This is a genomic window from Mycobacterium sp. NGS62, from assembly GCF_059812285.1.
This window is the reverse complement of the sequence record NZ_JCALCK010000001.1, coordinates 854,190-969,532: the sequence shown is the minus strand read 5'-3', so window position 1 is coordinate 969,532 and position 115,343 is coordinate 854,190. Positions and strand designations below refer to the sequence as shown.

The window sequence follows — 115,343 nt, the reverse complement described above, 5'->3', positions numbered from 1 at the left end:
TCTTCTTCGACTGTGTCACCCAGCACCAGAACTGCGTTAGCGGCCTGTCGGGCAAGACGCGATCACTCAGCGTGACGTTTCGCCGGCCGACACCGATCCTCACCGAACTGCGCTTCGATATCACCAGGTCCCAGATTGATCGGGGCATCACGTCGACGGCCCGGCTGCTGCTGGACGACGAGGTGCTGTGCATCGGCGAAGCGAGCACACTGGCAATGCCCCCGGACAAGTTGACCGGGCACCGATTCGGCAAGCGGCGAGCTGAGCAGGCCTGACGTGGTGGTGCAGCGGATTCGCCAACCACGCGTCGCCGAAATCGTGGCATCACGGCTGCGCGAGGACATCCTGTCCGGGCGGTTGAAGGAAGGCGACGTCTTGCCGTCGCAGGAGAGTCTGTTCGGTGAGTTCGGCGTGAGCCCACCGGCGTTACGGGAGGCGATCCACCTTCTCGAGACCGACGGCCTGATCTCTGTGCGTCGCGGCAATGTCGGCGGAGCAGTCGTTCATGCGCCGACGGCCGAACGGACCGCGCACATGATCAGCATGGTTCTGCAGGCGCGGGCCGCCACACCGTCCGACGTCAGCGAAGCGCTGCTGCATCTCGAGCCGATCTGCGCCGGGATGTGCGCCGCCCGCGAAGATCGAATGACGGAAGTAGTGCCTTACCTGCAAGCCGAAGTCGACAGCCAGACAACGCGGTTCGATGACGCGAGCCAGTACGTGCCGAATGCCCGGCGCTTCCACGAAACGTTGGTCTCTCGATGCGGCAACCAATCGATGATCCTGCTGATCGGCTCGCTGGAGCTGGTCTGGTCTGCGCACGAGTCATCGGTATGGAGCGACGACGGCGACCCCGCGCCGATGGCGGGCAAGACCCGGCGCGCCGCACTGCGCGACCATCAGCGCCTGCTCGACGCCATCCGCGACGGCAATGTCGCACGTGCGGTCCGGCTCGCACAAGATCACCTGGCGGCAGCGCGGCGCAACACGCTTGCCTTCGGCACCGACAAAACCATTGAGGCGAAGAGAATGTCGAGGTCCGGCAACAACGGGTGGCCATCACGCAGGAAGGAGTCCGACAGATGACAGACTCGGACGATCGGGTCCTTTTCGACGTCGATCCGGAAAAGCGAATCGCGACCATCACGTTGAACAACCCCGCGCAACGCAATTCCTACGACGCCGCCATGCGTGCAGCCGTGGCCCGATTTCTGGACCGGGTCGCCGACAACGACGATCTCACTGTGGTGCTGCTGCGCGGCGCAGACGGAGTCTTCAGCACCGGCGCGGATATGAACAATGCCTACGGCTGGTACGGCGAGCAAGGATCCAAGGCTCGACCCAGTCAGCGTCGTCGACTCACGGTGGACCGCAGGTCATTCGGCTTCTACCACAACCTGATGGGCTTTCCGAAGGTTACGGTCGGGGAGATCAGCGGGTACGCGCTCGGCGGCGGGTTCGAGATGGCTCTGATGACCGACATTTCGGTAATCGCGCGCAACACTAAGATCGGCATGCCGGCCACCCGCTTTTTAGGTCCGGCGCTGGGCAGCCTGCACATGTTCTTTCATCGGCTGGGCCCGGTGCTGGCCCGGCGGCTGTTGCTGACCGGCGACATCATCGAGGCCGGGGCCGTTGAGCACCTCGGAATCTTCACCGACACTTGCGATCCCGGCATGGTCACCGCCCGGGCCCGGTACTGGGCGGAGAAGGCGGCGAAAATGCCGGCCGACGGTGTTGTCATCGCCAAGGAAGCGTTCCGGCTCGTCGAACAGAGCCAGGCCTACCAAGGTGAGGAAGTCGCGAGCTACCTATTCCACGCATTCGGGACGAACCTCCAGTTCGCGCCGGGCGAATTCAACTTCGTCAAAACCCGCGCCCAGCACGGGACGAAGGAGGCTTTCCGGCTCCGCGACGAACATTTCGACGTACCGGAACCCGAAGCGCCGTAAGGCGTTCCGCGCGCTAGCGAGCGGCCTTCGCCCGTCCTCGGGGTTTTGCCGACTTGGTTGCCTTCTGCTGGCGAGGCGTCGACTTGGCGCCCTGCTCCATCAACCGGCTGGCATGATCCAGGATGCAGTCCAGGCCGTACTCGAAATTGCTGTCGTCGGGTGTCCCGATGTGGTGGCCCCTGGCCGTCATTTGGGCAAGCAACGGCGTCGTTTCGGCATCGATGATCATCGAGTCCTCGATCGTGCGCGCTCCGTTCTCGGTCGCCGCGTTTTTCTCGTGCAGCCGATGCAGCACCACCGATCCCCGGACATGAACCGACACCGCCGAGTACGTGTCGAAGGCATCCTCCGGCGACAAGCCGGCCTCCACCAGACCCGCGATTGCCTTCTCGATCTGCTGAACACCCATTCGCGCCGCTTTGGGACTGAGCGCCGATCTGATCAGGATCAAGTCGCACAGTATCGGGTTGCCCATGAACGCTTCCCGCATCGAAAGCGCGTGATTACGCAACGACTCGCGCCAATCGCTGGCTTCGACGTACGGCGTGGCGAACACGTACTTGCGCAAGGCGCGGTCGGTCATCGCGTTGAGCAGATCGTCTTTCTTACGGAAGTACCAGTAGATGCTGGTGACCCCCACGCCGAGATGCTTGCCGAGCAACGGCATGCTCAGGTTGTCGATCGACACCTCCTCGGCGAGCTCGAACGCGCCGCTGATGATGTCATCGGGATTGATGGACCCGCGTTCACGTCGCTGACGCTTCACCGCGGCCGCTTGCTTTGCCACTACGGGCACCTCCATCAAGTTCGCTGCTGCGCATGCTGTCCCGGCCTGCGCGGCCGTCAGGCTCGAATTTACCGGCAGTTTGCTCACCGAACCGCATCGTTGTAGCCGCGCCGCCGTTACGATCTACTACTGTAATGCCTATCGTAGGGGTTTTGATACGCGATGGATCTGGGGCTGCGCAAGGAGTAAATCGTGGCAACGGCTGGCGAGGCACGCGTATGGGCGCGCGGTGCATTGCGCGGAATCGGCGACTCGCTCTACACACCGTTTTGCGGCACCGACGGCGACGATATCGACTGGGCTGCGTATCGGACACTGGTCCGCTATTGCGTGGACGATCTCGGGCATCCGCTGTTGTGGTGCACCAGCGGTATCGCCGAGTTCTGGTCGCTGACGGTCGACGAGCGTAAGCGGTTGCTGGAGGCGGCGATCGAAGAAGCCAGGGCCGTCAACCCGGACGTCGTCGTACAGGCCTGCACCGCAGCCATGTCGGCCAAGGACTGTCTGGACCTGACGCTGCACGCGCAGCTCGCCGGCGCCGACATCGCCTACATCCAGACCCCGATGATGGAGGCGCACGGCGGCGAGGGAGTGCTGCGGTTCTTCAGATACATCGGTGAGCGCACCGACATCGCGCTGGGTATGTTCAATTCGCCGTCCTCGGGCTATGTGTTGAGCCCGGCCGAGAGCGCGCGCATTTACCACGAAGTCCCCGCGGTATGCGCGACGAAGGAAGGCGCCTTCCGGCCCGCCGCGAGTCGACTGCTGCACGAGCTGGCGCCTGGTCTGGTGCTGTGGGAATGCGACAAAACGGTCTACCGGGCCGGCTGGCTGCGCGACGGGATCGTGTGCCCGGCGCAATTGGGCACTGCCGGCTACCTGTTCGAGACGCCGCAGCGGCGGTTGCTGTCGGAGTATTGGGAGCTGATCGTCAACGACAAGCTCATGGAGGCGATGGACTACGGGCGTGATTCGGGTCTGGACGAGTTCGACATCGACCTGGGTTCCTGGTTCACCTGCTATCCGGGCCGATCCGATTACTTCACCCATTGGGGCGGCGCATTCAAGTACGCCGCGTCGTTGCTCGGGCTTCCGGTGGGCAGCTACCCGCATTCGCGTCCGCCGCAAGCCCAGTTGCCGCCCGAGGGCAAGGACCAGATCGAAAACGCCTATCGCCGACTCGGATTCATTCAGATATAGGCCTACTCAGCCCTGGTCGGCGATGAGCCTTTCGAGAAGTTCGACGATGTGTTGCTGGCCGGCGGCCGCCGCGTCAAGCCTGCCGCGAATCCCGATGAATCCGTTGTCGACTTGGTTGAATCGCTGGTCGACTTGGTTGAAGCGCTCATCGACTTGGTTGAAGCGCTCATCGACTTGGTTGAATCGCTCGTCGACTTGGTTGAATCGCTGCTCGACTTGGCCGAACCGGGTGTCGACTTGGTTGAAGCGCTGGTCGATTTGGCCGAATCGCTCGTCGACTTGGTCGAACCGCGTGTCGACATACTCCCGCAGGTCGGTGAGGTCTTCCCGTACAGCGTTGAAGCTGGTAGTGGTGGCTCGCCGGAAGTCGCGCAGTTCGTCGCGGAACTCTGTGACATCGCGGTCGGCTGCGCCTGCGAGGACTCGTGCAGCGGCAGCATCTTGTTCGCTTGCCCCTACCCGCGCGGCGAGATGGTGTACCTGAGACTCCAACTTGGTCACACGGGCTTCCAGATTGTCGGGCGACATGTTGGTGAGCTTACCGAGTTTGACCAGCGCTGCTAGTCACTCGGATGCCGGTTCACGTGGCGCTTTCCGGTGCTGATCCAAACCTGACCTCTGACCAGCAACGGTCGGTTCATCGGGGTCTGCCGCAACTTGCGAGATCGCGATATCGAAAGGTATACAGTATGAGTAATAGCTTTGTCAGACGGCCGCGAGTGGCCACCTAGCACACGCCGTCGGTACTTTCGCGTGTCATAACTGGCCACTGGGCGACAGGAGCGTCATGTGAGTACGGCCGACGATGTGGCCACCGCCGACGCGGTGCTGTACGAGGCGACCCCGAGTGGTCTCGCGGTCGTGACGCTGAATCGCCCGAAACGGCTCAACGCCTGGGGGCCTGACATCTCGTCGCGCTTCTACGCATGCATGGACCGCGCCGACGCCGATCCCGCGGTGCGGGTGATCGTGCTGACCGGCAACGGCAAGGGATTTTGTGCCGGCGCGGATCTGGGCGGCGCCGGATCCATCGACGAAAAGCTGGGCGAGCGCGACGTCGACGTCACTGCGTTGGTCGGCGAACGCTACCCGCACTTCCTCACCGCGCTGCGCAAGCCCGTCATCGCTGCGGTCAACGGCGCGTGCGTTGGAATCGGCCTGACCCATGCCCTGATGTGCGACATCCGGTTCGCGGCTGCCGGCGCCAAGTTCGCTACGGCGTTCACGCGCCGCGGACTGATCGGCGAATACGGCATCACCTGGATCCTGCCGCGGCTCGCGGGCTGGGGCGTGACCATGGATCTGCTGCTGAGCGGACGGACGTTTTACGCTGAAGAGGCCCACGAACTCGGATTGGTCAAGGAAGTGGTCGCACCCGAACAGTTGATGGCACGCGTCATGGAGTACGCCGAAGACATCGCGCGCAACTGTTCACCGGCGTCGCTGGCGGTGATCAAGCAGCAGGCCTACGGAGACGCACTGCGCGACGTGGCCGACGTCAGTGCGCGTGCGGAAACGCTGATGCACGAGTCACTGTTACGGCCCGACGTCATCGAAGGCATCACCAGTTTTCTGGAGAAGCGGCCGCCGAAGTTCCCGCCGCTGGCGACCTGAGCCGAGAGGATCATCATGACCACGTTGGGCTACCAAGCCATTGACGTCGACAACCACTACTACGAGCCGCTCGACTCGTTCACCCGGCACTTGGACAAGGAGTTCAGGCGCCGGGGTGTGCAAATGGTCAGCGACGGTAAGCGCACCTGGGCGTTGATGGGTGAGCGCATCAACCACTTCATTCCCAACGTCACGTTCGACCCGATCATCGTGCCCGGCTGCCTGGATCTGTTGTTCCGCGGGGAGATTCCGGAAGGTGTAGATCCGGCGTCGCTGATGAAAGTCGAGCGGCTCGCCGAGCACCCGGAGTACCAGAACCGCAGTGCGCGTATCGCGGTGATGGACACCCAGGGCATCGAAACGGTCTTCATGCTGCCCACTTTCGCGTGCGGTGTCGAAGAAGCGCTCAAACACGACATCGAAGCGACGATGGCCTCGGTCCACGCGTTCAACCTGTGGCTCGACGAGGACTGGGGGTTCGACCGGCCCGATCACCGCATCGTCGCGGCTCCGATCATCTCGCTGGCCGATCCAGACAAGGCCGTCGAGGAAGTCGAGTTCGTGCTGGCGCGCGGCGCCAAGATGGTGCTTGTGCGGCCGGCGCCGGTACCCGGGGTGGTGAAGCCGCGCTCGCTGGGTGATCGCAGCCACGACCCGGTGTGGGCCCGGTTGGCGGAGGCCGGTGTGCCGGTGGGCTTTCACCTGAGCGACAGCGGCTATCTGGCGATCGCCGCGCTGTGGGGCGGCAAGGCGACCTTCGAGGGGTTCGGCGCCAAAGATCCGCTGGATACGGTGCTGCTCGACGACCGCGCAATCCACGACACCATGGCCTCGATGATCGTGCACGGGGTATTCACCCGGCACCCGAAGCTGAAGGCGGTCAGCATCGAGAACGGCTCGTACTTCGTGTACCGGCTGATCAAGCGGCTCAAGAAGGCCGCCAATAACCAACCGCGTTATTTCCCGGAGGACCCGGTGGAGCAGTTGCGCAACAACGTCTGGATTGCTCCGTACTACGAGGATGATGTGCCGCTGTTGGCCGACACCATCGGGGTGGACAAGATTCTGTTCGGCAGTGACTGGCCGCACGGGGAAGGCCTGGAATCGCCGCTATCGTTCACCGAAGAACTGGCCGGCTTCAGCGACGGTGATATCCGAAAGATCATGCGGGACAACGCCTTGGATTTGCTCGGAATAACGGTTGGGTCGGCAGCGTAGCCGATCACGCGCATGAGCGAATGGACCATAGGCGCGGTTCTGGACGCGATCGCCGACGTCATTGGCGACCGGACGATGACGGTCTGTGGGGGCCGCCGCAGCACCTTCGCCGAGTCCGCGGATCGCACCCGTCGGCTCGCGAACTTCCTTGCCGGTCGAGGTCTTGGCGCCCACCGGGAACGGGACAGCCTGCGCAATTGGGAATGCGGGCAAGACCGTGTTGCGCTGGTCATGCACAACGACCTCTACACCGACATGGTGATCGGGTGCCTCAAGGCCCGCACCGTTCCGGTCAACGTCAACTACAACTACACGCCGCGCGAGGTCCACGAGCTGCTGGAATACCTGCGGCCCAGTGCGGTCATCTACCACCGCGCACTCGGCGCCAAGTTCGCCGGAGTGCTGCCACCGGACGGTGCAGAGGTGCTGGTGTCGGTCGACGACGGCAGCGCGGCGCCACAACTGCCCGGTGCGGTCCCGCTGGATGATGCACTGGCACAAGGCGACACTGATCAGAATGTGACGGTGTCGCCGGATGATCTGCTGATGATCTGCACCGGCGGCACCACCGGTCGCCCCAAGGGGGTGCTCTGGCGACAGTCCGACATCTACGTGTCGTCGATGGTGGGCGCCGATCACGACTCCGTCCACGAGATCCACGACAAAGTGCGTGGTCCGGCCGGGGCGCCGTGGTTTGCCGTCTCACCGTTGATGCACGCGGCCGGGATGTGGACGGCCTTCTCGGCGATCATGGCCGGCACCACTGTGGTGCTCTACGACACCGGAAAGAAACTCGACCCGCGTTCGGTCTGGCAGACCGCCGAACGCGAGAAGGTCGGTCTGATGACCATGGTCGGCGACGCCTATGCCGCGCCGCTGGTCGACGAGCTACGGCAGGGCTGCTACGACTTGTCGTCGCTGTATGCGATCGGAACCGGCGGCGCGGCAACCAATCCGCAATACCAACGGGCGCTGCTGGAATTGCTGCCCCAGATCACGCTCATCAACGGATACGGCTCGTCGGAAACCGGGAACATGGGGTTCGGGCACAGCAGGCGCGACACTCGAACCGACACCTTCATACTGCGCGAGGGTGGGCTGGTGCTGTCCGAGGACTACAGCCACTTCGTTGCGGCCGGTGAGCCCGGGGTGGGATGGGTCGCCCGGGAAGGGCGAATTCCGTTGGGCTACTTCGACGATCCCGGCGCTACCCGGAAGACCTTTCCCGAGGTCGGCGGTAAGCGGGTGGTGATATCGGGTGATCGTGCTGCTTTGGAGGAGGACGGCACGTTGCGGTTATTCGGCCGCGACTCGTTGGTGGTCAACACTGGTGGTGAAAAGGTTTTCGTCGAGGAGGTCGAAGAAGTGCTGCGCGCGCACCCAGCGATCGCCGACGCGTTGGTGGTGGGTCGTCCCAGCAACCGCTGGGGCGAGGAACTCGTCGCCCTGGTGCAACTGCGGGCCAGAGCTGAGGCGGCCCATGAGACGCTGCACAGCCATTGCACGTCGCAGCTGGCGCGGTTCAAAGCGCCCAAGGAGTTCATCTTCGTCGAGTGCGTCCAGCGGTTGGGCAACGGAAAGGCCGATTACCGTTGGGCGAAAGGTCGGGCGACCGAGCCGGATGTAGAAAGGGCTGGGCTGCCGACATGAAAGCGATCGATTGCCTCGTCAATGTTCACTTCGGGGAGACCGAGAAGCAGCCGACGTGGATGCTCAAGGTCCGCGACGACTACTTCAAAGGCCCGGAGTCGATGTTCGCGCCGGTCGAGTTGTCGGAGTTGCTCGACGAAATGGACGAGCAGGGTGTCGCCAAAGCCATCCTGATGGACAACTTGGCCAAGCCGTCGACCACCGCGCGCAAGTTCGCCGAAGACAAGCCGGATCGGTTCGCGCTGGCGATCGGCGGCGTCAACCTGCTGCGGCCGATTCCGTCGCTGCGCGAACTGGGTGCCGTCGTTGCCGACCTACCGGTCGCGTATACCGCTGTTGGACCCAGCTTCTGGGGCGATGGGCAGTATCCGCCGAGTGATGCCGTCTACTACCCGCTGTACACGAAGTGCGCTGAGCTGGAGCTTCCGCTGTGCATCAACACCGGTATCCCCGGGCCGCCGATCCCCGGAGAGGTGCAGAACCCGATGCATCTCGACCGGGTGTGCGTACGTTTCCCCGAACTCAAGCTGTGCATGATTCACGGCGCTGACCCGTGGTGGGACATCGCGATCCGGCTGCTGATCAAATACGCCAATCTGCGGCTGATGACGTCGGCGTGGTCGCCGAAGCGGCTGCCCGAGAGCCTGTTGCACTACATGCGGACTCGCGGAGCCGGCAAGGTGATCTTCGGCTCGGACTGGCCGGTGCTCAAGATGCGCCGCGTCGTCCCCGAGGCTCTCGCGTTAGATCTGCCGGGCGAGGTGCTCGAGAACTACCTCTACAACAATGCACACGAGTTCTTCTTCGGTGGCCAGGAGGAGCGCTGACCATGGACCGCTACGAACTGCGCAGGTTCGACTACAGCCTGACCGAGGATCATCAGGCCTTGCAGACCGCGTACAAGGACTTCTTCAAAGCCCACTGCTCGATCGAAGCGGTGCGCGCCGCCGAGGAAACCGGATTCGACAAGAGCCTGTGGGAGCGGTTGTGCGCCATGGGTGCAACGACCATGGCGCTGCCGGAAGCCGTCGGCGGCGACGGAGCGACACTGGTCGATCTGACGTTGGTGGCCGAGGAGATCGGCCGCTCGCTGGCGCCGGTGCCGTGGATCGATCAAGTCTGCGCGGCCCGGCTGCTGGCCCGATTGGATGCAGCCGAACCCGATGTCGTCACCGGTCGGCAACTCGCGGCGTTGGACCCACAGCACGACAGCCGCTCCGGAGCGCGGCTCATCCCGACGGGGTCGATCGCCGACCAGATCATCATGCGGGAGGGTAGGGGAGATGGGGCCGTCGTGCTCCTCTCGTTTGCCACTCGCCCGCCAAAGGTGGACAACATCGGGCAGCTGCCGATGGCGTGGGTCGACCCGGCCGCCGCGGATAGCCGCACCGTCCTTGCCAGCGGGCCGCGCGCGTTGGCCGAATACCAGCGGGCCCTTGATGAGTGGCGGCTTTTGATGGCTGCGGCTCTGGTCGGTCTGGTCGAGGAGACGATGAACATCGCAGCAGAATTCGCCAAGTCCCGCTATACGCTCGGTGTCCCGATCTCGACCCTGCAGGGCATCTCACATCCGCTGGCGAACATCGCGATCACCGTGCAGGCGGGCCGCAATCTGGCACGGCGCGCGGCCTGGTTCTTGGACAACGAGCCCGACGAGCGCCCGGAGTTAGCGCCGTCGGCGTTTGTGTTCATGGCCGAGGAGGCGGCCAAAGCCGCGACGATGGCGGTGCACATCCAAGGCGGCCTCGGGGTTTCTGCGGAGGCGGCGGCGACCGCCTATCTGGTGCGTGCCCGCGGGTGGGCACTGGCGGGCGGGGACCCCGGCGCCAGCGCCACCTACATCGGTGAGCTGGTTGCCGCACGTGAAAGCCGTTCCGGGAAGGAGGCATAAATGGATTTCTCTCGAGTCACGTTGACCGACAACGACCAGGCCTTCCTCGACGAAGCCCGCGATTTCCTGCGTACACATGTGACTGAAGACGTCAAACGCCGCGACCGAGAAACCGGTGACAACTTCGACGGAGGCGTGCACCTGGCTCTCGGTGCCGCCGGCTACCTCGAACGCGAATGGAAGCCGCATACCGAGGGCGGTTTCAGCAGGGTGCAACGCCGGATCTGGGAGCTGGAGAAGCGACGTGCCCACGTGCCGTGGGTAACCTGGGGCACCACGTCCATGGTGGCTCGGTCGGTGGCGACGTACGGCTCTGCGGAACTGCGCGATGAGGTACTGCCCGGGGTGTTCAGCGGGCATGTCCGGCTATGCCTGGGCTACACCGAACCCGAGGGTGGTTCCGACGTGGCCACCTGCAAGACCCGCGCGGTGCGGGAGGCAGATGGGTCGAGCTGGGTCATTAACGGCTCCAAGATGTTCACCACCGGTGCACACAACTGCCAGTACGTCTTCCTCATCACCAACACCGATCCGGAAGCGCCGAAACACAAAAGCCTGACGATGTTTCTGGTTCCGCTCAATACGCCGGGTATCGAAATCCAGGGCATCCGAACCGTCGACGGGGACCGCACCAACATCGTCTACTACAGCGATGTGCGCGTCGACGACAAGTACCGGCTCGGCGATGTCAATGGCGGGTGGACGGTGCTGCGGGAACCGCTGAACGTCGAGCACGGCGCGGTGGCGGCGGCGCCCGATGGATTGCAGGACGTGTCGATCATGATGCACCAGGCCGGTTTCATGGCCGACGCCCTCGACAAAGCCGCCGGCAAGACCGCCGAGCAGGATCCCAACGGGCGCAGTCTGATCGACGATCGCTCGGTGGCATACCGGCTGGGCCGTAGCGCCGCACGCATGGAGGCGGCGCTGAGCGCACCGAGCATCTTCGGACGCGTGGCACTCGCCCAGACCATGCGCGACATCTCGCCAGACCTGATGGACATCCTGGGTACCGCAGCGTCACTGCCGATCGGTACGGACCGGGCCGCCGACGACGGCGCCGCCGAATACGTGTACCGGTTCGCACCGCTGGTCGGTATCTACGGCGGCACGCTGGAGGTGTTCCGCAACATGATCGCCCAGCACGTCCTCGGCCTGGGCCGGCCAAGCTACGGAGCGTCGTAACCCCGTCTGGCGCGAGCGTGCGTGTCCCCGGCCGACACGCCGAGCTAATCCCCGGGTTTACGCACGGTCGCCGCGAAAGGCGGTCACGCGATCGCGCCTGACTCCTTGAGTTCGGCGATGCGCTCCCAATCCATCCCGACCTCCATCAGCACGATCTCGGTGTGCTCCGACGCCTGCGGGGCCCGCGTCGTCACCAGCGGCTCATGGTTGAACTGCACCGGCCCGCGAACGACTTTGAACGGCTTTCCACCGCTGGCCAATTCGACGTCGGCCACCATGTCGTTGGCGATCGCCTGCTCATCGGCGGCAAGATCAATGAGGCTTTGGAATGGCGCCCACTGGCCTTTCATCGTTTTCAGGTGCTGTCGCCAGTAGTCAAAAGTCTTCCCGGCGAAGGCCTTCGTTATGAGTTGGGTGGCCGCATCGGCGTTTTGTATCAGTGGAAGCACATCCGCGAAGCGGGGATCATCAGCCGCCTCCGGGAGGCCAAGGTGCTCAAAAGTGTCGCGGATCAAACCGGTCGGACTGATGATGCACAGGTTGATCGTGCCGCCGTCAGAAGTCAGGTAGTTGCCCATGAAGGGATTCACCGACGGCGCGGCAGATCCCGGCATGGGGCTACGCATCACCTCTCCGGTTTCCATACCTTGTGTCACACTCGCGCCCGCGGCCCACCAGGCCGTGCTCAGCAACGACACGTCCAACTCCAAAGCTTCGCCGGTCCGCTCACGATGCAGCAACGCGGCCGAGATACCGCCGGCAATGAACATGCCGCCGATGGAATCGCCAAAGGCCGGAATACCCTGTCCCAGAGCGCCACCCAGTTCCTCTGGCGTCAGTGCGTATCCAACCCCGCTACGTGTCCAGAATGCCGTCCCGTCATAGCCGCCGACGTCACGCTCGGTCCCCTTGTCGCCGTATGCCGAACCGCGGGCATACACAATGTTGGGGTTCGCCGCGCGAATGTGCGCCACATCGAACTTGTTCTTCTCCCGCTGCGCGGGCATGTAGTTAGTCAGGAAAACGTCGGAAATCTTTGCCAGTTCATAGAGCACTTCCTGGCCGCCCGGCGTGGAGACGTCAATTCCGACGCTGCGCTTGCCCCGATTGGGATGTTCCATCAATGGATGCCGGTCCGGGTCGATTTGGATACCACCCATATTCAGGAAGCCGCGCTGGGTGTCACCGCGCACCGGGTGCTCGACCTTGATGACGTCGGCGCCCCAGTCGGCGAGGATGGCGCCGGCCGCCGGCACGAACGTGAACTGCGCAACTTCCAGGACCCGGAAGCCCTCCATGACCTTGACCATTTTCGGCACGTTACTTGGCATCGAAGGTCACCGGAAGAGCGGTGGGCGAACGGAACGGCTGGCCGTGGATGTGTGGATCGTCGTCGACGACGAGCGTGATGTCGGTCGCCCGGTTCAGCAGGCATTCCAATGCAACTCGCGTTTCCATCCGTGCCAGATGCAGACCCAGGCAGGTATGTTCACCTGCGGCGAAAGAGATGTGCGGCATGTGTGGGCGAAAAATGTCGAACTTTTCGGGGCGCTCCCAGCGGTGTTCGTCCCGGTTTGCCGAACCGATGCACACGTCGACGACCGATCGCGCGGGTATTTTGACCCCGTCCAGTTCAGTGTCTTCGCTGGTGAACCGCTGCACGGTGGTCAGCGGTGTTTCGAAGCGAAGACCCTCCTCGATCGCCTTCGGGATCAACTCGCGGTCCGCCTGCACCGCGGCGAACTGCTCTGGGTGGGTGAGCAACAGGAACAGCAGGTTTCCCGAGGAGCGATAGGTGGTTTCCAGCCCAGCGGGCAGCAGCAACCTCAGAAACGAGTAGATGGCTTCGTCACTGAGCTTTTCGCCGTCGATCTCTGCGGTGACCAGGTCGCCGATGATGTCGTCGGTCGGCTTGGCTTTGCGTTGTTCGATCTGCTCGATGAAGTAATCCTTCAACGCCGTCGACGCCTCGAAGGCGCGTTCGTAGTTGACGGTGTAGCTGATCAGTTCGACCGCGCGTCGGTGAAACATCGGCAGGTCTGCCTCCGGCAAGCCCAAAAGCTTAGCGATGACCCGGGTGGGAAATTCGAACGTGAACTGCCCGACGAGGTCGGCTTCGCCGGCGTCGATGAATTCTTCGATGAGCGCATTGCAGATCGGCCGCACGATCGTGGGCTCCCAGCGTGCGAGGTTCTTGGACTTGAATGCCGCTGAAACCAGATTCCGGTGGTCGCGGTGCTTCTTGCCCCCCATTGCCAGGATGGTCGGACCCATGAATAAACCAATGGTCGTGTCGTACATTGCCGAACTGAACACTTGCCCGTTGCGGAATGCCTTGTTCACCGCGTCGAAGGACATCGCGGCGAAGGACCGCTTTGGCCGTAGCGAATCGGGAGTCTTGGAGTAATCCATCACCGTTCCGGCGAAAACCCCGGCCTCTTGACGCTGCCGGAGAAAGTACGGGTATGGGTCACGGAGGTAGCCGGCAGGCTTGTCGACGGCGACCGCCTCGTGAAGTTGACTTTCCACAGCTGCTCTCCGCCTCGGCCAAACGCTCGTACTGTAAATATTACAGTAGACTACGTCAGAGCGGGCGACTGTCGTAAGCTCTGAAGCCATGAGCTCAGTCGACGAACGGATCGGCAACTCCGCAGCGCAGCATCAGGCCGGGCTACCGGCGATCCTGGAAAGCCAGCGGCGAGCATTCCTGGCCGAAGGGCCGCCCAGCGTCGCTGTGCGGCGTAACCGGATCGATCGGCTGATGGCGTTGCTGCTGGACAACAGCGACGCGTTCATCGACGCCATGGCCGCCGATTACGGCACCCGGTCCAAGGCGGCATCGTTGTTCACCGAAATCGTCGGCATCATCTCGGTTGTCGAGCACACCAGAAGCCATGTGGCGCAATGGATGTGCCCAGCCAAACTGATGCGGGCCGCACGGATATCCGGGTTGCGAGCGGAGGTGCAGCCCACCCCACTGGGTGTCGTCGGCATCATCGGACCATGGAACTTCCCGGTCAACCTGGTGGTGCTGCCGGCATCAGCGGCGTTCGCGGCCGGTAATCGGGTGATGATCAAGATGTCGGAGATCACCGCACACACCGCGGAATTGATGAAGGCCACCGCACCGAGATACCTCGACCCGGCCGAACTCGACGTTGTGACCGGCGGTCCAGAAGTTGCGGCCGCCTTCTCCGCATTGCCGTTCGATCATCTGTTCTTCACCGGTTCGCCGTCCGTGGGCGCGCTGGTGCAGCAAGCGGCCGCACGAAATCTGGTGCCGGTGACCCTGGAGCTCGGGGGCAAGAACCCGGTGGTCGTCGCACCGGGCGCCGATGTCCGGCGCTCGGCGGCCCGCATCGCGCAGGGCCGGATGGTCAACGGCGGCCAGGTGTGCGTCTGCCCCGATTACGTGTTGGTGCCCGACGACCGGATCGCGGCATTCGTCGATACCGCGCGCGAGACGCTGCGCGGCATGTTCCCGAGCATCGTCACCAACGACGACTATTGCTCGAGCGTCAACCAAGCCAATTTCGACAGGGTCGTAGGGCTCATCGAGGATGCACGAAACCGCGGGGCGCATGTGGAAACGATTGCCCCCGAGGATGAGTCATTACCCGACCGGGCGACTCGCAAGATCGGGCCCACCATCGTGCGCGGCATCGACGACCGCATGAAGATTGCGCACGAGGAAATTTTCGGCCCGGTGCTTGCCGTCAAGGGTTATTCCGAGCTGGGTGAGGCCATTGACTACATCAACCAACGGCCGGCGCCGCTGGTGGCCTACTGGTACGGTCCCGACGACGACGATTTCCGAACCTTCCTCCGCAACACTCGCAGCGGCGGCGTTGCGCGTAACGACTTTGCCGCGCAAATGATTCCGTCAGCGGCGCCATTCGGGGGAGTGGGCCGCAGCGGGATGGGTGCTTACCACGGCAAGGCTGGCTTCGACACGTTCAGTCACTACCGCACCGTGGTCGGCAACGATCTGCCGTTCAGCATCACCGGAACTGCGGCCCCGCCGTTCGGCATGCCGTTGCGGCTCGGCGCCAATGCGGCGATGCGGTTCGCCCGGATGCGCACCCGTCGGCGGCTCAAGCGCCGCGGTGGTCCCTCGGCCTGACCAGTCGTGCACCGAGCTCGTCCGGGGGTACGTGATGCTCTTCGGTGCAGCGGATTTCGACTGCGGCCTCGGCGCCGCAGCCCAGATGGGTGAGGCGGAGCCGGGCGCGGTTTGGCAGGTGGCGTTGCCCCCACTGGAACATCGCCCAGACCACCGGCATGAAATCCCTGCCGGCTTCAGTGAGGACGTACTCGTCGCGACTGCGCTGACCGGGCTCGCGGTAGGGCTGCCGGGCCAGCAACCCAAGGTCGACCAGTTCCGCCAAGCGAGCTGAGGTCGCAGCCTTGGTGATGCCCACCCGGCGGGCGAAGTCGTCAAAGCGAGTAGTGCCGTAGTAGGCCTCGCGCATGATCAGCATCGCCGATTTGGTTCCAACGGCGCCCATGGTCTTTTCAATCGGGCACTCGCCGACCGCGGACCAAGCCTCGCGGTCGACGAGCGACCCTTGCAGGAATGTCATCTAACTCACCTCCAACCTGGGTTGCCTCTACTGTACCTAGGAGTGTATACCTGAGTATAGCGTAGGATACTCAGGACGTTAAACGCGAGGAGAAGTGATGACCGCTTATCAGGGCCGCGACGCGGTAATCGTCGGCGCGGTACGCACCCCGATCGGCAAAGGCAAGCCCGGTGGGGCTCTGCACGGTGTCCTGCCCGCCGACCTGCTGGCGCACAGTCTGCGTGAGCTGGTGGAGCGCACCGGCATCGACCCGGCGCAGATCGACGACGTCATCGCCGGTGCCGTCACCCAGGTGGGCGACCAGGCTGTCAACATTGCCCGGAATGCCCTGCTGGGCGCCGGCTTTCCTGATTCGGTTCCCGGTACCACCGTCGACCGGCAATGCGGCAGCAGCCAGCAGGCGATCAGCTTTGCGGCCCAGGGCGTGGTTGCCGGCGCGTACGACATCGTCGTCGCGGCAGGCGTGGAATCGATGAGCCGCGTTCCCATGGGCAGCTCGGTGCTGCCGGGCAGTAATCCCTTCGGCGAAGCGATGACCCAGCGCTATGCCGAGGGGCTGGTGCCGCAGGGGATCAGCGCCGAACTGATCGCCGCCCGGTGGGGTTTCTCACGCAGTGAGCTCGATGAATTCTCCGCGGCCAGCCATGAGAAGGCCGCCCGCGCCACCAAGGACGGCCTCTTCGACGACGAGCTTGCCCCGATCGCCGGGCTGACCACCGACGAGATTATTCGTCCCGGCACCAGTGTTACGACGTTGGCCGCGCTCAAGCCGTCGTTCTACGACCCCGCCATCGAAGCCCGTTTCCCGCAGATCAATTGGGAGATCACGGCCGGCAACTCGTCACCGCTTTCCGACGGCAGCGTCGCGGTGCTGATCACCAGCGGCGAGGCCGCTGCCAAACTGGGCCTGCGGCCCCTGGCCCGGATCCACAGCACGACAGTGGTCGGTTCGGATCCGCTTTACATGCTCACCGGCGTCATCCCAGCCACTGAAAAGGTGTTGCGACGCGCCGGGCTGACCCTGCCCGATATCGACCTGTTCGAGGTCAACGAGGCATTCGCGCCCGTCGTGCTCGCCTGGGCGAAGGACACTGGAGCCGATCTCGCCAAGACGAACGTCAACGGCGGTGCGATCGCACTCGGCCACCCGCTAGGCGCCAGCGGTGCCCGCATCATGACGACACTGGTCAACGCGCTGCAACAGCACGGCAAACGCTATGGGTTGCAGACGATGTGCGAGGGCGGCGGCATGGCCAACGCCACCATCATTGAGCGGCTCGAAACGTGACGGCCATGAATACGATCCGAGCCGCAGCGGTGCAAATCAGCCCGGTGCTCTACAGCCGCGACGGGACCGTCGAACGCGTCGTCGCCAAGATCGAACAGCTGGCGCGCGACGACGTCCAGTTCGCCACGTTCCCGGAGGCAGTGATCCCGTACTATCCGTACTTCTCGTTCGTACAACGTCCGTTCGAGATGCGGCCCGAACACCTCACATTGATGGAGCAAGCCGTCACGATCTCGTCGCCGGTAACCGATGCGATCAGTGCCGCGGCCCGACAGGCCGAAATGGTGGTGTCGATCGGTGTCACCGAACGCGACGGCGGGTCGCTGTACAACACCCAGCTGTTGTTCGATGCCGACGGCGCCTTGGTCCAGCGCCGTCGCAAGATCATGCCGACCTACCACGAACGGATGATCTGGGGTCAGGGCGACGGCACCGGACTGCGGGCCGTCGACAGCGCGGTCGGGCGGATCGGACAGCTGGCCTGCTGGGAGCACTACATCCCGCTGGCCCGTTATGCCATGATCGCCGACGGCGAGCAGATCCACTCGGGCATGTGGCCGGGGTCGTTCGCCGGCGACCTGTTCGCGCAACAGGTCGAGATCAGCGTGCGTAATCACGCGCTCGAGTCGGCTGCTTTCGTCGTGAACGCTACCGCCTGGCTGGACGCCGACCAGCAGGCGCAGATCATGGCCGACACCGGATGCCCGATCGGTCCTATTTCCAGCGGGTGTTTCACCGCGATCATTACCCCGCAGGGCGAACTATTGGGTGAACCGGTACGCACGGGTGAGGGCGACGTGATCGCCGATCTCGACTTCGGGTTGATCGATGCCCGCAAGTCACAGATGGATGCTAGTGGCCACTACAGCCGGCCCGAATTACTCAGCCTGGTGGTGGACCACACCCCGAGAGCACACCTGTATGAGCGGTTCGAGGAACCCACCCTCGCCGAGGTCGAGGAGGCGGACTATGTCGCACTCTAATCCGCGCGAGACCCGCTTTGACGGCGTTCGGTTGCGCTACGAGACTGCGAAGAGCTACGACGAGCTGGTTGCCGCGTTGCTTGCCGACGTCGGCAGCGACCCTGTCCCGATCGACGACCTTGCCAAGGTGCTTGACAGCTGGGACTCGTATGCGAAAGAGGTCGAATCCCACGCAGGTCCAAGCGGATTCATGTTGTTCGGTCTTCTCGACCACGGCGGCTGGATCAAGAAAGCCGGCATCGACCGGAAAGCGTTGCGCGTCATTATCGGCAACCCGCTGATCGCACTCACGATGTTGCGCCACGACGTAACTGCGGGTCTCTTCGCCCCGGTCGAGTTGCTTGTCGCCGAGGAGGACAACGGCCACAGCAGCTTGATCTACGTCAAGCCGTCATCGCTGATGGTTTATCAGCACAATCCGGATCTCGAGGCGGCCGCGCAGGAACTCGACGCCAAGTTGGCCGCGTTGGCCGCCAAGGTAGCGGCATAACCGTCAGTCGCCGGCCGCCTGCTCGCGCGCCCACCGGTAGTCGGCCTTGCCCGACGGGCTGCGCTCGATCACCCTCCGGAAGACGATCGCTTTGGGAAGCTTGTAGCGGGCCAACGAGTTTGCGGCATGAGCGATCAACTCCTCGGCGTCGGCATCGGCACCCTCGGTGAGCGAAACCACCGCGACGACTTCCTGGCCCCACCGCTCGCTCGGCCGTCCGGCGACCACGACATCGGCCACTGCGGGGTGTGACGCGACGGCCGTCTCGACCTCCTCGACGAAGATCTTCTCGCCGCCCGAGTTGATGCACACCGAGTCGCGGCCCAGTAGCTCGACGATGCCGTCGGCGCGGTGGCGTGCGCGGTCGCCGGGCACCGCATAGCGGACGCCGTCGATGACCGGGAACGTCTTGGCGGTCTTAGCGGCGTCGCCCTTATAGCCGAGCGGGACATAACCACGCTGCGCGAGCCAGCCCATGTTGTCGTGACCCGGCTGCAGGAGCGCGCCGAAATCTTCGGCGACCACGTAGGTATCCGGGCCGGGGTTGAATGTGCCCGTCGACACTGCCCCGGTCATCGACAGGTGGCTCATCTGTGCACCGGTCTCCGAGGATCCGACGCCGTCGATGATCATGGCGTTGGGCAGGGCTTCGATCAAGCGTTGCTTGACGTGCGGGGTCAGCAGTGCACCGCCATTGGCCACCACCGCCAACGACGACACGTCGGCGATCCCCTTTTCGATTGCGGCCAGCAGCGGCCGCGCCATCGCGTCCCCGACCACCGTTACCACCGAGACCTCTTCCCGCTCGATGGTTCGGACGACATCGTCGGCGTCCAAATGGTCGACCACAGAAGGGAAGACCAACGTCTGCCCGGTCGTGATTGCCGTCATCACGCTCCACTGTGCGGCGCCGTGAATCAGCGGCGGCAAGATCAGCAGTTTGGTGCCTGGGCCCTCGGCGAGTCGTCCGACGATCTCGTCGATAGAACCGACGGTCTCGCCGGTCACCAGATTTCGACCGCCGAAGGATGTCATGAAGATGTCATGCTGGCGCCACAAAACGCCTTTGGGCATCCCGGTGGTGCCGCCGGTGTAGAGCACATACAAATCGTCGGGCGAAGGCTGCACCGGCGACGACGTCAATGAACCGGATCCGACGATGGTCTCGTAATCGACTGCGCCGTAGACCAGGTCATTGCCTGACTCGTCGGCGATCTGGATGAGCACACGCAGCTGAGGAAGATCCGGCAGCACCTCGGCGACTCGGGGCGCGAATGCAGCATGGTAAATCAGGGCGGTCGCGCCGGAGTCCGCGAGCAGGTATTGCAGTTCGCTCTTGACGTAGCGGAAGTTGACGTTGAACGGGGCGACCCGCGCCTGGAACGCGCCCAGCAACCCTTCGACGAATTCGTTTCCGTTGTAGGCATACAGCCCGACCAGGTCCTGTCCCACCTCGTGGCCGGCGAGTGCGGATCGCTCGGTGTGGCATCCCAGTCCGCGGGAGTGCATGAACGACGCCAGTCGGTGGGATCGCTCGAGAATTTGCGCGTACGTGAAACGACGATCGCCCTGGATGACCAGTTCGCGGTCGCCGATCGCCGCCGCGACGGCGGCTGCGACCGCCGGCACCGTGAACTGCGCTGCAGTGTCGGACATCGTGCCTCTTACGGTTGGTGTAGAAGTAGGCGGACCATCAGGTCGCTGGCTTCGGTGAGCAGGGTGCCATCGGCGCTTGTCATCGTAGCGGTTCGGGGAATCTGCCGCGGGTTTCGTCGACGGTGTCAGTCATCGGCTGTTCCATACGCTGAGCAGGTCGTCGGTCATGGTGATCGTCGCCAGCAATGAGAGCGTGTTGTCGATGACTGCGTCGCCGTACTCGGCGGGTACGCCCGCGACGGCATCGCGCGGCACAACAACGCGGTAGGCGGCGTTGACCGCGTCCATCACGATGTTGGGAATGGCGATGTTGAGCGAGACGCCCACCACGACGATGGTGGACACACCGAGGTTGCGCAGGATCGCATCGAGGTCGGTGCCGCCCATCGGCCCGACACCGTGCCAGCGGCTGAGCACCAAATCGGTTGGTTCGGGGCCTAACTCGGGCAGCAGGGCTGCCCCGGGCGTGCCCGGAGCGATTTCCACACCGCCACGGCCGATAGCGAAGATCTTGGCGTTGTGGTTGGCGCCGAGCCCATCGGGTCGGCGCTGCACCAGACAGTGCACCACGCGCACGCCCGCGGCCCGTGCCGCCGGCAGCAGCCGCACGATGTTGGGCAAGGCAACGCGGCGGGCTTCGTTGGCAAGTGCGGCCAGTCCGGCGTCGGGTCCGATGACTGCACCCTGGCACTCCTGAGTGACGATCGCGGTGTGCGCGGGGGGCGCAAGGTCGGCGAGGGCTGTCATGCCGGCACTTCGTAGAACTGCGTCGCCCACTTCCGCAGCGCCATATATCCTTTCGCGTCGGCCTTGGACAGCGGCGGATGTTCCACGTACTTCTGGTAGCGCCAGATTTGCAGATCGTCGAAGACGGTGGACAGGAACTGCTTTTCGATGACGTCGCGCAGCTTGCCGGACGGTACGTCGGCGGTGTCACCGGGGGTGCGCGGCCACCAGATGGAGTAGAACAGGTCGGAGCATTCATCGTCGACCGGCGTGCAGGTGAAGATCAGCCGATGGTTCTGCGCACCCTCGAAGACGCTGATCGCCCCGCCAAGACCGAACAAGTGACTGTGAAACCGCAACGCCAAGTCGTCGGCGTTGTCGCTACTGGCATCCGGCCAGCCCGCGATGAATTGCCATTCGTGGTCGACGATTTTCCAGTCCAGCACCCTGGGCGTCACCGTGGCATGGTGCACGTACTCGAAATGCGCGCTGTCGGGGGCGTTCTCCGCCACGATCTGCGGATGCACCGGTTCGTATTCGGCACGTCGGGAGAACTCGGGATACGCCCGGTAGTAGGCCGCCGGATCGATCTCGAATTGCGGGAATTTGCGGAAGATATCCGGCATCTCCCACTGCGGCTCCTTGCCCTCCGGCTGGTGCCACATGAACACACAGTCGTACTGTTCCATGACCGGATAGACCCGCAGCCGTAGTGCCCGGTTCGGCCGGTCGGGCTGATAGGGGATGTATTTGTTACAGCCGTCAGGTCCCCAGCGCCACCCGTGGAAGGGACACTCCACACAATCGCCGACTACCTTGCCGCCATGCCCGATGTGGGCGCCGAGGTGCTTGCAGTGCGCTTCAAGTACGTGCAGTTCCCCGGACTCATCCCGGTAGGCGACCAGATCCTCACCGAAGTAGCGCAGCGGTCGGGCTTCGCCGACCGGGAACTCCGGCGACCAGCCGATCATGAACCAGCCGGTGACTTTCCAGGTGAACGGGACTTTCACGCCGGGCGCCTTCCTGCCTTCGTCCGCTGATACTAAAGACGTTACAGTATAGCTTTCAGGCAAGGAGGTGGTTCCTGGTGGCGGACGAACTCGAGGCGATCCGGCAGTTGAAAGCACGCTATTGCCGATTCCTCGACACCAAGGACCTCGACTCGTGGCGCAGTGTGTTCACCACCGATGTGGTGGTTACGTTGGACATGGCGGTGTCCACCGGCGGTGCCGATCCGATGACGGCGCCGCCGATCGAGGGCGTCGACAACTTTGCTCCCACGGTGATGGGCGGCCTCGAGGGCGTGGCGACCATGCATCACTGCCACACCCCGGAAATCACGCTCACCTCGGCCACCACGGCCACCGGCATCTGGGCGATGGAAGACCTTCTCGTCTTCGGTGACGGCCGCGAATTGCACGGCGCCGGTCACTACCACGAGACGTACGAGAAAGCGGACGGCGCGTGGCGAATCAAGAGCCTGCACCTAACTCGAACGATTCTCCGCGTGGCGCCCGACCCGCGAGCGTGAAACTGCTGCGAAATTCTGGCCGGTTTCTCGCAATAGTTTCACGCTCGGCGCGGACATGTTCAGCCCGCGGGGTGCGGGCAGACCACCTGAACGTCGACCGACAGCGGATCACGGCCGGCGTCGGCGAGCCGGGTTCGCAGCGCGTCCAGCACTGCACCGAACCGGGCGGCGTCCTCGATGGCCGCGGTGCGGATCATCGACGCCATCGCGGCCGGGGGGATGAGAGGCGTCCAACCGCTGCCGTACTGGACGACGCGCCGCAATGCCGCCGTGCCGTTGCCGCCGATCCAGATCGGCGGGTGCGGCTGCTGCGGCCGGAGCCTGTACCCAGACCGGACCGACCGCATCGAAATCTTCTCCGCTGACCGGTGTTTCAGGGTCGGTCCAGATGGACCGCAAGGCCCGCAGTGCCTCGTCGAGCAGACCGGCGCGACGATCGAAGGCCACCCCGAGCGCGGAGAACTCGGAACGTAGGTAGCCGGCGATCAGCCGTCCTCCGGAGAAAGGTCCAGGCTGCCCAGCGCCTTTGATGCGGCTGGTCACTGCCGCCATGAAACTCAGCGCGGCGATCGGGTCAAGTGTGTTGTGCCCGCCGTTGCGTCGCCACTTGACTGACGGCGCTGGGTGCTCGCTCAAGGCCACCGCCGAAAAGCCGGCAGCCTCCGCCTGAACCGCGACGTTGCGAATCACCTCTGGCTGCAGAAAATCGTCGGGTCCGGTGGGCAGCTCGCTGGGGTACTCGAGCGGGTACCTCATCGCGCGGCTCCTACTGGTGGATTTCGGGGAGTTGGCACACAATTCGGACCAGATACTGTAATTGTTACAGTAACAGGCCGGAGATGTGTTCAGTCATGGGTGTGGGAGCAACGATGGAAAGCCATACCGAAATCAGGCGGCGTGCACTGGTCATGGGCGCGAGCGGCTTTGTGGGTTCGCATGTCACCCGCCAACTCGTCGAGCGGGGCGATGAGGTGCGGGTGCTGCTCCGGAAGACTAGCTCGACGCGAGGTATCGACGACCTCGATGTCGAATTGCACTACGGCGACCTCGTCGACGAGCAGGCCGTGCGCCGGGCGATGGCCGACCGCGACGTTGTCTACTACTGCGTCGTGGATGCCCGGGCATGGTTGCATGATCCCGCTCCGCTGTTCGCGACCAATGTCGAGGGTCTGCGTCACGTGCTCGACGTCGCGGCCGAGGCCAATCTGCACCGCTTCGTGTTCCTGAGCACGATCGGGACTGTTGCGGTTGGCTCCGGCGACAGCCCGGCCAGCGAGGAGACACCGTTCAATTGGCACGGCCAGGGCGGTCCGTATATCGAATCTCGGCTACAGGCCGAGCAGCTGGTCATGCGATACGCCGAAGAACGCGGACTCCCGGCTGTGGCGATGTGCGTCTCCAATACGTATGGCCCCCGTGATTGGCAGCCGACCCCGCATGGCTCGCTGGTCGCGGCGGCCGCGCTGGGAAAGATGCCGGTCTACGTGAAGGATGTGGCAGCGGAAGTGGTCGGCATCGAAGATGCCGCTGCGGCAATGCTGTTGGCGGGAGAGCACGGCCGCATCGGCGAACGGTACATCATCTCCGAAAGCTTCATGACCACACGCGGAGTCTTGGAAACCGCCGCCCATGCCGTCGGGGTCAGGCCGCCGCGCTTCGGCGTTCCGCTGCAACTGGTGACGATGTTCGGACATGCGGTCAGCCTGCTGCGTCTTGGCTTCCCGGTGAACGCCACCACCGTGCGACTGATGCGGCTGACGTCGCCGCTTGATCACAACAAGGCCATCCGGGAGTTGGGCTGGAATCCCAATCCGACATCGGACTCGATACGACGTGCGGCGCATTTCTATGTCGAACGGGCACAGCGCAGGCCGGAGGCGGTCAAGCCGTGACGGCTACGGGCTCCTTTGACGCGCTCGTCATCGGCGCCGGTTTTTCCGGCTTGTATGCACTGCATAGGCTCCGCGAACTCGGAATCCGGACCCGGGTCCTCGAAGCTGCTGAAAATGTCGGTGGCACCTGGCTTTTCAACCGATATCCGGGTGCGCGTTGCGACATCGAAAGCATTGAATACTCCTACAGCTTCTCCGATGAGATCCAGCAGGAATGGACCTGGACCGAGACGATGCCGGCCCAGCCCGAGGTAGAGGCCTACCTGAACTTCGTCGCCGACCGGCTCGACCTTCGCAGTGATATCCAGTTCGGCACGAAGGTCGTCGCGATGGCGTTCGACGAGGATGCTGCTGAATGGGTCGTGCGGACAGAGGCCGGCCAGACCTTCACCGCGCCATTCGCGGTCGCGGCTACCGGCATCCTGTCGATACCGCTCGAACCTGACATTGCCGGGATGGACAGTTTCACGGGCGCGTCGCTGTTCACCAGCCGCTGGCCCCGCGACGGGTGCGATCTCACCGGCAAACGGGTCGGCGTCATTGGCACCGGTTCGACCGGTGTGCAGCTCATCCCGGTGGTGGCCCGGGAAGCCGCGCAACTGTGTGTTTTCCAGCGTTCTCCGGCCTACACCCTGCCCTGGCAGGTACGACGCTTCGAATCCGGCGAGCTCGACGAATTGAAGGCCCGTTACAGCGAAATCCGTGCCGCGCAACGCGAACACCCGGTCGGCGCGGCCCGACTCAGCGCGTTCTCGGTGCTACTCGACATGCTCAGCAGTCCAGCGTTGAAGACCGCCTCGCGCGACGAGCAACTACGCGCCATCGACGAACATGGTGTGATGGGCGCGCTGAACTGGGGCGACGTTTTCTTCGACATCGAAGCCAACCGGATGGCTGCCCGGCTGTACGGAGAAGCGGTGGCCCGGATCGTCAAGGACCCGCGGACCGCCGCCGCGTTGGTGCCCAGTCACCCCTTTGCGTGTAAGCGCCCGATCATCGACCAGGGCTACTACGCGACGTTCAACCGGGACAACGTCACCCTCGTCGACCTGCGCGCAAACCCGATCCGTGAGGTGACACCCACCGGTATCCGCACCGATGACGGTTTGTATGAACTCGACGTGATCATCTACGCCACCGGATTCGACGCGATGACCGGCGCGCTCAGCCACATCGACGTTCGTGGTCGCGACGGGTCGTCGCTGCGCGACTTCTGGGCCGGCCAGGGGCCGCTGTCGTATCTGGGGTTGGCCGTCGCCGGCTTTCCCAACCTGTTCACGGTCCAGGGCCCCGGCAGTCCGAGCGCCGCAACCAACTTCGTCGCCGCCCTCGAACAGCACGTAGAGTGGATCGGCGACTGCATTGCCTATCTGCGCGCCAACGGGATCCGCACGATCGAAGCGCTTGCCGCCGCGCAACAGGAGTGGGTCGAACACGCCACCGCGCTCGTCGCGCCGACGGTACTTGTCCACCCCAGCTGCAACTCCTGGTACAACGGCGGCAATGTCCCCGGAAAGAAACGGATGTATATGGGCTACACCGGCGGAATCCCCGAATATCGGCGTCGCTGCGACGAGATCGCTGCCGGCGGATACACCGGATTCAAGCTGGCGTAGATGGCGAACCGCGCACTGGATGCTGGCCGAGAACTCGCCATGGTGCTGCCTCGGACGGTGTCCGGGCTCACCGAGTCGACCGGCTGGACTGCATCGCCGCGCGGTGTGCGCCAGTTCGGCGAGGTCATGATGGACGAGCTGGTTCTCACTGGCTTCTCGCTGTTCAGCGGAGACCTCACCGGGGGAGTTCGGCCATTGGACGAGTGCACCGCCGCGGCCCAGGAGCTGTCCACCCTGGGCGTCGACAGCGCGCACGCCGATCCGCAACCGTTGCACGTCAAGGCGATCCGTCGACATCGCCTTGGCATGCTCGCCTACGAGCGAGTGACCTTCGAGCACGACCCGTTGCTGCCGACCTCGCTGGCGGCCGCGGGGCTGGGTGGGCCCGCGACCGCGGTGGTGCACGTGTGCCGGTACCGCGACAAGCCCCGGCCGTGGCTGGTGTGGGTTCACGGCGCCGGTCAGGGCCGCCCGGAGGATCTGTTGGTATCGCGGGCCAGACGATTGCAACACGCGCTGGGCTTCAACGTTGCGATGCCGGTGCAGCCGGGACACGGCAGCCGCCGCCGCCAGTGGCCGCCGTATCCGAACATGGATCCGCTGACCAATGTCGCGGGCATGATGCGCGCCGTATCGGAGGTTCGCGCGGTCGTGCAATGGGTCCAGCCGAAGTCGACTGCCGTTGTGGTGTCCGGAATTTCGATGGGCAGCGCGGTGGCGGCGTTGGTGTCGCACTTCGAGAAGCAGGTCGACGCCGTCGCTTTGTACACACCGATCCTCGGACTCAACGCGATGATCGCCCGGCACCTGGCGCGCTGGGGTGCCTCGCGGGGCACGGTTCGAGAGTTGCTGGGGTCACCGGTAGTGACGGCGTTGACCTCGGTGATCGATCCGCTGTCGGTCGAGCCCGCGCCGCCGCCGCATCGCCGGCTGATCGTGGGCGCGTGGCATGACCGAATGGCGATGCGCGAGCCCGCCGTGGCACTGCAGGAAAGGTGGGGCGGCCAGTTCTACTGGTACGACGGCAGCCACGTCGGCCACATCTTTTCCCGGCGCGTGCAGGCGGTCTCGGAGCGCTTTCTGCGGGAGGTGGTTGGGTGAGCCGTACTGCCCGTGAGGTGGTGGAGTTGTACAACCTGGCGTTGTGGAACGAGCGCAACGTCGAGTTGGCCGACGAACTGATTGCCGAGACCATGGTTCGCCATGAGGTCGGGGAGGCGCGCACGCTGACCCGAGCAGAGGCGCGCAAACGGGTCGAGGACATCTGGGACATGTTCGACTCGCTGCGTTTCGATCTGAATGTCGTGGTCGCCGGCGACGACGGCGAGCACGTCGCAATCGTGTACGACTCGGCAATGGCCAATTCTGATGGCGCCGAAGTCAATATCGCCAGCATCGAGGTTTTCCGCGTCGTGGACGGCAAGATCACCGAGGTATGGAACTGCGGCTATAAGCAAGGGGTGTGGAATTGAGCGGTCGAGTGCTCGACGAACTTGGCTACTATCTGCTGGCCGGAGCCGGCGGTGAGGGGCCGGCCACCCTGATGGACGAAGCTCGCCGTGGTGAAGAGTTGGGCTTCGGGACTGCTTTCATCTCCGAACGGTGGAACGTCAAAGAGGCGTCGTCGCTCGTCGGCGCCGCCTGCGCCGTCACGGCACGTATGCAGATCGCCACCGCCGCAACCAATCACAACACCCGGCATCCGTTGATCACCGCGTCGTGGGCCACCACCATGCACCGGCTTTCCGGCGGGCGGTTCACCTTGGGGATCGGCCGCGGGGTGGCCGCGATGTACGCGGCTTTCGGCATACCGGCGGTAACCACAGCTGCGATGGAGGACTGGGCCCAGGTCATGCGCCGGCTGTGGCGTGGTGAAGTGATCTTCAACCACGACGGCCCGATGGGCAAGTACCAGGTGTTGTTCCTCGATCCCGATTTCAACGAGGACATCCGGCTGGCGTTGGTGGCTTTCGGGCCGCAGTCCCTCGCCCTGGGCGGTCGTGTCTTCGACGACGTCATCCTGCACACCTATTTCACGCCGGAGACTGTGCAGCGCTGCGTCAAAACCGTCAAAGACGCGGCGGAGAAAGCCGGCCGCGACCCCGACAGTGTGCGGGTGTGGTCGTGCTTCGCCACCGTCGGCGATCACCTTCCCGAACAGCTGCGCCTGAAGAAGACCGTCGCACGGCTGGCCACGTATCTTCAAGGCTACGGGGATCTACTGGTGCAGACTAATAACTGGGATCCCGCGGTGCTGCAGCACTTTCGGGAGGACCCGGTGGTGACGTCGATCGCCGGTGGCATCGACCACAAGGCCACCCCCGAGCAGATCGAGCACATCGCGGGCTTGATCCCCGACGAATGGCTGGAGCCGTCGGCGACCGGATCGGCCGGCCAATGCGTGAAGCGCATCCGCAAGGAGTTCGACTACGGCGCCGACGCGGTGATCATGCACGGCGCCACGCCGGACGAGTTAGAGCCGATCGTCGCCGATTATCGCGGCGTGCAACCATGAGCGGTATGTCGAAGTACCTGACGGACAAGGTCATTATCGTCACCGGCGCTGCGAGCGGCTTCGGCAGGCTGATCTCGGAGAAATGTGCTGCCGGCGGCGCAAAGGTCGTCGGCGTGGATGTCAACGCCGAGAGCCTGAACGAGGTATTCGACGGAATCCGGGCCGATGGCTTCGACGGCAGCGCGCATGTCGCCGATGTCACCGACATGGGCCAGGTCAAAGCGGCGGCCCAACACGCCGTCGACACCTACGGTGCCATCGACGTCATCGTGAACAACGCAGGCGTGATGCCGTTGGCATTCTTTGCCGATCACGAACGCGCGTGGGAGAAATGGCACAAAGCGATCGACATCAACATCAAGGGCGTCGTGAACGGGATCGCGGCTGTCTACGACACGATGATCCAACAGGGCCGTGGACAGGTCGTCAACATCTCGTCCATCTACGGCAACGCCGGGACTGAGGGCTCCGGCGTCTACAGCGCGACCAAGGCTGCGGTCGATGCGCTGTCGGAGTCGTTACGCGTTGAGGCGCAAGGCAAGATCAAGGTGACCACGGTCAAGCCGACCGGCGTGCTGGGAACCAATCTCGCCAGCTGGGTCGTCAACGAAGCGGCCGTCGTGGGGATCGTCGGACACAAAGCCGCCCAATTCTTGGAGAATGTCGACGATCTGGCGAAGGGGTCCCTTCGACCCGAGCAGACGAATGTTGAGTCGATGCAGTACTGGCTGATCACGCCCGACGATTTGGCGAACGCGGTCGTGCACGTTATCGATCAGCCCTGGGGGATCAATCTCAGCGACGTCACGGTGCGGGCGAGTGGCGAGAATTACGTCTACTGACCCCGCCCCAGGTAGCCGCGAGCGTGCGCAAACCCGGAAATTAGCTCGGCGTGTCGACCGGGGACACGCACGCTCGCGCGAGAACGCGAGAAGGGTTACGGCAGTATCGCTGTCCGCGTCACTGGTTCCGGGGCGGCTTGGCGGCTGTGCAGACCGCGTCGCAGCGTGGCCAACAGTGCGTCGCGGGTTTCGCGGGGATCGATGAGCTCGTCGAAGCCCATGTGCTCAGCCGACCGATACGACGCCTGCAGCTCGGCGTTGCGTAGCTTGACCGAAAGATCTTCTTCGGCATGCGATGCGCGGCTCAGCGCCGCTGCGCTCATCGCGCCCATCGTCGCGCCCGGATAGGCGAACGTGGCGGCCTGGGAATCAAAGCCGAGCAGCGACATCACCATTGACCCGAACCCATAGGCTTTGCGCAACGTGACATGCAGCTTGATCGTCGTGGCCGCGGTCTGCGCGGCGAACATCCGCCCGCCGGCGCGCAGCACGCCCTGACGCTCCGACCGGCTGCCCGGCAGCATCCCCGGGTTGTCGGCCAGAAATACGATCGGCAGGTGAAATGAGTCGGCCACCATGATGAAATGCGCTGCCTTGTCCGCGGCATCGGCGTCGATCGAGCCGGCCAGCACCTGCGGCTGGTTGGCCACCACCGCCACCGGGTGACCGCCCAGATGTGCAAGCGCACAGATGATCGCCCGCCCGAACTGCGGCTGCACCTCGAACCAGTCGGGGCGGTCGCAGATGACGTCGAGCACCGCGCGCATGTCGTAGACCCGCCGGTTGTCGCGCGAGACGATCTCGAGTAGCTCCGGCGTCGGGCGTGGCTCGGCGGTTTCGTCGGCCGACAGCGATGGGGGATACGACCAGGCGCTCGACGGGAAGTAGGACAGGTAACGCCGGACGTCAGCGAGTGTGGCCTCGTCGTCCTCGGCGACGTTGTGAATCACCCCGCTGGGCAACGCGACATCCGGGCCGCCCAGGTCCTCCTTGGAAATGTCTTCGCCCGTCGACTCTTTGACAACGGGCGGTCCGGCGGTGAAGATCGCGCCCTGCCGGCTCATGATCCGAAAATCGCACACTGGTGCCACCAGGGCGCCGTGCCCGGCCGACGGGCCGAGCACCGCGGCGACGGTAGGCACCCGCCCCGAGCACTGCGCCTGGGCAAGCAGGTCGGTCGGCGTGCGGCCGTAATGCCCTCCGGTGGGCCGGAAGCCGGCACCCTCCAGCAGCATCACCAACGGAACCTTGTCGCGCAGAGCCAATTCGGCGATCCGGTACCGCTTGGAGTTGCCGCCGGGCCCGATACTGCCCGCCAATGTGGTGAAGTCCTCGGCGCCGACCATCACCGGCGAGCCGTTGACCAATCCGGAACCCACCACGATCGCGTCGGCGGCCGCGTCGCCGCCGACAAGCGTGCCCAGTTCGCGAAACGTGCCCGGGTCCAGCAGTCGCTCCACCCGGGCGCGCGCGTCGAGCTTGCCCTTGCCGCGATGCTTGGCGAGCCGCTCCGGCCCACCCATGCCCCACGCATGCTCACGGCGGCGACTGAGATCGTCGAGCGTCTCCTCCCAATCCGGGGGCTTGGTCATCCGCATGTCCTCACTCGTCGACGGGTCGCTTAGAGCCTAACCTCCGTTGACCATACTGAAGCGCTTACTGTAGCGTCGGCGACATGGGTGTCGGGCTGGCGCCGCGATGAAGGTTGACGGCGGCCTTTTCAGCGACCTCGCCCGAGTGCCGGAGTTGGCGGGCACACTGGAAAAACGGGGCTACGACGGCTGCTGGACCGGTGAGATCAACCATGATCCTTTTCTTCCGCTGCTGCTGGCAGCCGAACACACCTCGCACCTGGAGCTGGGTACCAGTATTGCGGTGGCGTTCGCCCGCAACCCGATGATCGTCGCCAACCTCGGCTGGGATTTGCAGACCTACTCGCAGGGCCGGTTCATCCTCGGACTGGGCACACAGATCAAGCCGCACATCGAAAAGCGTTTCAGCATGCCGTGGAGTCATCCGGTGCGCCGGATGCGCGAATTCGTGCTGGCGCTGCACGCGATCTGGTCGGCATGGAAGGACGGCACCAGGCTGGGGTTCGAGGGTGAGTTCTATACGCACAAGCTGATGACGCCGATGTTCACCCCCGAGCCGCAGCCGTATCCGGCGCCGAAAGTCTTCATCGCCGCGGTGGGCGAAGCAATGACCGAAATGTCCGGCGAAGTCGCCGACGGATTACTGGTTCACGCGTTCACCACCAGGCGATACTTGCACGAGGTGACGATCCCGGCGCTGGAGCGCGGCATGCGACGTGCCGGCCGCGAACGCAGCGAGTTTCAGGTGGCATGCCCGGTATTCACGGTGACCGGCAACGACGATGCCGAATTGGTGGACGCCGCGGCCCGAGTCCGCAAACAGATTGCCTTCTATGGATCGACGCCGGCTTATCGCAAGGTGCTCGAGCTGCACGGGTGGGGTGAGGTGGCAACGGAGCTGCATCGCCTTTCGCTGCAAGGCCAATGGGATGCGATGAGCGCGCTGATCGACGACGAAATACTCGAGGCGTTCGCGGTCGTCGCGCCGGTCGAAAAGCTGGCCGCCGCGCTTGCAGGCCGCTGCGACGGCGTGATCGAGCGGGTGATGCCGTCGCTTCGCCCCAGCCTTTCGGAGGCCACTGTCACCGCTGTACTGCAAGAGTTGCGTCAGTAAGGAGCCGTCATGACCACACCGACGATGGACGATGCCGCCAAGCTGCTGGCCGATCCGTTGGCCTATACCGACGAGCCGAAATTGCATGCGGCGCTGGCCCATCTTCGGGCCAACGCTCCGGTGTCGCGGGTCGACGTGCCGAACTATCGCCCGTTCTGGGCAATCACCAAGCACGTCGACATCATGGATATCGAGCGGGAAAACGAGGTGTTCACCAACTGGCCGCGTCCGGTCCTGACTACCGCCGAAGGCGACGACCTGGCGGCGGCCACCGGGGTACGCACGCTGATCCACATGGACGATCCGCAACACCGGGAGGTACGGGCGATCGGCGCGGATTGGTTCCGCCCCAAGGCGATGCGCGCCTTGAAGGTCCGCGTCGACGAATTGGCCAAGATTTACGTGGACAAGATGGCGGCCGCGGGGCCCGAGTGCGACGTCGTCCAAGAGGTCGCGGTCAACTTCCCGCTCTATGTCATCATGTCGTTGCTGGGCATTCCCGAAGCGGACTTTCCGCGGATGCTCAAACTGACTCAGGAGTTGTTCGGCAGTGACGACGCCGAATTCAAGCGCGGCACCAGTACCGAAGACCAAACCGCGGTCCTGCTCGACATGTTCCAATACTTCAGTGCGGTGACCGCGGCACGGCGAGAACACCCGACCGAGGACCTGGCGTCCGCAATCGCCAACGCAACCATCAACGGCGAACCGCTATCGGACATCGACACCATGTCGTACTACGTCATCGTCGCCGCGGCCGGCCACGACACCACCAGCGCAACGATTTCCGGTGGCCTGCACGCTCTGATCGAAAATCCCGATCAGTCACAACGCCTGCGCGATGATCCCGGATTGATGCCGCTGGCCGTCGAGGAGATGATCCGCTGGGTCACCCCCGTCAAGGCATTCATGCGCACCGCCGCCGAAGACACCACGGTGCACGGAGTGCCGATCGCCGAGGGGGAGTCGGTGCTGCTGTCGTATGTGTCGGCCAACCGCGACGAGGATGTCTTCGACGCCCCGTTTCGCTTCGACGTCAGCCGGGATCCCAACAAACACTTGTCCTTCGGGTACGGTGTGCACTTCTGTTTAGGCGCGGCCTTGGCCCGCATGGAAGTCAACAGCTTCTTCACCGAACTGTTGCCGCGCCTGAAAACTATTGAGCTGGCCGGTGAACCGCAGTTCGTCGCCACCACGTTCGTCGGTGGCCTCAAGCACTTGCCGGTGCGCTACTCCTTTCGGTAGCGCGGCTCAGCCGTTCGCGAAATCAATGACACCCCGGATAATTTCACCGTTGAGCAGGTCCGTGTACGCATCGTTGATGTCGTCGAGCCGGTAGCGCCTGGTGATCATCTCGTCAAGCTGGAGCTGCCCGGTCTGATAGAGCCGGGCCAGCCGGAAAACATCGGCCTTTGGGTTGCACGACCCGAAAACCGTGCCTGCCAACGTTTTGTTCATCAGGATGAAGTCCTGCAGGTCGAATTTGACGGAGCGGGTCAGTTGCGAGGTCATGCCGGTAAGCACGCAGGTGCCGCCCTTGCGCGTGAGTTGTAGTGCATCGCGAACATCGTCGGGTGTGATCAGCGACGGCGAAACCACCACCGCGTCGGCCATCACTCCATAGGTCAGCGCCCGCACCAGATCCAGTGCCTCGGTGGCGGAAGCCGCGCTGTGGGTGGCGCCGAACTGCAGCGCCGATTTTTGTTTGAAATCCACCGGGTCGACGGCGATGATGTGCGCGGCGCCGTTGATACGGGCACCCTGGACCGCGCCGGTGCCGATGCCCCCGACACCGATGACGACGACGGTATCGCCGCCTCGGATCCCGCCGCGGTTGGCGACCGATCCGTATCCGGTCGGGATAGCGCAGGCCAACAGCGCAGCAGGAGCCAGTGCTATCTGCGGCTCGATCTTGACCAGCGAATTAGCCGCCACCACGGTGTGTTCGGCAAAAGCGCCGATCTTGGAAATGTGGCCCAATGGCTTACCGTCGAGTGTGTGGTGACGAAACGTTCCGTCGGTGGGCATACCGGGAGTCAACGTTCCGATCCCGGTGTCGCAGAGGTACTCCATCCCCGTTGCACACCAACGGCATTGACCGCAAACCGCGACAAACGAGGTCACCACATGATCACCCGGTTCCAATTCGGTGACGCCTGCACCGACTTCGACCACTCTGCCGGACCCTTCGTGGCCGCCGATGGTGGGGAACATCGTCGGCAGGCCTAATGACCGAAGCACCTCGTTGGGTGCGGACATGTCGCCTTTGAGGATGTGGTCGTCGGAATGGCACAGCCCGGCGGCGGCCATCTCGACGAGGACTTCGCCGGCGCGAGGCGCGTCGAGTTCGAATTCCTCGACGGACCACGGCCCGCCGACGTCATGCAGGATCGCCGCCCGGCTCTTCATGACGTCGCGGTGAACGTGACCGGAAGCTTGTTGGGGGAGCGGAAGGTGAGCCCCACAATCCTGGCCTCGTCGTCGGATTCCAGCGTCAGGTTTCCCGCCCGGTCGAAGAGACTGTTGAGCATGACCCGGGTCTCCAGCCGGGCCAAATGCATTCCCAGGCACATGTGAATGCCACCGGCGAAGGACAGGTTCGCTTGCCGCGGTCGGTGGATGTCGAACGTGTTGGGATCGTTCCAGCGGCTTTGGTCGCGGTTGGCCGAACCCATGCACAGGTCAACCTGCGCGCCCGAAGGGATTGTCCGCCCGCCCATTTCGACGGCTTGAGTGGTAGTCCGGGGAACCGTGGTCAGCGGTGTCTCATGCCGCAGGCCTTCTTCGAACGCGGCTGGGATCAGCGACCGGTCCTGGTAGACCATCGCCAATTGATCGGGATGGGTCAGCAGCAGGTAGAGCAGGTTGCCCGAGGAGCGGTAGGTGGTTTCCAATCCGGCCGGCAGCAGCAGCCGCAAAAACGAGATGATCGCCTCGTCGGTCAGCTTCTCTCCGTCGATCTCGGCGGCAACGAGGTCGCCGATGATGTCGTCGGTGATCTTGCGGCGCCGCTGCTCGACCTGCGCGAGGAAGTAGTCGTGCAATTCGATCGATGCATTCAGTCCCGCCTCGATGTCGACTGGAATCGAGATGAGGTCGAAAGACAATCGCCGGAACAAGTTAAGGTCGTCGCGCGGCAGCCCAAGCAGCGTGGCGGCGACCCGGGTGGGGAACTCGAATGTCAGGGCTTTGACCAGATCGGCTGTGCCGTCGTTCTTGATCTCGTCGACCAACTGATCACAGACCGGTCCGATGACCGACGGTTCCCAGCGCTCCAGCGCCGTGGCGCGAAAAGCCTTGGCTACCAGGTTGCGATGGTCGTGATGTTCTTTGCCGCCCATCGCCAAAATGGTGTGTCCGATCACCAGGCCGATGGTCTGGTCGTAGGCGTGCGAGCTGAAAACCTGGTCGTCACGGAAAGCCCGGAATACGTCGTCGTAACCGAACAGCACCCACTCATCGTCGGGTACCAACTCTGGCGGCAATTGTGACTGGTCGGTGAGCGTGCCGTGCCAGACGGGCTCGGTGCGCCGCATGTGTTCGAAAAACGGATATGGGCTGGTTTCCCCAGTGAAATCAAGGGAGACGGATTGGCCGTGCGGGTCGGTGCTGATCGACATCAGCATCCCTCCTGGCAACCGGTAGGGCCTGCCCCGGACCAGGCGTCCCGGGCGAACCTCGCTATCATAATATAAATAGCAAGGAAGCCCAACGGTGATGCCTCGCCCACCCGAGAGCAGACTAGTCAGCCGGCTATACCGGCTCGAATTTCGTGATCAGCCACTTGCCGTCGGCTTTGGTCAACGACACCAGCACGCTGCTGGCCCACATCGCCGGATCGGGCCGGTCTTTGCTCACGGTGGTCAGGTCGATGAAGACCAGCACGACCGCCGAGTCCGGGTGCAGTTCGGACACCGCGGCGCCCATGACCTGAGCGGTGGTCGTCACGTCCTTTCCCTTGACCGCCGGCACGACGACTTCGCGGACCCGCGCCTCGTAGTCGTTCAGGAAATCCCCGGTGAGGTGAGATTTGGCCGCCGTGAGGTCTTGGTCGAGGGTTTTGGACTTGTAGGACAGTAACGCAACCATGCCTTCCCCCGCGGCGGTGGCCGCCGCTGTGGCGGAAGCATCGCCGGTCTGCCTATCGGGCCGGTACTGGCTGAAATACAACCAAGCCGCCAGCCCGGTCGAAACCAACAAGAGCAGCACGAGGACGGCCGGAGTGAGTGTGATGTGCACCGCCGCATTTCGCCGGGCGGCCGGTATGCGTTGCGGTGACGCGACGGATTCGTTGACCGCCTTGTCGATCTCAACGTCGACGCGCTCGGTCGTGTCATCCGCGTTCACAGCACGAACTCAACTTTCGATAGCTTGATCTGATCGTCGTCCCGTGCGACCGACACCCGCAACCGGAAGGTGCGCGGCTCTTCTTTGGCGCCAGCGGAATTGGTGACCCGTTCAGTGGCCAGCATCAGCACTACGGCGGAATCCTTATCCGTCGACTCGACCGCCGTGGCCACCACCGCTCCCTCGGTAACGACCTTCGACTTCTCAACCACCGACGTGAAATCGGCGGCCCGCTTCTGAAAATCGTCCAAGAACTCGCCGGTGGAACTATCGATCACTCGCTGCACGTCGTCCTTGGCTTTTTTGTAGTCCAGCGACAGCATGTTGACGATGCCTTGCTTGGCCCCGGCGACGAACGCTGCCGATCGCTGTTGTTGCGCGACGACGCCGTGGTGGTGCCAGATCAGGTACCCGCTGGCGCCAAGCAGAGCGCAGATGGCGACGATCGCCGCAGCGGTGAATGCCGTACCTATGCCCGGTATCCGCCGGCGCCGCAGGACCGGGTCGCTTGATGCGGGCGGCTCGGTCGACTCGGCGGGTGCGGCGGTGGTGGTCGTTATCTCAGTAGCGGTGCTCACCGCGTCATCGCCGCGTTCGGCCGCTTCCGCTGCCTCGCGGCGTAATCGGATCGCGCGCGCACGCGCCCGTGCTGCCGCGGCCAGCGCTTCGGCTTCAGCAGCTTCGGCTTCGGCTTGCTCGGCCAGCGCAAGGACGTCGGCGTCCGCCTTGGCAGCTTCCGGGCGCTCGTCAGCCATGGCGGCCCCAGCGTGTCAAGATCATTATCGACTGAACTCCGGTATCTCTTACTGTATTGGTCATTGCTACCATCGGAGGACCAGCGAACCCCGACTGGGACCGATCGTACGGATGATCAGGACGCGCCGACCTTCATCCGCAGCGTTCGTAGAAAAGCCCAGGAGGCTTGGCCAACATCATGACTGCCGTCGACTCTCCCGAAAAGATACTCTTTGCCTCCACCACCCAAGCATTTCTGCAAAAAGAGGTTCCGCTCAGCCGGGTGCGGGAGCTACATGCGGCGGGCATCTCCTTCGATCGGGCGTGGTGGCGGCGCGCGGCCGAACTAGGTTGGACGGGCCTGCTGGTTCCCGAGGAGTTCGGCGGAGGAACCGTTTCCGGCAACGGTGTTGCGGACCTGGCCATGGTCGCCGAGCAACTCGGAAAGACCGTGGCGCCCGGGCCGTTGTATCCGGTCAGCACCGTGCTCGCCGGACTGGCGGGCTGCGGCGCGCCCGAAACCCATGCCGACACGATCGAATCGCTGATTTCCGGAGAGACGGTGGCATCCTGGGCCGTCTGCGAACCCGGTCAGGGCTGGACGCCGCACCAACCGTCAGTCACCGCCACGTCGACCGATGCCGGCTTCCGCATTGACGGTGTCAAAGACCGCGTCGAGGCGGGGGCCCAGAGTGACCTGCTGTTGGTGGTGGCGCGTTGCGACGATGGCGTGCGCCAGTTCCTGGTGCCCGCGAATGCGGCGGGCGTGCGGATCGAACCGCAACAGTCGATCGATCTGGTCAAGCAGTACGCCCGTGTGCATTTCGACGGTGTGAACATTCAACACAACGCAGCTGTCAGCAGCGCCGCCGAGACCGCCGCGTTGATCGACCGGCAGAGTCAGATTGCCCAAGTGCTGCAGTGCGCCGAAGTGGTCGGCATCTTGCAAACGGTGTTCGACTTCACCGTGCAATGGGCGTTGGACCGCCACACATTTGGGCGACCGCTGGCGTCCTATCAAGCGCTCAAACACCGCTTCGCCGATATGAAAATGTGGTTGGAGGCGTGCCGGGCGACGACGGGTGCAGCGGTCACCGCCATCGGCGCCTGCTCGCCGGAGGCCGGGTTGTCGGCCAGCATCGCCAAGTCCTATGTCGGGGAGATGGCCAGCGAGATCGTGCAAGGCTGCGTCCAGATGCACGGCGGCATCGGCGTCACCTGGGAACACGACCTGCATCTGTATCTGCGGCGAGTTGCGTTGTACCGGTCGATGTTCGGGACTCCGGAGGAACACAACCTGCGGGTGTATGCATGGCAGGAAGCCGGAAAACAAGCACCCCGGTCGGCTTGATGGCGCAGGCCGGGGCGACAGCTGCCGTCGAGTCGGTCGAGCAGTTCCGCGCCCGGGCCCGGGCCTGGCTGGCCGACAGCATGCCGCGCATTGATCCGGCGGCGCCGCCGGCCGCCCACCGTGATGACGAACGCTGCTGGCAACGGGCCCGTGAACTGCAAAAGTTGTTGTACGAGGGCGGATTCGCCGGCATCTGCTTTCCGCCGGAGTACGGCGGGTTGGGATTGGATTACGAGTACCAGAAGGCGTTCGACGAGGAGAGCCTCGCCTACGAGATGCCGTTGATCCTCAACACACCCACGTTCACGATCTGCTGTGCGACGCTGCTCGACACCGGTAGTGCGGAGCAGAAAAGACAGCACATCGCTGCGGCTTTGCGCGGCGACGAAGTGCTGGTGCAGTTGCTGTCCGAGCCCAGCGGCGGATCGGATCTGGCCGGTGTGCTCACCCGGGCCGACCGAGACGGCGACCGATGGGTGATCAACGGTGCAAAGACATGGAGCACCAGTGCGTTTGCCGCCGACTACGGGCTGTGCCTGGCTCGCACCAACTGGGCGGTCCCCAAGCACGATGGATTGACCATGTTCTTGGTGCCGATCGCCCATCCTGGAATCACGTTGCGGCGCATCACCCAACTCAACGGCTCGACAGAATTCTGCGAAGAGTTCCTCGACAGCGTCGACGTCGGTCCCGACGCCGTCGTCGGCGAGGTGGACAACGGCTGGGCGGTCGCGTCGCGTCAGCTCTACCATGAGCGCCGCGCGGTGGGCCAGAGCTCCGAATTCGCCAGCGGCACAGGCAGTGAAGGGGGCCGTTCGACGCCGGTGGACTACGTGGCGCTGGTCGACAACACGGGCCAGACCGACAACGAACGGGTGCGCGAGATGGCCGGACGCGTGCTGGTGCACCGCGCGGTCAGTGACCAGCTATCCGGCCACGTGTACCGCAGCGTGCGGGACGGCACCCTGCCACCGGCCGGCGGCACCCTCATCCGGCTCTTCCACGCCGAGACCGTGACGTTGGACATGGATACCGCGTTGGCAATTGCGGCCTCGGCCGGGGTGGTGGGGGAACAGGGCGAAGGACTGGAAACCGGGTTGCGGTATTTGGCCCGCCAGACGGTGTGCATGGGCGGTGGAACCACTGAGATGGCCCGCAACGTCATCGGCGAGCGGGTGCTGGACTTTCCCCGCGAGTACGCTGCCGACCGCGGCGTGCCGTTCAACCAAGTGCGGCACGGCAAGTCTCAGTAGCGCGGGCTTAGGCGCTGACTGGTTTAGCGACCTTCATCAGCTTCATCAGGTTGCCGCCCATGATCTTTGCGACGTCCTCTTCATCGAAGTCGGTGAGCTCATCGACGAAGGAGATGGGATCCTTCAGGCCCTCGGGATGCGGCCAGTCAGATCCGAACAGCACCCGGTCGGTACCCACCATGTTGACGATCTCGGTGAACCGGTCTTCCCAGAACGGAGTGATGTAGACGCAGCGCTTGAACGCCTCGATGGGGTCCTCGCTGAACGAATTCGGCATCTTCTTGTAGACGCCCTTGAGTCCCTTGAACAGGTCTGGTACCCAGTCGGCACCGTTTTCGATCGACAGGATCCGCAGTTCCGGGTTGCGCGACAATGCGCCGTGGCACACCAGCGCACCCATGGCGTCCAGGATCGGTCGATGGCCCATCGCGAAGCTGCGGAAGGCGGTCGGCTTGAACGGCAGAAACTCGTCGCCGGGCTCCCACACGTTGGCGAATTCGGAGTACCCACTGTCCGAAGCGTGCATGGAGACGGGCAACTCGGCTTTGATGCAGGCCTGCCAGAACGGGTCGAACTCCTCGAGGCCGAACGACCGGCTGCCTTTGTAGCCGGGCACCGGTGCCGGGCGGACCAGCACGGTGCGGGCGCCCCGCTCCAGACACCATTCGAGTTCTTCGAGCGCGCGCTCGACGATCGGCAGGGTGATCACCGGAGTGGCGAAGATGCGGTCCTTGTAGTTGAACGACCACTGCTCGTACATCCACTCGTTGAGCGCGTGGATGACGTCGTGGGTCATCTCGGGGTCGTCCTTCATGCGCTCCTCGACCAGGCTGGCCAGAGTCGGGAACATCAAGGCGTAGTCGATGCCGAGCTCGTCCATGACCTCCAGCCGCGCGCCCGGTTCACGAAACGCGGGGATGGCCTTCATCGGCTCGCCCAGAATCTCGCGGTAGCTCTTGCCTTGGGCGCCGTGACGGAAGTAGTCCTCTTGGGCGCCCGGCCGGGCCACCACCTCGAAGGTCGGGTTGGGAATGTACTCGCTGATGTGGCCGCGGACCACGATTTTGGTGCGACCGCGAACCTGTACGTAGTCGATGACGCGCTTGCGGTTCTCCGGCAGGAACTTGGTCAGCGCCTCCTGCGGCTCGTACATGTGGTTGTCGGCGTCGAATACCGGGAAGGACAGTTCGCGGGACGGCATGGCGACTCCTGATCGTGGTGGTTCCGGAGCAAGCGGTAATGACGTTACCACCCCGATGGGCGGATGCGGAATAGTCGTACGGCGGTCAGTGCCGGCCGGTTCAGTGTCGTTCCGGGGCGTTGACGATGGCGAAATTCACCGTCGCGGTCGCGGCGAGTTCGTCGTCGTCGCTGCGGTATACGTCCACCTGGGTGACGACGGCGCGTCGGCCGGCCCGCAGGACCCGGGCGACCGCCCGCGCGGAACCGGCGGTGATCGGGCGCAAATACCGGATGAACAGATCAGCGGTGGTCAAGCCGGCGCCTGTCGGCAGGTAATGCAGGCCAAGTTGTCCGCCGGCCACGTCGGCCAGCGTGGCGAGCAGTCCGCCTTGAACCGCGCCGGAAGTGTTGACCACTTGAGGGCTGACCGGCAACTCCATCGTGTACTCGTCGTCGTGGTCGGTTTCGCGGAGACCGATTTGCGCGAACAATTCGCCCAGCGTCGGGGCGGTCACCTCGCGCTCGTCGTCGACGCCGAGCGCATGGATGCAGAAGTCGTACAACTGCGCCGAGTCGATCGGCGCGCCGGTCAATTCGGCGCCCAGCCAATGCAATCGCTGCGCACCCAATACGGTCTGCATGATGATCGCCGCCGCGGATCCGACGTCGAGCCTGGGACCGAACACGCCTTCGGTGACGCCGCGCTGCACGATGTCGCGAATCAGTTGATGCAAAGGCGAGAGCACCCGGGCGTAGTCACGCGGCCGGGTTTCGGCCAAGTGCTGGTTGTAGAGGCTCAACGCCCGGTTGAGGCTGTCCTGGGTGCTGGATTCGGGTTGTGCGCTGATTCGGTCGATCACCAACTTCATCGCCGCGCTGCTGTCGAGTCCGGTGGTCTCCGCGCGCCAGGCCCGTGCCGTCTGCGCCATGGTCTTGTCGAACAGGGCGAGCAGCAACTCGTCCTTGCTGGAAAAGTGCTGATAGAAAGCCCGTAGCGACGTCTTGGAACGGGCCACCACTTCTTGCACCGTGAAATCGGTGCGGCCGGTCTCGCCGAGGATTTCCACCGCAGTCTTGATGAAGCGTTCACCGCGCGTGACGTCGGCTTCGCCGTCCAGGATGGGCATGGGCGCATCTCCTCTTCCGCCGCGCCTGATCGCACTTCGAGAATGAGGTTACCGCAGGTAGTGGCTCGACCGCCGCATAGCTGCCGGGGTTTGTGTATCGGAGCCGGCTTACGAGGGCTCTAGCAACAAGAGTTAGCCGCGGTGGCGGCCCTTGGTGAGCTGGTCAGCGGATATGACCAGTTCCTCGGGCATCCGTCTGTTGCCGAGAAAGGCTGTGCGACAGTGAAAGTCGTTGGCCTCACCGGAAATCGGCAAGTACGGTCTGCCGCAAAGTGGCGGCGATCCGATTGGATTTCGCACGCGGTACGAGGAGGTTCCAGTACGGTGGCCAGCTATGGGGGCTCGTGATGATGCGCAACAGGCGCTATCTCCGTCGATGACGGAATCCGCTGAACAAGCGACGCCAACGACTGTCGAATCCACCACGGCGCCCCGTACGAGTGACGATGCGCCTGCTTGGCGGCCGTCTCGCTGGTTCCTCGCCGCGATTGTCGCGATCGGCGGCATGCAGCTGATGGTGGGCATGGATAACACCATCGCGGTGATCGCGCTTCCTAAGATCCAGGCCGAGCTGGGGCTCTCCGACGCCGGGCGGAGTTGGGTGATCACCGCCGCCTTGCTGACCTATGGCGGCCTGATGCTGCTGGGCGGCCGCCTGGGCGACACCATCGGGCGCAAACGCGCCTTCGTCATCGGGGTGGTGGTGTTCACCACAGCCCTGGGCCTGTGCGGTATTGCGTGGAACGAGGGCGTTCTCGTCCTGGGTCGGCTGCTGCAGGGGGTGGGAGGCGCGATCGTCGGGCCGACCAGCTTGGCGCTGGTGGCGACCACGTTCCCGAAAGGGCCCGCACGCAACACCGCGGTAGCGGTGCTAGGTGCAATGGCCGGCATCGGCTCAGTGTTCGGCCTGGTTGTGGGCGGAATGCTCACCGAGGTGTCGTGGCGGCTCGTGTTTTTGGTAAACGTGCCGATCGGGGTCCTGGTGCTCTGGCTGGCCCAGACCGCGCTGCGGGAAACCCAGAAGGAACGGATGAAGCTCGACGCCGCCGGGGCCGTGCTGGCCACCTTGATCGGCACTGCGGCGGTTTTCGGCTTCTCGATCGGGCCGGAGAAGGGCTGGCTTTCGGCGCCGACCATCGGTTTGGCAGCGGTAGCTTTGGCTGCTTCAGTGGCGTTCGTCCTGGTGGAGCGTAGGGCCGAGAATCCCATCGTGCCGTTCGATTTGTTCTTCGACCGCAACCGGCTGGCCACGTTGGTGGCCATGTTTCTTGCTGGCGGGTTGATGTTCACCTTGGTCCTACTGGTCGCCGTGTACGTGCAGGACATCATGGGCTACAGCCCGCTGCGGGCGGGCATCAGCTTCATCCCGTTCACCATCGCGATGGCCGTCGGGGTGGGGGCGTCGTCACGCCTGGTGATGTGGTTCTCGCCGCGGGTGGTGGTGCTCGCCGGCAGCGTCCTGGTGCTGGTTGCGATGCTGTACGGCTCGACGTTCAATCACGGCATGCCGTACTTCCCGAACCTGGTTGTCCCAATCGTCGTCGGCGGTCTCGGTATCGGCGCGATGGGCCTCCCGCTGACATTGTCGTTGATCGCCAGCGTCGGCTCAGACCGTATCGGGCCCGCGTCAGCGATCGCAATGATCCTGCAGACCCTCGGCGGGCCGGTGGTGTTGGCCGTCGTCCAGGTTGCTGTCACATCGCGCACGCTGCAGCTGGGCGGCATCATCGGACCGGTGAAAGCCATGAACCCCGTGCAGTTGCATGCGCTGGACCGCGGCTACACGTACGGTCTGCTGTGGCTGGCCGGGTTGGTCATCCTGGTCGCCGGGGTGGCGTTGCTCATCGGCTACACCGCGCAGCAGGTGGCGCGCGCGCAGGAAGCCAAGAGGGCCGCCGACGCCGGGGAACTGTAAACAACCGCCAGTCCGCCGGGCGTCGGATCGCCATATCGCCGCGTGTACGGCGTAATCCAGCAATCGTCAGCAATTATCGCGCGCATCTGTTACCGGCCGTCCGACTTGTGATCGTCCGCTGTCCTGGATTTCGACCTTTACCACACGACGCCGCAGGTCGGCGGTGTCAGTTTCGCCGCCAAAGCTCGGCCATGCGTATCACGTCGTGGCGGGCGCGCTCGTTCTCCAGACCATCCGTCAGCTACTTCAGATGCCCACCGCTTTTGCGAGCCTCACTTTCTCGAAACCTCGGACGGCCGCTGTTGGACTCCCGTAAAGTCTGCGGCGGCATGTCAATTAGACGCCCTGGGGGAACTGGTGAGTATCAATCCGTTTGATGATGACAATGGCAACTTTTTCGTCTTGGTCAACGACGAGGAGCAACACAGCCTGTGGCCGACCTTCGCCGACGTTCCAGCTGGCTGGCAGGTAGTTTACGGCGAAGCGGACCGCGCGGCATGTTTGGAGTACATCGAACAGAACTGGGCCGATATACGACCGAAGAGTTTACGCGACAGGCTGGCATCGGGCTGACGGCCCTCAAGATTCAACCGTGGGTTGGGGAGCCTTTGGGGAAGATGAATGGAGCTTGATGTCCGGTCGCTTCTGCTGACGCGCGGAGAGACAATGGAGCGCGACGCAGGACTTCCGCTGACGCGCGGACAGTTGGACATTTGGCTTGCGCAGGAGACGGGCCAATCCGACACGGAGTGGCAGCTCGGCCTATTCGTAAAAATAGCGGGTTCGGTAGAACGCGATCCGCTCGAGTGGACGATCCGCCGAGTGATACAAGAGGCCGAACCAGTCAGGGCTGCTGTCGTTGAGGTCGATGGACAGGTATTTCAAAAAGCAGTTGATTATCCGGACGTCCAGCTGGAATTCTGCGATCTGACCGGTTCCCACCAGCCGGCGCAGGAAGCCCGGCAGCTAGCAGCATCGATACAACGCACGCCGATGCCGCTCAGCGGCCCGCTGTTCAAATTCGCGTTATTTCAGACGCGACTCGATGAATTCTATTTGTTCGGGTGCGGCCATCATATAGTCCTCGATGGCTCGGGCATCGCGCTGGTCGGTCATCGGATTGCGACTGTATATTCGGCAATTGTTTCCGGCTCGCCCATTCCCCCTGCGGTCTTCGGCTCATTGCAGGACCTAGTTGATTCTGAATTTGAATACGAAGCGTCAACTGATTACCTCGACGATCACGAGTATTGGGTAAGGAATTTGCCAGCCGAGCGTGGACCGCATTATCGGCCCCCGCAAGGCGAGAACGACGGTGATTCGTATTGGCCTTCCGCGCCGGTTCAATTGGACCCGGTGGTCCTTCGCCGAGTCGAAGACTTATCTCGGGCGTGGAATGTGCCTCGGTCATCGGTGATCACTGCGGCGTGCGCACTTTTGGTGCGTAGGTGGTGTGCTGAGGGTTTGGAGGTGGCGCTGGACTTTCCGGTCACCAGGCGAGTTCATCCGGAGTCAAAAACGCTTCCTGGGATGGTTGCCGGGGTCGTGCCGTTGGTATTGACGGTTTCACCCCAAACCACGGTGACTGAATTCTGTGCGCATGTTGACGCCCGAATACGAGAAGCGCTGCAACATCAGCGGTTCCCGGTGCAAGCCCTTGAGCGCAAGGCCCGCTCGCGCGGCGCAGCGCAGCCGCTCGATCGGGTGAGCGTCAATTTCCTGCCGGCCGCATTCACTCTCGATTTCGGTGGCGTCACGGCATCGGCATCGTTGACTAATGCCGGCCTCGTGGACGGCTTTGGGCTGATCTTCTCCGGTAGCGGTGACGACCTCTTTCTCAGCACGTTGGGCGCCGGGCATCCATTGTCGAATTTCGGTGTCGGCGATTTGGCGAAGCGGTTGGAGTCGGTATTGGCGACGATGACCGCCGATCCGGGACGCCAGTTGTCATCGCTGGATGTGTTGGATGCCAGTGAGCATGCCCGACTGGACGGCTGGGGCAACCGGGCGGTATTGACGGTGCCGGCACCTGCCTCGGCGTCGATTCCGACGTTATGGGCTGCGCAGGTGGCCCGTACCCCGGAAGCGCTGGCGCTGACCTTCGAAGGCCGCTCCATGACTTACCTCGAAGTCGAGGAAGCCGCGAATCGGCTGGCGCATCTGCTGACTGCGCACGGCGCGGGCCCCGGCGAGTGCGTGGCGTTGCTGTTTTCCCGGTCGGCTGAGGCGATCGTGGCGATTTTGGCGGTGCTCAAGACGGGGGCGGCGTATGTGCCGATGGACTCGGCGCTGCCGGCGGCCCGCATTGACTTCATGCTCGCCGATGCCGCACCGATCGCTGCGATCACCACCGCGGGCTTGGGGTCCCAGTTGGACGGGTGCGATCTGCTGCTCATCGATGTCAACGACTCCCGTATTGGCGCCCAGCCCAGCACGGCTCTTTCGGCACCGAGCCCTGATGACGTCGCCTACCTCATCTACACCTCGGGCACTACCGGTGTTCCCAAGGGGGTCGCCGTCACCCACCACAACGTGACCCAGCTGGTGGAGTCACTGCAGGCCGACCTGGAACCGGTCGGTCAGGTTTGGACGCAGTGGCATTCGTTGGCCTTTGACGTTTCGGTGTGGGAGATCTGGGGTGCCCTGCTGCACGGTGGGCGGCTGGTGGTGGTGCCCGAGTCGGCAGTCGGTGCGCCGGACGACTTCCACGCCTTACTGGTCGCTGAAAAAGTTAGCGTTTTGAGCCAAACCCCTTCTGCCGTAGGGATGTTGCCGCCGCATGGCTTGGATTCTATGGCGTTGGTGGTGGCTGGTGAGGATTGCCCGGGCGAGGTGGTCGACCGGTGGGCGCCTGGGCGGGTGATGATCAACGCCTATGGTCCGACCGAGGCCACGGTGTATGCGGCGATGACCGCGCCGTTGGCGGTCGGGTCGAGTGTGGTGCCGATCGGCTCGCCGGTGAGCGGGGCGGCGTTGTTTGTGCTGGACGCGTGGTTGCGCCCGGTGCCGGCCGGTGTGGTAGCCGAGTTGTATGTGGCCGGCGCAGGCGTGGGGTGCGGTTATTGGCGTCGCCCGGGTCTGACGGCGGCGCGATTTGTGGCCTGCCCGTTTGGGGTTCCGGGAGCGCGGATGTACCGCACCGGGGATCTGGTGTGTTGGGACACCGAGGGGCAACTGCAGTACCTCGGGCGCGCCGATGAGCAGGTCAAGATCCGGGGGTATCGCATCGAGCTTGGTGAGGTGCGCGCAGCGCTGGCCGAGTTGGACGGCGTAGAGCAGGCGGTGGTGATCGCCCGCGAGGACCGCCCCGGCGACAAGCGTCTGGTGGGCTATGTCATCGGCACAGCGGATGCCGCCGAGTCGCGGGTCGCGCTTGCCGAGCGGCTTCCGTCGTACATGGTGCCTTCGGCGGTAGTAGCGCTGGGGGCACTGCCGTTAACACCGAACGGCAAACTCGACAAGCGCGCTCTGCCCGCACCGGAGTACGGGGACGTTGATCATTACCGCCCTCCGGCCAACGCGGTTGAGGAGATTCTGGCCGGCATCTACGCCCGGGTGCTCGATGTGGAGCGCGTCGGTGTGGATGACTCGTTTTTCGACCTGGGCGGGGATTCGCTTCTAGCAATGCGGGTGGTCGCAGCGGTCAACACCGGCCTGAATGCCGCTCTCTCGGCGCGCGCCTTGTTTGAGGCCCCCACGGTTGCCCAGTTGGCGCCCCGCATCACTGAGGGGCCGGGCGGGTTGCCGCGGCTGACACCGGTTGAGCGGCCCGAAGTGGTTCCCTTGTCGTTTGCTCAGCAGCGGTTGTGGTTCCTCGACCGATTCGAGGGCGGGGCTGCGACCTACAACATGCCGGCCGCTTTTCGGATCAGCGGGCCGCTGGCCGTCGAGGCGCTGCGTGCGGCGCTGGCCGACGTGGTGGGCCGCCATGAGACCCTGCGCACCGTGTTCCCGGCGGTTGCCGGGACACCCCAACAAGTAGTGATCCCTGCCGAGCGGGCCGATTTCGGTTGGGACGTTGTCGATGCGACCGGGTGGTCGGCAAGCCGACTGGATGAGGCGGTTGGCACCGCGGTACGTTACAGCTTCGATTTGGCGGCCGAGATTCCCTTGCGCGCTTGGCTTTTCCGTGTCGGCGATGACGATCATGTGCTGGTGGCGGTGGTGCATCATATCGCCGGGGACGGTTGGTCGATTAGCCCTCTGGTGCGTGATCTGAGTACGGCCTATAGCAGCCGGTGTGCGGGGCAAGTCCCCGGTTGGGCGCCGTTACCGGTCCAGTACGCCGATTTCACGCTGTGGCAGCGCGCGCAGTTCGGTGATCTGGCCGATAGCGAGAGTCCGATTGCTGTGCAGCTGGCTTACTGGGAGCAGACCCTGGCCGGGCTGCCCGAGTACCTACGATTGCCCACCGACCGGCCCTACCCGCCGATTGCTGACTACCACGGCGCCAGCGTCATCGTGGACTGGCCCGTCGAGCTACAGCAGCGGATTGCAGCGGTGGCCCGCCAGCACAACACGACTGGCTTCATGGTGATACAGGCCGCGCTGGCGGCGCTGCTGGGCAAGCTCAGCGGAAGCCCTGATGTGACAGTCGGGTTCCCGGTTGCAGGGCGTCGTGACCCTGCGCTGGACGAGCTGGTGGGGTTCTTCGTCAATACGTTGGTCTTACGTGTCGATCTGGCTGGAGACCCCACCGTCGCGCAGCTGCTAGCCCAAGTGCGGGCGCGCAGTTTGGAGGCGTTCGAGCACCAGGATGTGCCGTTTGAGGTCCTGGTTGATCGACTCAACCCCACCCGGAGCCTGACTCATCACCCATTGGTTCAGGTGGTATTTGCTTGGCAGAACTTCCCTGGGCAAGACACCGACCCCTTGCGCCGGGTGAGTTTTGAGGATCTGCAGATCGCACCGATGGCGGTGGACACCCAGGCTGCCCGCACGGATTTGGTGCTGTTCCTCGGCGAACGTTGGGACGAAACCGGTGAACCTGCCGGCATTTACGGGGTGGTGGAATTTCGAACCGACGTTTTCGACGCGGGCAGAATCGAAGCACTGATTGAGCGGCTGCGCCGGGTGTTGGTGGGTATGACCGACGATCCCGGTCGACGACTCTCGTCGATCGATCTGCTCGATGCCGACGAGCGCGCCCAGTTGGATGAGTGGGGTAACCGCGCGGTGCTTACCCAGCGCGCTGTCCCACCGATGTCGATTCCGGCGTTGTTCGCCGCGCAGGCGGCACGCGTTCCGGAGGCAGTTGCGCTGGTTTTCGAGGGCCGCTCGATGACTTATCGCGGGTTGGATGAGGCCTCCAACCGGTTGGCGCACCTGTTGACGGGCCGCGGGGTGGGCCCGGGACATACTGTGGCGCTTCTATTTTCACGTTCCGCCGAGGCGATCGTGGCGATGTTGGCGGTTTTGAAGACCGGGGCGGCGTATGTGCCAATGGACCCGGCGCATCCCGAAGCCAGGATCACATTCATCATCGAGGACACGGCGGCGATGGCCGCGGTCACTACGACCGCACTGGCCGAGCGGCTGCAGGGGTATGACCTGACGGTCATCGACATTGATGACCCCGCGGTGAGCAATCAGCGCAGCAGTGGCTTGCCGCCACCGGCGCCCGATGACATCGCTTACCTGATCTACACCTCGGGTACTACCGGTCTGCCCAAGGGGGTGGCGGTCACTCACCACAACGCGACCCAACTGCTGGCGTCGCCGGATCTCGTCGTGCCCCAAGCGGGGGTGCGGCCACAGTGCCACACCTTGGCCTTTGACACCTCGGTGTGGGAGATCTTCGGTTCCCTGGTGCAGGGTGGACGACTGGTGGTGGTGCCCGAGTCGGTCGCGCGCTCGCCAGAAGACTTGCATGCGTTGCTGGTTAGCGAAGGCGTCAGCATGTTCGCCCAGACGCCGTCTGCGGTGGCGGCGTTGTCGCCAGAGGGGTTGGAGTCGGCGACGTTGTTCGTTGCCGGTGAGCCCTGCCCGGCCGAGGTGGTCAATCGGTGGGCGCCGGGCCGGGTGATGCGCAATGCCTACGGCCCGACCGAGACGACGATGGTGGTGGCGATCAGTGCGCCGTTGCGGCCGGGTCCAGGTGTCGTGCCGATCGGGTCGCCCATACCTGGGGCGGCGTTGTTTGTGCTCGATCAATGGTTGCGTCCGGTGCCCGCTGGTGTGGCGGGTGAATTGTATGTGGCCGGTGCCGGGGTGGCCTGTGGGTATGTGCGCCGCAGTGCGCTGACGGCGTCGCGGTTTGTGGCGTGCCCGTTCGGGGGCGCGGAGGCGCCCGGAAGACGTATGTATCGCACCGGGGATCTGGTGTGTTGGCGCCCCGACGGGCAGTTGGACTACTTCGGGCGTGCCGACGAACAGGTCAAGATCCGCGGCTACCGCATCGAACTCGGCGAGATCGAGGCCGCGTTGGCGGCGCATCCTCGCGTGGGGCAGGCGGTGGTCGTCGCTCACACGGACACGCGAACAGCGGGTGGCGGCGACGAGCCGACCAACAAACAGTTGGTCGGCTATGTGGTGCTGGATCAGGAGATGATCCTGGTCCGCGAGCCCGGGCGAGAAACGAAGCTCGTTGCGCAGTGGCAGGAACTTTATGGAGGCCTCTATTCGGGGTTGGCATCGACGACGGACGCCCCGGTTACGTTGGGAGACGAGTTCGCAGGCTGGGACAGCAGTTATACCGGCAGCCCGATTCCGCTTGAGGAGATGCGGGAATGGCGCGCTGCTGCAGTGGATCGAATCCGTGGGTTGCGCGGGGCGCGGGTGCTGGAGATCGGCGTCGGTTCCGGGCTGTTGCTTGCGCGGTTGGCACCCGAGTGCGTCGAGTATTGGGGCACGGACTTCGCCGCGCCGACAATCCAGACGTTGCAGGCGGCGCTGGCCGGGCAGTCGTGGGGTGATCGGGTGCGGTTGCGGGTGCAGCCAGCCGACGTGGCCGACGGTTTGCCGGAGGGGCATTTCGATGTCGTGGTCCTCAACTCGGTAGCCCAGTACTTCCCCAGCGCGGGGTATCTACTTGATGTGCTGGCAGTAGCGATGCGATTGCTGGCACCGGGCGGGGCGTTGTTCATCGGCGACGTGCGCAACCTGTCGTTGTTGGAAGCGTTCACCACCGGTGTGGTGTGCGCGAATTCGGTCGATGGCGAGGACAGCGCCGCCGTCGTGGCCGAGCGGGTGCGCCGGGAAATGCTTGCCGAGCAGGAACTGCTATTGGCGCCAGAATTTTTCGCGGCTTTGCCGCAGCGCCTTCCCGACATCGGCGCGGTGGACGTCCAACTCAAGCAGATGCGGGCGGTCAACGAACTCAGCGGTTACCGATACGACGTGGTGCTGCGCAAGGCGCCGGTACCGGTGCGTTCCCTTACAGACCTACCGTCGCAACCGTGGCAACAGTTCGGAAGCTTGGACCGGCTGACCAAACACCTGCAGTCACAGGGGCTGCCAGAATTACGCATAACCGGGGTGCCGCACAGCGGGATCTGGTCTGAGGTGGCCTTGGCGCGAGCGCTGCCTCAGTCCAGCGGCCGAGTGCCGATCAGCGAATTGCGCGCAGGCCTGTCCACACCCGATGGGGTATTGCCACACGAGTGTCATGGACTGGGCCAGGAACTGGGATATGCGACGGCGGTGACATGGTCGCCGACTGCTGGCCTGGTGGATCTGATCTTCACCCACCCCGCTGCACCAGCCAACGGCTCGGGGCCGACGGCACTGTCGGATCTGTACCTGCCGGCCACACCGGTCGGTTCACTGGCCGGGTACGTCAACGACCCGGCGGCGATCGAGCGAGCCACTGAGCTGCGTCGCTTTGTGGCCGAAAGGTTGCCGGAGTTCATGGTGCCAGCCGCGGTCATGGTGGTGGAGTCGCTGCCATTGACGGTCAACGGCAAACTTGATCGCCGAGCGTTGCCAGCCCCGGAGTTCGTCAGCGGGGTGGCCTATCGGGCGCCGCGTGATCAACGCGAGCAGACGTTAACCGCGCTGTTCGGCGAGGTTCTCGGGGTGACCCGGGTCGGCATCGATGAGTCGTTTTTCGACCTGGGTGGTCATTCATTGTCTGCGACATGGCTGCAAGCGCGGGTGCGGGCTGAACTGGGTGTGGAGGTCCCGGTCCGAGCGTTGTTCGACACGCCCACCGTGGCCGGGTTGACCGAATGGATGAGCGCGCATCACGGGGAATGGGCTGGGACAGCCTTGACAGCGCAGCATCGACCTGCGGCGGTTCCGTTGTCGTATGCGCAGCAGCGGTTGTGGTTTTTGGAGCAGTTGCAGGGGCCGTCATCGATTTACAACATGGCTACCGCATATCGAATCACCGGGGCGCTGGATGTCGCGGCTTTGGGTGCGGCGTTGGTTGATGTGGTGGGCCGTCATGAGAGTCTGCGCACGCTCTTTGCCGCAGTCGATGGGGTACCTCAACAGGTGGTGGTCCCGGTTGAGCGGGCCGAGGTCGGCTGGGACATCGTTGATGCCAGCGGTTGGTCGGGGGAGCGGCTGGGTGAGGCCATCGACGCGGCGGTGCGGTACTCGTTTGACCTGTCGGCCGAGATCCCGTTGCGGGCATGGCTTTTCCGGGTCGTCGACGATGAGCATGTGTTGGTGGCGGTGGCCCACCATATTGCTGCCGATGGGTGGTCGGTGAGCCCGCTGGTGCGGGATCTGGGCGTGGCTTACGGCAGCCGGTGCGTCGGGCAGGCTCCTGACTGGGTGCCGCTACCGGTGCAGTATGTCGATTACACGTTGTGGCAGCGTGATCAGCTGGGTGATCTGGCTGATAGTGAGAGCCGCATCGCCGCGCAGTTAACTTACTGGCAGCAGGCGTTGGCGGGGTTGCCCGAGCGGCTGCAGTTGCCCACCGATCGGCCTTATCCGCCGGTGGCGGATTACCGCGGTGCCAGTGTGGCCGTGGATTGGCCGGCACAGCTGCAGCAGCAGATTGCCCGGATCGGTGGCGAGCACCAGGCGACCAGTTTCATGGTGGTGCAGGCAGCGCTGGCGATCTTGTTGTCCAAGCTGAGTGCCAGTTGTGATGTGGCGGTAGGGTTTCCGATCGCCGGGCGGCGCGATCCGGCGCTGGACGAGTTAGTCGGGTTTTTCATCAATACCTTGGTGTTGCGGGTTGACCTAGCCGGTGATCCGACCGTCGCCGAGGTGCTGGCTCAGGTGCGAGCGCGCAGTCTGGCCGCCTACGAGCATCAAGACGTGCCGTTTGAGGTTTTGGTGGAGCGGCTCAACCCCAACCGAAGCCTGACCCATCATCCGTTGGTGCAGGTGTTGTTGGCCTGGCAGAACCTACCCGCGCAGAGCACCGATCCTGCCAGATTCGCCCTGGGTGACCTGGAGCTCACCCCGCTGTCAGCGGATACCCACACCGCCCGCGTGGACCTGACATTTTCGCTCACCGAAAACTGGGACGAGGCTGGCAGACCAACCGGCATTAGCGGGGCGGTGGAATTTCGTACCGACGTATTTGATGCCAAGAGCATCGAGGTGCTCGTCGGGCGACTGCAGCAGGTGCTGGCGGCGATCACTGCCGAGCCGACTCGGCGGCTGTCGTCGATCGGGCTGCTTGATGCGGTTGAGCAGGCCCGGCTTGATAGGTGGGGGAACCGGGCGGTGTTGACTGCACCGGCACCCGCCGGGGTGTCGATTCCGGAATTGTTCGCCATCCAAGTGGCGCGCGCCCCGGAGGCGGTGGCGCTGGTCTGCGGCGATTGCACCTGGACCTACCAGGAACTCGATGAGCTGTCTAACCGGCTGGGGCACTTGCTGCTTGCTCATGGCGTCGGTCCGGGACAGTGTGTGGCGCTGCTGTGTTCGCGTTCGGCTGAGGCGATCGCGGCGATCCTGGCGGTGCTCAAGACCGGGGCGGCGTATCTGCCGATCGATCCGATGGCGCCCACGGCGCGGATGCAGTTCATGGTCGCCGATGCCGCGCCGACCGTCGCGATCAGCACCGCCGGGCTGGCCGGCCGGCTGCACGGCTGCGAGTTGGCCGTCATAGATGTCGACGACCCTCGCATCGATGCTCAACCCAGCACGGCATTGCCGGCGCCGGACGCTGATGACATTGCCCACATCATCTACACCTCGGGCACGACGGGGATACCCAAGGGGGTGGCGGTCACCCACCACAACGTGACCCGGTTGTTCGATTCACTGGAAGCTGGCTTGGAGCTGGTGCCCGGGCAGGTGTGGACGCAGTGTCATTCGTTGGCTTTCGACTATTCGGTGTGGGAGATGTGGGGGGCGCTGCTGCACGGTGGGCGCCTGGTGGTGGTGCCCGACGAGGTGACGCGCTCCCCAGACGAGTTCCACGCCTTATTGGTTGCTGAAAAAGTCAGTGTGCTAAGCCAAACGCCCTCGGCGGTGGGTGTCCTTTCCCCGGAACGGCTGGAATCGGCGGCGTTGGTGGTGGCCGCTGAGCCCTGTCCGGTCGAGGTGGTGGAGCGGTGGGCGCCGGGGCGGGCGATGGTCAACGCCTATGGGCCGACGGAGACGACGGTGTATGCGGCGATCAGTGCGCCGCTGAAGCCAGGGTCGGGCGTGGTGCCGATCGGGTCGCCGGTGCCGGGGGCGGCGTTGTTTGTTCTCGATGCCTGGTTGCGTGCGGTGCCGGCGGGGGTGGCTGGCGAGCTGTATGTGGCCGGGTCCGGGGTGGGCTGCGGGTATGTGCGTCGGGCCGGGTTGACGGCGTCGCGGTTTGTCGCATGCCCACTCGGCGGGACCGGGACGCGGATGTATCGCACCGGGGATTTGGTGTGTTGGCGTGCTGATGGACAGCTGGAGTATTTGGGGCGCGCTGATGAGCAGGTCAAGATCCGCGGATATCGCATCGAATTGGGCGAAGTCCAAGCGGCGTTGAATGCGCTGGATGGAGTGGCGCAGGCGGCGGTAGTTGCCCGCGAGGACCGCCCCGGCGACAAACGCCTGGTGGGCTACATCACCGGCACCGCAGACCCGGTCGAGTCGCGCGCAGCATTGGCTGAGCGGCTGCCGGCCTACATGATCCCCGCAGCGGTGGTCGCACTTGACACCTGGCCGTTGACCCCCAACGGCAAACTGGACACCCGCGCACTGCCAGCGCCGGAATATCACGAGACCGGTTATCGCGTCCCGGCCACCGCTATTGAAGAGATTCTGGCTGGCATCTATGCGCGGGTGCTGGGGTTGGAGCGGGTTGGGCTCGACGACTCGTTCTTCGATTTGGGTGGGGACAGCATTTCGGCGATGCGGCTGGTCGCTGCGGCCAATACCGCTTTGGAGGCGGATCTTTCGGTGCGGGCGGTGTTTGAGGCGCCCACGGTTGCCCAGTTGGCGCCACATGTCGGTGGGGGTGAGAGTCGGCGTCAGCCATTGGTGGCCGTTGAGCGGCCGGCGAGGATCCCGTTGTCGCTTGCGCAGAACCGGTTGTGGTTCCTCGACCAGTTGCAGGGCCCCTCACCGGTCTACAACATGCCGGTCGCATTGCGGTTAAGCGGGGCGCTGGATATCGACGCGTTGGCTGCGGCGCTGGCCGATGTGGTGGGCCGGCACGAGAGTCTGCGCACACTGTTTCCGGTGGTCGACGGGACACCCCAGCAAGTGGTAACGGCGGCCGACGAGGCCGACTTTGGCTGGCAGGTCGTTGACGCTACTAGTTGGTCGGCAGAGCGGCTGGCTGAGGCGATCGGCGTAGCGGTGCGGTACTCGTTTGATCTGACTACTGAGATTCCTTTGCGAGCAACGCTTTTGCACCTCGGCGATGATGAGCATGTGTTGGTCGCGGTGGCCCACCATATCGCCGCTGATGGCTGGTCGATCACCCCGTTGGTGCGTGATCTGGGCGTGGCCTATGCCAGCCGGTGTGTGAAGCAGGCTCCGGGTTGGGCGCCGCTGGCGGTGCAGTATGTCGATTACACGTTGTGGCAGCGCGAACAGTTGGGGAATTTCGATGATCCCGGTAGTCCGATCGCCGCGCAGCTGGCCTACTGGCAGCAGGCATTGGCCGGGATGCCTGATCGCTTGGTGCTGCCGACCGATCGGCCCTACCCGCCGGTGGCTGATCAGCGCGGCGCCAGTGTGACGGTAGATTGGCCGGCGCAGCTGCAGCAGCGGATTGCCCGGGTGGCTGGTGAGCACCACGCGACCAGTTTCATGGTGGTGCAGGCCGCGCTGGCGGTGTTGTTGTCCAAGCTGAGCGCCAGTTCTGATGTGGCGGTGGGGATTGCGATCGCCGGACGTGGTGACCCGGCACTGGATGAGTTGGTCGGATTTTTTGTCAACACCTTGGTGTTGCGGGTTGATCTGTCCGGTGATCCCACCATCGCTGAGTTGCTGGCCCAGGTGCGCGCACGCAGCCTGGCCGCCTACGAGCATCAAGATGTGCCCTTTGAGGTTCTGGTGGAGCGGCTCAACCCCAGTAGGTCCCGGAAGCATCACCCGCTGATCCAGGTGATGTTGGGTTGGCAGAACCTTCCCGAGCAACGCGAACCTGCAGCCGGGCTGAGGCTGGGTGATGTCCAAGTCAGCCCCCTGACAGTGGACACCCAAACGGCGCGAATGGATTTGGTAATTTCGTTGGCCGAACGTTTCACCGAGGCCGGGGAGCCCGGCGGGATTGGAGGGGCGGTGGAATTTCGCACGGACATCTTCGATGCATCGAGAATTGAGGCGCTGATCGAGCGGTGGCGGCGGGTGCTGGTGGCGTTGACCGCCGATACGAAGCGGCGGTCATGACTGCCGACACGGGGCCGCGGCTGTCGTCGATCGATCTGCTCGATGAGGATGAGCAGGCCCAGTTGGATGAGTGGGGCAACCGGGCGGTGTTGGCTGCGCCGGCGTCCAGGCGGGTGTCGATTCCGGTGTTGTTCGCCGCGCAGGTGGAGCGCATACCCGAGGCGAGGGCGGTGGTCAGCGGTCAGAGTTCGTGGACGTATCGCGAACTTGATGTGGCTGCAAACCGGTTGGCGCACTTACTGGTTGCACATGGTGTGGGTGCGGGACAGTGTGTGGGGTTGTTGTTGCCGCGGTCGGCTGAGGCGATCGTGGCGATTTTGGCGGTTGTGAAGACTGGGGCGGCGTATCTGCCGATCGACCCGGCGGCACCGGCTGCACGGATGCGGTTCATGCTCGCCGACGCCGCGCCGGTGGCGGTGATCACCACCACCGCGCTGGTCGACCGGCTCGACGAGCATGACCTGCTGGTCATCGACGTGAACGATCCCGTTACGGCCACCCAACCCGGTACCGCATTGCCAGGGCCGACACCCGACGATATTGCCTACCTGATCTACACCTCGGGCACCACCGGGGTACCCAAGGGGGTGGGCATCACCCACTACAACGTGGTCCAGCTGATAGAGGCACTGGACGCGGAACTGTCGGGTCAAGTGTGGACGCAGTGTCATTCGTTGGCCTTCGACTTTTCGGTGTGGGAGATCTGGGGTGCGTTGCTGCGAGGTGGGCGGCTGGTGGTGGTGCCCGAAGCGGTGGCGGGCTCCCCGGACGATTTCCACGACCTGCTCGTCGCCGAAAAGGTCAGCGTGCTAACGCAAACCCCGTCTGCGGCTGGAATGCTCTCGTCCGACGGTTTGGGATCGGTGACATTGCTGGTCGGCGGCGAGGCATGTCCGGTGGCGGTGGTGGATCGGTGGGCGCCGGGGCGGGTGATGATCAACGCCTACGGCCCGACGGAGACCACCGTGTATGCGGCGATCAGTGCGCCGCTGGCGTCGGGGACCGGAGTGGTGCCGATCGGCGGGCCGGTGGCCGGGGCGGCGTTGTTCGTACTGGACGAATCGTTGCAGGCGGTGCCGGCCGGCGTTGTCGGCGAGTTGTATGTAGCGGGCACCGGTGTGGGGGTTGGGTATTGGCGCCGCGCGGGGCTGACGTCGTCGCGGTTTGTAGCGTGTCCCTTTGCAGGGTCAGGGGCGCCCGGAACACGCATGTATCGCACCGGCGATTTGGTCTGGTGGGGCGATGATGGGCAGCTGCGTTATGTGGGGCGCGCCGATGAGCAGGTGAAGATCCGCGGGTATCGCATTGAGCTCGGTGAAGTTCAGGCGGCGCTAAGCGCGCTTGATGGGGTGGAGCAGGCGGTGGTCGTTGACCGTGAAGACCGCCCTGGTGATAAACGTCTGGTGGGTTATGTCACCGGCGTAGCAGATCCCGCGCAGATCCGCGCCCGGCTGGCTGAGCGGTTACCGGCCTACATGATTCCGGCGGCCGTGGTGGCGCTCGACAGCCTGCCGTTGACGGTTAACGGCAAACTCGACAAGCGAGCTTTGCCGGTACCGCAGTACCAAGATGCCGATGCTTACCGTGCCCCGGCCACCCCGACCGAGGAGATTCTGGCCGGTATCTATGCCCGGGTGTTGGGGCTGGATCGGGTCGGGGTCGACGACTCGTTCTTCGACTTGGGTGGGGATTCACTGTCGGCGATGCGGGTGGTTGTTGCCGTCAATGCCGGTTTGGGTGCCAGCCTTGCGGTGCGCACGCTGTTTGAGGCGCCCACGGTTGCCCAGTTGGCGCCACGTATCGGCGAGGACGGCGACCGCCGTGCGCCGCTGATGGCCGGCCCGCGGCCGGCGAGCGTCCCGTTGTCGTTTGCTCAGAGCCGGCTGTGGTTTTTAGACCGGTTCGAGGGTGGGGCGGCGACCTACAACATGCCGACGGCGTTTCGGATCGACGGGCCGTTGGACGCCGAGGCGCTGGACGCGGCGCTCGATGATGTGATCGCTCGCCATGAAGCGCTGCGCACGGTATTTCCCGATGTTGATGGTGTGGCGATACAGCAGGTGTTGCCGGCTCAGCCGGGGATGTGGCGGCGCGGCGGTGCTGCCGTGGTGGCGGTGTCTGAGCACGATGTCGCCGGCGAGTTGGTGGGGTTGGCCGGGTATCGGTTTGATCTGTCGAGCGAGATTCCCATTCGTGCCCAGATCTATGCGGTGGGCCCCGATCAGTATGTGGTCGCGATTGTGGTGCACCACATCGCTTTTGACGGCTGGTCACTGGCTCCGATGGTCCGGGATGTGGGTCAGGCGTATGGGGCGCGGCGGCGCGGCCGGGCGCCGGGGTGGCCTGATTTGGCGGTGCAGTATGCCGATTACACACTGTGGCAACAGGATTGGCTGGGGGACGAGTCTGATCCCGGCAGCGTGATTGCTTCGCAGTTGGCCTATTGGCGCCAGGAGTTGGCTGATCTGCCCGAGGTGGTGTCGCTGCCGACCGATAGGGTCCGCCCGGCGGCGCCCAGTTATCGCGGTGATGTGGTGGAGGTGCGCATCGACCCGCAGTCGTGGGCGGGGGTCAAGGCGTTGGCGGCGGCGCATAACGCGACGGCGTCGATGGTGTTGCAGGCGGTGTTGGCGGTGGTATTGCACCGTGCCGGGGCCGGTGAGGACATTGCGTTGGGCACCCCGATCGCCGGGCGGGTCGATGAGGCGCTGGATGACCTGGTCGGCTTTTTCGTCAACACGTGGGTGCTGCGCGTCGGGCTGAATTCTGCGGACCGGTTTTCCGAGGTGCTGGAGCGGGTGCGCGAGAAGGCGCTGGATGCCTACAGCAATCAAGATGTGCCGTTCGAGCGGCTCGTTGAACAGCTCAATCCGGTGCGCTCCACCGCGCACCACCCGCTGTTTCAGGTGGGCATGGCCTTCCAGAACAATGCGCGCCCCGAAGTGGCACTCGGCGGAGTCGGCGTCGAGCCGCTGGCCGTTTTTACCCAAACGTCAAAGTTTGACCTAGATATCCAGCTGAGTGAGGTGCCCGGCGACGATGCGGGAGCGCCGATGGCTGCCGGGGTGGTGCTGTATGCCACGGATTTGTTTGACCGCTCCAGCATCGAGCGGTTGGTCGGCTGGTTTGGCCGGGTGATCGAGGCGGTGGTCGCTGATGCCTCGGTGGTAGTGGGTCAGGTGTCGTTGCTGGATCGCGATGAACGAGATCTGTTGGTATCGCGGTGGTCTGGGGTGGACGTGGCGGCGCCGGTGGGGGTGGCGCCGCAGATATTGGCGGCGGCGGTGGCCGCTGATCCGGGCGCGGTGGCCGTGGTTGACGGCGCGCGCAGCGTGTCGTATGGCGAGCTTGATGTGTGGTCGTCGCGGTTGGCGCGGGAGTTGATTGAAGTCGGGGTAGGTCCTGAGCACGCGGTGGGCGTGGCGATGGATCGGTGTGTGGAGTTGGTGGTGGCGTGGTGGGCCATCGTCAAGGCCGGCGGGATCTATGTGCCGGTGGATGCGGCTCATCCAGTGGAGCGCATCGCTGCGGTGTTGGATGCGGCGGGTGCAGTGTGTGTATTGGCCTGCACTGCGGACACGGTGGCCGGGGCCGGGCCGCGCCCGGTGCTGCGCATCGACGAGCTGGATGTCTCGGGGCACAGTGCTGATCCGATTACCGATGCGGATCGGTTGGCGCCGTTAGGGATTGATAACGGCGCGTATGTGATCTTCACGTCCGGATCGACGGGGGTGCCCAAAGGGGTGGCGGTCAGCCATGCCGGGCTGTTGGGGGTCGCTGCGGCGCAACGCGAGCTGCTCGGCCTGGGTGACGATGCCCGGGTGTTGATGGTGGCCGCGCCGACTTTTGATGCCTCGGTGTTCGAAATGTTGTGGGCGGCGGGGACAGGCGCGGCGGTGGTGGTGGCGCCGCCAGGGGTGTATGCCGGGCAGGCGCTGAGCGCGCTGTTGGAGGAGCAACACGTCGGTGCGGCGGTGGTGACGCCAACGGTGTTGGCGTCGCTGGATCGGCCCCGGCTCGACAACCTGGGCACGCTGCTGACGATGGGGGAGGCCTGCCCGGGTGAGTTGATGGCCGCTTGGGCGCCGGGCCGGGTGATGATCAATGCTTACGGGCCGACCGAGACCACGATCTGGGCGACCGGTAGCCCGCCGTTGGTGGCGGGGCAGCCGATCAGTATTGGTGGCCCGATCGCCGGGGCCTGCGCATGGGTGCTTGACGCCCAACTGACTCCGGCGCCGGTTGGGGTGGTCGGTGAGTTGTATGTGGGTGGGCCGGCGGTGGCGCGTGGCTATGTGGGCCGGGCGGGGTTGACCGCGGAACGGTTTGTAGCCAACCCCTTTGGCGGCGTCGGTGCGCGGATGTATCGCACCGGGGATCTGGTGCGCTGGCGCACTGAGGGGCAACTGGAGTATGTGGGCCGCGCTGATGCGCAGGTCAAGTTGCGTGGGCAGCGCATCGAGTTGGGCGAAATCGAAAATACGTTGTTGGCCTGCCCGCAAGTCGCTGGGGCTGCTGCCAGCGTGCACCACAGCGCTACCGGCGCCCAGTTGGTCGCCTACGTGACACTTGAGGACATCGTCAGCGCCGAGGAGGACGCCCAGACCGTTGAGGGGTGGCAGCACCTCTACGACGAGTTGTATGGCGCTGAGCTCGCAGCACCGGAATTCGGCATGGATTTTCGGGGATGGAACAGCAGCTACACCGAAAAGCCGATTCCACCGGCGGAGATGGCCGAGTGGCGCGCAGCCACGGTGGAACGGATCCGTGCGTTACATCCAGCACGGGTGCTGGAGATCGGGGTCGGTTCGGGGCTGGTGCTCTCGCAGATCGCCCCTCAGTGTGAGCACTATGTCGGCACCGACATGTCGGCGGCGGCGATCGCGAGCCTGCAGGCGGCGGTGGCGACCCAGCCCTGGGGTGAGCGTATCGAATTGCAATGCCAGGCCGCCGATGTCATCGAAGCGCTGCCCCACGGTTATTTCGACACGATCATCCTCAACTCGGTCATCCAATATTTTCCTAACGCCGCCTATCTGCGCGAAGTCATCAACAACGCCTTGCAGTTGTTGGCCCCGGGAGGCGCGCTGTTCATCGGTGATGTGCGCAACCACAGCCTGCAGAGCGCGTTGCAGACCGGGATCGCGCTGGCCCAGGACCCTGAGGCTGATGCCGACGAGATCCGCCAACGAGTCCAGCGCGCGATGCTCGCTGAGACCGAATTGCTGCTGTCCCCGGAATATTTCACCTCTTGGGCCGCCGAGAATTCGTCGGTGGCCGGGCTTGAGATGCAAGTCAAACGCGGGGTGGCTGACAACGAACTGACCCGGTACCGCTACGACGTCATCATCTACACCACCCCCACACCGGTGCGCTCACTGGCCGATGCACCGGTCTGGCCATGGACCGATGGCCCGAGCCTGGATGGGTTAGCGGAGCGGTTGCTGGCCCAACGTCCGGGAGTTGTTCGCGTGACCGGAATTCCGCGTGCCGGGCTGATCGGTGAGGTCTGCACCCACCATGCCCTCGAAGCCGGGCTGGCGCTAGACGACGCGCTCGCCGACGCTGCCGCCGCGACCGCCGGTTCTGTTGTGCCCGAAGAGTTGTATCGCATTGCGGACAGCACCGGGTATCGGGTCGCCGTGAGCTGGAGTGGCCAACCAGGCATGTTGGATGCGGTTTTCCTGGCCGCCAACAATTCGAACCGGCGCATCGCGCTGACTGACTCGTATTTGCCGGTGGTCGAGCACAGCGGCATTTACGCCAATGATCCGCAGACCAACTCCAAACTGAGTGCGGTGCGTCAGCGGTTGGGTGCGTGGTTGCCCGACTACATGGTGCCGGCTCAGATTGTGGTGCTCGAGGAGTTCCCGTTGACCTCCTCGGGCAAGATCGACCGAAAGGCGCTGCCGGCACCGGTATTTGCTGCCACAACGTTTCGGGCGCCGCAAACCCAGACCGAGAAGCTGGTGGCCGAGGTGTTCGCCGAGGTGTTGGGCGCGGCCCGGGTCGGTCTTGATGACGACTTCTTCGCCCTGGGCGGGGATTCGCTGATCGCTGCGCGTGTCAGCGGGCGGCTGCAATTGGCGTTGGGCCGGCAAGTGCCGGTGCGGTATCTGTTCGACGCTCCCACTGTTGGGGGTCTGGCCGAGTATCTGCATCGTCATCGTGGCGGGCCTGCCCGGCCGCCGCTACAGCCGATGGCCCGCCCACAACGAATCCCGTTGTCGTATGCCCAAAACCGATTGTGGTTTTTGGATCAGTTGCAGGGGCCGTCGCCGATCTACAACATGCCTGTGGCGTTGCGGATCCGCGGAGCGCTGGATGTTGAGGCGTTGGGTGCGGCGTTGGGCGATGTGGTGGCCCGCCACGAGAGTCTGCGCACCCGGTTTGCGACGGTCGAGGGGATCCCTGAGCAGGTGGTGGTCCCGGTTGAGCAGGCCGAGTTGGGTTGGCAGCTTGTTGATACCGCTGGTTGGTCGTCGGAGCGGCTGGGCGAGGCCATTGCCGCGGCGGTGCGGTATTCCTTTGATCTGTCGAGCGAGATTCCTTTGCAGGCCTGGCTTTTCCGCCTGTCCGACGATGAGCATGTGTTGGTGGCGGTGGCGCATCATATTGCCGCCGATGGCTGGTCGATCACCCCCTTGGTGCGTGATTTGGGCGTGGCTTATGGCAGTCGGTGCATCGGGCAGGCCCCCGGCTGGGCGCCGCTACCGGCGCAATATGTCGACTACACGCTGTGGCAGCGTGAACACCTCGGTGACCTAGCCGCTAGCGACAGCCCGATCGCCGCCCAGGTGGCCTACTGGCAGCAGGCGTTGGCCGGGTTGCCCGAGCGGCTGCAGCTGCCCACCGATCGGCCCTACCCGCCGGTGGCTGATTACCGCGGTGCCAGTGTGGCCGTGGATTGGCCGGCACAGCTGCAGCAGCAAGTAGGCCGAGTCGCCGGTGAGCACAACTCCACCAGCTTCATGGTGATCCAGGCCGCGCTAACTGTGCTGTTGTCCAAGCTCAGCGCCAGTTCTGATGTGGCAGTAGGCATTGCGATCGCCGGGCGCGGCGACCCCGCACTCGATGAACTTGTGGGCTTCTTCGTCAACACCCTGGTGCTGCGGGTTGATCTAGCCGGTGACCCCACCGTCGCTGAGCTGCTGGCCCAAATACGATCGCGCAGCCTGACCGCCTACGAACACCAAGACGTGCCCTTTGAAGTACTCGTCGAGCGCCTGAACCCCACCCGAAGCCTGAGCCACCATCCGCTGATCCAAGTCCTGCTCGCCTGGCAGAACGCCGACTGGCAGGACAGTAATGCCGCCGGGGTGGCCCTGGGTGGTCTCCAGGTGACCCCGCTGGGGGCTGATACCTCCACGGCCCGTACAGATTTGACGTTTTCGTTGGGTGAACGCTTTACCGGCGCGGGTGAGCCTGCCGGGATCGGTGGGGCGGTGGAGTTTCGTACCGACGTATTTGATGCAGACACCATCCAAACACTGATCGGACGGCTGCAGCGGGTGTTGGTGGCGATCACTGCCGAGCCGACTCGGCGGCTGTCGTCGATCGGGCTGCTTGATGCGGTTGAGCAGGCCCGGCTTGATAGGTGGGGGAACCGGGCGGTGTTGACTGCACCGGCACCCGCCGGGGTGTCGATTCCGGAGTTGTTCGCCATCCAGGTGGCGCGTAGACCCAGCGCGGTTGCACTGGTCTTTCAAGACCTTTCGGTGACGTACCGCCAGCTCGATGAGGCTTCTAACCGGTTGGCGCACTTGCTGCTTGCTCATGGCGTCGGTCCGGGACAGTGTGTGGCGCTGCTGTTGTCGCGTTCGGCTGAGGCGATCGCGGCGATCCTGGCGGTGCTCAAGACTGGGGCGGCGTATCTGCCGATCGATCCGGTGGTGCCCGCGGCGCGGATGCAGTTCATCCTTGATGATGCCGCGCCGATTGCGGTGATCACCACCGCCGATCTGAGGTCGCGGCTCGACGGGTGCGAGTTGGACGTCATTGATGTCGACGATCCTCGCATCGATGCTCAACCCAGCACGGCATTGCCGGCGCCGGACGCTGATGACATTGCCCACATCATCTACACCTCGGGCACGACGGGCACTCCTAAGGGGGTGGCGGTCACCCACCACAACGTGACCCGGTTATTTGACTCACTGGATGTGGGTTGGGAGCTGGCGCCCGGGCAGGTGTGGACGCAGTGTCATTCGTTGGCTTTCGACTATTCGGTGTGGGAGATGTGGGGGGCGCTGCTGCACGGTGGGCGCCTGGTGGTGGTGCCCGACCAGGTAACGCGCTCCCCGAAGGACTTTCACGACCTGTTGGCTGCTCAAGAAGTCAGTGTGTTGAGCCAGACCCCCTCGGCAGTTGGTGCGCTTTCCCCGGAACGGCTGGAATCGGCGGCGTTGGTGGTGGCCGCTGAGCCCTGTCCGGTCGAGGTGGTGGAGCGGTGGGCGCCGGGGCGGGCGATGGTCAACGCCTATGGGCCGACGGAGACGACGGTGTATGCGGCGATCAGTGCGCCGCTGAAGCCAGGGTCGGGCGTGGTGCCGATCGGGTCGCCGGTGCCGGGGGCGGCGTTGTTTGTTCTCGATGCCTGGTTGCGTCCGGTGCCGGCGGGGGTGGCCGGTGAGTTGTATGTGGCCGGGTCCGGGGTCGGTGTTGGGTATGTGCGCCGGGCCGGGTTGACGGCGTCGCGGTTTGTCGCCTGCCCCCTCGGCGGAACCGGGACGCGGATGTATCGCACCGGGGATTTGGTGTGTTGGCGTGCTGATGGACAGCTGGAGTATTTGGGGCGCGCTGATGAGCAGGTCAAGATCCGCGGCTATCGCATCGAACTCGGCGAGATCCAAACAGCCTTAGCGGGTTTGGCGGGCGTCGAGCAGGCCGTGGTGGTTGCCCGCGAGGACCGCCCCGGCGACAAACGCCTGGTGGGCTACATCACCGGCACCGCAGACCCGGTCGAGTCGCGCGCAGCATTGGCTGAGCGGCTGCCGGCCTACATGATCCCCGCAGCGGTGGTGGCCCTGGACGCCGTGCCGTTGACGGTCAATGGCAAGGTCGATACCCGTGCGCTGCCGGCACCGGAATACAGCGCGACGCAGTATCGGGCTCCGGCCAGTCCCACCGAAGAAACCCTGGCCGACATCTACGCCCAAATCCTGGGACTGGAGCGGGTCGGGGTCGACGACTCCTTCTTCGATCTCGGTGGGGACAGCATTTCAGCGATGCGGCTAATCGCCGCGGCCAATACCGCTCTGGACGCGGACCTTTCGGTACGGGTGGTGTTTGAGGCGCCCACGATTGCCCAGTTGGCCCCACGGGTGGGCGGGGACGGGGTTCGGCGTAAGCCGTTGGTGGCCGTTGAGCGGCCGGCAACGGTTCCGCTGTCGTTTGCGCAGAACCGGTTGTGGTTCCTCGACCAGTTGCACGGGCCGTCGCCGGTTTACAACCTGGCGGTGGCGTTGCGGTTGAGTGGCGCGTTGGATGTCGAGGCGTTGGGCGCGGCGCTGGTCGATGTGGTGGGCCGCCAGGAGAGCCTGCGCACTCTGTTCGTCGCGGTCGATGGGGTACCTCAACAGGTGGTGCTTCCGGTTGAGCGGGTCGACTTTGGTTGGCAGGTTATTGATACCAGCGGCTGGTCGGCAGAGTCGCTGGGGGAGGCCGTCGAGGCGACGGTGCGTTATACGTTTGACCTGTCGGCCGAGATCCCGTTGCGGGCAACGCTTTACCGCCTCGGCGATGATGAGCATGTGTTGGTGGCGGTGGCCCACCATATTGCCGCTGATGGCTGGTCGATCACCCCGTTGGTGCGGGATCTGGGTGTGGCCTATGCCAACCGGTGTGTCGGGCAGGCGCCGGGCTGGGCGCCGTTACCGGTGCAGTATGTCGATTACACGTTGTGGCAGCGCGAACAGCTGGGCGATCTTGATGATCCCGACAGCCGCATCGCTGCGCAGCTGGCCTACTGGCAGCAGGCGTTGGCAGGGTTGCCCGAGCGGCTGCAGTTGCCCACCGATCGGCCTTATCCGCCGGTGGCTGATTACCGGGGTGCCAGTGTGGCCGTGGATTGGCCCGCGCAGCTGCAGCAGCAGATCGCCCGGATCGCTGGCGAGCACCAGGCGACCAGCTTCATGGTGGTGCAGGCCGCGTTGGCGGTGTTGTTGTCCAAGCTGAGCGCCAGTTGCGATGTGGCGGTGGGATTCCCGATCGCCGGGCGCGGCGACTCGGCGCTGGATGGGTTGGTGGGGTATTTCGTCAATACCTTGGTGTTGCGGGTTGACCTGGCCGGTGATCCCACCGCCGCTGAGCTGCTGGCCCAGGTGCGCGCGCGCAGCCTGGCCGCTTACGAGCATCAAGACGTGCCCTTCGAGGTGCTGGTGGAGCGGCTCAACCCCACCCGAAGCCTGACCCATCATCCGCTGATCCAGGTGTTGTTGGCCTGGCAGAACTTCGCCGGACAAGACACCGACCCCGCCGCCAACGCAAGCCTGGGCGATGTCCACGTCAGTCCCCTGACGGTGGACACCCAAACGGCGCGCATGGATCTGACATTTTCGCTGGCCGAACATTTCACCGCCGCCGGTGAGCCCGCCGGGATTCGGGGAGCAGTGGAGTTCCGTACCGACGTCTTCGATGCGACGAGCATCGAGGCGCTCATCGAACGGCTGCTGCGGGTGCTGGTCGCGATCACCGCCGCGCCCACCCGGCCCCTGTCGTCGATCGATCTGCTCGATGAGGGCGAACACGCCCGGCTAGACGAATGGGGCAACCGGGCGGTATTGACCCAGCCGACCGCCGCGATGTCAGTGCCGATGTTGTTCTCTGCGCAGGTCGCGCGTGTCCCAGAGGCGACAGCGCTGACTTTTGACGGCCGCTCCATCAGTTACCGGGAGCTGGACGAGGCCGCTAACCGGTTGGCGCACTTGCTGGTTGATTATGGTGTGGGCCCCGGCGAGTATGTCGCACTGCTGTTTTCACGGTCGGTCGAGGCGATCACCGCAATACTGGCCGTCCTCAAAACAGGAGCGGCCTACTTGCCGATCGACCCGGTGGTACCGGCAGCGCGAATGGAGTTCATGCTCGCAGATTCTGCGCCGATCGCGGCGATCACCACCGCCGGTCTGCGGTCGCGGCTCGACGGGTGCGATCTGCCGATCATCGATGTCGACGACACCCACATTGACAACCAACCCAGCACAGCACTACCTGCGCCACGCCCCGACGATGTCGCCTACATCATCTACACCTCAGGCACTACCGGTGTCCCCAAAGGGGTGGCCGTCACCCACCGCAACGTGACTCAGCTGCTGGAGTCAGTGAACGCCGACTTGCCACCGGAACAGGTGTGGACGCAATGGCATTCGTTGGCTTTCGACGTTTCGGTCTGGGAAATGTGGGGTGCGTTGCTGCGCGGCGGGCGGCTAGTGATTGTGCCCGAGTCGGTGGCCCGTTCTCCGGAAGAGTTTTATGCCTTGCTGGCTGCCGAACAAGTCAGCGTCTTAAGCCAGACCCCCTCGGCGTTTTATGCGCTGCAAACCGCCGACGGGCTGGCGCCCGAGCTGAGAGAACAACTCAAGCTTCAAACCGTGGTCTTCGCCGGCGAAGCGCTGGAGCCACAGCGCCTCGGGATGTGGGTGCACCACCACCGGAAATCTCCCCGCCTCATCAACATGTACGGCACCACCGAGACGACGGTGCATGCGTCGTTCCGGGAGATCGTCGAGTCGGATATCGACAGCCATGCAAGTCCCATCGGAGTGCCGTTGGCGCATCTTGCTTTTTTTGTGCTGGATGGCTGGCTGCGCCCAACTCCGGTTGGGGTGGTCGGTGAGTTGTATGTGGCCGGTTCTGGGGTGGGGTATGGATATGTGCACCGGGGTCCGCTGACGTCGTCGCGCTTTGTGGCCTGCCCCTTCGGCGGGCCGGGTGCGCAGATGTATCGCACCGGAGACCTGGTGTGGTGGGGCGCTGATGGCCAGCTTCGGTATGTCGGGCGTGCTGACCAGCAGGTGAAGATCCGCGGGTATCGCATCGAACTCGGTGAGGTTCAGGCAGCGCTGGCCGGCGTGGCCGGCGTGGAGCACGCGGTAGTGATCGCCCGCGAGGACCGCCACGGTGACAAGCGCCTGGTGGGCTATGTCACCGGGACAGCCGATCCCGCCGGCTTGCGCAGCAGGCTGGCCGAGCGGCTACCAGCCTATATGGTGCCGGCTGCGGTAGTGCCGTTGGAAGCGCTGCCGCTGACCCCCAACGGCAAGCTCGACAAGCGAGCCTTGCCGGCACCGGACTACCAGGATGGCGATCGCTATCGAGCTCCGGCCAACGCCATCGAGGAGATTCTGGCCGGCATCTATGCCCAGGTCCTCGGGCTCGATCGGGTGGGGGTTGACGACTCATTCTTCGAACTGGGCGGGGATTCGCTGTCTGCCATGCGCCTGATCGCGGCGATCAATGCCGGCATGGATGCCGACCTTGTCGTGCGGACCGTGTTCGAGGCGCCCACGGTTGCCCAGTTGGCGCTCCGCGTTGGCGGTGGTACGGGTCGACGTGAGCCGTTGGTCGCTGGCCCGCGGCCCGCGGTGGTCCCATTGTCGTTCGCCCAAAACCGGTTGTGGTTCTTGGAGCAGTTGCAGGGGCCGTCACCGATTTACAACATGCCCGTCGCGTTGCGGATCAGCGGGGCGCTGGATGTCGAGGCCTTGGCTGCGGCGCTGGGTGATGTGGTGGGCCGCCATGAGAGTCTGCGGACACTGTTCGCCGCGGCTGAGGGCCTCCCACAGCAGATGGTGGTCCCGGTTGAGCGGGCCGAGGTGGGTTGGGACGTCGTTGATGCCAGCGGTTGGTCGGCGGGGCGGCTGGCTGAGGCCGTCGACGCCGCGGTCCGTTATACCTTCGACCTGGCCACCGAGATCCCTTTGCGCGCATGGCTTTTCCGGGTTGCTGATGATGAGTGCGTGTTGGTGGCGGTGGCCCATCACATCGCCGCCGACGGCTGGTCGACCACCCCGTTGGTGCGTGACCTGGGCGTGGCGTACGCCAGCCGATCTGTCGGGCAGGCCCCGGGCTGGGCGCCGCTACCGGTTCAGTATGCCGACTACACGCTGTGGCAGCGCGAACAGCTGGGAGACTTCAACGATCCCGGCAGCCGCGTCGCTGCGCAGTTGGCCTACTGGCAAGAGACCTTGGCGGGGCTCCCCGAGCGGCTGCAGTTGCCCACCGATCGGCCCTACCCGCCGGTCGCAGATCAGCGGGGCGCCAAGGTGGCCGTGGATTGGCCGGCGCAGCTGCAGCAGCAGATCGCCCGGGTGGCCGGCGAGCACAACGCGACCAGCTTCATGGTGATCCAGGCGGGCTTAGCGGTGCTGCTGTCCAAGTTGAGCGCCAGTTCTGATGTGGCGGTTGGCTTCCCGATCGCCGGGCGGGGCGACCCCGCACTCGATGACCTGGTGGGATTTTTCGTCAATACTTTGGTGTTGCGGGTTGATCTATCCGGTGATCCCACCGTCAATGAGCTACTTGCTCAAATACGATCGCGCAGCCTGGCCGCCTACGAACACCAAGACGTGCCCTTCGAGGTGCTCGTCGAGCGGCTCAACCCCGTCCGAAGCCTGACCCATCACCCGTTGGTGCAGGTGTTGTTGGCCTGGCAGAACCTTCCTGCGCAGACCGCCGAGCCCGCCGCCAAGTCGAGTTTTGGGGACCTGCAGGTCGCGCCGCTGTCGGCTGATACCCACACTGCGCGAATGGATCTGGCGATTTCTCTGGCCGAGCGGTGGGGTGAGACCGGTGCGCCCGCCGGGATCCGGGGGGCCGTGGAGTTTCGCACCGACGTGTTCGATGCCGCCAGCATCGAGGCGCTGATCGAGCGGCTAGCGCGGGTATTGGTGGCCATCACCGCCGACCCGGCACGCGCACTTTCGTCGGTGGAGCTGCTTGATGACGGCGAGCGTGCCCACCTGGATCGGTGGGGCAACCGGGCGGTGTTGAGCCAGCCGGCGACGCCGGTGTCGATACCGGAATTGTTCGCTGAGCAGGTAGCGCGCGCTGCCGATGCGGTGGCGATCAGCTGCGGTGAGGTGTCGTGGACCTATCGCAAGCTTGACGAGACCTCAAACCAGTTGGCGCACTTGCTGTCTGGCCAAGGTGTCGGGCCGGGGGAGTGCGTCGCGCTGCTATTACCGCGGTCGGCCGAGGCCATCGTGGCGATTCTGGCGGTGCTGAAAACCGGGGCAGCCTATTTGCCGATCGACCCGACGGTGCCGACAGCCAGGATTGGGTTCGTGCTCGACGATGCCGCGCCGATCGCCGCGATCAGCACGGCGGCGCTGCGGTTGCTGCTGGACGGGCACAACATGCTGGTCATCGACGTCGATGACCTCGCCGTTGAGGGCCAACCGAGCACGGCACTGCCGACACCGAAACCTGATGACATCGCCCACATCATCTACACCTCGGGGACCACTGGGGTGCCGAAGGGGGTGGGAATCACCCATCACAACGTGACCCAGTTGTCGGATTCGCTCAATGCCGGCCTGCCCCCCGGACAGGTATGGACGCAGTGTCACTCATTCGCCTTTGACTTTTCGGTGTGGGAGATCTGGGGTGCGCTGCTGCACGGTGGGCGGCTGGTGGTGGTCCCTGAGTCGGTGGCCGGCTCACCAGATGACTTCCAGGACCTATTGATCGGTCAAGGCGTCAGCGTGTTGACCCAAACCCCGTCGGCGGTGGGGATGCTCTCGCCGGAGAGGTTGGAGTCAGTGGCCTTGCTGGTGGGCGGTGAGGCTTGCCCGACTGAGGTGGTGGACCGGTGGGCGCCGGGCCGCGTGATGATCAACGCCTACGGTCCGACCGAGATCACGGTGTACGCGGCGATGAGTGCGCCATTGAGGCCGGGGTCGGATGTGGTGCCGATCGGCGCGCCGGCGGCGGGGGCGGCGCTGTTCGTGCTCGACGGCTGGTTGCATCCGGTACCTGCCGGTGTGGTCGGCGAGTTGTATGTGGCGGGCTCCGGAGTGGGCTGCGGATATATGGGTCGGTCAGGGTTGACTGCCTCGCGGTTCGTGGCCTGCTCGTTCGCGGGCTTCGGGACGCGGATGTATCGCACCGGGGACCTGGCGCGGTGGGGTGCCGACGGGCAGCTGCAATATTTCGGGCGCGCTGACGAACAGGTCAAGATCCGCGGGTATCGCATCGAACTCGGTGAGATCGAGGAGGTGCTGGCGACCCAACCCGGAGTGGAGCAGGCGGTGGTGGTTGCTCGCGAGGACCGCCCCGGTGATAAGCGTCTGGTGGGTTATGTCACCGGCAATGCCGACCCGGCCGAGGTGCGTACCGCGCTGGCCGAGCGGCTGCCGGCCTACATGATCCCCGCGGCGACGGTGGCACTGGACGCCCTGCCGTTGACTCCCAACGGCAAATTGGACATCCGGGCGCTGCCGGTACCGGAATACACCGCGACGCAGTATCGCGCTCCGGAGACCCCCACGGAAGAAGTCTTGGCCGACATCTACGCCGAGGTACTCGGACTCGAACGAGTCGGGATTGATGACTCATTCTTCGACCTGGGTGGGAACTCGCTGTCGGCAATGCGCCTGGTGGCGGCGGTTAATACTGCTCTGGAAGCTGGACTTTCGGTGCGGGCGGTGTTTGAGGCGCCCGCGATTGCCCAGTTGGCCCCACGGGTGGTCGGAGACGGGGTTCGGCGTAAGCCGTTGGTGGCCGTTGAGCGGCCGGCAAGGGTTCCGTTGTCGTTTGCGCAGAACCGGTTGTGGTTCCTCGACCAGTTGGAGGGGCCCTCACCGGTCTACAACATGCCGGTGGCGTTGCGGTTGAGCGGGTCGCTGAACGTCGAGGCGTTGGCTGCGGCGCTAGCCGATGTGGTGGGCCGACACGAGAGCCTGCGCACCTTGTATGGGGCGGTCGAGGGGATACCGCAGCAGATGGTGGTGCCGGCCGAGTTCGCCCACTTTGGTTGGGACGTCGTCGATGCCAGCGGTTGGTCGGCAGAGCGGCTGGGTGAGGTGGTCGCGGCAGCAGTACGATACACCTTCGACCTCGCCGCCGAGATCCCTTTGCGGGCAACGCTTTTTCGAATCAGCGATGAAGAGCATGTGTGGGTAGCGGTGGCCCACCATATCGCCGCCGATGGCTGGTCGGTGAGCCCGCTGGTGCGTGATCTGGGTGTGGCCTATGCCAGCCGGTGTGTCGGGCAGGCTCCCGGTTGGGCGCCGCTTCCGGTGCAGTATGTCGATTACACGTTGTGGCAGCGCGAGCAGTTGGGGGATCTTGATGATCCCAGCAGTCCGATCGCTGCGCAATTGGCCTACTGGCAGCAGGCGTTGGCGGGGTTGCCCGAGCGGCTGCAGTTGCCCACCGATCGGCCTTATCCGCCGGTGGCTGATTACCGGGGTGCCAGTGTGGCCGTGGATTGGCCCGCGCAGCTGCAGCAGCAGATCGCCCGGATCGCTGGCGAGCACCAGGCGACCAGTTTCATGGTGGTGCAGGCAGCGTTGGCGGTGTTGTTGTCCAAGCTGAGCGCCAGTTGCGATGTGGCGGTAGGGTTCCCGATCGCCGGGCGCAGTGACCCGGCACTAGACGAGTTGGTGGGTTTTTTCGTCAACACCTTGGTTTTGAGGGTTGACCTATCCGGTGATCCCACCGCCGCTGAGCTGCTGGCCCAGGTGCGCGCGCGCAGTCTGGCCGCTTACGAGCATCAAGACGTGCCCTTCGAGGTGCTGGTGGAGCGGCTCAACCCCATCCGAAGCCTGACTCATCACCCGCTGATCCAGGTGTTGTTGGCCTGGCAGAACCTTCCCGGGCGGGACAATAACGCCGCCGCCCAGCCGGGCTTGGGCGACGTCCAGGTTAGCCCCCTGGCAGCGGATACCCAGACCGCCCGCATGGACCTGACATTCTCGTTGGCCGAGCGATGGACCGAGGCCGGTGAACCCGCCGGGATTGGAGGTGTAGTCGAGTTCCGCACCGACGTGTTCGACACCGTCAGGATCGAGACGCTCATCCACCGACTGGAGCGGTTGTTGTCAGCGATCACGGTCGAGCCCACGCGGCGGCTGTCGTCGATCGATCTGCTCGATGAGGGTGAGCATGCCCGGCTCGATGAGTGGGGCAACCGGGCGGTCCTGACTGCACCGCCGGCCGCGGCAGTGTCGGTTCCGGTGTTGTTCGCCGCACAGGTGGCGCGCAGACCCAACGCGATGGCGGTGACATTCGAGGACCGGTCAATGACGTACCGGGAACTCGATGAGGCCGCAAACCGGTTGGCGCGCGTACTAATCGCTCACGGGCTGGGCGCAGGCGAGGTTGTGGCGCTGCTGGTTCCCCGGTCGGCTGACGCGATCGTCGCGATTTTGGCCGTGCTCAAGACGGGGGCGGCTTATCTGCCGATCGAGCCGACGCTGCCGACGGCGCGGATCGAGTTCATGCTCGCCGACGCCGCGCCTATCGCCGCGATCACCACCGTTGACTTGGCCGATCGACTGGACGGCCATGAGCTGTTGATCATCGATGTCGACGATTCCGCGGTCGAGGGTCAACCCGGCACCGCGGTGCCGGCGCCGGCCCCCGAGGACATCGCCTACCTCATCTACACCTCGGGAACGACGGGCGTCCCCAAAGGGGTGGCCGTCAGCCACCACAACGTCATCCAGTTGTTGGAGTCACTGGGTGCATATCTGCCGACGACGGGCGTGTGGACGCAGTGTCACACCTATGGGTTCGACTCGTCGGTCTGGGAGATCTGGAGCCCGCTATTGCACGGTGGGCGAGTGGTGGTGGTGTCCGACTCCGTGACACGCTCGCCGGAAGCCTTCCACGCCTTGCTCATCGCTGAACGTGTCAGCGTGCTTACCCAGACGCCCTCGGCGGTGGCAATGCTCGCGGCTGAGGGTTTGGATTCGTTGGCGTTGGTGGTGGCGGGTGAGAGCTGCCCGGCTGAAGTGGTGGATCGGTGGGCTCCCGAACGGGTGATGGTCAACGCCTATGGCCCGACCGAGACGACGATGGTTGTGATGCTGAGTGCGCCGTTGACGGCCGGGTCGGGGGCACCGCCGATCGGCTCGCCGGTGCCCGGCGCGGCGTTGTTTGTGCTGGATGGGTGGTTGCGTCCAGCGCCGGTTGGAGTGATCGGTGAGCTGTATGTGGCCGGTGCCGGGCTGACGTATGGGTATGTGGGCCGGGCGGGGTTGACGGCGTCGCGCTTTGTGGCGTGCCCGTTCGGGGGGTCTGGAACACGGATGTATCGCACCGGGGATTCGGTGTGGTGGGGTGCTGATGGGCAGCTGCGGTATCTGGGCCGCGCCGATGAGCAGGTAAAGATCCGCGGGTATCGCATCGAACTCGGTGAAATCCAGACGGTGTTGAGCGCGCTAGATGGGGTGGAGCAGGCGGTGGTGGTTGCCCGCGAGGACCGCCCCGGCGACAAACGCCTGGTTGGCTACATCACCGGCACCGCCGAGCCAGCCGAGGTACGCACCGCGCTGGCCGAGCGGCTTCCGGCGTACATGGTTCCGGCCGCGGTCGTGGCACTCGACACGTTGCCGTTGACTCCCAACGGCAAACTCGACAAGCGGGCTTTGCCGGCACCGGATTATCAGGACGTCGATGCCTACCGTGGCCCAACCAATCCCACCGAGGAGATTTTGGCCAGCATCTATGCCCGGGTGTTGGGGCTGGAGCGGGTCGGGGTCGACGACTCATTCTTCGACTTGGGCGGGGATTCCCTGTCCGCAATGCGCCTGATCGCGGCGATCAACACCGGCCTGGATGCCGGGCTTGCGGTGCGCAGCGTGTTCGAGGCACCCACGGTTGCCCAGTTGGCGCCGCGTATCGGTGTGGGCGGTAGCCGGCGCAAGCCGTTGGAGGCAGGCCCACGGCCGACGAGGGTGCCGTTGTCGTTCGCGCAGAGCCGGTTGTGGTTCCTCAACCGGTTCGAGGGCGGGGTGGCGACCTACAACATGCCGAGTGCTCTACGGATCAGTGGGCCGTTGGATGTGGAGGCGCTAGGGGCGGCGCTCGATGATGTGATCGCGCGCCACGAATCGCTGCGCACCGTATTTCCCGACGTTGACGGAGTGCCGTTCCAGCAGGTGTTACCGGCCCAGCCAGACATGTGGTGGCACGCCGACGCGGCGGTGGTGTCGGTGTCAGAGCAGGATGTGGTCGGCGAGTTGGTGGCGTTAACGGGGTATCGGTTCCATTTGTCGACGGAGATCCCGATTCGCGCGCAGATCTATTCGGTGGGCCCCGAACAGCATGTGGTGGGAATTGTGGTGCACCACATCGCTTTTGATGGGTGGTCGCTGGCGCCGATGTTCCGGGATGTGGCCGAGGCGTATCAGGCCCGCCGGCAGAGCCGGGCCCCGGGGTGGGCGCCGTTGCCGGTGCAGTATGTGGATTACACGCTGTGGCAACAAGAGTGGTTGGGGGCGGAGTCTGATCCAGACAGTGTGATTGCGGGGCAGTTGGCCTACTGGCGACAAGAGTTGGCGGATCTGCCGGAGGTGGTGTCGCTGCCAACGGATCGGGCCCGTCCGCCGGTGGCCAGTTACCGCGGTGATGAGGTGCCGCTGCGCATCGACCCGCCGGTGTGGGCGGGGGTCAAGGCGTTGGCGGCGGCGCATAACGCGACGGCGTCGATGGTGTTGCAGGCGGTGTTGGCGGTGGTATTGCACCGGGCCGGTGCCGGTGAAGACGTGGTGATGGGCACGCCGATCGCGGGGCGGTTGGATGCAGCGCTCGATGATCTGGTCGGGTTTTTCGTCAACACGTGGTTGTTGCGGGTGGGTGTCAATTCTGCGCAGCGGTTCAGCGATGTGCTGCAGCGGGTGCGCCAAAAGGCGCTGGATGCCTACTCCAATCAGGATGTGCCGTTCGAGCGGCTGGTCGAGCAGCTCAACCCGGTGCGCTCTGCGGCGCATCATCCGCTGTTTCAGGTGCTCATGGCCTTCCAGAACAATGTGCGCCCAGAAGCGGTGGCGCTCGACGGGGTCAGCGCCGAGGTGCTGGGGGCGGGGGCCACGACCCGCACCGCCAAGTTCGATCTGGATTTCGAGTTGGGCGAGGTGCCCAGCGAGGACCCGGCCGCGCCGATGGCCGCCGGGGTGGTGTCGTATGCCACGGATTTGTTTGACCGGTCCACCATCGAGCGGGTGGTCACCTGGTTTGGTCGGGTGGTCGAGGCGGTGGTGGCCGATGCCTCGGTGGTGGTGGGGGAGATCTCGCTGCTGGTTCACGGTGAGCGTGATCTGGTGCTCTCGGGGTGGTCTGGTGTTGGGGTGGCGGCGCCGGTGGGGGCGGCGGCGCAGTTGTTGGCGGCGCCGGTGGCCGCCGACCCGGATGCGGTGGCGGTGCTCGATGGTAGCCGCGCGGTGTCGTATGGCGAGCTTGATGCGTGGTCGACGCGGTTGGCGCGGGTGCTGATCGAGGCGGGGGTGGGTCCAGAGCGCGCGGTGGGCGTGGCGATGGATCGGTGTGTGGAGTTGGTGGCGGCCTGGTGGGCGGTGGTCAAGGCCGGCGGGGTTTATGTGCCACTGGATCGGGCCCATCCGGTCGAGCGGATCGCCACGGTGTTGGACGCGGTGGCGGCGGTGTGCGTGTTGAGCTGCGGTGCCGACACGGTGGCGGGGGCCGGGGCGCGCCCAGTGCTGCGCATCGACGGCCTGGATGTGTCGGGGCGCTGCGCGGATCCGATCACCGACGCTGATCGGCTGGCGCCGCTGCGGGCGGACAACACTGCCTATGTGGTCTTCACCTCGGGGTCTACCGGGGTGCCCAAAGGAGTGGCGGTCAGCCACGCCGGTCTGCTGGGGGTGGCCGCGCAACACGCGGCGTTCGGGTTGGGCGCCGGTGCACGCACGTTGATGGTGGCCGCGCCGACGTTTGATGTGTCGATCGGCGAAATGTTGTTGGCGGTTGGCTCGGGGGCGGCGTTGGTGGTGGTGCCCCCGCAGGCGTACGCCGGGGAGGCGTTGACCGCGTTACTGCAGAACCAGCAGGTCAGCGCGGCCGTATTGACCCCGACGGTGCTCGCGACGCTGGATCGGGCCCGGCTAGGCCGGATGGACACGCTGATCGTCACAGGGGAAGCCTGCGCCGGCGAGTTGGTGGCCGCCTGGGCGCCGGGTCGACGGATGTTCAACGGCTACGGCCCTTCCGAGACCACGATCTGGGTTACCTGTGCGTCGCTGGTGGCGGGGCAGCCGGTCACGATCGGTGCCCCGATCTCGGGGGTGTGCGCGCTGGTGCTCGACGCGCGGCTGCACCCGGCGCCGATCGGAGTGGTCGGCGAGCTGTATCTGGGTGGGCCGGCGCTGGCGCACGGCTATCTGGGCCGGCCGGAGTTGAGCGCGGAACGGTTCGTGGCCAACCCCACCGGGGGTGCTGGGGCGCGGATGTATCGCACCGGGGATCTGGTGCGCTGGCGTGCTGATGGGCAGTTGGAGTATTTGGGCCGCGCCGATGCGCAGGTCAAGCTGCGCGGGCAACGTATCGAGTTGGGTGAAATCGAGAACACCTTGCTGGCGTGCCCACAAGTCATCCAGGCCGCCGCCGCCATGCACCAGAGCGACACCGGCTCACATCTGGTTGCTTACATCACTCTGGCGCAGACCGCCACCGCTGACCATGACGCTGAGACGGTCGGACAGTGGCAACACCTCTATGACGAGTTGTACGGCGACGAGGTCGAGGCGCCGGAGTTCGGCATGGACTTTCGGGGCTGGAACAGCAGCTACACCGAAGAGCCGATTCCGCGCGACGAGATGGCCGAGTGGCGTGCGGCCACGGTGGATCGGATCCTGGCCCTGCGGCCGGCGCGAGTGCTGGAGATCGGGGTCGGCTCGGGGCTGGTGCTCTCGCAGGTCGCCCCGCACTGTGAGCACTACGTCGGCACCGATATGTCCGCGACGGCGATCGAGGGCCTGCAGGCAGCGGTGGCCGCGCAGTCGTGGGGTGAGCGGGTGGAATTGCTGTGCCATCCCGCGCACGTCGTCGACGCGCTGCCGCAGAGTTATTTCGACACCATCATTCTCAACTCGGTTATCCAGTACTTTCCCAACGCCGCATATCTGGCCGACGTCATTGATAACGCCATCGAGCTGTTGGCTCCGGGTGGGACATTGTTCCTCGGTGATGTGCGCAACCACGCCCTGCAGGGCGCGTTGCAGACCGGGGTCGCATTGGCACGCACCGAGAATGTCGATGCCGACGAGATTCGCCAACGCGCCCAGCGCGCTATGCTCGGCGAGACCGAATTGCTGCTAGCCCCGGAGTTTTTCATCACCTGGGCCGGCCAGCGTGCGTCGGTGGCCGGAGTCGACCTTGAAGTCAAACGCGGGGTGGCCAACAACGAGCTGACCTGGTATCGCTACGACGTCGTCATCCACACAACTCCCACGCCGGTGCATTCCCTGGCTGGCGCAGTTACCTGGGCATGGAATGGTTGCGTCGGGTTGGGCGGATTGCAGGACCGGTTGGCATCCCAACGGCCGGACGCGGTTCGCGTCGCCGATATTCCGCGCGCCGGGCTGATCGGCGAGGTCTGCATCGAAGCCGGTTTGGCCGCTGGGTTGTCGCTGGCCGATGCGCTCACCGAGGCCACCACGACCGCCGACGGCGTTGTGCCCGAAGCGTTGTACCGCCTCGGTGAGGCCACCGGGTACCGCGTGGCCGTCACTTGGGGCACCCGCCCGGGCATGCTGGATGCGGTTTTCCTCACGCGCACCGACCCTGCGCAGCACATCGCACTGACCGACCTCTACGTGCCGGTAGCCGAGGCCCAGCAGCGCGCCACCTACGCCAACGATCCGCAGACCAATACCAAGATCGGCGAGGTGCGTCAGCAATTGGGTGCGTGGTTGCCCGACTACATGGTGCCGTCGCAGATTGTGGTGCTCGACGAGTTCCCGTTGACCTCCTCAGGCAAGATCGACCGTAAAGCGCTGCGGGCGCCGGTGTTTGCAGCCGCCGCCTTTAGGGCGCCGCAGACCCAGACCGAAAGGATCATCGCCGAGGCCTTCGCTGAGGTGTTAGGCGCGGCCCGCGTCGGACTCGACGACGATTTCTTCGCCCTGGGTGGAGATTCGCTCAGGGCTACCCGAGTCAGCTCGCGGCTGCAACTAGCACTTGGCCGGGAAGTGCCGGTGCGGTATGTGTTCGACGCTTCAACCGTCGCCGATCTGGCCGACTACCTGCATCACCATCGCGGCGGCCCCGCCCGCCCGCCTCTGCAGACGGTGGAGCGCCCACCCCGGATCCCGTTGTCCTATGCGCAAACCCGGCTGTGGTTCCTCGACCAATTGCAGGGGCCCACACCGATCTACAACATGCCCGTAGCGTTACGGCTGCGTGGGCGGCTGGATGCCGAAGCGTTGGGTGCGGCGCTGGCCGATGTGCTTGTTCGACACGAGAGCCTGCGCACGCTATTTCCAGCGGTCGACGGTATACCTCAGCAGGTGGTGGTGCCCGCTGAGCAAGCCGACTTCGGGTGGGACATCGTCGATGCCACCGGTTGGCTGCCGGACCGGCTGGGCCAGACTATCGCCGCGGCCGTCGGTCACACCTTCGACCTGGCGAGCGAGATCCCATTGCGGGCAACCCTTTTCCGAGTCGGTGAGGGCGAGCATGTGCTGGTGGCGGTGGCGCACCACATCGCCGCCGACGGCTGGTCGGTCGCCCCGCTGGTACGTGATCTGGGCGTAGCCTACGCCAGCCGAAGTGCGGGGCAAGCCCCCGCATGGGCGCCGTTAACGGCGCAGTACGTCGACTACACACTGTGGCAACGTGATCACCTCGGTGAGCTCGACGATCCCGACAGCCCAATCGCCGCGCAGCTGGCCTACTGGCAGCAAGCGCTGGCCGGCGCGCCCGAGCGTCTGCAGTTGCCCACCGATCGGCCCTACCCACCGGTGGCGGATTATCGGGGCGCCAGTGTGGCGATCGATTGGCCGGCCGAGCTGCAGCAGCAGGTTGCCCGAGTGGCCGACCAGTACAACGCGTCCAGTTTTATGGTGATCCAGGCCGCCCTGACGGCGCTGCTGGCTAAGCTCTGCGCCAGCAGTGATGTGGTCGTCGGCATCGCAATCGCCGGACGTGCCGACCCCGCACTCGATGAACTCGTGGGTTTCTTCGTCAACACCTTGGTGCTAAGGGTCGATCTGGCCGGAGATCCCACCGCTGGCGAGCTGCTGGCCCAGGTGCGAGCCCGCAGTCTGGCCGCCTACGAGCACCAAGATGTGCCCTTCGAGGTGCTCGTCGAGCGGCTAAACCCCACCCGAAGCCTGACCCATCAGCCGCTGGTTCAGGTGATGATGGCCTGGCAGAACCTGCCCGGCCATGCCAACAACCTCGGCGCCGAGCAGACTTTGGGGGACCTGCAGGTCGCCCCGCTGTCGGCGGAAACCCACACCGCCCGCATGGATCTGACGTTTTCGTTGGGTGAGCGTTGGAACGAAGCTGGTGAGCCCGCCGGGATCGGCGGGATGGTCGAATTTCGCACCGACGTGTTCGACGCGGTCAGCATCCAAGCGCTCATCGAGCGCTGGCAGCGGATGCTGGTGGCCATCACCGCAGACCCGACCCGGCCGTTGTCATCGGTCGATCTGCTCGATGCTGGCGAGCATCTCCGCGTGGATGGGTGGGGTAATCGAGCGGCGTTGAGCGCGCCGGCGGTGTCCGGTGTGTCGATTCCGGTGTTGTTTGGTGCGCAGGTGGCTCGTGTGCCGGAGGCGGTAGCGCTCAGCTTTGCGGACCGTTCGATGACGTATCGGCAGCTCGATGAGGCGTCTAATCAGTTGGCGCATTTGTTGGCTGCCCACGGTGCGAGTCCGGGCCAGCATGTGGCGCTGCTGTTTTCGCGGTCGGCGGAGGCGATCGTGGCGGTTTTGGCGGTGCTCAAAACCGGGGCGGCATATCTGCCGATCGATCCGATGCATCCTGACGCGCGCATCGAGTTCTTGCTCAACGACGCTGCGCCGGTCGTGGCGCTCACCACTAGTGGGTTGGCCGAACGGCTCGAGGGCCGTGGGCTGCTGGTCATCGATATCAACGACGCGCGTATCGGCACCCAACCCAGTGAGGGCTTACCGGCGCCGGCGGCCGACGACATCGCCTACATCCTCTACACCTCGGGCACCACCGGTGCCCCCAAGGGAGTTGCTGTCGCCCACAGCAACGTCACCCAGCTGCTGGAGTCGCTGAACACCGATCTGGAGCTGTCGGGGCAGGTGTGGACGCAGAGTCATTCCTTGGCCTTCGACTACTCGGTGTGGGAGATCTGGGGTGCGCTGTTGCATGGTGGGCGGCTGGTAGTGGTGCCCGAGGAGGTGTCCCGCTCGCCAGAAGACTTGCATGCGTTGCTGATTCGTGAACAGGTCAGCGTGTTGAGCCAGACGCCATCTGCGTTTTATGCGTTGCAGATTGTCGATGCGCAATCGCCAGAGCTGGCAGATCAGCTCAAGCTTGAGACGGTGGTGTTTGGCGGCGAAGCGCTCGACCCGCAACGTCTTGGCATGTGGCTGGGCCAGCACCCGGGATCCCCGCGGCTGATCAACATGTATGGCATCACCGAGACGACGGTGCATGCCTCGTTTAGGCCGATCGTCGACGCCGATGTCGAGCGCAGTGTCAGTCCCATTGGGCGGCCGTTGGCCCATCTTGGCTTTTTCGTGCTGGACAGTTGGTTACAGCCGGTGCCGGTGGGGGTGGTTGGCGAATTGTATGTGGCCGGTGGCGGACTGGCGTGTGGGTATGTGGGCCGGGCGGGTTTGACATCGTCGCGGTTTGTGGCATCTCCGTTTGGGGGGCCCGGAACACGGATGTATCGCACCGGGGATTTGGTGCGTTGGGGCGCCGATGGGCAGCTGGACTATGTGGGGCGCGCTGACGAGCAGGTCAAGATCCGCGGGTATCGCATCGAGCTCGGTGAAGTCCAGGCGGCGCTGGCCGGGCTGGACGGGGTCGGTCAGGTGGCGGTGATCGCCCGCGAGGACCGTCCCGGTGATAAGCGGTTGGTGGGTTATGTCACCGGCACAGCTGATCCGGTCATGGTGCGCAGCGCGCTGGCCGAGCGGCTGCCGGCGTATATGGTCCCCGCCGCGGTGGTGGCCTTGGCGGAGCTGCCGCTGACCCCCAACGGCAAACTCGACGCTCGCGCGCTACCGGCACCGGAATACCAAGACCGCGGGCGTTATCGCGCCCCGGCCACGCTCACCGAGGAAATCTTGGCCGGCATCTACGCGGAGGTGCTCGGCCTCGAGCGCGTGGGCGTCGACGACTCATTCTTCGACTTGGGCGGGGATTCGCTTTCGGCGATGCGGGTGATCGCCGCTATCAAGACACGCCTCGACGCCCACGTTGCAGTGCGCACCTTGTTCCGCGCCCCGTCCGTGAAAAGTCTGAGCCAGCATTTGGCTAGCCACGCTGACGAGGCGGAGATAGCTCCTGTTGAGGTCCTCAAGGAGGGCACCGGTGTTCCGCTGTTCTGCATTCATCCCGGGGGCGGGGTGAGTTGGCCATATCAGACGCTGGGTAACTACGTGGACTGTTCCCTCATCGGAATTCAACGAATCCTGCAACCCGAAGAAGCTGAACCCCGCTCAATTCGCGATATGGCGAGAAGTTATGCCGACAGAATCCAGACGGCTTACCCCGACGGACCCTACAACGTTCTCGGCTGGTCTTTTGGAGGTGTCGTCGCCCACGAACTGGCAATCGAGCTTCAGCGACGCGGATGCGCAATCGGCCACGTTATTCTTCTCGACGCTCAGCCCTGTGTCGACATCAGCGACACCCAGAAAAGCCAGACCATCGACGAGGCGCAGATACTGGAAGAAGCATTGCGGTTCAACGGTATAGACATCCCAGAACAGGATGGTCCGCTTACTTACGAACGGATAGAAGAACTGCTTCACGAAGTGGGAGTCGTAGAATTCCCTCGCTACAAAAAGCTTCTGGATTTCCTTATTCAAAACATGAACAGTAGCATGGCGTTGCAACGAGCTCACGAGCCGGGCGTTTTCGACGGCGATATAACTATATTTTCTGCTCAGTCGGATGAGGGCGACCGCAGTCTGTCTCTGCTGCAAAGTTGGCGCCCTTACGTCACTGGCGACATCACAACGTATCCGGTCGCCTGTGCTCATGAAGTCATGTTGACTGCCGAATCGCTGAGCCTGTATGGCCAACAACTCAAATTTTCATTGGAAACGTGAGTGAAAGACTGGAATCGCGATGATATTTGTGCTGGCCTGCTATGGAACCCGTGGCGATGTCGAGCCCGGTGTCGCTGTTGGCCGTGAGCTGCTGCGCCGAGGGCACGAAGTACGCATGGCGGTCCCGCCCGACCTCGTTGGCTTCGCCGAAGCGGCGGGGCTTCCGGCGGTCGGCTATGCGCTGGACACGCAGACGTGGATGGACGTGCACCGCGACTTGTGGACGCGTCTCTTCCGCAGCTTCTGGAGGATCCAGGAGCTGAACAGATTGCGGCGCGAACTTTGGGAACTAGTTAGCCAGTGCTGGGGAGAGGCGAGCACGACACTGACGTCGCTGGCCGACGGTGCCGACTTACTAGTCACCGGCCAGAGTTTGGAGGAGCCCGCGGCGAACGTCGCGGAGTATCACGGGATTCCGTTAACGTCGCTGCATTACGCCCCGTCGAGGGCCCACGGGCAGCTCACTCCAATGCTGCCGTCATTGGGACGCTCGGTGATGGCTTTGAACCTGCGGCTGTTTTGGCGCATGACGAAGAAGGTCGAGGACGCCCAGCGCAATGAATTGGGCCTCCCGAAGACACGGAGATCCACATCGCGGCGGATCGCCGAGCGCGGGTCGCTGGAAATCCAAGCCTACGACGAGGTTTGCTTTCCCGGGTTGGCGGCCGAATGGGCGAAATGGAACGGGCAACGGCCGTTTGTTGGTGCATTGACAATGGAGTTGCCGACGGATGGCGATGACGAGGTCGCGTCGTGGATTGCCGCGGGAACGCCGCCGATTTATTTCGGGTTTGGCAGCGTACCGGTCGAATCTGCCGCAGACACGGTCGCCATGATCGGCGCGGCCTGTGCGCAACTAGGCGAGCGGGCCTTGGTTTGCGCTGGCGGGTCTGACGTTGGCGACATCCCCCATTTCGAACACGTCAAAATTGTGGGCGCGATGAACCATGCAGCCGCGTTCCCGGCATGCCGCGCGGTCGTGCACCACGGCGGCGCGGGCACCACGGCCGCGGGCCTGCGCGCTGGAGTCCCCACGTTGATCCTGTGGACGGCGGCCGATCAGCCGCAATGGGGAATGCAGGTCAAACGACTGAAGCTGGGCACCGCCCGGCGCTTTTCGAGCACTACCCCGCAAACGCTGGCCGAGGACCTGCGCACCATCCTTGCCTCGCAATACGCGGCCCGCGCCCGTGAGTTCGCCACCCGGATGACGAAGCCCGCCGAAAGCGTTGCAGCCGCCGCTGATCTTATGGAAAACGGCGCCCGCCTCAGGACCGTTGGCTGATGGGCGAAAGCAGGCCGTCGAGACGGCCACGCTCGGATTGGGAGCCTGCTCGGTGAACTCCGAAAGATACGGCGTCGATGAGAGTCTAAACTCATCGCCCACAGCAATGGCATACGGGATTGGGGACAGTCTTGACGGTGACCGATAGCGACGTGCGATCTCTGTACCTTGACTTGATTCGACGCAACCTCACCAGATACGGGATGCTCGAGCAAATGCCTGGGGGCTGGCCACTGTGGGGACGCTTCCTGTTCAAAACGGGCAACTTCATTCAACCCATGACCATGGGTATCAGCCCGTTCGGTCAGCGCAAGCGCGACTTGGGCCTAGACTGTCCGGCCGAAGCCGAGACGATGATTGGAATGCAGAGACTCACCAGCCTGCAGCACTGCGTTGAGACGGTACTGGCTGACGAGATACCGGGCGACCTGGTCGAATGTGGGGTATGGCGCGGCGGTGCCAGCATTTTGATGCGTGCGGTCCTGGCAGCCTATGGGGATAAGTCGCGATGCGTGTGGTTGGCCGATTCCTTCGAGGGCATGCCGTCCCCGAATCCCGCCAAGTACAAAGCAGATAAGCGGATGAAGTTCGACCGCATGAAGTTCGTACTGGCAGTGCCGGAAACGGAAGTGAGGGCGAATTTCGAGCGCTACAGGCTGTTAGATGACCAGGTCCGCTTTCTTCCTGGTTGGTTCAAAGACACGCTGCACGACGCTCCGATCGATCGCATCGCGGTATTGCGGCTTGATGGCGACCTCTACGAATCCACGATACAAGCGCTCGACGCGCTTTACCCGCGACTGTCGCCCGGTGGTTTCTGCATCATCGATGATTACGTGCTTAAACCGTGTCGCGAAGCTGTCACCGACTACCGCGCGAAGCATGGGGTATCCGCAGAGATCATTGACATAGACGGGTGTGGTGCGCTGTGGCGCAAGTAGTTAAGAGATTGAGAGGGCGTAGCGGACCGGCCTAGGATGTTGCCGAGTCTTGCGGTGGGCAGCGTCGTCACCGGAAGTCAGGAAGTTCTCGAGGAAGATCGCGATTCTCTGCCGTTGTCAAGGCTCGCTGCGATCTAATGGTGTGTGGCTGTCAAAACCTCGGAGACCCAACTCAGCTCGGACACGGCCCAGGGTCGGGTTGAGGACGGAAACGCTATGCCGTTGGGTCACCGGCGATCACCCGGTTTGTCACCGTACCCGGGTATTCGGACTGGGGACACCGAGATAGCCGTTTCGACAGTGTTCTTCTGCGCGCTTGGGACGGGCAATGTCGATCCGCCATCGGCGCGTACCGATTTCACGCGTATTGGTCTCTGGAGGGGTGGGCCGGGGAGATGTTCGAGGCGCTGATCCTGCCGCTGTGGCGGCGGTACATGCGATTTCTACAGACCGACAAGGAACACGTCGGCGTCGCCGAGCGTTGGGCGCGAGCGCTGTTGGTGATAGTGCCGTACCTCGCAGTGGCTGTGCCGCTGTGGATCCGGACCGCTTTCCGAGGACCGCTGACTGTCGACAGCACCAGCGAGGATGGCGTCCATTTTCGATGCCGGGTCCCAGATTTAATCCCGACGTATATCTACCTGTTCGGCACGTGGGAACCTGATCTCTCGGCGTTTCTGCGCCGCAGGCTGCATCCGGGTGACACGTTCGTTGACGTCGGCGCCAATATCGGGTGCATGACCGCACTGGCCGGCAAGATGGTCGGACCGCGCGGCACCGTGGTGGCGATCGAACCGCTACCCGCAGTGATCTCCGAACTGGAGGAGATCGTGGAGAGGAACGACCTCACGAATGTCCGCTTGGTCGCCGCCGCGGCGTCAGATCGCGATCACGAACTCCCGCTGTATGTGGGACCGAGCTACAACATCGGGCTGACCTCGACGGTGGCCCGCCGCGGTCTCCACGAGCAGGGCCGCGCCCGGGCGGCGCCGCTCGGCTCGCTCTTAACCAGCCAGGAGCTTGCGACCGCACGCGTGATCAAGATCGATGTGGAGGGCGCCGAGGACCGCGTGCTGGCCGGCATTTTGGCATCCGTCGATGCCCTCGCCGCCGATGTGGAATTGGTGGTTGAGCTGTCACCAACATGCTGGCGCGATCCGCAGCTGCGGCCGATTGACGTGCTGCGACCTTTCCTTGAGCGCGGCTTCCATGTCTATCTGCTGCCCAACGATTACACGCCATGGCGCTATCTGTGGCCTAGGGATGTCGGCGCTCCACAGCGGCTCCGCGACCTCACGATACTGGAGCGGCGCGTATCGCGGCTCGACATCGTGCTGTCACGCAGCGACGCCGATCCGCTGTGACGGTCGTCGATCGCCTAAGCCGACGCGTTAATGTCACACGGCGTCGGCGGGCGCCAGCTTTTCGCAAAGCAGTTCTGCTAAACCGCGAATCGTGCCGATGGTGGTGAGGTCCGTCGGATTGAGTCGTATTCCGGTCTCCGTCTCGATGCGGGTACGCAACTCGAGGGCGCTGAGCGAGTCAAGCCCGTACTCGGCGAGCGACCGGTCGGGATCGACGCTGCGACGCAGGATCAGGGCGATTTGATCGGAGATCAGACGCCGTAGCCGCGTTGGCCATTCATCCGCAGGCAGTTCGTTGAGTTCGGCACGCAGTTTGCTTGTGCCCGTGGAGCCTTGCCCCACTGAACGGAACGCTTCAGCGAATGGCGTGGATTGGGCGAAGGCGCTCAACCATGGGGCTCCCGTCAACGGCGTATAGCCGGTGTAGGCGCGGTCATGGCGCAGCAGCGCGTCCAATGCGTACGCGCCCTCGTCGGGAGCGATAGCAATGTCGGCTCCCGCCGCCAGGGCGGTGGCACGCCCGATCTGGGCCCAAGCGCCCCAAGCGATCGCGGTGGCAGGCAGGCCCTGAGCCCGCCGCCATCGGGTGAAGGCGTCCAACCAGCTGTTGGCCGCGGCGTACGCACCCTGACCGGGCGAGCCCACCAGCGCGGCCGCCGACGAGAACGAACAGAACCAGTCCAACGGTTGGTCGGCGGTAGCGGTGTGCAAGTTCCATGCACCGTAAACCTTTGGCGCCCAGTCACGTTCGATGATGCCATCAGTGATGTTGGGTAGTGTGGCGTCTTCGATCACGGCCGCCAGATGCAGCACGCCACGGACCGGAAGCCCGGTGGCCGTCGCGGTGGCGACCAATTGCTGCGCGGTACCGGGTTCGGCGATATCGGCGCATTCGACCACGACGTCTGCACCGATCGCGCGGATGCATTCGATGGTCTCCAGCACTTCCAGCGTCGGCTGCGAGCGAGCGCTCAACACGATACGTCCGCAGCCAGCTGCTGCCATCTTCTCGGCTAAGAACAATCCAAGTCCGCCCAGGCCGCCGGTGATGATGTAAGCGCTGTCGCGGCGGAAGACCTGGGCGTGTGACGGCGGCACCACCACCCGGCCAGACCCGCTGCGCGGAATGTCGAGCACCAGTTTGCCCGTGTGCTGCGCACCGCTCATCAGCCGAATGGCGGTGGCGGCGTCGGCCAGTGGGTAGTGCGTGCTCTCGGGCATCGGCAAGACACCGTCGGCAGTGAGCTGGTACACCTTTGTCAACAGCTCTCGCATCCGGTCTGGATGGCTATATGACAGCAGACCCAGGTCGAGACCGTAAAACGCGAGGTTGCGCCGGAAGGGGAAAAGTCCCAAACGGCTGTCGCCATAGATGTCTCGCTTGCCGATCTCGACGAATCGTCCACCCAGCGCCAGTATTTCGATGCCTGCGCGCTGTGCGGCGCCGATCGCCGAGTTCAGCACGATATCGACCCCGTACCCCTCGGTGTCGCGGCGGATTCCCTCGGCGAAGTCTAGGCTCCGGGAATCGTAGACATGCTCAATGCCCATGTCGCGCAGCAATTGCCGTCGCTGCTCGCTACCGGCGGTGGCGAAGATCTCGGCTCCCGCGGCACGGGCGATGGCGATGGCCGCCTGCCCCACACCCCCGGTTGCCGAATGGATCAAGACCTTGTCGCCGCTTCTGATGCGGGCCAGATCGTGTAGGCCGTACCAAGCGGTGGCGTGGGCGGTAGTCACTGCGGCCGCCTGCGCATCGGACAGGCCGGCCGGCAGGGTGACGGCCAGACGCGAATCACAAGTGAGGAAGGTTCCCCAGCAGCCGTTGGCGCTCAGGCCTCCGACGCGATCGCCCACCTTATGGTCCGTCACCTTGGGCCCGACCGCGGTCACCACGCCGGCGAAGTCAGTACCGAGTTGCGGTAGCCGCCCCTCGAAGGCGGGGTAGCGGCCGAACGCCACGAGTACATCGGCGAAGTTGATGCTCGAGGCGCTGATCGCGACTTCGATCTCTCCCGGTCCCGGCGGAACCCGTTCATCGGCAACGAGTTCCATCGACTCCAAGTCACCCGGTGTACGGATCTGTAGACGGACGGCGTCGCGCTCATGGTCGGCGACGATGGTTCGCCGCTCCTCGGGGAGCAGCGGGGTGGCAGACAACCGCGCGACGTACCATTGGCCGTTGCGCCAAGCGGTCTCGTCTTCTTCGGACCCGCTGAGCAGTTGCTGCGCCAGATCCTCGGCGCTGGTGTCGGTATCGACATCGATCTGAGTTGCGCGCAAGTGCGGGTGCTCGGAGCCCATTACCCGCATGAACCCCCGCAGCCCGGACTGCTCCAGATTGGGTACGTCACGGGCAACCACCGGCTGGGCGCTGTGTGTCACGACGTACAGGCGGGGCGGCTGGCCAGGGACTTCAGGCAATTCGCGGGTGATACGCGCTAGATGCTGCACATACTCGCGGCCCCGCAGCGGAGAGTCACTGTCATCGTCGCTGCTTGTCGGTCCGGTGAGGACCACGGCACCGCTGAATCCTCCGGTACGCAACTGGCTTCGCAGCTCATCGCGGTTCGAGGTGTGGTCGGCCTGTAACGGCCAGCACATGGTGGAGCACTGTGCGCCATGGCTTTTCATGACATCGCTCAAGGTGGCGGCTGCCACGTCCGCGGTGGAGCCGGTGCTGATCAGCAGCCAGGACGCGACATCGTCGTGCTCGGCCTCCGGGGATTCTCGTTGCTGCCATTCGATCGTCAGCAGTCGCTCGGCCAGCACACGCTCTTTGTAGGCGCTGTCCGAGACGCCCGTACCCAATTGCAGCCCATGTATGGCGAGCAACACGGCGCCGTGCTCGTCGAGCACGTCAATGTCGGCCTCGATGCCCGACGTGTCGGCTTTGGTCACCCGCGTGTAGCAGTAGCCCGCGTTGCGGGCAGCGCGGTAGGCACGTAGCCTCCGGACGCCCAACGGCAACGCCGACACGTCCCCGCCAATAGCCTGCACGTCCGGGTGAGCAGCCACGGACTGGAAGCAGGCATCCAGCAGCGCTGGATGCACGCCGTAAGCGTCTTGCTGCGAGCGGATTTGGCGGGGTAGCGCGACCTCGGCCACCACGGCGCCGCTTCCCGCCTCACCGGAGTGCACGGCAGTAAGGCCGGTGAAGGCCGGACCATACTGAAGACCACGCTCGTCGAGTCGCTTGCGCACCTCGGCGCCGTCTTGGCGATGCGGGAGGGCGGCCAGCAACGCGGATGGGTCATGCGCAGGTGACTGCTCATCTGTTGCGGTGTGGAGCACTGCGGCGGCATGGCGCGTTTGGTCACCACCCCGATTTGCTTCCACCGTGAAGTCGAGGGCGCCTGGGGACGACAACGACGCCGATGCACCGACCGTGGTCTGCTCATCCAGCATCAGCACGTGCTCGAAGCGGATATCACGAACCTCGGCCCGTTCGCCCAGCACAGCCTGGGCCGCTGCCAGCGCCATCTCGCAGTAAGCCGCCCCAGGGAGGACAGCGACATTGCGGATTTGGTGATCGCCCAGCCACGGTTGTGCGACAGTGCCGATTTCGGCCTGCCACACATGGCGTTCCGGTTCCTCCTGCAAACGCACATGCGGACCCAACAGCGGATGTACCGACACGGTACAGCCACCGTGTACTGGAGATTCTTGAGTCTCGCGGCTCAGCAGCAATTGACGGTGCGTCCATGTCGGCAGCGGCGCGTCGACGAGTCGCCCGCTCGGGTAGAGCATCGAGAAGTCGACCTCGGCGCCGGTACTGTGCAAATCTGCGAAGAAGTCGCACAGCCCGTTTGGCAGCGGTTGTTCACGGCGCATGCTGGCCAATGCGGCCAGTGGCACGTCGAGACCTCGAGCCGTCTGTTCGAGAGCGGTGGTGAGCAGTGGGTGTGGTGTCAGCTCTGCGAATACTCGGTAGCCGTCTTCGAGCGCGGCCCGCACCGCTGCGGAGAACCGCACCATCTTTCGCATATTGTCCGCCCAATAACCGGCGTTACACACCGGTCGCTCGCGCGGATCGTACAAAGTTGTCGAGTAGAAGGGAACTTCCGGCGTCATTGGGGTGAGTTCGGCGAGCACGTCGGTGAGCTCACCGATGATTGGGTCGACCTGGGGTGAATGAAAGGCGACGTCGGCGGGTATCTCGCGGGCCATCACGTCACGCTGTTCCCAGGCTGCCACCAGCTCGCGAACCGGTTGTGCTGCACCGGAAATCACCGTGGACTCCGGTGAAGCCACTACTGCCAGGACAACGTCGTTGATACCGCGGACGGTGAGTTCCGAAAGTACTTGCTGGGCAGGCAGTTGCACCGATGCCGTGGCACCGTTACCTGCGATGCGAGACATCAAGCGGGACCGGCGGCAGACCACGCGAAGCCCGTCTTCCAGCGAGAGCGCTCCCGCGACGACGGCCGCCGCCGCCTCGCCCAGGGAGTGCCCGATGATCGCGCCGGGGCGCGCCCCGTATGCCTTCATGGTGGCTGCGAGGGCGATCTGGATGGTGAACAGCGTTGGCTGGATCCGGTCTTGACCGGTGACGATCTGTGGCGCCGACATCGCGTCGGTCACCGAGAACCCGCACTCGTCGGCGATCAGCGGCTCGATTTGGGCGACAGTTGCGGCGAACACCGGTTCGGTCCCCAGCAGCTCAGCGCCCATCCGAGGCCATTGCGAACCCTGCCCGGAAAACACCCATACCGGGCCGCGGTCGTCCTGCCCGACCGCGGCCTGATAAGGAGTATCGCCGTCGGCGACTTCCCGCAAAACGTCGATGAGTTGCGGTCGACTGCTTGCGATGACGGCAGTACGCACCGGGCGGTGCGCGCGCCGACGCGCCAGGGTGTAGGCCAGGTCTGGTAACGCGACATCGTCACGTGCGTCTGCCCAGTCGGCCAACCGGCCGGCGGTCCGGCGCAGTTCGTCGGCCGACGTGGACGACAGCGGAAACAGTAGGGGCGCCGTCGTCGCCTCTGCTGCCTTCCCGTTGTGTTGCGCATCGGTGTCGGATGCTGCGGGAGCTTGCTCCAAGATGGCGTGAGCATTGGTTCCGGAGAACCCGTAGGCCGACACAGCCGCCCGCCGGGGCGTGTGACCGTTGGTGGGCCACGGTGTATTCTCCTGCGGGACAAAGAGACTGGTTTTGATCTCGGCGAGCTCATCGGGTAGCCGGGTGAAGTGCAGATTCTGTGGAATAACGCCATGCTGCAGTGCCAGCGCGGCCTTCATCAGGCCCAATGTCCCAGAGGTCGATTGGTTATGCCCGAAATTGGTCTTTGCGGCCGCCAGCCCGCAGGGCCTGTCGAGGCCGTAAACCTCGGCCAGGCCGGCATATTCAATCGGGTCCCCGGTCGGTGTTCCGGTCCCGTGTGTCTCCACCATGCCGACGGTGCTCGCGTCCACACCGGCTTCAGCCAGTGCGGCCCGGTAGGCGGCGACCTGTGCGGACCGCGATGGTGTGGTGATGGTGACGGTGCGGCCGTCGTTGTTCAGTGCCGTACCGCGCACCACCGCCAAGACTCGGTCACCATCGCGCAGCGCATCCGGTAATCGCTTGAACAGCATCACCACGCAACCCTCGCCAGGCACGAACCCGTCCGCGGCCACGTCGAAGGCATGACAGCGCCCGGTCGGAGACAGCATGCCTCCGGCCGAACCCGAGGCAAACTTCCGCGGGTCCAACGCCACGGCGACGCCGCCGGCCATCGCGAGGTCGCATTCACCTTCGCGCAGGCTGCGACATGCCATATGCACAGTGACCAGCCCGGACGAGCATGCGGCATCCACCGTTACCGCCGGGCCGCGCAAGTCCATCGCATAGGCGATCCGGCCAGACGCCATGCTGAAGTTGTTGCCGAGGAAGCCGTAGGGCCCCTCCAAGGAATGGGCGTCGGCCGCCAGGAGCTGGTAGTCGCCGTGCGTTAAGCCCATGTACACGCCGGTACGGGATCCGGCCAGGCTTGTCGGGCTGAGTCCAGCGTGCTCCGCTGCCTCCCAAGAGGTTTCGAGTAGCAATCGCTGCTGCGGATCGATCGCTATAGCCTCTGATTCATTGATGCCGAAGAACTCGGAGTCGAAGCCGGCAACATCATCGAGGAACGCGCCCCATCTGGACACCGATCGACCTGGCACCCCCGGTTCGGGGTCGTAGTACTCGTCGGCTTCCCAGCGGTCGGGGGGAATATCGGTGACCAGGTCATCGCCGCGCAGCAAAGCTTCCCATAACTGATCCGGCGATTCGATGCCGCCCGGAAGTCGACATGCCATACCGATGACGGCGACGGGAGTAGCAGGTGTGGTGCCCATTGCCGGCGGCTCATCGGACGACGACGAACGATGGCCACGATCATCGGTCGCGCCGAATGAAACCATTCCACCTCCCCAGCAAACGCGCGGTGCCCTAGGCCGCCGCTTGACTCACGGCGCGGAACCCCCTCAAATTACCAAGGAAAGCGCCTTCGTTTAGGACGAGATGCCGTGCCCATGTCAGGGCGTTCGTGCACGTCAGCGGCCTGGGCGACCGGTTAGAGGCTAGTGTGCGCCGGAAAAGCGCAGAGGCGCGTTAGCCGAAACCGTTACCGAAACGTGACCTCCGACGAGCTAACGCAATAACCCACGCGGACACGACCCGATACCGCGGTCCGGCAGGCGTTCCGACGGTGGGCCGGTATGCGGGCCGGACTTCGCTATTCCGGTCGCCCTGCCCGGAGCGCACGGTAACCTCTTGTGGGTGGTGGGGGCTTCTGTCTTGACTTTGCTCTGCGAGCGTGCCAGCTTGCAGCCCGATGACGCGGCGTTCACATTTGTTGATTACGAACAAGACTGGGCTGGGATTCCGCAGACGTTGACTTGGTCGCGGCTATATCGCAGGACGCAGAATGTCGCGGAAGCGCTTCGACGCTCTGGCTCGATAGGCGACCGCGCTGTGATTATGGCGCCGCAGGGTCTTGACTACATCGTTGCGTTTTTCGGTGCGCTACAGGCGGGACGGATCGCCGTTCCACTTTCGGTTCCATTAGGCGGCGTCAGCGACGAGCGCGTGAGCTCGGTGCTGCGTGACGCGTCGCCGTCAGTCGTTCTCACAACGTCTCCTGCCGCAGGCACGGTAGCCGAGCACATCAAGTCGCAGTCGGACGCATCCGCGCCCTCCGTCGTCGAGGTCGACTTGCTCGATCTTGATGCCGCGACCAGATCCAGTGGTAGCGGCGAGAATCATCCGGATACGGCCTATCTGCAGTACACGTCCGGGTCGACTCGCCAACCGGCCGGGGTCATGATGTCGCACGGAAATGTGATAGCCAATTTCGGGCAACTCATGTCCTGCTACTTTGCGGATTACGGAGGGCTGCCGCCAGCGGACGGCACTCTCGTGTCGTGGCTGCCCTTCTACCACGACATGGGTTTATTTATGGGAGTCTGCGCACCGATTCTGGCGGGGGTCCATGCTGTGCTCACCAGCCCGGTGGCGTTTCTGCAGCGGCCCGCTCGATGGATGCATTTGATGGCAAGCGATGGTCCCTCATTTTCAGCGGGACCGAACTTCGCATTCGAATTAGCGGTGCGAAAGACATCGGACGAAGACATGGCCGGGCATGACCTCGGTAACGTGCTGGGCATCCTCAACGGAGCCGAACGGGTGCACCCGGCCACGCTGCGGCGCTTTACCCAGCGGTTCGCCCGCTTCAATCTGAGCGAGGCGGCGATCCGACCGTCATATGGACTGGCGGAAGCAACGGTGTATGTGGCGACCCGCGCATGTGCTGAACCACCGGCCGTCGTGCGCTTCGAATCCGAGAAGCTGACCGCCGGCAAGGCGGAGCGCTGCGAAACTCGCGACGGCACAGCGCTGATCAGCTACGGGAGGCCGCAGTCTCCGGTGGTCCGCATCGTCGATCCCGAGACGTGTATCGAGTGCCCGGCTGGAACGGTCGGAGAGATCTGGGTACACGGTGACAACGTCGCGGCGGGCTATTGGCAGAAGCCACGCGAAACCGAAGCTACCTTCGCTGGACGGCTTGTCGCTCCTTCGGCCGGTACACCGGAAGGTCCTTGGCTGCGAACCGGAGACCTGGGTTTCTTCTCCGACGACGAGCTGTTCATCATCGGCCGCATCAAGGATCTGTTGATCATCTACGGGCGCAACCACGCCCCCGATGACATTGAAGCGACGGTCCAGGAGATCAGTGGGGGCCGGTGCGCCGCGATCGCCGTTCCGGACAAAGGCACGGAAATGCTTGTCGTGATCATCGAAGTCAAAAAGCGGGCCGGAACTGGCGAGGAAGCGCTGGACAAGATCGCCCACATCAAAAGTGAAGTCGCCTCGGCGATCTCGAACTCACACGGCATCAGCGTGGCGGATCTGGTTGTGGTGTCGCCCGGAGCGTTACCGATCACCACAAGCGGCAAGGTCAGGCGAGCGAGCTGCCTTGAGCAGTACCGGACCGGGCAGTTCACCCGCATCGACACGTAGCTTCACGATTACCCGCCGCGAGCTTCGATCATTGCCGACCGGTTGACCTTGGTTGCCGCGGTGCGGGGGATCTGGTCGACAAATTCGACCGTCTTGGGCACCTTGTAGGCCGCCAGCCGGCTCTTGGCGTAGGTGATCACTTGCTGCTCGGTTAGTGGCGCCCCCAGTTGCACCACGGCGTGCACCCGGCGGCCCCACTGCGGGTCAGCGAGCCCGATGACCACGACGTCGGTGATCGCGTCGTGTTCGGCCAGCGCGGATTCCACTTCTGCCGGAAAGACATTGGCGCCGCCGGTGATGATCATGTCGGCCCGGCGGTCGGCGACGTAGAGATAGCCGTCGGCGTCCAGGTGACCAATATCTCCGGCTGAACGGAACCCGTCCGGCGTCGACGGCAGCGCCGGCGCTCCGCCCAGGTAGCGATAGCCCGCGCTCATCGGCGCGCGCAAATAGATGTCGCCGCGTTCGCACGGCCCCAACGGAACGCCTTGGGGGTCCAGAATGCGAATCTCGGTGTCGCGGAAGCCACGACCGACGCTGCCGGGATGGGTCAGCCACTCGTCGCCGCGCAACGCGGTCAGCCCGAGATTTTCGGTCATCCCGTAGGCCATCACGACCTGTTCGGGGGACAGCAGCTCGAACCAGGTCTGCAGCAACGCGGGCGGCATGACCGCGGCACCCTGCAGGATCCACACCACACTGGACAAGTCGCGGCGGCGGATGTCCGGCAGCGCGGCGATGCGCGCCAGCATCGTCGGCGTGGCAGTGAAATTGCTGATCCGATAGTGTTCGATCGCGTCGACAACTGTTGACGCGTCGAACTTTTCGAGAATCACCAGTTGGTCTCCGCCCAACATGTTGTTTAGCGGGGCGAAGCCGTTGGTGTGATACATCGGCCCGGGGACCAGGATCGTTTGCGGCGTGTCCACCGACGTCCAGGCGGCCAGAAACGGGGTAGACAACAGCGGTGTCCACGTTGCCGGCGCCAGATTGAGGATCACCTTCGGCAGGCCGGTCGATCCGCTACTGCAGATCCCATTGACCGTTGGCGAGACCACGACCGGCAGCGGCGCGTCGGATTGACCTGCGGCCGACGAGGCCAGCTGTGCCCGGTTGTGCTCGTCGAGCAGAACGGCAGGCTTGATCACGTCGAGTACCCGGGACCGCTCCCAATCCGGCAGGTCCCATCGCATCGGAACCGGGACCACGCCGATTTTCCAGCATCCCAATGCCGCCAGAACCAGGTGCTCCGAATTGGGGATCCCCAGCGCGACAAGCGAACCGGCGTCGGCGCCAGATGCGGCGATTGCCCGCCCCCACTGATTGGCGCATGCGTCCAGTTCGGCGAAGCTCAGCGAGCGCGCAGCGCCGTCGGGTGCCAGCGTGATCACGGCCTGCTCCTCGCCGCGTTGGTCGGCGAGTTGCTGGAGCCGCAGCCCGAACGGGATACCGTCGTCGGCGGCGTTCATGCCGGCTGCACGACCGAGAACAGGGTCTCCAGATGACCGCTGCGCACATCCGCCGTCAACCGGAGCGCGAGCATCTCGCTGCTCAGCGGCAACCGAATCAGCGGTTGGGTGTGGCGATCGAGCACGCTGACGTCGGACTCGTCGCAGAACCCCAATGCGCCGAGCAGTTGGTGCGCGGTTCGGAACACCTGCCGGGCGGTGTCGGCGGCCTTGACCCGCAGAACCAGCGCATCGGCCGCACAGAATTGCGTCGCTGCCGAGTCAAGTCGCCAGATGGTGTACTTGGCGAGTTCGTCAAGCCCGCGCGCTGTGACCGACGCATCGGCGATCGTGAAGCGGACGGCCTGAAAGTCGGCCAGCGGCTTGCCGAATTGAGTCCGGGCGCGAACGTGTTCTGCGGCGATCGCCAGTACCTGTTGCACGGCGCCCAAGATTCGCCACGATCCCAGCACCAGATGCAGAATGACGTCGAGGGCGGGCAGGGTGCCGTCGGGCCCGGTTACGGTGGCCGGCACCAGAAACGGCCCGAGCTTGGCGTCGGTTCGCGATGACAGCTGCAGACGGTAGCGCCTGCCATCGAGGTCGGCGGCGATCCACTCGCCCGGCAGATCTCCGTGATCGACCCGCGGTGCGGCCGGATTGACCAAGGCCAGTCGCGCGCCGTCCACGGCCAACAGCTCCTCGGCGAGCGGGTAGGGTAGTGCTGCAGCGCCGGCGGCCCGGCAGAGCACCGCCGCCGCCAGCAGGTCATCCGGCTCCGAACGCACATCGAGGTCGAACGCGCCGACGTCGGTCAATGCGCGTCGGGCTTCCCCGCGGATAGTGTCGTCGGTTTCGGCGCGCAATGCCGCCTGCGGGCCGCCGAGTCGGGCAAAGCGTTTGGCCGCGACCGCGGCGAATTCTTGAATGTCTTCCGGCAGAGCGGTGTTCACCGGTGTTCTCCCAAGACCTCTCGTGCGACGAGCATGCGTTGTACCTCGATGGTTCCGGACGCCACGGTTGCGGCCTGAGCGTAGCGCCAATGGTCTTCGGCCGCCCCGTGCAACCGGGCCGCAGCACCGCTGTCCAGAGCTGACGGCCCTAAGACGTCGAACAGCAATTCGGCCACCTGCTGATCACACGTGGTGGTGGCGATGCGCGCGGCGCTGGCAGCGGCGCCCGCCGACGGATCGTCCTGCAGCGACACCGCCCGGTAGGCCAGCAGCCGGGCCACCCGCAAATCGATGAGCGCTCGCACCCAGCGGGCGCGGATGAATTCGGGCAATCGGTCCCAGTCGTCGCCGAGTTCGGCCTGCAGCCGGTCGAGTAACGATTCGCAGCGGGCATACCGGGCGATTCCGACCCGCTCGAAGGCCAGCGCCTCACGCATCACCCGCCAGCCGGCACCCACTTCGCCCAGAACCTCATTGGGAAACACCCGGACATCGTCGAGGAAAACCTCATTGAGGTGGTGCGGCCCGAGCATCGACCGGATCGGGCGCACCGTGATGCCCGGCCGGTCCATCGGCAGGAGGAACAGCGTCAGGCGTTGGGGTTTCGGGGCATCCGGGTCGGTGCAGGCCGCCAGTACGCACCACGACGCCATCTGCGCGTAGGACGTCCAGACCTTCTGGCCGGTGATGCGCCAGCCGTCGCCGTCGGGGACGGCGTGGGTGCGCAGCGAGGCAAGGTCCGTTCCGGCTTCCGGCTCGGAAAAGCCCTGGCACCAGATGACTTCCCCGGCAGCTATTGCGGCTAAATGACGGGCCTTCTGCTCGGGGGTCCCGTAACGCATCACTGCCGGGCCGACCCAGTTGATCCCCATGTACTGCGCACCGCGGGGTTCGTGGTGCGCCCACATCTCTTCGCGCAGCACGGTCTGCTGCCAGACCGAACCGCCGCCGCCACCATGTTCTTTCGGCCAGGCCAATGCCAGCAGCCCACTGGACGCCAGAAGTTTGCAGAACGACTCGGTAGTCGCCAGATCGCGGGGATCGTCGGTACAAGCTCCCAGGAAGCCGTCGGGGATGTGCGCGGAAATCAATTCCCGCAAGCGCTGTCTGAGGTCGTCGGCGCCGGCGCCAAGGTCGTAATCCATCCTCATCCCTTCGGCAGCCCGAGCAGCCGCTCGGCGATGATGTTGCGCTGGACCTCGGATGTCCCCCCATAAATGGTGGCGGCCAGGGCGTCTTGACGTTCGAACAGCAGGTCCGGATCGCCGATCGAATCCGGTCCGGCCGCCGCGGCGCTCAATTCCCAAACGCGTTGCAAAGTCACCGATCCGAGCAGTTTGAGGATGTCGGCTTCTGGAGAGGCCCGGTTAGCCAGTTCATTGTGTAGCGCCCGGTATCCAGTGGCGCGCAGCGCCTCGGCGTCGGCGAGTAATGAGCCGAGTTCGCTGAAGATGTCGTCGCCTTCGGCGCCCCGGACGGACGCCAGACCGCGGTGGATCTCGACCCAGTTCATGATCCAGATCATCTGTCGCTCGTGCTGCAGCGACGCCAATGCCACGTGCCAGCCGCCGTTGCACGGGCCCAACAGATCGGCCACCGGCACTTCGACGTCGTCGAGGAAGACCTCACAGAACGTCTCGTCGGAGATCGACGCCATGCGGATGGGCTCGATTCGTACGCCGGGCGAATGCAGATCCAGGACCAGGCAGGAGATCCCGCGGTGTTTGGGTGCTGTCGGATCGGTGCGCGCGTACAGCGTGCACCATCGCGACAGATGCGCCTGGGTGGTCCAGATCTTGTGACCGTTGACCCGAAACACATCGCCGACACGTTCGGCGCGGGTACGCAGGCCGGCGAAGTCAGATCCGGCCTCCGGCTCGGACATGCCCAGCGCCCACCACTCGTCACCGCGCAGCAGCGGTACCAGCAGCCGGTCGATCTGGTCGGGTGTGCCGAACTGGCGGATCGCCGGTGCCGCGACGTTGGGGCCGGCGATGTTGGGCAGCTTGGGTGCTGAGCGCATTGCTGCCTCGAGCCGGATTTCCATCGCATCGCGCAGCCCCAGCGAGCGTCCGCCGTGTTCGCGCGGCCAGGTCGGCTGCAGCCAGCCGGCCTCGAACGCGGCTCGCTGAAAGTCGCGGCGCAGCGCCAAGTCCCAGCGGTATTCGCGATAGCGCTCCGTGTAGTCAGCCGGCAGAAAATCGGTTAACCAGCAGGCAAATTCCGCGACGGCATCGCTCGGCGCGCTCATGCGGCGTCTCCGGCGAATTGGCGGCCGACGGCGTGGTAGAGCGCACGGGAGTCGCCCAGCGCGGCGGCGCCCTGCCATGCGTGCCGCAGATACAAATGGATGTCGTGCTCCCAGGTCTGCGCGATCGCGCCGTGCACCTGAACCGCAGTCCGCGAGCAACTGACGGCAGCGTCGCCGGCGGCCGCCTTGGCCAGCGCCGCGGCGGTCCAGCCGGCGGCCGGCGTGACGGCGGGATCGTCGAGGCGGGCGGCCGCGGCATAGGTGAGGCTGCGTGCGCGCTCCAGGCTGACGTAGTTGTCGGCCAGCGCATGCTTGATGCCCTGGAAGGCGCCGATCGGCTTGCCGAATTGCAACCGCGTCTTGGCATGCTCGACGGATCGGGCCAGCACGGCGCCGGCCACGCCAACCAGCTCGGCGGCGGCGGCCAGCAGCGGCAGCGCCAGCGCCGATTCGACGTCCACCGGTGCGACGGCCACCGGCGTCGTGTCGATCTCGACATCGGCGACCGGTTGGGCGGCGTTGATGCATTCAAGCGGTTCCACCGTGACGCCAGCGCCGGTGCGTGCGACCGCGGTGACAACTCCCTCTGCTGAGGTGGCCAACGTGACCACCAGTTCGGCGCGGGACAGGTCGGCGACGGCGACCGCCCGCCCCTGCAACCGGCCCTGCTGCAAGGTCATCGGCACACCAGGCAGCCGCGTCCCGGGCGGGTGCACGGCCAGCGCGGCGACGACGCCGCCGCTGATGTCACGCAGCACGTCGTCGACGGCCGAGCCGGCGGCACGCAACACCCCGGCGGCGAGACCGACGCTGGACAGCAACGGAATCGGCGCGATAGCGGCCCCGCACTCTTCCAACACCACCGCCAAGTCGAGACTGCCGTAGTCGCCCGCATCCGATGCAGCCAGCTCCGTCCAACCCAGGTCGACGACGGTTTTCCACAAAGTGCGCCAGCGTTCCGGGTCGGTCATTGCCTGGCGGGCGACGCCGGTGGGGCACTCGGTATGCAGGACGTCACGCACGGTGTCGCGCAGCGCTAGCTGCCCGGGATTCAGCCCGACGTCCATGATGCCTAACATAGCAAAGATAGCAAACTAGCTGAACACCGTTGCTCGTACGACGGTCAACGGAAGGCCGTATGGTGGTCAGCCATGGTCGAGTGGTTTTTGTTCCTGCCGCAACTGCGGTTGCCGATCGCCGACATTGTGGATCGCGCCCGCCACGCCGAGGCCAGCGGTTTCGACGGCATCGCATTCATCGACCACCTCGAGGCGCCGGGGCTGCCCGATGAAAGCATCTGGGAGGCAATGACTGTCGCAACGTGGGTAGCTGCCGCAACCGAGCGGTTGCGGATCGGTCATCTCGTGCTCTGTGACGCCTTCCGTCATCCGGCGGTACTGGCCAAACAAGCCGTCACGCTCTCGGCGGCCTCGAACGGGCGATTCGAGCTCGGCCTCGGCTCCGGCTCCTGGCCCGCTGAGTTCGCCAGGTTCGATGTCGGCCAGCAAGATCCGGTTGCCCGAGTCGAGCACCTGGGGCGCCACCTCGAGTTGATCATGCAGTACTGGGGGCGGGGCGAAGGCCCCGAGCGAAGCCAGCAGCCACGGCCTGAACATCCCATCCCGTTGATTCTCGGCGGCACGGGACGGCGGACGATGAAACTCGTTCGCCACTACGCGGATTGGTGGAACGTGCCCGCCAACCACATCGATCGGCTGTCGCAGCTGGCGCCCGACGCGTCACCGGCACGGGTATCGGCCCAGCAGATGGTGGGTTTCGTGTGCGACGGCGCCGACCCGGCCGCGGTGCGCGAGGTGAGCACTCGGCGGTTCGGCTACCTGGGCCCGGGCCTGGTCTGCGGTGACGCCGTGGAGCTGATCGGACATTTCGCCGGCCTGGCCGCCCTGGGCGTCGAGCGCTTCTACGTCTGGTTCGCCGACTTCGCCGCTCCCGAATCGCTGCACGAATTCGGCGAATCGGTGATCAACGCCTTTCCTGCGCGGCGCGGCGGCGAGCCTCGGTAGGCACCACCGGATCGCGGGCGAACGGACCTCGACGTACGGCGTTCAGCCGTATCTCCGGTAGATCCACTGACGGGTCCACGGTATCGAGCCAGGCGACAGTGTCGGCAACGTCGGCGACCTGGATGGCATACATCTCGAACGGAACATCCTGCAGCATCTCGGTTTCCACTGGCCCCGGCGTCACGAGATGAACACAGATGCCGTCCCGGTCGACTTCGAGTGCCAGCGCCCGGGCGAACGCGTTCATCCCGGCTTTGGATGCCGAGTAGGCGGTACGGGCCATCATCGGCTCGTGTGCGGCGGATGAGGAAATAAACACCAGCCGCGAACCGGCTCGCATCCGTGGCAGCACGGCGGCGGTCACCACGAAACAGGAGTCCAGGTTGGCCGACATGATCGCCCGCCACTGCTCGAATGTCTGCTTGCGCGCGTAGGTGCCACCGAGCGTTCCGGCCGCGTGCACGACCAGATCAATCCGCTCCAGCGGAGCTATCGCCTGCTCGAACCCAATCGGGTCGGCGGCGTCGGCAGTGATGTAGCGTGCTCCGATCTCGTCCGCTGCGGCCCGTAGCGGGGCGTCGCGGCGCGCAGTGAGCACCACGTCGTAGCCGTGCTCGGATAGCTTGCGAGCGCAGGCTTTGCCGATTCCGCCACTACCGCCGATGACCAGTGCGGTGCGCACGGGCGCCTCAGAGATGGCGACTCTCCCGCGGCCGGGACAGAGCCTGCGGCGACAACGCATAGATCCGGTGGTCGTCGCGACCGGTCAGCACATAGGTCTGCGTGTCGGCGACGTGCCGGGCGGCGATCCGACGGGCTCGGTCGACATCGCCCGCTTCGATCGAATCGGTCAATTTGACGTGCGTGTTGAGCACCGCGCGGCGTTTGGCCAGCGAGGGATATGTGCCCTTGGCAGTACTTTCCTCGGCCCACTGTTGTTCGTGGCTGGTCCACAACGTCTCCAGGCTGCCGACCACCGCGAGCATGGTGTGGTTTCCGCAACCGCGAACGAGAAGGTTGTGAAACTGGCGGCCGATTTCGGTGAATTGCCCACCGTCGTCGAGGTGAGCGGCCATCGCGTCGTTGACCTTCTTGAGCTCGGGCACCACGGTGTCGGCGCGGTCGGGCCGTTGGGCAGCCAGTGCCGCGCAGACCGGTTCGAGCTCACGCAGCGCCGCGCCCAGGTCGGCGAGACCGACGTTCTCGCTTTGCAACAAGAGCCCGAGCATGTAGGCGGCACTGGTTTTCGCCGGTGCATGCACGACGGCGCCGCCCCGATTGCCGCGGCGCACCGAAACCAACCCCTCAGTCTCCAGAATGCGCAGCGCCTCGCGCAGCGAGACCAAGCTGACGTTGAACTGCTCGACGAGCACCTCCTGGCGCGGTAGCAGGTCACCGTCGGCCAATTCACCGTCGATGATCTGGCGTCGCAACTCGTCGGCGACGATCTCGGCTATCCTCGGCGCCGACAACCGGCGTCGGGCCTCAGGGCCAATTCCAAGTGCTGTCATACGATTCCAGGAGCGAATGATCCGACGAAGCGCACGGCCGCCAACCCGCGAACTCCATTGGATGCAATCTTAGCAGTAATGGCACAATAGCCAGGTGGACGAGAGGCCGGACCGTCGTCCGACACCGTTGGCCGACCTGCGCGTCGTCGAAATCAGTGATCGGATTGCCGGCAGTTATTGCGGGAAGCTGTTGATCGACGCCGGCGCGGATGTCCGTAAAATCGAGGCGCCGCAGGGGGATCCGATCCGGCGGTTCAGTGCCAGCCGTTCGCCGGTTCCGGACGGGACCGACGCACCGCTGTTCGGCTACCTCAACGCAGGCAAGCGCAGTCTGATGCTGCCGCCCGGCGACAGCCGAATCCACGCTGAACTCGCCGGCGCCGACATTGTGGTGCTGGCCGCCAGCCGGTCGCAGGCGAACGAATTGGGCATCGACCCGCAACATTTGCTGGCCGAGTGTCCGCATGTCGTACTGGTCACCATCTCTGACTTCGGATGGAGCGGCCCGTACGCCGAGCGCGCCGCCAGCGAATTCACCCTGCAGGCGTGGGCCGGCTCGCCCGGGTTCCGCGGTGACCCGGCCGGGCCGCCGATCGCGATCGGCGGCGACGTGGGGGAGTACATGGGCGGGGTGTTCGCCGCGTTCGGCGCGCTGGCGCTGCGCCGCCGGGTCGAGCGCGGCGGAGCCGGTGAGCACCTTGACCTTTCGATGCTCGAAGCGATGACGCTGATGCAGAGCGGTGAATGGCTGCACTCGCAGTTGCTGCAGGTGCCACCGGTCACGCGTACCGTCGAGGTGCCGTCGATCGAGGCGGCCAAGGACGGCTACGTGGGCATCACCATGGTCACCGGCCAGCAGTGGCTCGATTTCGCTGCGATGGTGGACTGCCCGGAGCTGACCGAAATCCCGCAGCTGCGGTTCCAGATCGGCCGGTGGGAATACCGTGATCTGATTCGCGACCGGATCGGTCCGTGGTTTGCCGAGCGCAGCGTCGACGAGATCGTCGAACTCGGGCAGCTGTTCCGGTTGCCGATCGCCGCATTGGGCAACGGCTCGACCATCCGCGACCTGGACTACGTGACCCAGCGCGCAGCGTTCGTGCGCAACCCGGCCGGGTTTCATCAGCCGCGCCCGCCTTGGTTGATGTCGCGGTGCCAGCCGGCGCCGGTGCGCGGCACACCTGGCCTCGGCGAGGCGAACGGCGAATCACCCTGGCCCACGCGCGAACCCGGTACGCGGCAGGCGGATCACCGGTTGCCACTCGATGGTGTCCGGGTGGTTGACCTGACCGCGTTCTGGGCCGGGCCCGCCGCGACGCATCTGTTGGCCGCGTTCGGAGCCGACGTGGTCAAGGTGGAGTCGATCCAACGTCCGGACGGCATCCGGTACTCGGGCGGGATGCGCACCGACGTCGAGGACTGGTGGGAGTACGGCTGGGTGTTTCACGCGATGAACACCAACAAGCGCTCGGTGACCCTCGATCTCGAGTCGGACGAGGGCCGTCGCCAGTTCACGACGCTGGTGGCTGGTGCCGACGTCGTGATCGAGAACTTCTCGCCGCGGGTGATGGACCACTTCGGGCTTACCGCAGAGGTGCTGCTGGCCGTCAACCCGAAGCTGGTTGTTGCCCGGATGCCGGCGTTCGGACTTGACGGACCGTGGCGCGACCGGGTCGGTTTCGCGCCCACCATGGAGCAGATCGGCGGCTTGGCCTGGGTGACCGGACTGCCCGACGGCCCGCCGGTCCCGCCGCGCGGCGCCTGCGATCCGCTGGCCGGTATTCACGCCGCGTTCGCCGTGCTGGCGGCTCTGGGATTCGCGGAACGCACCGGGGCCGGCCAACTCGTCGAGCTGCCGATGGTTGAAACGGTGTTGAACGCCACCGCGATTCAGCCGATGGAAGCCGAGGTGTTCGGCGTGACGCTGAGCCGTCAGGGCAACCGCGGTCACAGCTGGGCGATCCAAAACCTTTACCGCTGCCTCGGGGACGATGCCTGGATTGCGGTCACCGTGAGCACTGATGGGCAGTGGCGGGCGCTGGTCGAGCTGATGGGTCGACCGGCCTGGTGCGACGACCCCGGCCTAGTCATGGTCGCCGACCGCCGGGAGCGGGGCGACGAGATCGATCGTCGGCTGGCCGACTGGTTCGCCGGCCAGGAGTTGCGCTCCGTGGTGGAGCAATTGGCGGGGGCGGGCCTTCCTGCCGCACCGGTCGTGTCGCCGTCGTTGGTGACCGAGAATCCGCAACTGATCGAGCGGGGATTCTTCGAGGCGTTAGATCACCCGCGCACCGGCACCGGCTGGTATCCACGTCCGCCGTTCGCCCCGCTTAGCGGGCAACGCCGCTGGCTGTTGAGCGCTCCGCCGACCCTCGGCGAGCACAACGAAGAAATATTGCGCGACCGGTGTGGACTCACCGACGCTGACCTCGCCCGTCTGAGGTCGGCCGGCGTGATCGGGACGAGGCCCAAGGGGCTATGACGCGGGCGAGTTGAACGTGGGTTTGGCGGTCAACATCACCGGGATGCGAAGCGTTTTGCCGCCGGCGACCGGGACCCGGATGCCGAAGTACACGACGTGCACGTCGAGGTTCAGTTCCAGCCGCATCTCCCGCAAGGGCTGGGTCTGAATTCCCAGGTTCATTTCCCGCAAGCGCGCCAGCCCGCGTCCGGTGGACTCGTCCGGCAGCCCCGGTTTTGGATTCGTCGGTTTGCCCTTCTTCGCGATCGGCGTTGTCATGCCGCAACTCTACTCTTTAGGAAAGCTACCGAACGATGCAAACCGCCTTGAGCAGCGGTTATGCACCTGCCCTGCCGCTCATTGTGGCTTCTGCCAATATCCTCGATGATGGTGAAGTGAGCGACGGACCCAGACTAGGAGCAACTCGATGCGAGTAACCGTCGACGAGTCGTTGTGTGAGGCCAACGGCTTCTGCGAGTCTTTAGCGCCTGACGTATTCGAGATCGGCGACGCGGAGGTCGTACAGATCGCCGAGGGCCCGGTGCCCGAGCACTTGGAGATCGACGTTCGTGCCGCAGTCGACCAGTGCCCGAAGGCGGCCTTGCGGATCGTCGACTAACGCGCTCTCAGCGAGATCGCCATCTCGTCGTAGATCGACATGTTGGTGGCCAGGCTGGGGTAGGCCACGGTGGCCGGCCCCAACTCGATGTTGTCGCAACGCAACAGCAGTTCGTCGAACACGGCGCGCAACTCGGCGCGCGCCAGCATCGCGCCCAGGCAGTGGTGCGGTCCGCCGCCGCCGAACGCCACGTGCGGGTTGGGCTGACGGCCGATGTCGAAGCGAAACGGCTCCTCGAAAATCTCTTCGTCGCGGTTGGCCGAGCGCAGCATCGACACGATGCGCTCGCCTGCGGGGATGTGCTGGCCGTCCATCTCGATGTGGACCTTGGTGGTCCGCGTCCAGTAGGCCACCGGTGTCGCCCAGCGCAGCACTTCCTCCACAGCGCTCGCCCGCACCGTCTCGTCGTCGCGGTAGCGCTCGATCTGCTCGGGGTTGGCGACGAATGCCTGCAGTCCGGCGGCCAACGCGTTCTTGGTGGTGTCGCTGCCGGCGAAGGCCAATACGAAAAAGAAGATCTCGAGTTCGTTGGGGGGCAACCGGAATTGCTCCCCATCCTCGCCGGTGATCACCGCTGAAGCCAGCGTGCTCCAGATGTCGTCGGCGGGATTGCGCCGCTTCTGGTCGGTGAGGTCGAGCGCATAGCCGAAGATGGTGGCGTAGAGGTCGAGCTCTTCTTGCTGCGACAGTCGGGTCTTCGGCGAGCGGGCGGTCAGAATGCGGTCGAAGGCGTCGAAGATGCGGGGCCGATCCTCGTCGGGCATGCCGATGATGTCGCCGATCACGGTCATCGGCAGAGCGTCGGCGACGTCGGCGATCCAATCACCGCCGCCGCGGCTCAGTAGGTTGTCGATCATCCGCGCGGCCCGGGCTCGGATGCCGTCCTCGAGTTGGGCGATCGCCCGTGGCGTGAACGCGCTCGAGATGAGCTTGCGGCGCTTGTTGAGTTCCGGCGGGTCCATGTTGATGATCGTCGGATACGACGAGAACGTGTCGAGCGGCTGGATCAGTGGGCCGTCCTTGGCCGTGAATGAGTCGGCGTCGCGATGGATGCGCACGGCATGGCGATGCTTGGTGGTCATCCAGAATTCGCGTTGAACACCCATCTTGGCGGCACCGGGCGTGAGGTCGTGCCGGAAAAGCGGGCGGTTGCCTCGTAGGTCAGTGAACAGCACGTCCGGAAAGCCGTTATGCCACAGAGCGAAATCTGACAGATCCAGCTCGGCTGTCGTCATGGTTCTGGGGTCACCCATCTAGTGCGTCGCGGCCACAGCCATGGCGAGCGCCAAGACCGCAATCTTTGCTATTTAAGCATAATAGGGCTCACCGGGCCGCCTGGCCAGCCCTCCGCACCAATTAGTGGGTTGATTTGCTCAACTTTACTGATGCGTCTCCTGCGCATCCCAGACACGCTGGAGCGCCCTTAGTTGTCTGTTTCCTCGGTTGTCGGTGCATGAGCAGATACATATGCAACGACACTACTTTCGCGCGCATTCCGTTCGGCCTACAGCGGTAGATCACGGAACCCATTGACAGTTGTGGGCTGTGAGTGTGATAGTTCACTGGTCTTAAGTGAAAACATCGTTTTCGTAGAAGGGCCCCACGATGTCCGAGGGTGGGCTGCGCGGATGACGGGCGGGCCGCAGAAGCTGTCGTGGTTGCCGTTTTCCATCGCTGAGGCGTCTTATGCAGCTGGCGGCGGCAACGACGACCTCGACGTGGCGCACGCCTGGGAGCATCTCCTCGACCGGTTGAAAGCAGCGTCACAACTTGTGAAGGGCAGTCCGTTCGCCCGGAACCAGCTCGATCTGGCGTCGGGAATGCGACACCTATTGGTCCTGCTGGCAATGGGGATCGACGAGGCGCTGCGATTCGATCCAGATCCGGTCCTTGGTGTTTCACGGACATCTACCGACGACGCTCTGACGTGGGGCATGGACTGCCCGGACGCGATCTACTCCCGCGCGATGCTGCGTGGCGGAGAGACGTATCGCTTATTCGGTAACCGCGGCACTGCCCGTTATGTCGGACTGCAGACCATGAACGGGATCGTCGCAACCACGAACGTCTTGGTCGATGAGCTCGAGGTAGGTGCAGACGGCGACTTCGACGTCATCATCTCAGCGGACGAGCACGACGGTAACTGGATGCAGATCGACGGTGACAGCCCCACTTTGGTTGTCCGCCACTTCTTCTACGACTGGAACACCGAGGTGCCGTCTTCGCTGCGGATCGAACGGGTCGGCGTAACCGCGCAGCGCAATGCTTCACCGATCAATCATGATGTGGTGGTCTCCCGGCAGTTGGTGGCACTGGGCGAGTTCGTGCATGACAACCTGAAGTTCTTCCATGACTGGGGTAGCACACCGACCGCCAACGGGTTTCTGGCACCCATGAACCTTTCCGCGGTCGGCGGGGCGGCGGAAAACCGGCCTGTCATCGGCCGCTGGGAGCTGGCGCCGGATGAAGCGCTGATTCTCGAGGTGGAACCGCCCACGGGCGTCTACTGGAGCTACTCGCTGGGCAATCCCTGGTGGGAGACAATCCATTACGGCCGGCACCAATCAAGCCTCAATGCTCACCAAGCAGTTATCGACTCGGACGGGCTTCTCCGGGTGGTCGTGTGTTCGCGCGACCCCGGGGTTGCGAATTGGCTCGATACCGCCGGTTACAGCAACGGCGCGATGATCCTGCGTTGCGTGCGCACCGACACAGCTCCGACGCCGGCCACCCGAGTGGTGAAGTTCGACGACCTCGAGTCGGCGCTTCCTGCAGACACCACAATGGTCACGGCCGAGGAGCGGGCGGCAATTGTCACAGCACGCCGCCGCGCCGTACACGACAGGTTCGCATGGTGAGCTTTTCGGTTGATGAACTCGAGGATGGCGCTCGCGCTGCAACGGGTCTGGACGACTTCGGTTCGCCCTACTACCGCGAAGGCTTGGAGCGCACTGTCGAGGCGTTGAACACCGAGGCCGGCCTCAACGAGCTCGGGCAGGTGATCCAGCACGCGACCATCAGCAATGCCCTCATACAGCGCCTGAAGATTGAAGACACCTACAAGCAGCATCCGGAGATCGACAACGAGGTCGTCGAAGGACCGGTCTTCATCATCGGTTTGCCGCGCACGGGGACAACGGCTTTGAGCCAGCTAGTAGGAGCCGATCCCCAGTTCCGTTCATTGCGGATGTGGGAGTCGCAGGCCCCCACACCGCCGCCTGAGGCGACCACCCAACATAGTGACGCCCGCATTGCAGCGGCCGAGGCCGGGCTCACCATGCTCTACGAGATGTTTCCGCTCATGGAAACTCTGTACAACTCGGAAGCGACCGCGGCGACCGAATGTCAGGACCTCATGGGAATGAGTTTTCGCACGGTACATTTCGACGGTGTTGTCCGGGTGCCGAGATACCTGGAGTGGGTTTTGACGTGCGACATGTGCGAGACCTACACCTATCACCGACGAGTCCTCAAACTCCTGCAATGGCACTGTCCACCCAGGCTGTGGCACCTCAAGACACCCGTACACATGTTCTCACTCGACGCGCTCGTCGCGGCATACCCGAATGCCAAATTCATGTGGAGTCATCGCGATCCGGCTAAAGTGCTGGCATCGGTGTGCAGTCTGATTCGGTATGTCCGCGGCTGGAGCAGTGACCGCGATGACGCTGAGGAACTCGGCGCCGAGCAACTCGAGTGCTGGGCAGAAGGGGTCCGGCGCGCGATGGATTTCCGCAGGCGGAACGATGACGACCGCTTTGCCGACGTGTCATTCGCCGAGCTGCAGACCGATCCGGTCAACACACTGAAGAACAGCTACCAGCGGCTCGGTCTGACCTTCACCGACGCCACCCGCCGAACAGTGCAGCAATGGGCTGCTGAACACACGCCGGGATCTCGCGGAGCACATGAATACCAGCTTTCTGATTATGGTCTCACGCCCGAGCGCGTTCGGGAACGCTTCACCGAGTACCTCGCGACCTACGATGCCACCGCCTGATTCGATAGCCTCCGGGGCGGTTGAAACTGGGGTCCCGAGACGAAAACGACGGGCGCCGAACGCGAGCCCGGGCGAACGGATCGCCCTGGTATCCGCCGCTTCGAAAATCATTCGGGAACAAGGAGCCCGCGAACTGACCGTCGCGGAGGTGCTGAGCCGTGCGAAGCTGGGAACCCGCGCGTTTTACCGGCACTTCGACTCGAAAGACCAATTGGTTCAAGTCATCTTCCTGGAGATGGCTCGCGTCGAAAGGCTCCGACTACGCCGCAAGATGGGATCGGCATCGAATCCGGTTGATGCGGTGGCAGCATGGATCGACGGGCGGCTCGATCTGGCTTTTGACGACGATGTCCGGTCCGACCTTCGCACCCTGTCTCTGGAGGCCCAAACGCAGATGTTTGCCGCGCCTGAGGCGGTGAGCCCGGCATACCGGGAGATGCTGGCGCCGCTCATCGAGCAGCTCGAGCTTGGCAAGCAGCAGGGGATCTTCACCGACATCGATCCGGTGACCGATGCGGAGTTGTTGCAGGGCGCCATCTGGGCCTGCCTCGAACGGCAATGGGCTACCGGAAATTGCCATCGCGGCAAAATCCGGAAAGTGGCCCAGCGCTTCTGCTTGAGCGGCCTGGGCGCCCCGCCTGCACTGATCGCGGCGGTTATCGGCCAGGACTGACTCAACCACGGCAAACATCGACTCGAGGAGACGTCATGGATCTGGGTTTGGCCGGCTCGAAAGCCGTTGTCACAGGCGGCAGTAAGGGAATGGGACTGGCCATTGCCGAGACGCTCGCCTCAGAAGGTGCGAGCGTAGCGGTCATGGCAAGAGGGAAAGCGGCGCTAGACGCCGCGGTGGAATCCCTGCAGCGGGCGGGAGCGCCCGACGCCGTCGGAATCAGTGTCGACATGTCCGATGCCGATTCGATCGCTGCCGCGTTCGGGGTCGTCGCCCAGCGTTGGGGCGAATTCAACAGTTTGGTCCACACGATCGGCCCGGCGGATGGGTACTTCGAGCAGATGGACGATTCAGATTGGGACGCGGCCTTCGCCCTCGGCACCATGTCGGGCGTGAGATCGATCCGCGCCGCACTGCCTATGCTGCGAGCCGCCGACTGGGCGCGCATCGTGACATTGTCCGCGCATTCGATCCAACGGCAAAACCCGCGCATCGTCGCCTATACCGCCTCGAAAGCGGCGTTGAGCAGCGTGACCAAGAATCTGTCGAAAAGCTTGGCCAAGGATGGCATCTTAGTGAACTGCGTGTGCCCGGGGACCATCGTGACCGCGAGCTTCACCGAGGTTCTCAAAGATGTCCTCGCGGCCGACGGGCTCGACGCCGCAAATCCAACCGACGTGATGAAGTGGATCGACGACAACTTCCATCAGCCATGTGACCTTGGCCGGGCCGGGCTACCCGAGGAAATCGCCTCCATCACCACCTATCTGGCTTCCCGACGCAACGGATACGTGACGGGCGCGACGGTCAATGTCGATGGCGGCTCAGACTTTGTCTGACGTGCGCTCTGGAGGTCGCCGAGGTGTTGACTTAGAATACCTAAAATAGCAAAAATAGGTCACTAGCAAGGCCCATGGATGTGGGCATTTGTCGTGCGTACGCTCGATGTGAAGCCGCCGGGCGGCCGCGGGGGTGGTCGAAGGGCCACCAAATTTATCGCCAGGTTGTGTGAGAGCGGAGAGGCAGTGACGCACACGGTTTCGGACGCAGACCCATCTGAACGCGAATTCGGGCCAACCGGTATTGCGCTGTCGAAGTACCGATTTCCGACCGGGTGGTTCATCGTCGGCTTCGCCTCCGACCTGGCCGCCGGAGACGTCAAGCGGGTGCACTACTTCGGCGAGGAGTTGGTGCTGTTTCGCACCGAATCCGGCGACGTGCATGTGCTGGACGCATACTGCCAGCACCTGGGCGCGAACATGGGCGTCGGCGGCACGGTGGAGGGCGAGAACATCGTCTGCCCCTGGCACGGTTGGCACTGGCGCGGCGACGGAACTAATGCGCTGATCCCGTACAGCAAGATCGGCTGCAAGCAAAACGTCCGCATTCGCACCTACCCGAGTGTCGAGTGGTACGGCTTCATCCTGGTCTGGCACGAGCGGCATGGCCGGTTGCCGTACTGGCAGCCGCCGGTGCTGGCCGAATTGGAGACCGACGAGTACTACCCTCTGCACCCGCATAGCCGGATGCTCAACCGGGTCAAGGTGCACGCACAGATGATCATCGAGAACGCTGCCGACCCCTACCACGTGCAGTACGTGCACAAGGCCGCCAACCCGGCCAACACTGCCTCGTTCGAGGTGTCCGGCTACCATCTGCACGCCACCGTCAACGCCCACTTCGGCGGCGGCCGTGCCCAGACCTGGCTGACCCCTAACGGCCCGGTCGACGCCAAAATCATCTACGACAACTACTCGCTGGGCCTGGGGGTCGTACGGTTTCCCAGCGAGCTGGTCGCCACCATCCAAGTCACCGGGCAGACACCGGTCGACGAGGACTACACCGACTACTTCTACACCCAGGCATCGGTGCGCGACCCCGGCGACACCGGTGATGCGCCCAGCGGGCGTGCCGCGAGATTCCTTGCGCTGCAACAAGAAGTCATCAAGCAGGACTTCTTCACCTGGGAGAACATGAAGTATCTGGAAAAGCCCAATCTCGCACCCGAAGAAGCGCATGACTATGCCGCGCTGCGTCGTTGGGCACACCGCTTCTATCCGGGCGAACACCGCGCGCCTGATGACTTCGGGTACACCTCCGACGGTCAGCCCGACCCGGCGGCCGCGGACGCCTGATGCCCGCCGGGCCCGCTGAGTTCGGTGTGGCGGAATTCAGCGTGCCAGCGGTGCTCGATCGTCGCGCCCAGCAGTACCCCGACCGGGTGATGATATCGATCGCCGGCAACCCGGTGACCTTCGAGCAGATGCGCCAGCGGTCCTGCGCGGCAGCGAACCTCCTGCACGACATGGGTATTGGCCGCGGGGATTGCGTCGCACTGTTCACCGCGACCTGCCCGGAATGGATCTACTTCTGGCTGGGCGCCGCACGGATCGGCGCGGTGACCGCCGCAGTGAACGCCGCCAACAAAGGCGAGTTCCTACTGCACGCACTTCGGTTGTCACAGGCGCAGGCGATCATCACCGATGCCGAAAGACGTGCGCGCGTCGATGAGGTCGCCGACCGGCTGCCGAAGCTGAAAGGAATTCTGGTCCGGGGCGAGACGCTTGATGCCGTGCTGAATCGGACCGGGCAACCGACCGGCCATCCGGGCGGAGCCCGACAGGTCGGGTCGCTGTTTTTCACCTCGGGCACCACTGGCCCATCGAAAGCCGTTGCCACCAGCTGGCACTACTTGTTCACCGCGGCGTCGACAGTTGCATCCGCGTGGAAGTTCCGTGCGGGCGAGGTGTTGTGGAGCGCCATGCCGCTGTTTCATCTCAGCGCGGCCCCGATGGTGCTGGCACCCATGCTGGTCGGCGGCACCACTGTGCTGGCGTCGGCTTTTCACCCGGCGACGGTATGGGACGAGGTCCGAGCATGCGGTGCCATCGGCTTCGCGGGTGCCGGAGCGATGGTGTCGATGCTGTGGAATCAACCGCCAGACCCGCGTGACGCGCAGTTACCGCTGCGGTTCATTTCCGCGGCGCCGATCGACGCCGCAATCTATCGCGACATCGAAACGCGCTACGGTTGCCGTGTTGTCACGATGTACGGCATGACCGAGGCCTTCCCGATCGCGGTCAAAGCTGTCGACGACGACGGGGTGCCCGGTACGTCGGGCCGGCCGAACCCGAGCT

67 protein-coding genes and 3 pseudogenes (2 of these 70 cut by a window edge) are annotated in these 115,343 nt (G+C 64.6%); 43 read left to right on the top strand and 27 right to left on the bottom strand.

Annotation, left to right across the window (positions count from 1 at the left end; all coding sequences use genetic code 11):
* The 3 genes in view from AC5Y49_RS04295 to AC5Y49_RS04285 are tightly spaced (at most 1 nt apart) and all read left to right on the top strand, a layout consistent with a single transcriptional unit that may run on beyond the window.
* A protein-coding gene (locus AC5Y49_RS04295) for a hotdog family protein (RefSeq protein ID WP_499884510.1) crosses the window boundary here: on the top strand, positions 1–275 show its end. It extends 391 nt beyond the left edge of the window; the window shows 275 of its 666 coding nt (coding positions 392–666); its start codon lies beyond the left edge, outside the window; the stop codon is at positions 273–275.
* Between the two features lies 1 nt (position 276).
* Positions 277–1,086 (top strand): FadR/GntR family transcriptional regulator, encoded by an 810-nt coding sequence (locus AC5Y49_RS04290; RefSeq protein ID WP_499884509.1) that lies wholly within the window; start codon positions 277–279, stop codon positions 1,084–1,086.
* Complete coding sequence (locus AC5Y49_RS04285) at positions 1,083–1,952, top strand: enoyl-CoA hydratase/isomerase family protein (protein WP_499884508.1); 870 nt, start codon at positions 1,083–1,085, stop codon at positions 1,950–1,952. The genes AC5Y49_RS04290 and AC5Y49_RS04285 overlap by 4 nt, the downstream gene beginning before the upstream one ends.
* Before the next feature lie 13 nt (positions 1,953–1,965).
* On the opposite strand, the gene AC5Y49_RS04280 is transcribed toward AC5Y49_RS04285, so the two are convergent.
* Positions 1,966–2,754 (bottom strand): TetR/AcrR family transcriptional regulator, encoded by a 789-nt coding sequence (locus AC5Y49_RS04280; RefSeq protein WP_499884507.1) that lies wholly within the window; start codon positions 2,752–2,754, stop codon positions 1,966–1,968.
* A 177-nt stretch (positions 2,755–2,931) separates the two neighbouring features.
* Between AC5Y49_RS04280 and AC5Y49_RS04275 the strand changes: the two genes are divergently transcribed.
* On the top strand, positions 2,932–3,939 hold the full coding sequence (locus AC5Y49_RS04275) for a dihydrodipicolinate synthase family protein (RefSeq protein WP_499884506.1): 1,008 nt from the start codon (positions 2,932–2,934) through the stop codon (positions 3,937–3,939).
* A 234-nt stretch (positions 3,940–4,173) separates the two neighbouring features.
* Here the strand turns inward: AC5Y49_RS04275 and AC5Y49_RS04270 are convergent.
* A pseudogene (locus tag AC5Y49_RS04270) lies at positions 4,174–4,467 on the bottom strand (hypothetical protein); the annotation flags it as partial.
* A 261-nt stretch (positions 4,468–4,728) separates the two neighbouring features.
* Between AC5Y49_RS04270 and AC5Y49_RS04265 the strand changes: the two are divergent.
* From AC5Y49_RS04265 to AC5Y49_RS04240, 6 genes are read left to right on the top strand one after another with little or no spacing between them, the layout of a single operon-like run.
* Positions 4,729–5,553, top strand: coding sequence for an enoyl-CoA hydratase (locus tag AC5Y49_RS04265; RefSeq protein WP_499884505.1), 825 nt, complete (start codon positions 4,729–4,731; stop codon positions 5,551–5,553).
* Positions 5,554–5,568: 15 nt separating this feature from the next.
* Entirely contained in the window at positions 5,569–6,771 is a 1,203-nt protein-coding gene (locus tag AC5Y49_RS04260; RefSeq protein ID WP_499884504.1) for an amidohydrolase family protein, read from the top strand.
* A gap of 12 nt (positions 6,772–6,783) precedes the next feature.
* Positions 6,784–8,421 (top strand): acyl-CoA synthetase, encoded by a 1,638-nt coding sequence (locus AC5Y49_RS04255; RefSeq protein ID WP_499884503.1) that lies wholly within the window; start codon positions 6,784–6,786, stop codon positions 8,419–8,421.
* Positions 8,418–9,248: an amidohydrolase family protein gene (locus tag AC5Y49_RS04250; RefSeq protein ID WP_499884502.1), complete on the top strand. Its 831-nt coding sequence runs from the start codon at positions 8,418–8,420 to the stop codon at positions 9,246–9,248. The genes AC5Y49_RS04255 and AC5Y49_RS04250 overlap by 4 nt, the downstream gene beginning before the upstream one ends.
* Positions 9,249–9,250: 2 nt before the next feature.
* The gene (locus AC5Y49_RS04245; RefSeq protein ID WP_499884501.1) at positions 9,251–10,312 is read left to right on the top strand and encodes an acyl-CoA dehydrogenase family protein; all 1,062 of its coding nucleotides are present in this window, start codon (positions 9,251–9,253) and stop codon (positions 10,310–10,312) included.
* The gene (locus AC5Y49_RS04240) at positions 10,313–11,497 is read left to right on the top strand and encodes an acyl-CoA dehydrogenase family protein (protein ID WP_499884500.1); all 1,185 of its coding nucleotides are present in this window, start codon (positions 10,313–10,315) and stop codon (positions 11,495–11,497) included.
* An 83-nt stretch (positions 11,498–11,580) separates the two neighbouring features.
* Here the strand turns inward: AC5Y49_RS04240 and AC5Y49_RS04235 are convergent, their stop codons facing one another.
* Both AC5Y49_RS04235 and AC5Y49_RS04230 read right to left on the bottom strand, forming a co-directional pair.
* Positions 11,581–12,795: a CaiB/BaiF CoA transferase family protein gene (locus AC5Y49_RS04235; protein ID WP_499884657.1), complete on the bottom strand. Its 1,215-nt coding sequence runs from the start codon at positions 12,793–12,795 to the stop codon at positions 11,581–11,583.
* 22 nt (positions 12,796–12,817) lie between these two features.
* Positions 12,818–14,026: a cytochrome P450 gene (locus AC5Y49_RS04230; protein ID WP_499884499.1), complete on the bottom strand. Its 1,209-nt coding sequence runs from the start codon at positions 14,024–14,026 to the stop codon at positions 12,818–12,820.
* Between the two features lie 88 nt (positions 14,027–14,114).
* Here AC5Y49_RS04230 and AC5Y49_RS04225 point away from each other — a divergent pair, with 88 nt between their 5' ends.
* Entirely contained in the window at positions 14,115–15,620 is a 1,506-nt protein-coding gene (locus AC5Y49_RS04225) for a coniferyl aldehyde dehydrogenase (RefSeq protein WP_499884498.1), read from the top strand.
* Here the strand turns inward: AC5Y49_RS04225 and AC5Y49_RS04220 are convergent.
* Positions 15,592–16,080, bottom strand: a complete 489-nt coding sequence (locus AC5Y49_RS04220) for a winged helix-turn-helix transcriptional regulator (RefSeq protein WP_499884497.1) — start codon at positions 16,078–16,080, stop codon at positions 15,592–15,594. The genes AC5Y49_RS04225 and AC5Y49_RS04220 overlap by 29 nt on opposite strands.
* Before the next feature lie 97 nt (positions 16,081–16,177).
* On the opposite strand from AC5Y49_RS04220, the gene AC5Y49_RS04215 reads away from it, so the two are divergent.
* From AC5Y49_RS04215 to AC5Y49_RS04205, 3 genes are read left to right on the top strand one after another with little or no spacing between them, the layout of a single operon-like run.
* Entirely contained in the window at positions 16,178–17,368 is a 1,191-nt protein-coding gene (locus AC5Y49_RS04215) for a thiolase family protein (protein ID WP_499884496.1), read from the top strand.
* Between the two features lie 5 nt (positions 17,369–17,373).
* Positions 17,374–18,351 carry a nitrilase-related carbon-nitrogen hydrolase gene (locus tag AC5Y49_RS04210; protein WP_499884495.1) on the top strand — a complete coding sequence of 326 codons (978 nt, stop codon included), beginning with the start codon at positions 17,374–17,376 and terminating at the stop codon, positions 18,349–18,351.
* Positions 18,338–18,841, top strand: a complete 504-nt coding sequence (locus AC5Y49_RS04205; RefSeq protein ID WP_499884494.1) for a DUF302 domain-containing protein — start codon at positions 18,338–18,340, stop codon at positions 18,839–18,841. Before AC5Y49_RS04210 ends, AC5Y49_RS04205 begins: the two co-directional genes overlap by 14 nt.
* A gap of 3 nt (positions 18,842–18,844) precedes the next feature.
* On the opposite strand, the gene AC5Y49_RS04200 is transcribed toward AC5Y49_RS04205, so the two are convergent.
* From AC5Y49_RS04200 to AC5Y49_RS04185, 4 genes and pseudogenes are all read right to left on the bottom strand, one after another.
* Positions 18,845–20,497 (bottom strand): acyl-CoA synthetase, encoded by a 1,653-nt coding sequence (locus tag AC5Y49_RS04200; protein ID WP_499884493.1) that lies wholly within the window; start codon positions 20,495–20,497, stop codon positions 18,845–18,847.
* Positions 20,498–20,505: 8 nt separating this feature from the next.
* Positions 20,506–20,589 (bottom strand): annotated as a pseudogene (locus tag AC5Y49_RS04195) (PaaI family thioesterase); the annotation flags it as partial.
* 37 nt (positions 20,590–20,626) lie between these two features.
* Positions 20,627–21,244: a cysteine hydrolase family protein gene (locus AC5Y49_RS04190; RefSeq protein WP_499884492.1), complete on the bottom strand. Its 618-nt coding sequence runs from the start codon at positions 21,242–21,244 to the stop codon at positions 20,627–20,629.
* Entirely contained in the window at positions 21,241–22,233 is a 993-nt protein-coding gene (locus AC5Y49_RS04185) for a Rieske 2Fe-2S domain-containing protein (protein WP_499884491.1), read from the bottom strand. The genes AC5Y49_RS04190 and AC5Y49_RS04185 overlap by 4 nt, the downstream gene beginning before the upstream one ends.
* Before the next feature lie 77 nt (positions 22,234–22,310).
* Between AC5Y49_RS04185 and AC5Y49_RS04180 the strand changes: the two genes are divergently transcribed.
* Positions 22,311–22,754, top strand: a complete 444-nt coding sequence (locus AC5Y49_RS04180; protein WP_499884490.1) for a nuclear transport factor 2 family protein — start codon at positions 22,311–22,313, stop codon at positions 22,752–22,754.
* Between the two features lie 108 nt (positions 22,755–22,862).
* Here AC5Y49_RS04180 and AC5Y49_RS04175 read toward each other — a convergent pair whose 3' ends face one another.
* Positions 22,863–23,510, bottom strand: a complete 648-nt coding sequence (locus AC5Y49_RS04175; RefSeq protein ID WP_499884489.1) for an LLM class oxidoreductase — start codon at positions 23,508–23,510, stop codon at positions 22,863–22,865.
* A gap of 95 nt (positions 23,511–23,605) precedes the next feature.
* Here AC5Y49_RS04175 and AC5Y49_RS04170 point away from each other — a divergent pair, with 95 nt between their 5' ends.
* From AC5Y49_RS04170 to AC5Y49_RS04145, 6 genes are read left to right on the top strand one after another with little or no spacing between them, the layout of a single operon-like run.
* The gene (locus AC5Y49_RS04170; protein WP_499884488.1) at positions 23,606–24,646 is read left to right on the top strand and encodes an NAD-dependent epimerase/dehydratase family protein; all 1,041 of its coding nucleotides are present in this window, start codon (positions 23,606–23,608) and stop codon (positions 24,644–24,646) included.
* Entirely contained in the window at positions 24,643–26,262 is a 1,620-nt protein-coding gene (locus AC5Y49_RS04165) for a flavin-containing monooxygenase (RefSeq protein ID WP_499884487.1), read from the top strand. Before AC5Y49_RS04170 ends, AC5Y49_RS04165 begins: the two co-directional genes overlap by 4 nt.
* Positions 26,263–27,363 (top strand): alpha/beta hydrolase, encoded by a 1,101-nt coding sequence (locus tag AC5Y49_RS04160; protein ID WP_499884486.1) that lies wholly within the window; start codon positions 26,263–26,265, stop codon positions 27,361–27,363. It abuts the gene before it with no gap.
* On the top strand, positions 27,360–27,734 hold the full coding sequence (locus AC5Y49_RS04155; protein WP_499884485.1) for an ester cyclase: 375 nt from the start codon (positions 27,360–27,362) through the stop codon (positions 27,732–27,734). Before AC5Y49_RS04160 ends, AC5Y49_RS04155 begins: the two co-directional genes overlap by 4 nt.
* Positions 27,731–28,777: a TIGR03857 family LLM class F420-dependent oxidoreductase gene (locus AC5Y49_RS04150; protein WP_499884484.1), complete on the top strand. Its 1,047-nt coding sequence runs from the start codon at positions 27,731–27,733 to the stop codon at positions 28,775–28,777. The genes AC5Y49_RS04155 and AC5Y49_RS04150 overlap by 4 nt, the downstream gene beginning before the upstream one ends.
* Before the next feature lie 5 nt (positions 28,778–28,782).
* Positions 28,783–29,619, top strand: a complete 837-nt coding sequence (locus AC5Y49_RS04145; RefSeq protein WP_499884483.1) for an SDR family oxidoreductase — start codon at positions 28,783–28,785, stop codon at positions 29,617–29,619.
* A gap of 95 nt (positions 29,620–29,714) precedes the next feature.
* Here AC5Y49_RS04145 and AC5Y49_RS04140 read toward each other — a convergent pair whose 3' ends face one another.
* Positions 29,715–31,211, bottom strand: coding sequence for an acyl-CoA carboxylase subunit beta (locus AC5Y49_RS04140; RefSeq protein WP_499884482.1), 1,497 nt, complete (start codon positions 31,209–31,211; stop codon positions 29,715–29,717).
* A 106-nt stretch (positions 31,212–31,317) separates the two neighbouring features.
* On the opposite strand from AC5Y49_RS04140, the gene AC5Y49_RS04135 reads away from it, so the two are divergent.
* Positions 31,318–32,325 carry an LLM class F420-dependent oxidoreductase gene (locus AC5Y49_RS04135; protein WP_499884481.1) on the top strand — a complete coding sequence of 336 codons (1,008 nt, stop codon included), beginning with the start codon at positions 31,318–31,320 and terminating at the stop codon, positions 32,323–32,325.
* A gap of 24 nt (positions 32,326–32,349) precedes the next feature.
* On the top strand, positions 32,350–33,570 hold the full coding sequence (locus AC5Y49_RS04130) for a cytochrome P450 (RefSeq protein WP_499884656.1): 1,221 nt from the start codon (positions 32,350–32,352) through the stop codon (positions 33,568–33,570).
* Between the two features lie 6 nt (positions 33,571–33,576).
* Here AC5Y49_RS04130 and AC5Y49_RS04125 read toward each other — a convergent pair whose 3' ends face one another.
* The 4 genes from AC5Y49_RS04125 to AC5Y49_RS04110 form a co-directional block, all read right to left on the bottom strand.
* Positions 33,577–34,734: a Zn-dependent alcohol dehydrogenase gene (locus AC5Y49_RS04125; RefSeq protein WP_499884480.1), complete on the bottom strand. Its 1,158-nt coding sequence runs from the start codon at positions 34,732–34,734 to the stop codon at positions 33,577–33,579.
* On the bottom strand, positions 34,731–35,945 hold the full coding sequence (locus AC5Y49_RS04120; RefSeq protein WP_499884479.1) for a cytochrome P450: 1,215 nt from the start codon (positions 35,943–35,945) through the stop codon (positions 34,731–34,733). Before AC5Y49_RS04120 ends, AC5Y49_RS04125 begins: the two co-directional genes overlap by 4 nt.
* A gap of 133 nt (positions 35,946–36,078) precedes the next feature.
* Positions 36,079–36,672 carry an Rv1363c family protein gene (locus tag AC5Y49_RS04115; RefSeq protein ID WP_499884478.1) on the bottom strand — a complete coding sequence of 198 codons (594 nt, stop codon included), beginning with the start codon at positions 36,670–36,672 and terminating at the stop codon, positions 36,079–36,081.
* Complete coding sequence (locus tag AC5Y49_RS04110) at positions 36,669–37,427, bottom strand: Rv1363c family protein (protein WP_499884477.1); 759 nt, start codon at positions 37,425–37,427, stop codon at positions 36,669–36,671. The genes AC5Y49_RS04115 and AC5Y49_RS04110 overlap by 4 nt, the downstream gene beginning before the upstream one ends.
* A gap of 179 nt (positions 37,428–37,606) precedes the next feature.
* Here AC5Y49_RS04110 and AC5Y49_RS04105 point away from each other — a divergent pair, with 179 nt between their 5' ends.
* Complete coding sequence (locus AC5Y49_RS04105; protein WP_499884476.1) at positions 37,607–38,758, top strand: acyl-CoA dehydrogenase family protein; 1,152 nt, start codon at positions 37,607–37,609, stop codon at positions 38,756–38,758.
* Positions 38,758–40,011 carry an acyl-CoA dehydrogenase family protein gene (locus tag AC5Y49_RS04100; protein WP_499884655.1) on the top strand — a complete coding sequence of 418 codons (1,254 nt, stop codon included), beginning with the start codon at positions 38,758–38,760 and terminating at the stop codon, positions 40,009–40,011. Before AC5Y49_RS04105 ends, AC5Y49_RS04100 begins: the two co-directional genes overlap by 1 nt.
* Before the next feature lie 7 nt (positions 40,012–40,018).
* Here AC5Y49_RS04100 and AC5Y49_RS04095 read toward each other — a convergent pair whose 3' ends face one another.
* Positions 40,019–41,212, bottom strand: a complete 1,194-nt coding sequence (locus AC5Y49_RS04095; protein WP_499884475.1) for an amidohydrolase family protein — start codon at positions 41,210–41,212, stop codon at positions 40,019–40,021.
* Positions 41,213–41,312: 100 nt separating this feature from the next.
* Complete coding sequence (locus tag AC5Y49_RS04090) at positions 41,313–42,320, bottom strand: hotdog fold thioesterase (RefSeq protein WP_499884474.1); 1,008 nt, start codon at positions 42,318–42,320, stop codon at positions 41,313–41,315.
* Between the two features lie 376 nt (positions 42,321–42,696).
* Between AC5Y49_RS04090 and AC5Y49_RS04085 the strand changes: the two genes are divergently transcribed.
* From AC5Y49_RS04085 to AC5Y49_RS04055, 7 genes are all read left to right on the top strand, one after another.
* Positions 42,697–44,235: an MFS transporter gene (locus AC5Y49_RS04085; protein ID WP_499884654.1), complete on the top strand. Its 1,539-nt coding sequence runs from the start codon at positions 42,697–42,699 to the stop codon at positions 44,233–44,235.
* 357 nt (positions 44,236–44,592) lie between these two features.
* Positions 44,593–44,808: an MbtH family protein gene (locus AC5Y49_RS04080; protein WP_499884473.1), complete on the top strand. Its 216-nt coding sequence runs from the start codon at positions 44,593–44,595 to the stop codon at positions 44,806–44,808.
* Positions 44,809–44,856: 48 nt separating this feature from the next.
* Positions 44,857–56,967: an amino acid adenylation domain-containing protein gene (locus AC5Y49_RS04075; protein ID WP_499884472.1), complete on the top strand. Its 12,111-nt coding sequence runs from the start codon at positions 44,857–44,859 to the stop codon at positions 56,965–56,967.
* On the top strand, positions 56,964–84,194 hold the full coding sequence (locus AC5Y49_RS04070; RefSeq protein WP_499884471.1) for a non-ribosomal peptide synthase/polyketide synthase: 27,231 nt from the start codon (positions 56,964–56,966) through the stop codon (positions 84,192–84,194). The genes AC5Y49_RS04075 and AC5Y49_RS04070 overlap by 4 nt, the downstream gene beginning before the upstream one ends.
* Positions 84,195–84,213: 19 nt before the next feature.
* The gene (locus AC5Y49_RS04065) at positions 84,214–85,479 is read left to right on the top strand and encodes a glycosyltransferase (protein WP_499884470.1); all 1,266 of its coding nucleotides are present in this window, start codon (positions 84,214–84,216) and stop codon (positions 85,477–85,479) included.
* Positions 85,480–85,610: 131 nt separating this feature from the next.
* Positions 85,611–86,420, top strand: a complete 810-nt coding sequence (locus AC5Y49_RS04060; RefSeq protein WP_499884469.1) for a TylF/MycF/NovP-related O-methyltransferase — start codon at positions 85,611–85,613, stop codon at positions 86,418–86,420.
* A 395-nt stretch (positions 86,421–86,815) separates the two neighbouring features.
* Positions 86,816–87,784, top strand: a complete 969-nt coding sequence (locus tag AC5Y49_RS04055) for an FkbM family methyltransferase (RefSeq protein ID WP_499884468.1) — start codon at positions 86,816–86,818, stop codon at positions 87,782–87,784.
* Positions 87,785–87,817: 33 nt separating this feature from the next.
* On the opposite strand, the gene pks2 is transcribed toward AC5Y49_RS04055, so the two are convergent.
* Positions 87,818–94,168, bottom strand: a complete 6,351-nt coding sequence (gene pks2 / locus AC5Y49_RS04050) for a sulfolipid-1 biosynthesis phthioceranic/hydroxyphthioceranic acid synthase (protein ID WP_499884467.1) — start codon at positions 94,166–94,168, stop codon at positions 87,818–87,820.
* 358 nt (positions 94,169–94,526) lie between these two features.
* Here pks2 and AC5Y49_RS04045 point away from each other — a divergent pair, with 358 nt between their 5' ends.
* Positions 94,527–96,266 (top strand): AMP-binding protein, encoded by a 1,740-nt coding sequence (locus AC5Y49_RS04045; protein WP_499884466.1) that lies wholly within the window; start codon positions 94,527–94,529, stop codon positions 96,264–96,266.
* Positions 96,267–96,274: 8 nt separating this feature from the next.
* Here AC5Y49_RS04045 and AC5Y49_RS04040 read toward each other — a convergent pair whose 3' ends face one another.
* The 5 genes from AC5Y49_RS04040 to AC5Y49_RS04020 are packed head-to-tail and all read right to left on the bottom strand — an operon-like array spanning position 96,275 to position 101,985.
* The gene (locus AC5Y49_RS04040; RefSeq protein WP_499884465.1) at positions 96,275–97,735 is read right to left on the bottom strand and encodes a class I adenylate-forming enzyme family protein; all 1,461 of its coding nucleotides are present in this window, start codon (positions 97,733–97,735) and stop codon (positions 96,275–96,277) included.
* A complete protein-coding gene (locus tag AC5Y49_RS04035; protein ID WP_499884464.1) occupies positions 97,732–98,667 on the bottom strand; it encodes an acyl-CoA dehydrogenase family protein in 936 nt (311 codons plus the stop codon). The genes AC5Y49_RS04040 and AC5Y49_RS04035 overlap by 4 nt, the downstream gene beginning before the upstream one ends.
* Positions 98,664–99,812, bottom strand: coding sequence for an acyl-CoA dehydrogenase family protein (locus tag AC5Y49_RS04030; protein WP_499884463.1), 1,149 nt, complete (start codon positions 99,810–99,812; stop codon positions 98,664–98,666). Before AC5Y49_RS04030 ends, AC5Y49_RS04035 begins: the two co-directional genes overlap by 4 nt.
* 2 nt (positions 99,813–99,814) lie before the next feature.
* Positions 99,815–100,918 (bottom strand): acyl-CoA dehydrogenase family protein, encoded by a 1,104-nt coding sequence (locus AC5Y49_RS04025; RefSeq protein ID WP_499884462.1) that lies wholly within the window; start codon positions 100,916–100,918, stop codon positions 99,815–99,817.
* Positions 100,915–101,985 (bottom strand): acyl-CoA dehydrogenase family protein, encoded by a 1,071-nt coding sequence (locus tag AC5Y49_RS04020; RefSeq protein ID WP_499884461.1) that lies wholly within the window; start codon positions 101,983–101,985, stop codon positions 100,915–100,917. Before AC5Y49_RS04020 ends, AC5Y49_RS04025 begins: the two co-directional genes overlap by 4 nt.
* An 84-nt stretch (positions 101,986–102,069) precedes the next feature.
* On the opposite strand from AC5Y49_RS04020, the gene AC5Y49_RS04015 reads away from it, so the two are divergent.
* Positions 102,070–102,942 (top strand): LLM class flavin-dependent oxidoreductase, encoded by an 873-nt coding sequence (locus AC5Y49_RS04015; protein WP_499884460.1) that lies wholly within the window; start codon positions 102,070–102,072, stop codon positions 102,940–102,942.
* On the opposite strand, the gene AC5Y49_RS04010 is transcribed toward AC5Y49_RS04015, so the two are convergent.
* The gene (locus AC5Y49_RS04010; RefSeq protein WP_499884459.1) at positions 102,902–103,624 is read right to left on the bottom strand and encodes an SDR family oxidoreductase; all 723 of its coding nucleotides are present in this window, start codon (positions 103,622–103,624) and stop codon (positions 102,902–102,904) included. The genes AC5Y49_RS04015 and AC5Y49_RS04010 overlap by 41 nt on opposite strands.
* Positions 103,625–103,631: 7 nt before the next feature.
* Complete coding sequence (locus tag AC5Y49_RS04005) at positions 103,632–104,453, bottom strand: FadR/GntR family transcriptional regulator (RefSeq protein ID WP_499884458.1); 822 nt, start codon at positions 104,451–104,453, stop codon at positions 103,632–103,634.
* A 94-nt stretch (positions 104,454–104,547) separates the two neighbouring features.
* Between AC5Y49_RS04005 and AC5Y49_RS04000 the strand changes: the two genes are divergently transcribed.
* The gene (locus tag AC5Y49_RS04000) at positions 104,548–106,935 is read left to right on the top strand and encodes a CaiB/BaiF CoA-transferase family protein (RefSeq protein WP_499884457.1); all 2,388 of its coding nucleotides are present in this window, start codon (positions 104,548–104,550) and stop codon (positions 106,933–106,935) included.
* On the opposite strand, the gene AC5Y49_RS03995 is transcribed toward AC5Y49_RS04000, so the two are convergent.
* The gene (locus AC5Y49_RS03995; protein ID WP_499884456.1) at positions 106,930–107,193 is read right to left on the bottom strand and encodes a hypothetical protein; all 264 of its coding nucleotides are present in this window, start codon (positions 107,191–107,193) and stop codon (positions 106,930–106,932) included. The genes AC5Y49_RS04000 and AC5Y49_RS03995 overlap by 6 nt on opposite strands.
* Before the next feature lie 148 nt (positions 107,194–107,341).
* Between AC5Y49_RS03995 and AC5Y49_RS03990 the strand changes: the two genes are divergently transcribed.
* On the top strand, positions 107,342–107,533 hold the full coding sequence (locus AC5Y49_RS03990; RefSeq protein WP_499884455.1) for a ferredoxin: 192 nt from the start codon (positions 107,342–107,344) through the stop codon (positions 107,531–107,533).
* Here the strand turns inward: AC5Y49_RS03990 and AC5Y49_RS03985 are convergent.
* A complete protein-coding gene (locus tag AC5Y49_RS03985) occupies positions 107,530–108,768 on the bottom strand; it encodes a cytochrome P450 (protein ID WP_499884454.1) in 1,239 nt (412 codons plus the stop codon). The two genes, AC5Y49_RS03990 and AC5Y49_RS03985, sit on opposite strands and share 4 nt — an antisense overlap.
* A gap of 393 nt (positions 108,769–109,161) precedes the next feature.
* On the opposite strand from AC5Y49_RS03985, the gene AC5Y49_RS03980 reads away from it, so the two are divergent.
* From AC5Y49_RS03980 to AC5Y49_RS03950, 7 genes and pseudogenes are all read left to right on the top strand, one after another.
* Positions 109,162–110,391: a DUF1214 domain-containing protein gene (locus AC5Y49_RS03980; protein WP_499884453.1), complete on the top strand. Its 1,230-nt coding sequence runs from the start codon at positions 109,162–109,164 to the stop codon at positions 110,389–110,391.
* Positions 110,388–111,533, top strand: a complete 1,146-nt coding sequence (locus AC5Y49_RS03975) for a sulfotransferase family protein (RefSeq protein ID WP_499884452.1) — start codon at positions 110,388–110,390, stop codon at positions 111,531–111,533. The genes AC5Y49_RS03980 and AC5Y49_RS03975 overlap by 4 nt, the downstream gene beginning before the upstream one ends.
* Positions 111,442–111,693, top strand: a pseudogene (locus AC5Y49_RS03970) (hypothetical protein); the annotation flags it as partial. The gene AC5Y49_RS03975 and the pseudogene AC5Y49_RS03970, both read left to right, overlap by 92 nt.
* A 75-nt stretch (positions 111,694–111,768) precedes the next feature.
* Positions 111,769–112,206 (top strand): hypothetical protein, encoded by a 438-nt coding sequence (locus AC5Y49_RS03965; protein ID WP_499884668.1) that lies wholly within the window; start codon positions 111,769–111,771, stop codon positions 112,204–112,206.
* A 35-nt stretch (positions 112,207–112,241) separates the two neighbouring features.
* Positions 112,242–113,045 (top strand): SDR family NAD(P)-dependent oxidoreductase, encoded by an 804-nt coding sequence (locus tag AC5Y49_RS03960; protein ID WP_499884451.1) that lies wholly within the window; start codon positions 112,242–112,244, stop codon positions 113,043–113,045.
* Between the two features lie 186 nt (positions 113,046–113,231).
* Positions 113,232–114,341 carry an aromatic ring-hydroxylating oxygenase subunit alpha gene (locus AC5Y49_RS03955; RefSeq protein WP_499884450.1) on the top strand — a complete coding sequence of 370 codons (1,110 nt, stop codon included), beginning with the start codon at positions 113,232–113,234 and terminating at the stop codon, positions 114,339–114,341.
* A protein-coding gene (locus AC5Y49_RS03950) for an AMP-binding protein (RefSeq protein WP_499884449.1) crosses the window boundary here: on the top strand, positions 114,341–115,343 show its 5' portion. It continues 560 nt past the right edge of the window; only the first 1,003 of its 1,563 coding nucleotides appear in the window; its start codon is at positions 114,341–114,343; the stop codon falls past the right edge of the window. Before AC5Y49_RS03955 ends, AC5Y49_RS03950 begins: the two co-directional genes overlap by 1 nt.

Bases quoted from the DNA above. Each gene is read 5' to 3' on its own strand.
- AC5Y49_RS04285 (WP_499884508.1), top strand. From the start codon at position 1,083: ATGACAGACTCGGACGATCGGGTCCTTTTCGACGTCGATCCGGAAAAG.
- AC5Y49_RS04280 (WP_499884507.1), bottom strand. From the start codon at position 2,754: ATGGAGGTGCCCGTAGTGGCAAAGCAAGCGGCCGCGGTGAAGCGTCAG.
- AC5Y49_RS04260 (WP_499884504.1), top strand. From the start codon at position 5,569: ATGACCACGTTGGGCTACCAAGCCATTGACGTCGACAACCACTACTAC.
- AC5Y49_RS04255 (WP_499884503.1), top strand. From the start codon at position 6,784: ATGAGCGAATGGACCATAGGCGCGGTTCTGGACGCGATCGCCGACGTC.
- AC5Y49_RS04250 (WP_499884502.1), top strand. From the start codon at position 8,418: ATGAAAGCGATCGATTGCCTCGTCAATGTTCACTTCGGGGAGACCGAG.
- AC5Y49_RS04245 (WP_499884501.1), top strand. From the start codon at position 9,251: ATGGACCGCTACGAACTGCGCAGGTTCGACTACAGCCTGACCGAGGAT.
- AC5Y49_RS04240 (WP_499884500.1), top strand. From the start codon at position 10,313: ATGGATTTCTCTCGAGTCACGTTGACCGACAACGACCAGGCCTTCCTC.
- AC5Y49_RS04235 (WP_499884657.1), bottom strand. From the start codon at position 12,795: ATGGAGGGCTTCCGGGTCCTGGAAGTTGCGCAGTTCACGTTCGTGCCG.
- AC5Y49_RS04225 (WP_499884498.1), top strand. From the start codon at position 14,115: ATGAGCTCAGTCGACGAACGGATCGGCAACTCCGCAGCGCAGCATCAG.
- AC5Y49_RS04220 (WP_499884497.1), bottom strand. From the start codon at position 16,080: ATGACATTCCTGCAAGGGTCGCTCGTCGACCGCGAGGCTTGGTCCGCG.
- AC5Y49_RS04215 (WP_499884496.1), top strand. From the start codon at position 16,178: ATGACCGCTTATCAGGGCCGCGACGCGGTAATCGTCGGCGCGGTACGC.
- AC5Y49_RS04210 (WP_499884495.1), top strand. From the start codon at position 17,374: ATGAATACGATCCGAGCCGCAGCGGTGCAAATCAGCCCGGTGCTCTAC.
- AC5Y49_RS04205 (WP_499884494.1), top strand. From the start codon at position 18,338: ATGTCGCACTCTAATCCGCGCGAGACCCGCTTTGACGGCGTTCGGTTG.
- AC5Y49_RS04200 (WP_499884493.1), bottom strand. From the start codon at position 20,497: ATGTCCGACACTGCAGCGCAGTTCACGGTGCCGGCGGTCGCAGCCGCC.
- AC5Y49_RS04190 (WP_499884492.1), bottom strand. From the start codon at position 21,244: ATGACAGCCCTCGCCGACCTTGCGCCCCCCGCGCACACCGCGATCGTC.
- AC5Y49_RS04175 (WP_499884489.1), bottom strand. From the start codon at position 23,510: ATGAGGTACCCGCTCGAGTACCCCAGCGAGCTGCCCACCGGACCCGAC.
- AC5Y49_RS04170 (WP_499884488.1), top strand. From the start codon at position 23,606: ATGGGTGTGGGAGCAACGATGGAAAGCCATACCGAAATCAGGCGGCGT.
- AC5Y49_RS04160 (WP_499884486.1), top strand. From the start codon at position 26,263: ATGGCGAACCGCGCACTGGATGCTGGCCGAGAACTCGCCATGGTGCTG.
- AC5Y49_RS04145 (WP_499884483.1), top strand. From the start codon at position 28,783: ATGTCGAAGTACCTGACGGACAAGGTCATTATCGTCACCGGCGCTGCG.
- AC5Y49_RS04140 (WP_499884482.1), bottom strand. From the start codon at position 31,211: ATGACCAAGCCCCCGGATTGGGAGGAGACGCTCGACGATCTCAGTCGC.
- AC5Y49_RS04135 (WP_499884481.1), top strand. From the start codon at position 31,318: ATGAAGGTTGACGGCGGCCTTTTCAGCGACCTCGCCCGAGTGCCGGAG.
- AC5Y49_RS04130 (WP_499884656.1), top strand. From the start codon at position 32,350: ATGGACGATGCCGCCAAGCTGCTGGCCGATCCGTTGGCCTATACCGAC.
- AC5Y49_RS04125 (WP_499884480.1), bottom strand. From the start codon at position 34,734: ATGAAGAGCCGGGCGGCGATCCTGCATGACGTCGGCGGGCCGTGGTCC.
- AC5Y49_RS04120 (WP_499884479.1), bottom strand. From the start codon at position 35,945: ATGTCGATCAGCACCGACCCGCACGGCCAATCCGTCTCCCTTGATTTC.
- AC5Y49_RS04110 (WP_499884477.1), bottom strand. From the start codon at position 37,427: ATGGCTGACGAGCGCCCGGAAGCTGCCAAGGCGGACGCCGACGTCCTT.
- AC5Y49_RS04105 (WP_499884476.1), top strand. From the start codon at position 37,607: ATGACTGCCGTCGACTCTCCCGAAAAGATACTCTTTGCCTCCACCACC.
- AC5Y49_RS04100 (WP_499884655.1), top strand. From the start codon at position 38,758: ATGGCGCAGGCCGGGGCGACAGCTGCCGTCGAGTCGGTCGAGCAGTTC.
- AC5Y49_RS04095 (WP_499884475.1), bottom strand. From the start codon at position 41,212: ATGCCGTCCCGCGAACTGTCCTTCCCGGTATTCGACGCCGACAACCAC.
- AC5Y49_RS04090 (WP_499884474.1), bottom strand. From the start codon at position 42,320: ATGCCCATCCTGGACGGCGAAGCCGACGTCACGCGCGGTGAACGCTTC.
- AC5Y49_RS04085 (WP_499884654.1), top strand. From the start codon at position 42,697: ATGACGGAATCCGCTGAACAAGCGACGCCAACGACTGTCGAATCCACC.
- AC5Y49_RS04075 (WP_499884472.1), top strand. From the start codon at position 44,857: ATGGAGCTTGATGTCCGGTCGCTTCTGCTGACGCGCGGAGAGACAATG.
- AC5Y49_RS04070 (WP_499884471.1), top strand. From the start codon at position 56,964: ATGACTGCCGACACGGGGCCGCGGCTGTCGTCGATCGATCTGCTCGAT.
- AC5Y49_RS04065 (WP_499884470.1), top strand. From the start codon at position 84,214: ATGATATTTGTGCTGGCCTGCTATGGAACCCGTGGCGATGTCGAGCCC.
- AC5Y49_RS04055 (WP_499884468.1), top strand. From the start codon at position 86,816: ATGTTCGAGGCGCTGATCCTGCCGCTGTGGCGGCGGTACATGCGATTT.
- pks2 (WP_499884467.1), bottom strand. From the start codon at position 94,168: ATGGTTTCATTCGGCGCGACCGATGATCGTGGCCATCGTTCGTCGTCG.
- AC5Y49_RS04040 (WP_499884465.1), bottom strand. From the start codon at position 97,735: ATGAACGCCGCCGACGACGGTATCCCGTTCGGGCTGCGGCTCCAGCAA.
- AC5Y49_RS04030 (WP_499884463.1), bottom strand. From the start codon at position 99,812: ATGGATTACGACCTTGGCGCCGGCGCCGACGACCTCAGACAGCGCTTG.
- AC5Y49_RS04025 (WP_499884462.1), bottom strand. From the start codon at position 100,918: ATGAGCGCGCCGAGCGATGCCGTCGCGGAATTTGCCTGCTGGTTAACC.
- AC5Y49_RS04020 (WP_499884461.1), bottom strand. From the start codon at position 101,985: ATGGACGTCGGGCTGAATCCCGGGCAGCTAGCGCTGCGCGACACCGTG.
- AC5Y49_RS04015 (WP_499884460.1), top strand. From the start codon at position 102,070: ATGGTCGAGTGGTTTTTGTTCCTGCCGCAACTGCGGTTGCCGATCGCC.
- AC5Y49_RS04005 (WP_499884458.1), bottom strand. From the start codon at position 104,453: ATGACAGCACTTGGAATTGGCCCTGAGGCCCGACGCCGGTTGTCGGCG.
- AC5Y49_RS03995 (WP_499884456.1), bottom strand. From the start codon at position 107,193: ATGACAACGCCGATCGCGAAGAAGGGCAAACCGACGAATCCAAAACCG.
- AC5Y49_RS03990 (WP_499884455.1), top strand. From the start codon at position 107,342: ATGCGAGTAACCGTCGACGAGTCGTTGTGTGAGGCCAACGGCTTCTGC.
- AC5Y49_RS03985 (WP_499884454.1), bottom strand. From the start codon at position 108,768: ATGACGACAGCCGAGCTGGATCTGTCAGATTTCGCTCTGTGGCATAAC.
- AC5Y49_RS03980 (WP_499884453.1), top strand. From the start codon at position 109,162: ATGACGGGCGGGCCGCAGAAGCTGTCGTGGTTGCCGTTTTCCATCGCT.
- AC5Y49_RS03965 (WP_499884668.1), top strand. From the start codon at position 111,769: ATGGCTCGCGTCGAAAGGCTCCGACTACGCCGCAAGATGGGATCGGCA.
- AC5Y49_RS03960 (WP_499884451.1), top strand. From the start codon at position 112,242: ATGGATCTGGGTTTGGCCGGCTCGAAAGCCGTTGTCACAGGCGGCAGT.